The following is a 113926-nucleotide window of genomic DNA, read 5'->3' as shown; positions in this document are numbered from 1 at the left end:
GCGGCTGGCGTCGTCGCGTGCTGCTGGCCCAGGCGCTGGTGTCCGAGCCGGATTTGTTGCTGCTCGACGAACCCACCAACCACTTGGATATCGGCGCAATCGCCTGGCTGGAAGAAGCCCTCAAGGATTTCCAGGGCGCCGTGCTGTTCATCACGCACGACCGTTCCTTCCTGCAGAATCTGGCCACGCGCATCCTCGAACTGGACCGTGGCGGCCTGATCGACTGGAACGGCGACTACGCCAGCTTCCTGGTGCACAAAGAGGCCACGCTGGCCGCTGAAGAAACCGCCAACGCGCTGTTCGACAAAAAGCTGGCTCAGGAAGAAGTCTGGATCCGCCAGGGCATCAAGGCCCGTCGCACCCGTAACGAAGGTCGCGTACGCGCCTTGAAAGCCCTGCGTGTTGAGCGCAGCGAGCGCCGTGAACGCACCGGCAAGGCCAATATCCAGCTGGATACCGCCGACAAGTCGGGCAAGCAGGTGATGGTGCTGGAGAACGTCAGCTTCCATCACCCGGACGGCCCGTTCCTGATCAAGGACTTCTCGATGGTGCTGCAGCGCGGCGACCGTATCGGCCTGCTGGGCGCCAACGGCACCGGCAAGACCACCTTGCTCAAGCTGATGCTCAATGGTCTGCAACCGACCAGCGGCACGGTGGAAGAAGGTACGCGCATCGACGTGGCCTACTTCGATCAGTTGCGCCATCAGTTGGACCTGGAAAAAACCGTGATCGACAACGTCGCCGAAGGCCGCGACTTTATCGACATCGACGGCCAGAGCCGCCACGTGCTGAGCTACCTGGGCGACTTCCTGTTCAGCCCGCAACGCGCACGTACGCCGGTGAAAGCCTTGTCCGGTGGTGAGCGTGCGCGCCTGCTGCTGGCCAAGCTGTTCAGCAAGCCGGCCAACCTGCTGGTGCTCGACGAACCGACCAACGACCTCGACGTGGAAACCCTTGAACTGCTGGAGGAGGTCTTGCTGACCTTCAACGGCACCGTGCTGATGGTCAGCCACGACCGGGCATTCCTCGACAACGTGGTCACCAGCACCCTGGTCTTCGAAGGCGAAGGCAAGGTGCGTGAATACGTCGGTGGTTATCAGGACTGGCTGCGTCAAGGCGGCTCGCCGCGCCTGCTGGGCGTGACCGAGAGCAAGTCCGGCAAGGCCGACCTGACCTCCGCCGTCGTTGCGCCAGTGGCTGGCGCTGCTGCTCCGGCCCAGGACGCTGCACCGTCGACCAAGAAAAAGCTCAGCTACAAGCTGCAACGTGAGCTGGAGGCCTTGCCGGGCGATATCGACGCCAAGGAACAGCAGATTGCCGCAGTAGAAGCAGAAATGGCGGACGCAGGTTTCTACCTGCGTCCGGCGGCTGAAACTGCCAAGGTCATTGCTTCCCTGGAAACGTTGAACCAGGAGCTGGAAGTGTTGGTTGAGCGTTGGGCCGAGCTGGATGCCTGATTGATTCAAGCGCACTAAAAAAGCCCGGCGCCCATTTGTATGAACGCCGGGCTTTTTATATGGAGTGCGATTAGAAATGTGGGAGCGGGCTTGCTCGCGAAATCGGTACATCAGTCGCCGGATGCGTCAACTGACAGAATGCTTTCGCGAGCAAGCCCGCTCCCACAGTTGGTTAGCGCCGTGCTTACGTATTTTTTACCAGTTTCACTGCCAGCACATCACACGGCGCACCGTGCAGTACGTCATTGGCAGTCGAGCCCAGCAGCAGCGCCAGGCCATGACGGCCGTGGCTGCCGACCACGATCAGGTCACAGCCCTGTTCCTTGGCCAGGTGGTGGATTTCCTGACGAGGCTGGCCGTAGGTGAGGTGGGAATTTTCCTTGGTTACTTCCGGGTACTTGAGGATCAACCGGTCCAGGCGCTCTTTGGCCTGGTCAAATTGTTGTTGCTGCAACTGGGAAAGGTCCATGGGCACGTCGCCACCAAACGCCATGGCCATAGGCTCGACGATATGCACGAGTGACAGCTTGGCGCCGTTGGCGATTGCTGAAGCCTGCGCGCGCTTGATCACTGGGTCGCACTCTTCGGTCAGATCGACAGCGACCAGGATATGTTTGTAGGAGTGTTCGTTGGGCATGGCGCGTTCCTCCAGGGGACTGCAATAAGTTCAGTATGGCTGCTTTCAAGCGGATGGGGTGGCGTCAGGTCAAATCCGCTCATCTAGAAATTCGGGAGTACACATATGACGGTCTGGATAGTGGTGTCAATCCTTCTCGTGGTGCTGAGCCCTCTGGCCTGGTTGCGTCCCTCGCGCCATCAGAGCGGGCGCATGGCCCTGCGCATGGAGGCGCGCCGCATCGGCCTGGCCATGCAATTGGCGCCGCAGGACTGGCCGTACTGGCTCAAGCACGAGCCGCCAAGCCCTTGCGCGCAGTACTGCCGACCGCGCCGCGCAAGTGCGCCGGCCCTTTGGTGTTACTGGCAGCTGGAGCCCGGGGTTTGGGTCAATCAGTGGCGCGAAGTGTGCGTCGATGAAACGTTGTTGGCACATTTTGCGACCCTGCCGGATAACGTCTACAAGGTCGAGGCGGACAAACAAATGATCGCCCTGTACTGGGGCGAGAAGGGCGAGGCGAGCGTGTTGAAGGATATTGATGCGTTGCTCAAGGCCCTGGCTTGATGCCTACCGAATAAAACCCAGGCAATAAAAAGCCCGACATCATCATCGGGCTGGAGTTGGCCAGGCAGGCCGGTAAATCTGTAACGCATGCGTCGGATGTTCATCCAGGCGCATTAAGGTTGTCGCTAGCCTAGCGGCATATCCTGTTCTGTACAGCCTTTTCCCACATAATTTTCGTTATTGATTTCGTGAATAGTCGAATATTGGCGCGGCGTAAGCCGTGGGCCTGGTTTCTGAACTGACTGGAAAGTCGCGTTTTTCCTAGCCTTTCGAGCGATTGACAATTGCCCGGAATTGGATGAAGGTGACGTACCCAAATCAAACGGGCGTATGAATTGAGCGTTTGTCTGTCAGACCGCTCATACAGAACCCCGACTAGCGCGTTGGCGGGTGTGCCTGGCGGATTGGCATGAGCATTGACCCAATAATCAATGTCCAACCAGAGGCCAGCGTCCAATGTGTACTGTTCAGCTTCCATATCGTGGAGATCAGTTGATGATTTACGAAGGTAAAGCCATCACGGTTAAGGCTCTTGAAAGTGGCATCGTCGAATTGAAATTCGACCTCAAGGGTGAGTCCGTCAACAAGTTCAACCGTCTAACCCTGAACGAACTGCGTCAGGCCGTAGACACCATCAAAGCAGATGCTTCGGTCAAGGGCGTGATCGTCTCCAGCGGCAAGGACGTGTTTATCGTCGGTGCTGACATCACCGAATTCGTCGACAACTTCAAGCTGCCCGATGCCGAGCTGGTGGCTGGCAACCTCGAAGCCAACAAGATTTTCAGCGATTTCGAAGACCTCAACGTGCCAACCGTCGCCGCGATCAATGGCATCGCGTTGGGCGGCGGTCTGGAAATGTGCCTGGCCGCAGACTTCCGTGTCATGTCGGCCACCGCCAAAATCGGCCTGCCTGAAGTCAAACTGGGCATCTACCCAGGTTTCGGCGGCACCGTGCGCCTGCCGCGCATCATCGGTGCCGACAACGCCATCGAGTGGATTGCCGCCGGCAAGGAAAACAAAGCGGAAGACGCGCTGAAAGTCGGTGCCGTCGATGCTGTGGTTGCCCCGGACAAACTCGCCGAAGCTGCACTGAACCTGATCAAAGGCGCCATCAGCGGCGAATTTGACTACAAGGCCAAGCGTCAGCCGAAGCTTGAAAAACTCAAGCTCAACGCCATCGAACAAATGATGTCGTTCGAAACCGCCAAAGGTTTCGTGGCAGGCCAGGCCGGCCCGAACTACCCGGCGCCGGTTGAAGCGATCAAGACCATCCAGAAGGCCGCGAACTTCGGTCGCGACAAAGCCCTGGAAGTGGAAGCTGCAGGTTTCGTCAAACTGGCGAAAACCTCGGCAGCCCAGAGCCTGATCGGTCTGTTCCTGAACGATCAGGAACTGAAGAAAAAGGCCAAGGCCTACGACGAAATCGCCAAAGACGTGAAACAGGCTGCCGTACTCGGCGCCGGTATCATGGGCGGCGGTATCGCTTATCAGTCGGCCTCCAAAGGCACGCCGATCCTGATGAAAGACATCAACGAACACGGCATTGAGCAAGGCCTGGCGGAAGCCGCCAAGCTGCTGGTGGGCCGCGTTGATAAAGGTCGCATGACCGCAGCGAAGATGGCTGAAGTGCTTAACGGCATTCGTCCTACGCTGTCCTACGGCGATTTCGGCCACGTCGACCTGGTGGTCGAAGCGGTTGTCGAGAACCCGAAGGTCAAGCAAGCCGTACTGGCGGAAGTGGAAGCTCAGGTTAAAGAAGACACCATTCTGGCCTCGAACACTTCGACCATTTCCATCAGCTTGCTGGCCAAGGCCCTCAAGCGTCCGGAAAACTTCGTCGGCATGCACTTCTTCAACCCGGTACACATGATGCCGCTGGTGGAAGTGATCCGTGGCGAGAAGTCCAGCGAGCTGGCGATTGCCACCACCGTTGCCTACGCCAAGAAAATGGGCAAGAACCCGATCGTCGTTAACGACTGCCCGGGCTTTTTGGTCAACCGCGTGCTGTTCCCGTACTTCGGCGGTTTCGCCAAGCTGGTCAGCGCCGGTGTGGACTTTGTACGTATCGACAAAGTCATGGAAAAATTCGGCTGGCCAATGGGCCCGGCGTACCTGATGGACGTGGTCGGCATCGACACCGGCCACCACGGTCGTGACGTCATGGCTGAAGGCTTCCCGGACCGCATGAAAGACGACCGCCGTTCGGCGATCGACGCACTCTACGAAGCCAAGCGTCTGGGCCAGAAGAACGGCAAGGGCTTCTACGCCTACGAGGCCGACAAGAAGGGCAAGCAGAAGAAAGTGGCCGACCCTTCGGTTCACGAAGTGCTCGCGCCGGTCATCTACGAGCAGCGTGAGGTGTCCGATGAGGACATCATCAACTGGATGATGATCGCCCTGTGCCTGGAAACCGTACGTTGCCTGGAAGACGGCATCGTTGAAACCGCCGCCGAAGCCGATATGGGCCTGGTGTACGGTATTGGTTTCCCTCCATTCCGTGGTGGTGCGCTGCGTTACATCGATTCGATCGGTGTGGCCGAGTTCGTTGCCCTGGCTGACAAATACGCTGATCTGGGCCCGCTGTACCACCCGACCGCGAAGCTGCGTGAAATGGCCAAAAATGGCCAGAGCTTCTTCGGTTAAGCGCCCAGACGAATAGAGCGAGAATATTTATGAGCTTGAATCCAAGAGACGTGGTGATTGTCGACTTCGGTCGCACACCGATGGGCCGCTCCAAGGGCGGCATGCACCGCAACACCCGCGCCGAAGACATGTCGGCGCACCTGATCAGCAAATTGCTGGAACGTAACGTCAAGGTCGATCCGAACGAAGTCGAAGACGTGATCTGGGGCTGCGTCAACCAGACCCTGGAGCAGGGCTGGAACATCGCGCGCATGGCGTCTTTGATGACCCAGATCCCGCACACCGCCGCTGGCCAGACCGTCAGCCGCCTGTGTGGCTCCTCGATGAGCGCGCTGCACACCGCTGCCCAAGCGATCATGACCGGCAACGGCGATGTGTTCGTGGTCGGCGGCGTGGAGCACATGGGCCACGTCAGCATGATGCACGGCGTTGACCCTAACCCGCACATGTCGCTGTACGCGGCAAAAGCCTCGGGCATGATGGGCCTCACCGCAGAAATGCTCGGCAAAATGCACGGCATTACCCGCGAAGCCCAGGACGCGTTCGGCCTGCGCTCCCACCAGCTCGCCCACAAGGCGACGGTGGAAGGCAAGTTCAAGGATGAAATCATCCCGATGAACGGCTATGACGAAAATGGTTTCCTGAAACTGTTCGACTACGACGAAACCATTCGTCCGGACACCACCCTGGAAAGCCTGGCAGCCTTGAAACCTGCCTTCAATCCAAAGGGCGGCACCGTGACAGCCGGTACTTCGTCGCAAATCACCGACGGTGCTTCGTGCATGATCGTGATGTCGGCGCAGCGTGCCCAGGACCTGGGTATCCAGCCGATGGCCGTGATCCGTTCGATGGCCGTGGCGGGTGTGGACCCGGCAATCATGGGCTATGGTCCAGTACCGGCCACACAAAAAGCCTTGAAGCGCGCGGGCCTGACCATCTCCGATATCGACTTCTTCGAGCTCAACGAAGCTTTCGCCGCACAGGCCCTGCCAGTGCTGAAAGATTTGAAAGTACTCGACAAGATGAACGAGAAGGTTAACCTGCACGGCGGTGCGATTGCCCTGGGCCACCCATTCGGTTGCTCCGGTGCACGTATTTCCGGCACTTTGCTTAACGTGATGAAGCAAAATGGCGGCAACCTTGGGGTTGCAACCATGTGCATTGGTCTCGGCCAAGGCATTTCCACCGTCTTCGAACGCGTCTAAGCGTTGCGTTGACGGAAGCCGGGGCCCAGTGCCCCGGTTTTTGTTTTTTGGAATTTTTAATATTTTTTTTCAACAAATTTTGTAAGAGGGCCAGAGCATGAAAGTCGAACCAGGGCTCTACCAACATTATAAGGGGCCGCAGTACCGCGTTTTTAACGTGGCGCGGCACTCCGAGACCGAAGAAGAAGTGGTGTTTTACCAAGCACTGTATGGCGATTACGGCTTTTGGGTGCGCCCATTGAGCATGTTCCTGGAGACCGTCGAAGTTGACGGCGAGCAGGTCCCGCGCTTTGCTTTGGTCCAGGCCGAACCCAGTCTTTTTTCAGGGCAATAACGGCAGGTCGCGCAGAATGCTGCGCTTGACCTCACCTTGTTGCCACTATATATAGCGTTGCCGCGACAGGCGCCAACTGCCTTTCACTTCTCGAATTCAGGAATTTTCCGATCCATGGGCAAATCGCTGGTCATTGTGGAATCCCCGGCTAAGGCCAAGACCATCAACAAGTACTTGGGCAACGAGTACGTGGTGAAGTCGAGTATCGGCCATATCCGAGACCTGCCCACCAGCGGTTCGGCTAGCGCCAGCAAGGAGCCTGCCGCCAAGCGCGGCAAGGCGGCTGCGGGCGAAGGTCCGGTGCTCACGCCTAAAGAGAAAGCGCGCAAGCAGCTGGTCTCGCGCATGGGTGTAGACCCGGAACATGGCTGGAAGGCCAAGTACGAGATCCTTCCCGGCAAGGAAAAGGTCATCGAAGAGCTGCGCCGGCTCGCCAAGGATGCTGACACCATCTATCTCGCAACCGACTTGGACCGCGAAGGGGAAGCCATTGCCTGGCACCTGCGCGAAGCCATCGGCGGTGATGACAGCCGCTACAAGCGTGTGGTGTTCAACGAAATCACCAAGAAAGCCATCCAGGAAGCCTTCTCCAAGCCGGGCGAACTGGACATCGATCGTGTGAACGCTCAACAGGCCCGTCGTTTTCTCGACCGCGTGGTGGGTTACATGGTCTCGCCACTGCTGTGGGCCAAGATTGCCCGTGGCCTGTCGGCCGGTCGTGTGCAATCGGTGGCGGTAAAGCTGGTGGTGGAGCGTGAGCGCGAGATTCGTGCGTTCAACCCTGAAGAGTACTGGGAAGTCCACGCTGACCTCGGCACCGCCAAGGGTGCCAACGTGCGCTTTGAAGTGGCCCGCGAGAAAGGCGAGGCCTTCAAGCCGCTGAACGAAGCCCAGGCCATGGCCGCGCTGGAGAAGCTCAAGGCTTCCAGCTACAGCATCGTCAAGCGTGAAGACAAACCGACCAGCAGCAAGCCGTCGGCGCCGTTCATCACCTCCACCCTGCAACAGGCCGCGAGTAACCGCCTGGGCTTTGGTGTGAAGAAAACCATGATGATGGCTCAGCGTCTGTATGAAGCTGGTTACATCACGTATATGCGTACCGACTCCACCAACCTGTCGCAAGACGCGGTGGCGATGGCGCGTACTTATATTGAAACCGAATTCGGCAAGAAGTACCTGCCGGAGAAGCCGAACGTCTACAGCAGCAAGGAAGGCGCACAGGAGGCTCACGAAGCGATTCGTCCTTCCGACGCCAATACCGAGCCAAGCAAGCTGACCGGCATGGAGCGCGACGCTGAGCGCCTTTACGAGCTGATCTGGCGCCAGTTCCTGGCCTGCCAAATGTTGCCGGCGCAATACCTGTCCACCACCGTCAGTGTCGGTGCTGGCGACTTCGAGCTGCGTGCCAAGGGCCGTATCCTCAAGTTCGACGGCTACACCCGCGTGATGCCGCAAATCGCCAAGCCTGGCGATGACGATGTGCTGCCGGACATGGCCCAGGGCGACACGTTGAAGCTGATCAAGCTCGACCCGTCCCAGCACTTCACCAAGCCGCCGGCGCGTTATTCGGAAGCCAGCCTGGTAAAAGAGATGGAAAAACGCGGTATCGGTCGTCCTTCGACCTACGCGGCGATCATCTCGACCATCCAGGACCGCGGCTACGTCGCGCTGCACAACCGTCGTTTCTACTCGGAAAAGATGGGCGACATCGTTACCGAGCGCCTGTCCGAGAGCTTCTCCAACCTGATGGACTACGGCTTCACCGCCGGCATGGAAGAGAACCTCGATGACGTGGCCCAGGGCGAACGCGACTGGAAAAACGTACTGGATGAGTTCTACGGCGACTTCAAGAAGAAGCTCGAAGTGGCCGAAAGCCCTGAAAGCGGCATGCGTGCCAACCAGCCGGTGATGACTGACATCCCGTGCCTGACCTGCGGCCGTCCGATGCAGATTCGTACTGCGTCCACCGGCGTGTTCCTCGGTTGCTCGGGCTACAGCCTGCCGCCGAAAGAGCGCTGCAAGGCCACCGTCAATCTGGTGCCGGGTGATGAAATCGCTGCTGACGACGAGGGTGAATCCGAGTCGCTGGTATTGCGTGGCAAGCACCGTTGCCCGATCTGCAGCACGGCAATGGATGCCTACTTGCTCGACGAGAAGCACAAGTTGCACATCTGCGGTAACAACCCGGATTGCGACGGCTACGAAATCGAAGAGGGCAGCTACCGCATCAAGGGCTACGAAGGCCCGAGCCTGGAATGCGACAAGTGCGGCAGTGAGATGCAGCTCAAGACCGGCCGTTTCGGCAAGTTCTTCGGTTGCACCAACCCGACGTGCAAGAACACCCGCAAACTGCTGAAAAGCGGTGACGCGGCGCCGCCGAAGATGGACCCGGTGAAGATGCCTGAACTCAAGTGCGAGAAGGTCAACGACACCTACATTCTGCGTGACGGCGCCTCGGGGTTGTTCCTGGCGGCCAGCCAGTTCCCGAAAAACCGCGAGACCCGTGCGCCGCTGGTGCTGGAAATCGTACCGCACAAAGACGAGATCGACCCGAAGTACCACTTCCTGTGCGAAGCGCCGAAGAAGGATCCCGACGGTCGCCCGGCCGTGATCCGCTACAGCCGCAAAACCAAGGAGCAGTACGTGCAGACCGAAGTGGACGGCAAGCCTACGGGCTGGAAAGCGTTCTACGACGGCGGCAAGTGGAAGGTCGAGGACAAGCGCCAGGGCGCTTGATCGACTACGCTGCGAAATACAAAGGCCGCCTGCATGGGCGGCCTTTTTTTGCGCTTGCAGGAGTCTCGGCTGATCCGTGACACTGTTGAGCCAGCATCAGGCTTATTTCGTTGTGGAGACTGCCGTTATGGCCAACGAACTCTATACCCGTACCAATCAAAAAATTTACTTCGCGGGTTTGTCCCTGGAAGCCCTTGGCCGTGCCGAGGAAGGGAAGGAGATGAACGCCATCGCGCTGGTCCAGGCGGGGCGTGAGGCTGCATTGTTCCACCTCTACGGCGCCCTGTTGGGGCTGTGCCATGAAATCGCCGGGTTCTACCGTTTGCCCCAGGCCGGTTCGCCGCGTGCAGAACTGATCATGAACCGGGAAGTGCTGGAGAGCATGGCCATTCCTGAGCTGGCCGAGTTGGTGGAAATGGCCCAAAGCCCCGACAGCTGGGTGGCCCGCCTGCTCAAGGCACATGCCGACATGTTCCAGCCGCCACGTATTCCTCATGTGCCCAAGGGGGACGTGACGCAGCCGCTGATCGTCGCTGTTGCCCTGCAAGAGGATGAGCCCAAGCCGCTGAGTCGCGAAGAGCTGGAGAGCTGGCGCCAGGAGCTGAAGAAGATGGCGCTGCGGTTTCGTGAAGGCTTGAACGAGTGCTGAGACGGAGTCGCTGACTGAACACGGTCAAAAATGTGGGAGCGGGCTTGCTCGCGAAAACGGAGTGTCAGTCGACAGATTCATTACTGATCCGCCGCATTCGCGAGCAAGCCCGCTCCCACATTTGTACCGAGTTAGAGAGAAAGTCCGGTGCGGGGCTCAAAAGGCACCATTCATCAAGCCGTAGAGAAACCTGTTCAGATCCTCAGCGAGGCTGGGTGGATGACTGATATAATCCCGGCCTTTCGTGGAGAACAGACTTTTATGCCAACGTCCTTTCTGGAAATTGTTGAATTGCCTGACGGCCGAATCGAGCTGCGTCGGGCTGAGGACGAGGGTTCTCTGGTTATCCTGGATTTTTCCGAAGACGCAAAAGCATTCCTGCAAGGCCAGCACGTGGAAGTGGCGAAAGCCATGTTGAGCGTTGGTGTGCAGATGGCGGGTCGCCTGGCAGAAGGCGAACCGGAGAAGGACGACGGGCCGCGAGTTCTGCACTGAGTTTTGCAGTTAAGTGCGCTTTTCGTTGTAGGCGGTCTTGTTGCAGTGAGCAGGTCGCTGCAGTAGGCAGGCCTCTGAGGCGAGCGGGCTTGCTGTTGTTGAGCGGGCTTGTTGTGGCGAGCGGGCTTGCCCCGCGTTGGGGCGCGAAGCGGCCCTAATGGATTAACGCGGTATATCAGGTATTCCACGGTGCTTGGTTATGGGGCTGCTCCGCAGCCCAACGCGGGGCAAGCCCGCTCGCTACAGAAGCCCGCGCGGCACAGATACCTATCTGTCACCTACGCAATAAGCTAGCTCCCTGTTACCCCAATCGAATATTCAAGCTCTGCGCATCGCCCGTCCGTGCGGCGCTGATCAGTTGTTGCTTGGCCATAGTATTCAACGGGTTCAACCAGCTCACCACCGTATGGCTACGTCCCAGACGCAAGGCTTCGCAGGTCAACTGTTGGGCGCTTTGCGCGCCCCGTGGTTGCAGCAAAAGGATGCGCTCGCGGTTGAGGCCGGCGTCTCGCAGCCAGGCCTGGGTCAGGCTGGCAGGTGGAGCGATCAGCGTCAGCCAACGTGCGTCCTGCTCTTCGCTCAGTTCACGCAGGATCGGCGCCAGCAGGCTCAGACAGCTTCCAGCTGCACCGCGCAACGACAATTCACTGAACGCCTCAGGTTCGGAGCCCCACGGGGCCTCGACCGTTTCCTTGAGGATAGGCGCAAGGGGTTGAGCCATGAAGGCCTCGAACAGCGACAGTTGTGTGTGTTGTGGGGTGTGCACGAGCTGCATGGTGCCTCCTTTAGCGGCGAATGACGCCGACGCTCAAGCCTTCGATCACCAGATCCTGATCTTTCAGGTTCACTTCAATCGGGGCGAACTCAGGGTTTTCGGCCATCAGCCAGACCTTGCTGCCTTCGCGCTTGAAGCGTTTTACGGTGACTTCATCGCCGATACGCGCAACGACGATCTGGCCATTACGGGCTTCACGGGTGGTGTGGACGGCCAGCAGATCGCCGTCGAAAATGCCCACGTCCTTCATACTCATGCCGTGCACGCGCAACAGGTAGTCGGCGCGCGGATGGAAGAAGGTCGGGTTGATGTTGCAGGATTCCTCGACGTGCTGTTGCGCCAGAATCGGCGCACCGGCGGCGACGCGGCCAATGATCGGCAGGGTCGATTCGTCGGCCTTGGCTTCAAAGCCAGGGATGCGAATACCGCGAGAAGCCCCTGGGGTCATCTCGATCGCGCCTTTGCGAGCGAGGGCCTTGAGGTGTTCTTCAGCAGCGTTTGGGGATTTGAACCCCAGCTCCAGCGCAATTTCCGCTCGTGTCGGCGGGTAGCCGTTGTCATCGAGGCAGCGCTTGATAAAAGCCAGAATCTCAGCTTGGCGTGGCGTCAGTTTTAGCATGTTGATCGCTCTGTCTTTTTATACAGTGACTGGGATTATATACAGTGAACTGCGCTTGGCAATCATCCTTTTTGGGCACACCGCTGGACGGTCATTCGTCACCCTTCCTACAAGGCAGAGATAGCGCTGCCTACAGACCAGGAAGGATGTGATTAAATAGCGGTTAAATAGATGACTGCCCGGCCGGAAAACGGACTCGCAGGCTTGACAAGACACACCCTGAAACGTATGTTTCAAACAAGTGTTTGTCAGGCGGAGTAGCCATGGCCCAGTCGGAAACCGTTGAACGCATTCTCGATGCTGCCGAGCAATTGTTCGCGGAAAAAGGATTTGCTGAAACTTCATTGCGGCTGATCACCAGCAAGGCTGGGGTTAACCTGGCTGCAGTGAATTACCATTTCGGCTCGAAGAAAGCCCTGATCCAGGCAGTGTTTTCGCGCTTTCTGGGGCCGTTCTGCGCCAGCCTCGACCGTGAGCTGGAGCGCCGTCAGACCAAGCCTGAAAACAAGCCAAGCCTGGAAGACCTGCTGGAAATTCTGGTTGAGCAAGCGCTGGTGGTTCAACCGCGCAGCGGCAATGACCTGTCGATCTTCATGCGTTTGCTGGGCCTGGCGTTCAGCCAGAGCCAGGGCCACTTGCGGCGTTATCTGGAAGACATGTACGGCAAAGTGTTCCGCCGCTACATGTTGCTGGTCAACGAAGCCGCGCCGCGTATTCCGCCGATCGAACTGTTCTGGCGCGTGCACTTTATGCTCGGTGCTGCCGCATTCAGCATGTCCGGTATCAAAGCCTTGCGCGCAATTGCCGAGACCGATTTCGGCGTGAATACCTCCATTGAACAAGTGATGCGCCTGATGGTGCCGTTCCTTGCCGCCGGCATGCGCGCCGAAACCGGTGTGACCGACCAGGCCATGGCGGCCGCGCAGTTGCGCCCACGCAGTAAATCCACGCCGGCCGTCGCCAAGGCGTGATTGCCGCGGGTGTGCGCGGCCGCTTGCATCCGCTAAGCTAGCCGCCATGCCGATTTCAGCTATTTACTCGCAACCCGTTGTGCTCACCGCGCTTATTGCGCCAGGTGAGGGCAACGGGTTGTGTGCGTTATTTAAGGAAGGTTTATGACTGCTGCCCTGCAAGGTTCTTTGATGGTTGATGTGGCCGGTACCTGGCTGACGGCCGAGGATCGTCACCTGTTGCGTCAGCCTGAAGTGGGCGGCCTGATCATTTTTGCACGCAATATCGAGCACCCACGCCAGGTGCGCGAGTTGAGCGCGGCGATCCGTGCCGTGCGCCCCGACCTGCTGCTGGCCGTGGACCAGGAAGGCGGGCGCGTGCAGCGCCTGCGCCAGGGCTTTGTGCGTCTGCCGGCCATGCGTTTGTTGGCGGATAAGCCGAATGCCGAATACCTGGCCGAGCAGTGCGGCTGGATTATGGCCACTGAAGTACTGGCGGTTGGCCTTGACCTGAGTTTCGCCCCAGTGCTGGACCTGGATTACCAGCGCAGCGCCGTGGTCGGCACCCGCTCGTTTGAAGGCGACCCCGAGCGCGCCGCCGTGCTTGCCGGTGCCTTCATTCGCGGCATGAACAACGCCGGCATGGCCGCCACCGGTAAACACTTCCCTGGCCACGGCTGGGCTGAGGCCGATTCCCACGTCGCCATTCCCAATGACGAGCGTAGCCTGGAACAGATTCGCGCCAATGACCTGGTGCCTTTCGCACGGCTGAGCAAGCAATTGGCAGCGGTTATGCCGGCGCACGTCATCTATCCGCAGGTGGATGCTCAACCCGCTGGCTTCTCGCGGCGCTGGTTGCAGGACATCCTGCGCGGCGAGTTGCAGTTCGATGGGGTGATTTTCAGTGATGACCTGTCCATGGCCGGGGCACATGTGGTCGGTGATGCGGCCAGCCGGATCGAAGCGGCGCTGACCGCCGGCTGCGACATGGGCTTGGTGTGCAACGACCGTGCGGCAGCTGAGCTTGCTCTCACCGCGGCGCAGCGGATGAAGGTCACGCCGTCTGCGCGAATTGCGCGGATGCGCGGGCAGGCGATTGCGTCGACAGACTATAAGCAGGACCCGCGGTGGCTGACGGCGCTTACTGCGTTGCGGGATGCTCAACTGGTCGGCTGAACACCGTGGTGCGCCCATCGCAGGCAAGCCAGCTGCCACACTTGAATGTATTCACACATCAGAATGTGGGAGCGGGCTTGCCCGCGATAGCAATCTGAAGGTCAGCGCTTCTCTTGCTTATTGGGCAGCGGCGCAAACAACGCCTCGATGTCCTCGTTGCCCAACTGCCAATCTCCCGTCGTACGCCCATCCAGCACGCCCGCCGCCAGGTCGGACTTTTCCTTTTGCAGGTGTTGGATTTTCTCCTCCACCGTGCCCCGCGCAATCATTTTGTAGACGAACACCGGCTTCTCCTGACCGATGCGATACGCGCGGTCAGTCGCCTGGTTCTCCGTGGCCGGGTTCCACCACGGGTCATAGTGGATCACCGTATCGGCTTCTGTCAGGTTCAAGCCCACACCGCCAGCCTTCAAGCTGATCAGAAAAATCTGCAACTTGCCGCTCTGGAAATCCTTCACCGGTGTGCGTCGGTCGCGGGTCTGGCCGGTCAGCAGTGCGTAAGCCACGCCGCGCTTTTTCAGTTCGACTTCGATCAGGCTCAGCATCGAAGTGAACTGCGAGAACAGCAAAATCCGGCGTCCTTCGGCAAACAGCTCCTCGAGCATTTCCATCAGGCTGTCGAGCTTGCCCGAGCTGCTGCCGCGCGCGGGCAGGGCGGCGTCGTTGACCAGGCGCAGGTCGCAGCACACCTGGCGCAGCTTGAGCAGCGCTTCAAGAATAATGATCTGGCTACGCGCCACGCCCTTGCGGGTGATTTCGTCGCGCACCTTCTTGTCCATGGCCAGGCGCATGGTTTCGTACACATCACGCTGGGCTTCGTTGAGATCGACCCAATGGATGATCTCGGTCTTGGGCGGCAATTCCGTGGCCACCTGTTCCTTGGTACGGCGCAGCAGGAAAGGTTTGATCCGACCGTTGAGGTGCTGCAGTCGCACATCACTGGCGCGCTTTTCTATGGGCACGCGGTAATCGCGGTTGAAGCTTTTCACGTCGCCCAGCCAGCCCGGCAGCAGGAAGTGGAACAGCGACCACAGCTCACCCAGGTGGTTTTCCAGCGGCGTACCACTCAGGCACAGGCGCTGGCGCGCATTGAGCTCGCGCGCGGCCTGAGCGGCCTTGCTGTTGGGGTTCTTGATGTACTGGGCTTCGTCGAGGATTAGCACATGCAAGGGCAGGGCGGCGAGTTGCTCGATGTCTTTGGGCAGCAGTGCATAAGTCGTCAGCAGCAGGTCGTAGTCCTGCAGGTTGGCGAAGTGCTTTTTGCGTGTCGCGCCATACAGCGCCAATACCTTGAGTTGCGGCGTAAAGTGCGCGGCTTCATCGAGCCAATTGGGGATCAGGCTGGTAGGCATCACCACCATGCACGGCCGATCCAGGCGCCCGGCGATTTTTTCACTGAGAATATGCGCCAGCGTCTGTAGGGTTTTGCCCAGGCCCATGTCATCCGCAAGAATCCCGCCCACATCGAGTTGACGCAGCGACTGCATCCAGCTCAAGCCTTCGAGTTGATACGGGCGCAGTGTCGCATTCAAGCCTTCGGGCGCCTCGCAGGTGAAATCCTTGATGTCGCGCAGGCGCTGGGCGAAGTTGCGGATCTTCTCGCCGCCTTCCCATTGCAGCGGCAGGTCTTCCAGCGGGTTGAGGCGAATCGCATCGGCCTTGGCCAGGCGCAGGGTGGTGGTGCCCGATTCCTGCAGGTAAAACTCGCCAAGGGTGGCCAGCACCGGTTTCAAGCGGCCGTAGGGCAGCGCCACTTGCAGCGGGCCGTGGCCGTTGGGCAGGCCGGGGATGTTTACCAAGATCAGCTCGTCATCGCGGCGTCGGGCGAGCTTTTCCGGGTTGAGGATCTCGGTGTGCGAGCGCATCAGGTTCAATAGAATCGGCAACAGGCTCAGGCGCTCGCCGTTGACGATGATGCCCAGCTCCAGGTCAAACCAGTCGCGTTCCGGGCCTTCATCGACGGTGGCGTACCAGTCATCGACGGCGCTTAAGTCGAAACCGAAATCCTCATCGATCTGCAACTCCCAGCCCTCGGCGCGCAAGGTCGGCGAGGCGTTGAGGGTGAAGTTGAGCCAGGCGCTGTCGTTGACCATCTCGAACAATTCGCCGGCGCTCTCCGGCAGTGCCTTGCTCTGGCGCGTGGCGATCTTGAAGCCGAGCAGGCGCAGTTGTTCGCGGTACGGCTGCTCCAGCTCCGGATGGCGCTTGATGCGCAGGCTCTGGGTTTCCTGGCGCACCACGATGTCGGCATTTTTTTGCCCGCTGACATAGTTGCCCAGGTAGTTGAACGACAACGCCGCACGGTGCTGGATATAGCGCTGCATCTTGCCATTGCGCGGTTCAAACGCGCTGAACTCGACACTCGCCAGCCACAAGCGCGGCACCGGCCGCACATCTTCCATCACCACTTGCGGCAGTACCACGCGGTTATCCAGCACGGCCTGGAGTTTCTCCAGCAACTCGGCATCTTGCGCCGCCGCCGGGTAAGCCAGGGTTTCCTGGACCTTGAGCAGCACCGCCGCAATGTGTTTGCAGTTGGTGTGCACCGGGCACGTGCAGCGGCTGTCCACCAGAATCAGCATGCCCTTGGCCGATTCGCGCAGCGAGATGGTCTGCCGGTAAACGTTACCGCCCGAGCCTTCGCAGCTGGCAACAATGGTGCTGTCGCCGGACTCGACGATGCGCACGCGGTTTTCGAGGGCGTAGCGCCGCCCGCGCTCAAGGCTTTGCTCTTTAAAGCGATTGGCCCACGAAGGGGCCAGGGGTTTGGTCAGTGACGATGTCAGGGGCATGGCGCTGGATCAGTCCTGAGCATCGGGCGGTGGTGCGCTGGGTGGTTTGGCGGTCAGCGAGGTGATCTTGATCAGCAGGGCCAAGTGGCCGCCGTCCAGGTAGTTGAGCTGGTTGTTCTTGGTGCGCACGCCTTGCTGGCTCAAGTGTTCGCTGGCGATGACGCTGCCGTTGGCGTCGAACTGGTTGATCCAGAAGTCTGCGTCGATATCGGTAAAGCGCCCCAGTTGCAGGTTCAGCGTGCCTTCGATGGGAAACTGGCCAAACTGCTCCTGGCCATCGCTGATGGCCAGCTTCACCGGCTGCTCGCCCAGGTTCTGGTCCCAGGCCCGGTGCAGCAGCACCGTGTAACCGGTGTCGGCACTGAGCTTGTCGACGATGTTGCCCAGCCGCGGCGGGCTGATTTTGTCCGCCGGCAGTCGTGGTGCCCCGGCGTCCCAGTTTTCCGGTGCCGCGCGGCTATTGATCACCGGCTCGGCGTTCTGGCGCACCAGAATCATTTCCACCAGATAGGGGCTGTCGGCAAACGCCGAAGGAGCAACGACCACCAACAACAAGCTCAAAATGCGGAACAGGCGCATTGGGGCGTCCTTCAAGCAGATTTCGGGATGAGGCGCTCAAACAGCGCCTCTAATGTATTAAAGCGTTCTTCGGCACGTTCCATCGGCACCATGAACTTGAACAGCGTAGCCCCTTCGAACTTGTAGCGGTTGGGCTGGCCCTGAATCAGCTTGATCAGCACCAGTGGGTCCACCGGCGTTTGCGCTTCGAACTCGATACGCCCACCTTGCGGCCCGGCGTCGACCTTCTTGATGCCCAACTGCTCGGCCTGCAATTTGAGCAGGGTCAGGCGCACCAGGTTCTTGGTCGGCTCCGGCAACAGGCCGAAGCGGTCGATCATCTCCACTTGCAGGTCCTTGAGACCTTCTTCGTCGGTGGCCGAGGCGATGCGCTTGTACAGAATCAGCCGCGCGTGCACATCCGGCAGGTAGTCTTCGGGAATCAATGCCGGCAAGCGCAGGTTGATTTCCGGGCCGCCACCCAAGGGTTGATCGAGGTTCGGTTGTTCGCCCTTGCGGATGGCTTTCACCGCACGCTCGAGCATCTCCATATAGAGGGTGAAACCGACGGCCTGGATCTGCCCACTCTGGCCGTCGCCGAGCAGTTCGCCAGCGCCACGGATTTCCAGGTCGTTGGTGGCCAGCACAAAGCCGGCACCGAGGTCCTGGGTATTGGCGATCGCCTCCAGGCGCTTCTCGGCATCGGAGGTAATCTGCTGACGCGGCGGCGTCAACAGGTAGGCATAGGCCTGGTGGTGACTGCGCCCGACGCGGCCGCGCAATTGGTGCAGCTGCGCCAGGCCGAACTTGTCGGCGCGCTCGATGATGATGGTGTTGGCGCTCGGCACGTCGATGCCCGTCTCGATGATGGTCGAGGCGATCAGCACGTTGAAGCGCTTGTGGTAGAAGTCGCTCATCACCTGTTCGAGTTCGCGCTCGCGCATCTGGCCGTGGCCGATGGCGATGCGGGCTTCCGGCACCAGTTCGGCGAGGTCGGCGGCGCATTTCTCGATGGTTTTGACGTCATTGTGCAGGTAGTACACCTGGCCGCCGCGCAGCAGTTCACGCAACAGCGCTTCCTTGACCGTGCTTTTGTTCTGTTCCATCACGAAGGTGCGCACCGACAGACGACGTGCCGGCGGCGTGGCGATGATCGACAGGTCACGCATGCCCGACACGGCCATGTTCAGCGTGCGCGGAATCGGCGTGGCGGTGAGGGTGAGGATGTCGACTTCGCTGCGCAGGTTCTTCAGTTGTTCTTTCTGGCGCACGCCGAAGCGGTGCTCTTCGTCGATGATCACCAAACCGAGGTTTTTGATCTTTACATCGTCCGACAGCAGCTTGTGGGTGCCGATCACGATGTCGATCTTGCCCTCAGCCAAGTCGGCGACGGCGGCGTTCACCTCTTTGGCGGACTTGAATCGGCTCATCACTTCCACGCTCACCGGCCAGTCGGCAAAGCGGTCGCGGAAGCTGTTGTAGTGTTGTTGGGCGAGCAGGGTGGTCGGCACCAGAATCGCCACCTGCTTGCCGCCATGCACGGCAATAAAGGCGGCGCGCATGGCCACCTCGGTTTTGCCGAAGCCCACGTCGCCGCACACCAGACGGTCCATCGGCTTGGGCGCGAGCATGTCGGCGCGCACCGCTTCGATGGTGGTTTGCTGGTCCGGGGTTTCCTCGAAAGCGAAGCCGGCACTGAACGTGGCGTAGTCGGCTTTCGGGTCGGCGAAGGCATAACCCTCGCGGGCTGCGCGGCGTGCATAGATGTCGAGCAGTTCGGCGGCGACGTCGCGCACCTGTTCAGCGGCTTTGCGCTTGGCTTTCTGCCAGGTCTCGGAGCCCAGGCGGTGCAACGGCGCCAGGGCGTCGTCGCTGCCGGTGTAGCGCGCGATCAGGTGCAGGCTGGCCACCGGCACGTAAAGCTTGGCGCCCTCGGCGTATTCCATGGTGAGGAATTCGGCGGCCTGGTTGTCGATCTCCAGGGTTTGCAGCCCGAGGTAGCGGCCCACGCCGTGGTCGATATGCACCACCGGCGCGCCTTCGCGCAGCTCGGTCAGGTTTTTGATCACTGCGTCGTTGTTGATGTCGGCGCGTTTTTCACGGCGGCGGCGCTGCATCACGCGCTGGCCGAACAGCGGGCTCTCGGCGATCAGCGCCAGCGCTGGGTCATCCAGCAACAAACCTTCATCCAGCGGCGCAATGGTGATCGCCAGGCGGTCTTTGCTCTTAACAAAGTCAGGCCAGCTGTCGACGGTTTTCGGGCGCAGCTTCAGGCGTTCGAGCAGCTCCAGCAGCACCTCGCGGCGGCCGGCGGACTCGGCGGTAAACAACACGCGGCCGGGGAAGTCGCCGAGGAAGTTGGATAACGCTTCCAGCGGCTGCGTGGCTTTGGCCTGAATCGCCAGGTCCGGCAGCGTGCTCGCCGGGAAGCGCTCGCGGCCGCTGCCAGCGTCCACGTCCTGTTGGCTGGCGACTACGCGCGGCCAGTTTTTCAAGCGGGCGAAGCATTCTTCTACCGGCAGGAACAGCTCGGCAGGCGGCAATAAAGGCCGCGATGGATCGACGCGGCGCTCTTCATAGCGATTGCGCACATCGTTCCAGAAGTTTTCCGCTGCCTGCTCAATGCCTGGCAGCGAGAACACTTGGGTGTCCTGGGGCAGGTAATCGAACAGGGTGGAGGTTTCGTCAAAGAACAGCGGCAGGTAGTACTCGATACCGGCCGGTGTAATCCCGCTGCTCAGGTCCTGAAAGATCGGGCAGCGGCGGAAGTCTACGTCGAAGCGTTCGCGAAAGCGGGCCTTGAAGCGTGTGACGGCATCTTTTTGCAGCGGGAATTCCCGCGCCGGCAACAGTTTGATCGACTCGACTTTATCAATCGAGCGCTGGTTCTCCGGGTCGAAGGTGCGCAGTGTCTCGATTTCGTCGTCGAACAGGTCGATGCGGTACGGCAGCTTGCTGCCCATCGGGAACAGGTCGATCAGCGCGCCACGCACGGCGAACTCGCCGTGTTCGTACACCGTGTCGACGCAGCGGTAGCCGCTGGCTTCCAGGCGCGTGCGCATCTGTTCCACGTCGAGCTTCTGGCCGATATCCAGCACCAGGCTGCTGCCCAGCAGAAACTTGGTTGGCGCCAGGCGATGCAGGGCCGTGGTGATCGGCACCACCAGCACGCCGTGGGCCAGTTCCGGCAAGCGGTACAGGCTGGCGATGCGCTGGGAAATGATGTCCTGGTGTGGCGAGAACAGGTCGTAGGGCAGGGTTTCCCAGTCGGGAAAGTGCAGCACCGGCAAATCGGGGGCGAAGAAGCTCAGCTCCTGCTCCAGTCGCTCGGCACTTTGGCTGTCGGCGGTGAGCAGCAGGGTAAAGCGCTTGGCTGCGCTGGCAGCCTCGGCGATGGCCAGGCTCAGGGCGGCACCGGGCAGGTTGCCCCAGTGCTGTTTACCTGCCGCGGCAGGGAGAATCGGTAGACGCAGAACGGGCACGGAAGGTTGAGCTCCAAGCGTTGCGACAAAGTCGGTAATTGTAACGGCCCGAGGTGCCGCCTGTCAGTTGCTGACTGAGCCTATTACGGTTTGCAGGAAATGTAGTGGCTAAGACAAACAATGGTGGGTTTTGACTCAATATGTAGTGCCAAAAAGTGCGGATGTTTCGGAGGGTTACGGACAAGTTGGCGGCGCGGCGTCATTGGTGGCCTTCTGGAACCCGCGTATTTACTGGGCTGTAGCGGGGTGGTGTTTTTTTGCAAGCGCTTTTTGTTGTGGTTGGCGCATTGCTCAACGGCCGGTCGGACGACATAATGTAGCCCCTTTTTTCTGCCCCTACATGTGGAAGGTTCCCGTGACTCAGAAGCCCGACCAGTGTCTTGGTGAATGGATCGACCGTGAAGCACTCGCTGAAGCGATGATTCCGCTTATCGGTCAGCTGTACCGCAATAACAATGTGGTGAGCTCGATCTATGGCCGCAGCCTGATCAACCAATCAGTCATCGCGATTCTCAAGGCGCATCGCTTTGCTCGCCATCGTTCCGCCGACGACAGCGAACTCTCCGTCCACGAAACATTCCCTCTGCTTAAAGCCATGAGCGAGCTCAAGCTCGGCGCGGCCTCGGTAGACCTGGGCAAGTTGGCTTACAAATTCCGCAAAGAAGGCGCTGGCCGCACCGCCGAGCAGTTCGTGCGTGAAGAAATGGCCGATGTGGTTGGCCAGCAAAACGCCGCTGCCCGTAAAGGCACTGACGTTGTGCTGTACGGCTTTGGCCGTATCGGCCGCCTGCTGGCGCGCATCCTGATCGAAAAAACCGGTGGCGGCGACGGCCTGCGGCTGCGTGCCATCGTTGTGCGCAAAGGCGCCGAGAACGACCTGACCAAACGCGCCAGCCTCTTGCGCCGCGACTCGGTACACGGTCCGTTCAATGGCACCATCGTCATCGACGAAGAAAACAACACCATCACCGCCAACGGTAACCTGATCCAGGTGATCTACGCGAAGAACCCGTCTGAGGTGGATTACACCCAGTACGGCATCAAGGACGCCCTGCTGGTGGACAACACCGGCGTATGGCGTGATGCCGAGGGCCTGGGCCAGCACCTGGCCTGCCCGGGTATCGACCGCGTTGTGCTGACCGCGCCTGGCAAAGGCAAGCTGAAGAACATCGTTCACGGTATCAACCACGGCGAAATCACCGCTGACGACAAGATCGTGTCGGCTGCTTCCTGCACCACCAACGCCATCGTGCCGGTGCTGAAGGCTGTGAATGACAAGTTCGGCATCGTTAATGGTCACGTTGAAACAGTTCACTCGTACACCAACGACCAGAACCTGATCGACAACTTCCACAAAGGCGATCGCCGTGGCCGTAGCGCCGCGTTGAACATGGTCATCACCGAGACCGGTGCTGCCACCGCTGCTGCCAAGGCCCTGCCTGAGCTGGCCGGCAAGCTGACCGGTAACGCGATCCGCGTGCCGACGCCGAACGTGTCGATGGCCATTCTCAACCTGAACCTTGAGAAAGCCGCCACCCGTGAAGAAATGAACGAGTACCTGCGCTACATGGCGCTGCACTCGGACCTGCATAAGCAGATCGACTTCGTTAACTCGCAGGAAGTGGTGTCGACCGACTTCGTGGGCTCGCGCCACGCCGGTGTGGTGGATGCCGAGGCAACCATCACCCAGGACAACCGCGTTGTGCTGTACGTCTGGTACGACAACGAGTTCGGTTACAGCTGCCAAGTGGTTCGCGTGATGGAAGACATGGCTGGGGTCAACCCGCCTGCATTCCCGCGCTAAGCCTTTGCGGTAAATGAAAAAGCCCCGACTGGTTCGGGGCTTTTTTTATGGCTGCTGTTTTGTGGTGAATGTTCGGGCCTCATCGCGGGCAAGCCCGGCTCCCACAGGTTTGATGTGTGAATACAGTCAAAGGTGGGAGCTGGGTTGGCTGCGATAGCGGTCTATCAGGCGCCGCCCACCACTGACGCCTGCGCAGTGCGCAGTTCATGCCGGTTGCCCTTGAACAGTATCAATGTAGCGATCAAGCCGAGTATCGCCGCGCCACTGAGCCAGATCCCAGGCGCTGCCTTGTTGTCCAGCACGTGGATCAGGTAGGTGCAGGCCGCCGGTGTAAACCCACCAAAGGTCGCGGTTGCCAGGCTGTAGGCCAGGGAAAACCCGGTAGTGCGCACTTCCACCGGCATGATCTCGGTGAGCGCCACCACCATCGCACCGTTGTACGAGCCATACAGGAACGACAACCACAGCAGCACGATCAGCAGATGGCTGAAGCTCGGATTGGCCACCAGCCACGACAACGCCGGATACGCGGTAAGAATCGCCAGAATTGTCGCGCCGAGCAGCAGGGGTTTGCGTCCGATCTTGTCGGACACCGCGCCCATCACCGGCAGCCAGATGAAATTGGAGATGCCCACGCACACGGTCACCAGCAACGCATCGAAGTCCGACAGGTGCAGCTCGGCCTTGCCGAAGGTCGGGGTGTAGGCGGTGATCAGGTAGAACGACACGGTGGTCATCACCACCAGCGCCATGCCGGCGATGACGATGCCGAAGTTCTGACCGATCGAGCGCACAATTTCCTGCAGGGTAGGGCGGTGTTTGCGCGCTTGGAACTCAGGGGTTTCTTCCAGCGAGCGGCGAATCACGAAGATCACCGGCACGATCAGGCAGCCGATCAGGAACGGCACGCGCCAGCCCCAATCACCCATTTCTTCGGGGCTGAGCCAGTGGTTCAGGCCCACGCCGAGCAACCCGGCGAACACCACCGCAGCCTGCTGACTGGCGGACTGCCAGCTGACGAAGAAGCCCTTGCGCCCGGGTGTGGCGATTTCCGCCAGGTACACCGACACACCGCCCAGCTCGACGCCGGCGGAGAAACCTTGCAGCAAGCGACCAAACAGCACCAGCAACGGCGCCGCCACGCCCAGGGTGGCATAGCCAGGGACGCAAGCGATGAGGACGGTGCCGGCGGCCATCATGGCCAGGGTGATGACCAGGCCTTTCTTACGGCCGTGGCGGTCGATGTAGGCGCCGAGGAAGATCGCGCCCAGGGGCCGCATCAGGAAGCCGGCGCCGAAGGTCGCCAGGGACAGCATCAAGGAAGCAAACGCGCTGTCGGTGGGAAAGAAGGTTTTGGCAATGGCCGTGGCGTAGAAGCCGTAGACCATGAAGTCGAACATCTCGAGGAAGTTGCCGCTGACAACGCGAAAAATTGCCTTGCCTTTGCCCGTGGTAGTGGACATGTCATGCACTCATTTTGGCTATCTTATTAGTGATCCCAGGTCATCGCTCATCCTTGCTGCTTCTTTGTAACCATATGTGTATTGGCCACTACCCGCAATAAAAACTGATAGGAAGCTGACTAAATGCGCAGGTGTCTTGGCGGGTGTTGATCAGTTGAGGAGGGAGTTGCGCAGGCTGTCGGACAGGCCTTTGGGCGCCAGCCAGATGCCGAGATAGGCTTTCGCCAATTCATCATCATGGCTGCTGAACACCACCTGATCATTGATTTCCAGGTTCAAGCCGCGCCCAGGCCGAAAGTCCAGGGCGTAACGATCGCCGCTGCGGATATTGCGAAAGCGTGCATGCAGTTGGTCCAGTTGCGGCTTCAAGCGGGCGAGGGTGGCGCTGCTTTGCTGGCGCTCCAAGGTCGTGGTGGCCGCCTTGATCACGTCGTTACGGTCGATGTCGCGAAAGTAATACAGCGCCAGGCGCAGATTCTTTTGCTGGTCCCAGGTGGCTTTGGCGCTGGTGTCGGCGGCAGCATACACCGCTGCCGCATACACATCCGCCCAGAGATACACCAGCACCGTCTGGTTTTTCAGCACAAGGTCGTGAGATTGCGCAGGAAAACCGGCCTGCTTCAGGCGGTCCGCCTCACTGGCCTGCACTGCCACACAGAAAATCAGCAATAAACAGAAAACGACATGCCGCATAATGGCTCTTCCTGCAAAAGGTGCGTGTCAGCAGTCTAATTGCAATTTGCGGGTTCTGTAGTAAAGGCAAGACTGGCCTACGACGCGACCAAGGGTTAATGTTCGCGGCGTTGAGCCTTCTATAGACTGTGCCCCGGCTCACACACTTGAGCCAAATTGTCCTTCATGCCCGCTGGCCGCGGCATGATTTAGCCAGGCGTCCAACCGTACGCCTGGCCTGTTCTGAGGAGTACGCATGGCTGTCTACAACTACGACGTGGTGGTACTGGGTTCCGGCCCGGCTGGAGAAGGTGCGGCGATGAACGCCGCCAAAGCTGGGCGCAAGGTGGCGATGGTCGATAGCCGTCGCCAGGTCGGCGGTAACTGCACCCACCTGGGTACCATCCCGTCCAAGGCCTTGCGTCACTCGGTGCGCCAGATCATGCAGTTCAACACCAACCCGATGTTCCGGGCCATTGGTGAGCCGCGCTGGTTCTCGTTCCCGGACGTATTGAAAAGCGCCGAAAAAGTCATCTCCAAGCAAGTCGCGTCGCGCACCGGCTACTACGCCCGTAACCGCGTCGACCTGTTCTTCGGCACCGGCAGTTTTGCCGACGAGCAAACCGTTGAAGTGGTCTGCGCCAACGGCGTGGTCGAGAAGCTGGTGGCCAAGCACATCATCATCGCTACCGGTTCGCGCCCGTATCGCCCGGCCGATATCGATTTCCATCATCCGCGTATCTACGATAGCGACACCATCCTGAGCCTGGGCCACACCCCGCGCAAATTGATCATCTACGGCGCTGGCGTGATTGGCTGTGAATACGCCTCGATTTTCAGCGGCCTGGGCGTATTGGTGGAACTGGTGGATAACCGCGACCAGTTGCTGAGCTTCCTCGACTCGGAAATTTCCCAGGCGTTGAGCTACCACTTCAGCAACAACAACATCACCGTGCGCCACAACGAAGAGTACGAGCGGGTCGAAGGCCTGGACAACGGTGTGATCCTGCACCTCAAATCCGGCAAGAAGATCAAGGCCGACGCCTTGCTGTGGTGCAACGGCCGTACCGGCAACACCGACAAGCTGGGCATGGAAAACATCGGCGTGAAGGTCAACAGCCGTGGCCAGATCGAAGTGGACGAGAACTACCGCACCTGCGTGACCAATATCTATGGCGCCGGTGACGTGATCGGCTGGCCAAGCCTGGCCAGTGCCGCGCATGACCAGGGCCGTTCAGCGGCCGGCAGCATTGTCGACAATGGCAGCTGGCGTTATGTGAACGACGTGCCGACCGGCATCTACACGATTCCGGAGATCAGCTCGATCGGCAAGAACGAACACGAACTGACCAAGGCTAAGGTGCCTTACGAAGTCGGCAAGGCGTTCTTCAAGAGCATGGCGCGTGCGCAGATCGCCGGTGAGCCGCAAGGCATGCTCAAGATCCTGTTCCACCGCGAGACCCTGGAAGTCCTCGGCGTGCATTGCTTCGGCTATCAGGCCTCGGAGATCGTGCATATCGGCCAGGCCATCATGAACCAGCCGGGCGAGCAAAATACCCTCAAGTATTTTGTGAACACCACGTTCAACTACCCGACCATGGCCGAAGCCTATCGGGTAGCGGCCTATGACGGCCTCAACCGGCTTTTTTGAGCGGCTCCGGCCGGTGGCCTGAGCCGGCCGGGGAGACCGATTTCAGTAATTCTCGAGGGTGGCAGTGGCCAAACCGGGAAAGTCTGTAATCAGGCTATCTACGCCGAAGTCAGCGAGCCTGCGCATCAGCGCCGGTTCGTTGACCGTCCACACGGACACGTGCAAACCCTGACGCTGGGCTTTTTCCAGACGCTCGGGGGTGCACAGCGTCCAGTTCAATGCCAGGTATTCACAGCCGTAGTTTTGCGCGACCTTCAGCGGGTCGAGCCACGCGTATTCGGCGACCAGGCCGCGTGACAGGTCCGGGGTAAGCTCCACGGCCGCTTTCAAGACTTCCCGCGAACTTGAGGTCACGGTGACCTTGTCCATCAGGCCATGACGCACGGCCACCTCACGAATTGCCAGTACGGTCGTTGCGGCGCGGGTGCGCGAAGCGCTTTTGACTTCCAGCTGCCAGTGATCGAAGTCGCATTTTTCGAACAGCTCTTCCAGGCGTGGGATCGGGCAGGGGCTGACCCAACCCGGGCCGCCTTTGCGCGCGTCCATCTTCACAAGGTCGGCTGCCGAATACTCGACGACTTTGCCGCGCCGGTCGGTGGTGCGTTTGAGGGTCGGGTCGTGGATGACCATCAACTCGCCGTCCATGGACAGGTGCAAATCCAGTTCGCAACGGCGTACACCGTGCTTGAGGCACTCCTGAAAGCTGGTCAGGGTGTTTTCCGGTGCTTCGCCTTTGGCACCGCGGTGGCCATAAATCAGGGTCACAGTTGCTCCTTTGCGCCAGATAGCCCGGCGGGGTCATACGAAATTCAGGTGTCTTGGGCGTCGCTTTGTTCCCGCGCCAGGCGTCGTTCCTGGGCTTGTTTCTGCAGGATGTAGCGCGCCAGCAATTGGCGTTGGGCATCGGTCATCGATTCGAATTCCGTGCCCACGTCAAAGCCGTCGCCCTTGGCGTCGCAATGCGTCACGCGGGCACGCAGCAGCAAGCCGAGCGCCTGGGGCATCAATACAAGCTTGACCGCCAGGTGTGTGTCGGGCGCCAGCGGCGTTGGGTGCTTGAAGTCGATGCCGCCTTCGGAAAGGATCACCGGCTGCGGCGCGCCCACCTCATCCAATAGGCCGCGCGCCATGATCTGGCTGAGCAGGTCCACGCGTTTGTTCTGGACTTTGAGGAAGGCGGCCAGGCTGCGATCTTTCTCGCTGATCTGGCGCAGCAGGTGCTGGGCTTCGAATTCGCTGAGGTGCAATTCGCTGAGCAGGTTGAACAGCGGCGAATCATCCAGCAACACTTCCTTGCTCGCCGCTTCGGGGGCAGAGAGGGTGCTGATTTGAAGTGCGATCATGTCGTCGATACGGTAGTATTCGCGGCGTTCTTCTTCATCTAATGTCGACATGGCGAACCCAAAGTAGCGGTAATGGTCTGAGTGTAAAGCTGCTTACCTGACCCCGCCACCGGGACGTCTTCTTTTCCTCCGAACAAGCCCCGACATGTTCAGACCTCTCTTCGTATTTATCGGCACGCGTTATACCCGTGCAAAGCGTCGCAATCATTTTGTGTCGTTCATTTCCCTGACCTCGATGATCGGGCTCGCCTTGGGCGTGGTCGTGATGATCGTGGTGCTGTCGGTGATGAACGGCTTCGATCATGAGATGCGCACCCGCGTGCTGGGCATGGTGCCCCACGCGACCATCGAGGGCGATTCGCCCATCAGCGACTGGCCCAGCCTTGCCGACAAGGTCAAGCAGAACCCCAAGGTGGTGGCCGTTGCGCCGTTTACCCAGATGCAGGGGTTGCTGACCAACGACGGCAAGGTGCAGAAGATCCTGCTCAATGGCATCGACCCGGCCCAGGAACGTAACGTGTCGATCATCGACAAGTTCATGTTGCAGGGCAAACTCGACGATCTGGCGCCTGGCAGCTTCGGCATCGTGATCGGCGACAAGGCGGCGGCCAAGCTCGGCGTGGGCGTCGGCGACAAGCTGACCTTCGTCGCTCCGGAAGTCACCGTGACCCCGGCCGGCATGTTCCCGCGCATGAAGCGCTTCACCGTGGTCGGCACCTTCCACGTCGGCGCCGGCGAAATCGATGGCTACCTCGGCCTGACCAACCTCACCGACCTGGCCCGCCTGCACCGCTGGAAGCCGGATCAGGTGCAGGGCCTGCGCCTCAAATTCAACGACCTGTTCGACGCCCCGCGCGGCGCCTGGGAAATCGCCCAGCATTTGGGTGAATCCCAGTACTACGCACGCGACTGGACCCGCACCCACGGCAATCTTTACCAGGCCATCCGCATGGAAAAAGCCATGATCGGCCTGCTGTTGCTGCTGATTGTCGCCGTGGCCGCGTTCAACATCATTTCCACCCTGGTGATGGTGGTGAACGACAAGAAAGGTGACATCGCCATCCTGCGCACCCTGGGCGCCACGCCGGGGCAGATCATGGCGATCTTCATGGTGCAGGGCACCGTGATCGGCGTGGTCGGCACCTTGATCGGCACCGCGGTCGGCATCCTGGCCGCGCTGAACGTCAGCGCCGCCATCGCCGCGCTGGAAAAAGTCATCGGTCACAAGTTTCTCAACGCCGACGTCTACTTCATCGACTACTTGCCGTCCCAGGTTCAGGCCCAAGACGTGTTGATGGTAGGCGGCGCCGCGTTGGTATTGAGCTTCCTTGCCACCCTGTATCCAGCCTGGCGCGCGGCACGTACCCAGCCAGCACAGGCCTTACGTTATGAGTGAATCGGGCATGAGTGAAAAAGCAATCCTGAGCTGCCGCAACCTGGGCAAATCCTACGAGGAAGGTCCGGAATCGGTGGTGGTGTTGTCCAACCTGCAACTTGAACTGCACCCGGGCGAACGCGTGGCGATCGTCGGCAGTTCCGGCTCCGGCAAAAGTACCTTGCTCAACCTGTTGGGCGGCCTGGATACGCCGTCCCAGGGCAGCGTGTGGCTGGCTGGCGAAGAGCTGTCGGCCCTGGGTGAGAAGGCGCGTGGCCAACTGCGTAACCGCTCGTTGGGTTTCGTGTACCAGTTCCACCACCTGCTGCCGGAATTCACTGCGCTGGAAAACGTCTGCATGCCGCTGCTGATCGGCAAGACTGCTATTCCGCAAGCGCGCCAGCGCGCCAAGGCGTTGCTGGAGCGCGTCGGCCTCGGTCATCGCCTGGAGCACAAACCGGCCGAGTTGTCCGGTGGCGAGCGCCAGCGTGTAGCGATTGCCCGTGCCCTGGTCAACAACCCAGGCCTGGTGATGCTCGATGAGCCAACCGGCAACCTCGACTCCCACACCGCCCAGGGCATCAAGGATTTGATGCTCGAACTGAGCACCCAGATGCGCACCGCGTTCCTGGTGGTGACCCATGACATGAGCATGGCCCGCCAGATGGACCGCGTGCTGCACCTGCAGGAAGGTCACTTGGTCGCCATCTGACCCGTTTCAAGCCCGGCGCCTGGCGCTGGGCTTTTTCATTTTTTTAAACGGTGCCCGCGAATGTTCAGACCGTTATCGATTTTCATCGGCACGCGCTATACCCGCGCCAAGCGCCGCAACCGTTTTGTTTCGTTTATCTCGATGACCTCGATGATCGGCCTCGCCCTGGGCGTGTTGGCGATGATCGTGGTGTTGTCGGTGATGAACGGCTTCCAGCGCGAAATGAGCTCACGCATCCTCGGCATGGTGCCCCACGCGACCATCGTCGGCGTGAACCCGATTGATGACTGGCAGCCGGTGGCCGCCGCCGCCATGAAGAACCCGCAAGTGACTGCCGCCGTACCATTCACGCAGATGGACGGGATGTTCTCCTACAAGGGCGCGATGCAGCCGATCGAGATCAGCGGCGTCGACCCGGCCCAGGAAGGCAAAGTCTCGATCGTGGCCCAGCACATCGTGCGCGGCAAACTGGATGACCTGAAAGCCGGCGAGTTCGGTGTGGTCATCGGCGACATCACTGCACGGCGCTTCCGCCTGAACGTGGGTGACAAGCTGACCCTGATCGTGCCGGAAATCAGCACGGCGCCGGGTGGCATCACCCCGCGCATGCAGCGGCTCAACGTGGTCGGTATCTTCAAGGTCGGCGCCGAGCTGGATGGCTCCATGGCCCTGATCAACATGGCCGACGCCGCCGAAATCCAGCATTGGCAGCCGAACCAGGTGCAAAGCGTGCGCCTGGCGGTGAAAGACCTGTACGCGGCACCGAAGGTCTCGGCGGACATCGCCGCCAGCCTCGGCGCGGCCTACAAGCCGGATGACTGGACCCACACCCAGGGCAGCCTGTTCAGCGCGATGAAGATGGAAAAGACCATGATCGGCCTGTTGTTGCTGATGATCGTCGCCGTCGCCGCGTTCAACATCATCGCCACCTTGATCATGGTGGTGAACGACAAGGGCGCCGACATCGCGATCTTGCGCACCATTGGCGCCACGCCACGGCAGATCATGGCGATCTTCATGGTGCAGGGCACCGTGATCGGCATCGTCGGCACTTTGATCGGCGGCGTGCTGGGCGTGATTGCGGCGCTGAACGTGAGCGAACTGGTGGGTTGGCTGGAGCGCGTGACCGGGCAACATATCTTCAGTTCGGACGTGTATTTCGTCAGCAACCTGCCTTCGGAACTGCAGGGTGGGGATGTGCTGCTGATTTGCACGGCCGGGTTTGTGTTGAGCTTTTTGGCGACGATTTACCCGGCGTATCGGGCGGCGAAGATTGAGCCGGCACATGCGCTCAGGTATTCGTAAGGGCTGAGACCGCCATCGCAGGCAAGCTTGCTCCCACATTCGACCGCTTTCCAAAGGATGTACGCGGACAAATGTGGGAGCGGGCTTGCTCGCGAAGGGGCCGGCCCAGCTTGCATCAATCCCCCTTGGGCAACTCAATCACAAACCGCGTCCGCCCCAACTCAGACTCACAATAAATCCTCCCGCCATGTGCCCGCACAATCGACTGGGTAATCGCCAACCCCAGCCCCGCATGCTCGCTGCTGCCTTCTCGGCGCGCCGGGTCGGCCCGGTAGAACCGATCAAACAACTTCGGTAACAACGCCGCAGGAATACCTTCCCCGGTATTTTCCACGGCCAGCGTCACACCTCGCTCGGTCTCAACCATCCGCACCCGCACCTCGCCACCGGCCGGGGTAAACCTGAGCGCGTTATCGAGCAAATTCGATAACGCCCGGCGCAACATGCCGCGATCACCCGCCGTATGCGCCGTGCCCTCGTGCACCAGGCTGACGTGCGCGTCCTCGGCCAGCAACGTGAAGAACTCGATCAACGCTTCCACTTCATCGTCCAGCACCAGAGCCTCGCGCTTGGGTATGAGCAAGCCGTGGTCGGCCTTGGCCAGGTACAACATGTCATTCACCAACTGCGCCATCCATTGCAGCTCTTCGAGGTTGCTGTGCAGTGCCTCGCGGTAATCCTCCAGCGGGCGCGGCTGGGTGAGGATCACTTGGGTGTGGGTCAGCAGGTTGGAGAGAGGCGTGCGCAGTTCGTGGGCGATATCGGCGGAGAAGGCCGAGAGGCGCTGGAAGGCGTCGTCCAGGCGCCCGAGCATGGCGTTGAAGGCCTGGGCCAGTTCAGCCAACTCCACCGGCATGTGCTGCTGGGGCAGGCGCTGGGTCAGGGAGTGCGCCGACACGCTGGCGGCCACTTCACCCATGCGCCGTAGCGGCCGCAACCCACTGCGCGCGGCCCAGGCGCCGAGCAGCGCGGTGGCCAGGGCCGAGAGGCCGACGGTCAGCCAGATCAGGTGCTGCATGCGTTGCAGGAAGTGCTGGTGATGGGTGATGTCGAGCATCAGCGTCAGTCGCGGCGAGCCGGGTTGGCCGGCGACCAGCGGCGCGTTGTACACGCGATACTCAGTCCCGGCATTTTGCAGGCTGTGCAAACCCGGCGCTTCAGGCAGGCTGATGCCGGGCGCGCCGTCAAACCAGCGCTGGCCCTGGGCAGTAACGCGCAGCGCGAGTTCGGGTTGGCGATTGAGCTCGGCGCGCAGTTGCGCTTCGCGTTGCGCAAATAATGATGGCGAGTCGACCCCCTGCAAAGTGCTGCGCAGCGCCACCAGCTGGCTGTCGAGTTGTTGCTGGTCCAGCTCGATAAAGTGCGCCTCACTGGCGTGGTTGAACAGCACGCCGGCGAGCAACGACACCACGGCGGTGCACGCCGCAAACAGCAGCGCCAGACGGCTGGCCAGGGACAGGCGCTTGATCAATTGCACCGCTCCTCCAGCACATAACCCATGCCGCGCACGGTGTGGATCAGTTTGTTGGGGAAGTGGTCGTCGATTTTCAGGCGCAAGCGGCGGATGGCCACTTCGATGATGTTGGTGTCGCTGTCGAAGTTCATGTCCCACACCTGCGAGGCGATCAGCGATTTAGGCAGTACTTCGCCCTGGCGGCGCAGCAGCAGTTCCAGCAGGGAAAATTCCTTGGCGGTGAGGTCGATGCGCTGGCCGTCGCGTTCGACGCGGCGGCGGATCAGGTCCAGGCGCAGGTCGGCCAGTTGCAGTGCGGTTTCCTGGGGCGCGCTGCTGCCACGACGTAACAGGCTGCGCACGCGGGCCAGCAGTTCGGAAAAGGCGAACGGCTTGACCAGGTAATCGTCGGCGCCCAGTTCCAGGCCGTGCACGCGGTCTTCCACGGCATCGCGGGCGGTGAGGAACAGCACCGGAATGTCCAGGCCGGCGCTGCGTACCGCTTGCAGAATTTGCCAGCCGTCGCGGCCCGGCAGCATCACGTCGAGGATCAGCAGGTCGTAATCACCGGTCAGTGCCAAGTGCTGCCCGGTGGTGCCGTCGGCCACCAGTTCGGTGGTAAAGCCCGCCTCGCTCAGGCCCTGGCGCAGGTAATGGCCGGTTTTCGGTTGGTCTTCGACGATCAGCAGTTTCATGGACGACTCTTGGCAGCGGTGAACAACGGGCTTTATACCGTGGGTGCCAGGGCAGGGGCGCAACCTGACAAAGTTGTAATCTAGCAGTCAGCTGGCTGGCAGCGGCGCCATCTTAGAGTGCTGACAGAGCTGTTCACACACTTTTGGAGAATCGACATGGCGCTGCGTACACCTCTGATATTGGCGGGTTGCCTGTTGGCATTGAGTTTTGATGCGCTGGCGGACACGGCCCATACCTTCGCGTTCGGCCAGCCAGCCGCCGCCGATAAAGCCACGCGCACGGTAGAAGTGGTGCTGCAGGACATTTCCTTTTCGCCCAAGGCGTTGGACGTAAAAGCCGGTGAGACCGTGCGCTTTGTGCTGGTGAACAAAGGCCAGTTGCTTCACGAATTCAACCTGGGTGACGCGGCGATGCACGCCGAACACCAGAAAGAGATGCTCAAGATGCAAGCCAGCGGCATGCTCACCGCCACCGGCATGGGCAAGATGGACCACAGTGCAATGGGGCACGGCGATATGGCGGGCATGCGGCATGACGATCCCAACAGCGTGCTGGTCGAGCCGGGCAAGACCGCCGAGCTGACCTGGACCTTCACCAAGGCCACGGGCCTTGAGTTTGCCTGCAACATTCCGGGGCATTACCAGGCGGGCATGGTCGGCACACTGACCGTTGAGTGAGGCGATTCTTAAGGGCGGGGGCAAAGGCTGGTAGACTGGCGCGGTTTATTTAGCCAGGTTTCCGCCATGCATCCCGCAGCCGAACATTCGCCGCTGGGCAAGTCCAGTGAATACATCTCCACGTACACCCCATCGTTGCTGTTCCCGATCCCTCGTGCCGCCAAGTGGGCCGAGCTGGGCCTGAGCGCCGAAACCCTGCCGTATAAAGGTGTGGATTTCTGGAACTGCTTCGAGCTGTCCTGGCTGCTGCCATCGGGCAAGCCGGTAGTGGCTATCGCAGAGTTCAGCATCCCGGCCGACTCGCCGAACATCATCGAGTCCAAGTCTTTCAAGCTGTATCTCAATTCGCTGAACCAGACCGCGTTTGCCGACACGGCCAGCCTGGAAGCGACACTGCGCACCGACCTCAGCGCCGCCGCCGGCAAGCCGGTCAGCGTGCGCATCCGCAGCCTGGCCGAGGTTGAAGCCGAAGGCGTGCAAGCCCTGCCGGGCGCGTGCATTGATGACCTCGACATCAGCGTCAGCAACTACGAACACCCGCGCCCGGAACTGCTGCGTTGCGATGACTCGCGCATTGTCGAGGAGAGCGTGCACAGCCACTTGCTCAAATCCAATTGCCCAGTCACCAGCCAGCCGGATTGGGGCAGTGTGGTGGTCGAGTACCGTGGCCACGCGTTGGATCACGCCAGCCTGCTCGAATACATCGTCAGCTTTCGCCAGCACTCAGACTTCCATGAACAATGTGTGGAGCGGATCTTTCTCGACCTGCAGCGTTTGCTCAAGCCGCAGAAGCTGACCGTGTATGCGCGCTATGTGCGCCGCGGCGGGTTGGATATCAACCCTTATCGCAGCACTGAGGCCATGCAGTTCCAGAACCTGCGCCTGGCCCGCCAGTAGCGTTCACGCAAAACAAATGTGGGAGCGGGCTTGCCTGCGATAGCGGTCTTTCAGTCATACATCTGGCGACTGATACACCGTCATCGCAGGCAAGCCAGCTCCCACATTTTGGTTGTGTGTTCGGCTTGAGCTCGGGTTAGATCCCGATATTGCCCAGCGTCACCACAATATTACGCAAGGTCCCGGCAATGCCTGGGTGGTCCAGCTCGAAGCGTTCCACCGCCAGGTTCACGCCATCGGCAATGCTGGGGTCCTGGATCGCGCCTTCCAAGGGCTCTTGAACTTCAAGTTCGGCAATCAATGCTTCGAGTTCGTCGCGTTTCTCCGCCGACATCAGCGGGTCGCTATTCAATTGCTCGCGCAATTCTCTGACTTGGTCTTTCAGCTGTTCGCGGGCAGGCATGGCGTTCTTCCTTTTATCGATAGGCACTGGCATAGACCGCGGCACGCCGGGAAAGGTCTACGGGCTGAGCAGTAGATTAATCCACCGGCGCCGACCGTGCATGATCTCGATCAGGGCTTCTCGCCTTTGAGCTGGCGCAGGCTGATGTCCGCCAGGCAGGTGCCGAGCTCTCCGAGGTGATCGATCACCGAATGCACGCCCAAGCGATACAGCGCCACCGTGGCCTTGGCGCGCTTGTGCTCGCGTTGCTGCTCGGTCAGCGCCTGCCATTGTTCGGGCGCCAGGCCGCACAGTGAGCCGCAGGACGCCAGGCCAATGGTCCACAACCCGGCATTGAGCCCCGATTGCAGCAAGCGTGGTTCGCCGCTGACCAGCACGCAGCCTTCAAGGCGTTCGATGTTCAACTCCATCAAGGCCTGCCAGCACGCATGCGGCGCCGGCCAGCGAATCGAGGAGGGCGATGCGGCTTTGAGCCAATCAGGCAGCACGGCGGCCAGAGGGGTGGTTACCGCGCCAGGGAGTTCATCCAGCCAGGCGCAGGGCACGCCCTGGTCTTTGAGGCTGCGCAGGATTTTCAGCGCGCCAGGTGTGGCGTGAGCGTCGGGGCAAGGGCTATCGGTGCGCGCCAGGGAACCAAAATCCACCAGGCAGCCACTAAGGCCAAACAGTACGGCAGTCAAGGAGGGTGCGCTGGCGACGGCAATCTCGGCGTGAGGCATTTTCAACATCCCTGAAATAGCTGTGACGCTATCGGGGCTGGATGACAAGCGCGTGACATCGGCAGTAATTGTAGGAATTTTGTGCATTTCCTATGAGAGCGATCCTACTGGATGCCTTATTCGACACTTCCGTCATATACTGACGGCCTTATTCAGGGCATAGCGCCCATGACAGACCATTCAAGGAGCCAAAGCTATGCGCTGGAGCCACTATTTCGCTCAGCTATCTGTGTGTGCCACTGTTCTTTTGGCCCCGTTCGCCGCTAACGCTGCGTCGGAAGACGATCCATGGGAAGCCGTCAACCGTCCGATCTTCACCTTCAACGACACCGTTGACACTTACGCGCTCAAGCCATTGGCCCAGGGCTATCAGTTTGTCACCCCGCAATTCGTCCAGACCGGCATCCATAACTTCTTCCGCAACATCGGTGATGTCGGCAACTTTGCCAACGACGTTTTCCAGCTCAAGCCGCACGCGGCCGGTGTCGACACTGCCCGCTTGCTGATGAACACCACCTTTGGCGTGTTGGGCTTTATTGATGTCGGCACCAAAATGGGGCTGCAACGCAACGATGAAGACTTCGGCCAGACCCTCGGTTACTGGGGCGTCGGCAGCGGTCCTTACGTGATGCTGCCGCTGCTCGGCCCAAGCACCTTGCGTGATGCGCCGTCCAAGTACGTCGACAGCTACACCCAACCGTATCGCTACATGAACGACATCGGCTGGCGTAACAGCACCTTCGGCCTGAACATCGTCGATACCCGTGCCAGCCTGCTCGACAGCGAGAAGCTGATCACGGGTGACAAGTACACCTTCATCCGTAACGCTTACCTGCAGAACCGCGAGTTCAAGGTCAAAGACGGCAAGGTCGTCGACGATTTTTAAGCCGTGACGTTTTGAAATGAAAAAGGCGACCCGAGTGGTCGCCTTTTTTGTGCACGGCTTTTAGTGCATTTTCAGGATCTTGAGGCCCAGGTGCTGGCGCTCGCCCTCGTTTTTGGCCCACACCACTTCGGTATCTGCCTCCAGGCCCGCGAGGGCGGCGTGTTCCGAGTCAATGCGCACGGTCAACGGGTCGCCCACCTGAAACTGGCGGGGTGCTTGAACCTGCATGCCGGAGCTGGAGAGGTCCACGCAGACCCCGGCAATCTCCTGTCCGGCGTGGATCAGCGACACATCGGCATCCACTCGCATGCGGATGAAATCGCGTTTTTCGGCGTAGTCGCGCTCGTGTTCGCTCACGGGTTCCATCCTTACTTTGTGTTGTGGTCGTGGGTGTTCTTATAACTCCCGGTGATTTGCGGTGTAAAGACGCCCGGCGACCATCGGCATGAGCTTGAAACCCCTGACGGATGGGAGTACCGTCTGCGCCTTAGAAGGGCACCTCTGCTTTACCGTTGTGCATGGGCGAAATCCCAATGCTTTGTAGGACAGAGTGGCTAGAAAGCGAATCCAGTACGTGAGCCCGGCCATTGCCGAGCCGCCTACGCCAACCTAATTCTGGCGCCGTTTGCCCACATGCAAAAAACCAGTGCCACGCTGCTGATAATCGATGACGACGAAGTAGTGCGCGCGAGCCTCGCGGCCTATTTGGAAGACAGTGGCTTCAGCGTCCTGCAGGCCAGCAATGGCCAACAGGGTCTCCAGGTATTCGAGCGCGACAAGCCCGACCTTGTGATCTGCGACCTGCGCATGCCCCAGATGGGCGGCCTCGAGCTGATTCGCCAGGTGACTGAGCTCGCCCCGCAGACGCCGGTGATTGTCGTGTCCGGTGCCGGTGTGATGAACGATGCCGTCGAGGCCCTGCGCCTGGGCGCCGCCGATTACCTGATCAAGCCCCTGGAAGACCTGGCCGTGCTGGAGCACTCGGTGCGCCGCGCACTGGACCGTGCCCGCCTGCTGCTCGAAAACCAGCGCTACCGCGAAAAGCTCGAAACCGCCAACCGCGAACTCGAAGCCAGCCTCAACCTGCTTCAGGAAGACCAGAACGCCGGTCGCCAGGTGCAGATGAACATGTTGCCGGTGAGCCCCTGGACCATTGATGAGTTCAAGTTCGCGCACCAGATCATCCCGTCGCTGTACCTGTCGGGTGATTTTGTCGATTATTTCCGTGTGGATGAGCGGCGTGTGGCGTTCTACCTGGCCGACGTTTCCGGCCACGGTGCATCCTCAGCTTTTGTCACCGTGTTGTTGAAGTTCATGACCACACGGCTGTTGTTCGAATCCAAGCGCAATGGCACCTTGCCGGAGTTCACCCCCTCCGAGGTGCTGGGCCACATCAACCGAGGCCTGATCAGCTGCAAGCTGGGCAAGCACGTAACGATGGTCGGCGGCGTTATAGATGAAGAAACCGGTCTTTTGACCTACAGCATCGGCGGTCACCTGCCGATGCCGGTTTTATACACTCCAGACAGTGTGCGTTACCTGGAAGGCCGTGGTCTGCCGGTGGGCTTGTTCAATGAAGCCACCTACGAAGACCACATCCTGGAACTGCCGCCGACCTTCAGCCTGACGCTGATGTCCGACGGCATCCTGGACCTGCTTCCAGAGCCTACACTCAAAGAGAAAGAAGCCGCCTTGCCTGAAAAGGTCAAGTCGGCGGGCGGCAGCCTGGATGGCCTGCGGCAGGTTTTTGGATTGGCCACGCTAGGGGAGATGCCGGATGATATCGCCCTATTGGTGTTGAGCAGGAATCTTTGATGAGTACCGGAAGAATCCAATTCGCCGAGCAAGACGGGACCTTCGTCCTGAAGTTTGTCGGTGAAGTGCGCTTGACCTTGTGTTCGGCGCTGGATGCAACGATTGAGCGGATTTTCACTGCCCTGAATTTCTCGGCGATCGTGATCGATCTGACCGAAACCCGCAGCATCGACAGCACCACCCTGGGCCTGCTGGCCAAGTTGTCCATTCTGTCTCGGCAGAAGGTCGGCCTGTTGCCGACTGTGGTCACCACCCACGAAGACATCACCCGGCTGCTGCAGTCCATGGGCTTCGACCAGGTGTTCAACATCGTTGACCGCCCGATCCCGTGCCCGGAATGCCTGACCGACCTGCCGTCGCAAGACCAGTCTGAAGAAGTGGTACGGGTCAAGGTGCTCGAAGCGCACAAGATCCTGATGGGCCTGAACGAGTCCAACCGCGAAGCCTTCCACGACCTCGTGAACGCCCTGGAACGCCACTAGGCTCCCTGTTGAAACCCAATCCAAATGTGGGAGCGGGCTTGCTCGCGAAAGCGGTGTGTCAGTCAGTAAATTTTTAGCTGACCGACCGCATTCGCGAGCAAGCCCGCTCCCACAGTTGAGCTGCGCTTGGCTTGAGACCAGCGAAAGGCACAAAAAAGGGCGGCACCCGCGAGGGTGCCGCCCTTTTTGCTACCGCCGCGTTTACAACTTGGCAGTCAACAGCGCCTCAAGCTTCTCCTGATCCCGAGCAAACTGACGAATCCCCTCCGCCAGCTTCTCCGTCGCCATGGCATCCTCGTTGGACTCCCAACGGAACTGCGCTTCAGTCAAATGCACCCGCGCTTCACCGGCGTGGCCTGGCGCCAACTTGCGCTCCAGCTTGCCTTCATCGGCCGCCAGCTTCTCCAGCAGGTCCGGGCTGATGGTCAGGCGATCACAGCCGGCCAGTTCTTCAATCTGGCTCAGGTTACGGAAGCTCGCACCCATCACCACGGTTTTGTAGCCATTGGCCTTGTAGTAGTTGTAGATGCGCGTCACCGACTGCACGCCCGGATCATCGGAACCGGTGTAGTCGTTACCGTTGGCCTTCTTGTACCAGTCGTAGATACGGCCCACGAACGGCGAAATCAGGAACACGCCAGCCTCGGCACAGGCGACGGCCTGGGCAAACGAGAACAGCAGCGTCAGGTTGGTTTGAATGCCTTCTTTTTCCAGCTTCTCCGCCGCGCGGATGCCTTCCCAGGTGGAGGCGATCTTGATCAGCACACGGTCACGGCTGACGCCGGCTTTGTCGTACAGGTCGATCAGACGGTGCGCACGCTTGAGAATGGCGGCTTCGTCGAACGACAGGCGCGCATCCACCTCGGTGGAAATACGGCCCGGCACGACTTTCAGAATCTCTTGACCTACCGCCACCGCAAAACGGTCGCTGGCCAGGCCCACGTCGCCGTTGCAGTCCTTCACGCACTCATCCAGCAGCTTGGCATAGCCTGAGATCGAAGCGGCCTTGAGCAGCAGGGAAGGGTTGGTAGTGGCGTCTTGCGGCTTGAGCTTGGCGAGGGTGGAAAAGTCGCCGGTATCGGCTACAACGGTGGTGAATTGCTTGAGTTGTTCCAGCTTGGAAGTCATGGGCGTGCTCTGTCCTGTGGGTCTGATGACATTACCCGAGCGCCGGCAGGCGCTCAAGGGCGCAAATGCGTTCGATCGTTTGCGAGGGCAACAACCTGAAAACAGCCGTTTGAATCACCGGCCGTACTGCTAACTAGGAGACCAAAACCGCCGACAGGTTCAACCCAACTGCCCGATGACCACCCCGTTTAGAATGTGGGAGCTGGCTTGCCTGCGATAACGCCCGCCCAGCCACCAAACATCCCCCTGACACCCATCACCCAAAACTGTGGGAGCGGGCTTGCTCGCGAAAGCGGCCTGTCAGCCCCAAATAACCCCCTGACACCCAAAAACCATCACCGCCCCTCCAACAACTCCCCCGCCTGATCCAACAACGCCAACGGATCACTCGCCTTATGAATATCCACCGACAACATCTGCCGAAATTTCCGAGCCCCCGGAAACCCAGTCCCCAACCCCAACACATGCCGAGTGATGTGATGCATCACCCCACCACTGGCCAAATGCTCCGCAATATAAGGCCGCAACAGCGCCAACGCCTCCGCCCGACCAACCACCGGCGCTTCACTGCCAAACAACCGCTGATCCACCTCCGCCAGCAAATACGGATTGTGATAAGCCTCCCGCCCCAACATCACCCCATCAAACACCTGCAAATGCGCCTGGCACTGCTCCAGCGTCTTGATGCCGCCGTTGAGATTAATCTCCAACTCCGGGAAATCCTGCTTCAACTGCGCCGCCACGTCATAGCGCAACGGCGGAATGTCGCGATTCTCCTTCGGCGACAACCCCTCCAGAATCGCAATCCGCGCATGCACCGTAAAACTGGTGCACCCGGCATCCCTCACCGTCCCGACGAAATCACACAACTCGGCATAACTGTCGCGCCCATTGATCCCGATCCGATGCTTCACCGTCACCGGAATCGACACCGCATCGCGCATCGCCTTCACGCAATCCGCCACCAAGGCAGGGTGCGCCATCAGGATCGCGCCGATCATATTGTTCTGCACCCGATCACTCGGGCAGCCGACGTTCAAGTTCACTTCATCGTAACCGGCAGCCTCAGCCATACGCGCGCATGCGGCCAGGTCAGCGGGGACGCTGCCACCCAACTGCAGCGCGAGTGGGTGCTCGGCTTCGTTGTGGCGCAGGAAGCGGTCATGGTCGCCGTGCAGGATCGCGCCGGTGGTGACCATCTCGGTGTAGAGCAGGGCGTGCTTGGAGAGCAGGCGCAGGAAGAACCGGCAGTGGCGATCGGTCCAATCCATCATCGGGGCGACGGAGAAGCGGCGGGAGAGGGGAGCGGTTTGTAGGGGCATTGGGGGATCTGAGTTAGCGAGGCGAATGGGGCGCAGTTTATCAGGGATGGGTCTTGGGAGTAGTAGAGCGTGTGGTGTGCCTCTAACCATATAGCACGTAACATAGCTGCACGCGAAATATGACAAGTATCTGAACACGAGGGCTGACCTCCATATCCCATTGATGGCCTGCCCCCCCCCTAGCTGGATGTCTGTTTTAAAGTCGGATGAGTACGAATCCAGTCTCTGTGCCGACGCAGTCTTTAATAACTGCTGTTTCTATTAGGCTAAATGAAATAATGTGAAACGCTGGCATTGGTTGAGGCGTAATGAAATTATAGTCGCAATTAGCTGTTTTTCTGGCGAGTTCTCGGGCAAGTATCCGAGTTGCATTGGAGGGCAAAACTGAATTAAAGGTCGAACAGACGGCTCGAGTTCTTCTCTTTGTGAGGTGAATTATGAAAGCAGTTGATAGTGCTGTTGCACCTATAGTTGCTATGATTAATGCTAAAACCGTCTTCAGAAAGTCGTAGCTTTCGTCTGAATAGGCAGAGTAGGCATAAACTGCCAGCGAAATCAGTAGAAATAGGAGGAAAGTTTTAAGTGTGCTCTGTAAGAGGTACATGCGCGATCTAATGTAGTAGGTAGAAGTTGGATCTACGCTATCGCGGTCCGAAAACATCCAGCTTTTTAGTATAAAGTCATATCTTGTGTCAAGTGCCTTGATGGTATTAATGGTTTTTGCTATTTGGTTTGTAATTGTACGGCGTTTCTTGGGGAAGTCTTTATCTACGTGAAAACTGATAACATAGCTTGAAAGCTTGAACGGTAGCTTTGGAGCTCTGTCGACAGTCATTATCAGGCCTTCCCCCAATGGAATGCCTAAGCCCTTGTGTCCTATAATTAGCCGCAAGCCTGTGCCTACCAATATTGAGTAAAGTAAAATCTTCAATTCGCTGATATAATATATTCCATGCGGCGATATGTAGCGCAGTGGCATATATGCGGCGCTGACAAGCATTAGCCATATAATGCCTCTGTGCGCCAATAGTCTAAGTATCTTAATTGGCATGCTCGAGAGCAGCTTGTGCTGGCTCTTTTTTGAATATTTAAGCCATATGAAAATAATTAGGAGAACCCACGCGAATATGCCAGAGCATTTTAATGCAATAGATATGTAGCTTAATGTCCACATGAGTATTTCGCTAGTTTCCATAGCTGTCCTTAGATTTATGATAGTAGGTGCTGAATGATATCATATTGACATCATTCGGTGTGGGTTTTGCATTTAACTATTTGAGTTCATTGCTCGGGTATTAGATCTATCGATTCGTATCACAGTATTCACTTTGAAATTTCCCACACTTTTTTCAGCTTGCCCCTCAGAAAACCCATCGCTAACCTCCTGAAGCTGCTGCAATCCCAGCGGCCGGAGGTGGAAGTCCGTATTGCTAAGGCGTTTTTAACTCCCATACATATTTGGAGCTTCGCCCATGCACAACAACACCCGGACTTCTTCAATGGATCAAAGCGCATCGCCCGTCGATCCCAAGCTTCAAGCCGTAGCCCAGCGAGCCATCAAGCATCACATGCCTCCATCCGACGAAGCCGCTACCCTCGAACGTTCAATCGATAACCTCTTCCTGATCAATCCAACCATCGACACCGAAACCCTCCTAGCCAACGCCGCCGAAAACCTCGACTCCGCAAACCAAATGGCCGCCACCCTGGCCTTCGACCTCGAAGACCCGCACCGCGCCATCATCCTGGGCATCCAGCAACTCATCGACCTAAGCGCCCTACTCATCGCCCGAGCCCAAGACCAAGTTGCGCCTGCCGCCACAGCCTGACCCCCAACCCCGCCGCCTAACCCAAGGCGGCAACCTGAACCCACGCTGTCACCCAGCAAAGTTTCATAATTCCCCGCACCGTTGAGGACTACGCTCCCACTTAAGAGAGGCCCCCCGCACCTCCAGCCCATAGGGAACTGAAAACATGATCTCGAACCTGGTTAAAGTCGCGCTGATTGCTGGCACGCTGCTGTTGGGCGCTTGTTCGACGGGGTCGTCGGGCGGCAGTGATGACCCTTGTTTCTCTGGCGGATGCCAGGCGTTTGGGGACCATAGCCCGAGCAAGACCGCCAAGATGAATTTTGGCGGCGGTGGGTTGGGGAGTAGTTATGGGGAGTATGGGTCGGGGTTGTTGCATGATGATTGATGGGGTGGTGGGGCGGTCAGAGGTGTGTTGACTGGCCCACCGCTATCGGGGGCAAGCCCCCTCCCATCTTTAGAATGCCCACATTAGGATTGTGGTGGTCTGGGGCGTGTCAGTGGCCGCCTTTCATGCGGCGGGCGATGAGGTAGATGCCCAGGCCTACCAGCGCTGTGGCGGCGCCGATGTAGCCGGTGCTCGTCCAGCCATACCCTGCAGTAATCGCCATCCCGCCAAACCACGGGCCCAGCGCATTTGCCAGATTAAACGCCGCGTGGTTGGACGCTGCCGCCAAACTCGGTGCTTCGTGGGCGATGTCCATCAGGCGAATTTGCAGCGGCGCGGCCATGGCAATCATGGTGCCGACCAGGCCGATACCGAGTAGCACGCTCCACAGCGCACTGGCGGCGAAGGTGAAGAAGATCAGCACGGCCATCGACCACACCATGATCCAGCCCACGGCGCGAAATTGCATGCGGTCAAACAGTTTGCCGCCGGCGATGTTGCCGATGATGCCGCCTACGCCAAACGCGGCGAGGCCGAAGGGAATCCATTGTGGCGAGACTTTGGTCACTTCGAGCATGGTCGGGGCGAGGTAGCTGAAGACGCAGAACATGCCGGCAAAGCCAATCGCGCCGATGGACAGGGCCATCCACACTTGGGGTTTGGTGAAGGCGCGCAGTTCTTTGCGCGGGTCGCTGCGCGGTTCGTCGCGGCGGTCCGGCACGAATTGCCAGACGAGTGCGATGGTGCACACGGCGATGGCGCTGACCAGGGCGAACGCCGAGCGCCAGCCCAGGTGTTGGCCCAGGAAGGTGGCGATGGGGTTGCCGAGCAGCATGGCGAGGGTGAGGCCCATCATTACCCGGGCCACGGCGCCGGCGCGTTTATCGTTGGGCACCATGCTGGAGGCGACGACGGCGGCGATGCCGAAGTAGGCGCCGTGGGGCAGGCCGCTGATGAAGCGGAAGGCCACCAGCGAGCCGAAGGTCGGGGTGAAGGCGGTGGCGAGGTTGCCCAGCGCGTACAGGCCCATCAGCAATAAAAGCATGTGTTTGCGCAGCAGCTTGGCGCCGAGGATGGCCAGCAGTGGCGCGCCGACCATGACGCCGAGGGCGTAGGCGCTGATGGCGTGGCCGACTTGGGGTTCGCTCAAATTCAAGTTGTGGGCGATGTCGGGCATCAGGCCCATGATGGCGAATTCGCCAGTGCCGATCGCGAAGGCGCCCACGGCCATGGCAGCTTCCATTTTGGCGGCGCTGCGCGCGGGCAGTACGTGCCCGGGTGTTTGCTGGATAGTCATGGGTAACTCTGTTTGGAAGGATTGCACGAAGGACTGCCGCCGATGCTACGCAAGCAACGGCGGAGGTGTCTAGAACAGCTGTTTGCAGCAGAGTTCAGTTTCATCTGGCCACCTGTGACGCCACGTCGCGCCTGCCAGGCTTGACACTGACGGGTTAAAACCCGCGATTTAGAGCTGTCAATTGGCCAAACGGCGCATAAACGCCCTATGGCGTGATATTCTGCGCGCCGTCTTGGTCTGGTCTTTCCCCGGCACGTACACCCGTATACGTCCCGGCGGTTGGCTGTCGTCCAGGTAGCTGAAGCCAATAATGATAAAAAGTCAGCGCAGAAGGGACATAAACAGTGAGGTCGATACGTCGGCCTTGTGTGCCCACCCTGCGGCTCTCTCGTAAATGTGCAAACCCCGCGGCGCGCTGCCTGGCGCGGCGTGATAGAGGGTTGCCCATGCTCAGGGGCGGTAGGGCGGATGGCGTTTTATCATAGGTGCTACTGATGTTTAAAAAAGTAAACACTGCCCTGCTGGGGCTGGCTTTGTCGATGGGGATCACCTCCGTTCACGCGGAAGAGGCAAAGAAAGTCGATGTGCTGCTGATCGGCGGCGGCATCATGAGTGCGACCCTGGGTGTATGGCTCAACGAGCTGCAGCCGGACTGGTCGATGGAGATGGTCGAGCGCCTGGATGGCGTGGCTGAAGAAAGCTCCAACGGCTGGAACAACGCCGGTACCGGTCACTCGGCCCTGGCTGAGCTGAACTACACCCCGGAAAACAAGGACGGCACCGTTGAGATCCCGAAAGCGGTCGAGATCAACGAAGCGTTCCAGATCTCCCGTCAGTTCTGGTCCTGGCAGGTCCAGCAGGGCGTGCTGAAGAACCCACGTTCGTTCATCAACTCCACACCGCACATGAGCTTCGTGTGGGGCGATGACAACATCAAGTTCCTGAAAAAACGCTACGAAGCCCTGCAAGCAAGCCCGCTGTTCGCTGGCATGCAGTACTCCGAAGACCCGGCGCAGATCGCCAAGTGGGTTCCGCTGATGATGGAAGGGCGTGACCCGAACCAGAAAATCGCGGCCACCTGGACCCCGATCGGCACCGACGTGAACTTCGGCGAGATCACCCGCCAGTTCGTGGCCCACCTGCAGACCACGCCGAAGTTTGATCTGAAACTGTCGAGCGAAGTGCAGGACATCACCAAGAACGCCGACGGTTCGTGGCGTGTGAGCTACAAAAACCTGAAAGACGGCACCAAGACTGAAACCGACGCCAAGTTCGTGTTCATCGGCGCCGGCGGCGGTGCACTGCACTTGCTGCAAAAGTCGGGCATTCCTGAAGCCAAGGAATACGCGGGCTTCCCAGTGGGCGGTTCGTTCCTGGTGACCGATAACCCAACGATTGCCGAGCAGCACCTGGCCAAGGCCTACGGTAAGGCTTCGGTTGGCGCGCCACCGATGTCGGTTCCGCACCTGGACACCCGCGTGCTGGATGGCAAGCGTGTAATCCTGTTTGGCCCATTCGCGACCTTCTCGACCAAGTTCCTGAAAGAAGGCTCGTACCTGGACCTGCTGACCAGTACCACTACCCACAACATCTGGCCAATGACCAAAGTCGGTATTCGTGAATACCCACTGGTCGAGTACCTTGCCGGCCAACTGATGCTGTCGGATGACGACCGCTACAACGCCCTGAAAGAGTACTTCCCGAACGCCAAGAAAGAAGACTGGCGCCTGTGGCAAGCCGGTCAGCGCGTGCAGATCATCAAGCGTGACGAAGAGCAGGGCGGCGTCCTGAAACTCGGCACCGAAGTGGTCAGCTCCGCCGACAACACCATCGCAGGCCTGTTGGGTGCATCGCCAGGCGCGTCGACCGCGGCTCCGATCATGCTCACCGTGCTGCAGAAAGTGTTCAAAGACAAGGTCGCGACCCCTGAGTGGCAGGCAAAACTGCACCAGATCGTACCGAGCTACGGCACCAAGCTGAATGACAGCCCTGAGGCTGTTGCGAAGGAGTGGGCTTACACTGCCGGCATCCTGCAACTGACCCCACCGCCTGCGATTCCGCAGTTGAACGCGCCAAAGGCAACCGAAGCCACCGAGGCTGCCAAGCCTGCGGCTGAGCCGAGCAAGCCGGCGTCTGACCTGGCGCTGTAAGCCAAAGGTTAAACCGCTGTAAGAAGCCCGCTGAACCGGTCACGGTCAGCGGGCTTTTTTGTGCGCGCGTGTTCAGGCACGCACGCGTTCGACCGGCGGCAGTTCCACCGTGCGTTCGGCAGCTGCTAGCGCCGCAGTCAAACCCGCTTGGTCCAGCGGCACGCAGTACGCAGGTTTTGCCCGCTCAAAACGCCAGCTTTCATCCAGCCCTCCTGCGTCTACGGCGTCGAAACCGAGCTCGTCGAGCAGCTTGATGACCTGCGCCTTCGCTGCGGCGTCATCGGCAGCCACCGGCAGTGCACGGCGGTCGGGCGCGCCGTGGGGGCGGGCGTCTTGCGTCAGGTCGGGGGCAAAAATCGCGTTGAACACCTTGACCACGTGGGAATGCGGTAGATGCTCGGCGAGCAGCCGGCTGGTGGTGGTTTCAAAGCGGTCCAGCACGGCGATATGCCCGTCGCGGTTGGGGTAGTAATTGTTGGCGTCCAGCACCGTTTTGCCTTCCAGCCATTGCGCGGGCACGCTGCGGTAGTGTTCAAACGGAATGGCCACCAGCACGACATCGCCAAACCGGGCGGCGTCCTCGGCACTGCCCACCTCAACGCCGAGCAGGCCGCTGAGCACGCTGCTCATGGTCTGCGGGCCACGAGAATTACTCAGCATCACCTCATGCCCGGCGGCCAGCGCCAGCTGTGCCACGGCCCGCCCGATGAAACCTGCTCCAATCACGCCGATCTTCATGGTCTTGCTCCTCGTAAGTCATCGAGCAGTTATGATGATTGGCAACTGGCTGGCGATAAATAAGCGTTTTGGCGTGGGTGTTGTTACTGGGAGTAGGGAATGATGGACCGTCTTTCAAGCATGCATGCCTTTGTGATGGCCGCCGAGTTGGGCTCCTACGCCCGCGCCGCCGAGCGCTTGAACCTGTCCGCGCAAATGGTTGCCAAGCATGTTGCCGCCCTGGAGCAACGCCTCGGCGCGCGCTTGCTCAACCGCACCACGCGTCGGCAAAGCCTGACCGAGCTGGGGCACGCGTACTACGAACGCTGCAAACATATCCTGACGGAGGCCGAGGCTGCCGATTCGCTCGCCCAGGTCATGAATGACACGCCGCGCGGCAAGCTGAGAGTCACCGCCCCGGTCACCTTCGGTTCCTACAGCCTGATGCCGCTGATTACCGCGTTTTTGCGTGACAACCCGGACGTAGAAATTGACCTGCACCTGACGGATCGTTTCGTCGACCTGGTGGAGGAAGGCTATGAGGCGGCGTTCCGTATCGGCCCTTTGGCCACCACCGGTTTAACGGCCCGGCCCTTGGCACCTTATCGCTTGGCGGTGTGCGCGGCGCCGGCGTATCTGGCGGTGCGAGGGACGCCACAGTGCCCGGCGGACCTGGCGCAACATGAATGCCTGGGCTACGCCTTTTGGTCACGCCCGGCGGACCGTGAATGGGTCTTCCACCAGGGCGCGACGCCCTACACGGTGCAGGTCGCCAGCCGCCTTCAAATCAACGAAAGCCGGGCATTGATGTCGGCGGCACTGGATGGCTTCGGCATCTTGCTGGGCGCCGAAGACTTCCTGCGTCCGGCCTTGGCCCGGGGCGAGTTGGTGCGGGTACTGCCGGCATTTGAGGCGCCCTGCCGCCCCATGCACCTGGTTTACACCGCCAACCGACAGCGCACCGCCAAGTTGCGGCGGTTTGTCGAGGCGGTGCTGGCGCGCTTCGGCCAGGCGTGAGGGCTCAAATGTGGAAGCCCTGTTTTACCTGCGCATACAGATGCAGGGCCAGTGCATTGCTGCTATCGCACAGCAGGTACAGATGATGCACCGGCAGTGGGGGTAACTCGAACCCTGCAATCTTTTGCGTCAGCCCGCTGCCCATGCGGCTTTGTTCGATCAACCCCACCGCCACGCCGCTGCGGATACAGGCCTCGACCGCCGTGGAATTGGGGCTCTCCAGCAATACCCGGTGGTAAATCCCGTGATCCTTCAGCGCCTGCAACGCCGCCGCACGGTACGGGCAGCCGGCAACGGGCACGGTGATCGGCAGCGCCGCATTCGGCGCGCAACTGAAGCCCTCGGCCGCCACCCACAACGGCTGCACTGGCCCCAGGCGTTCGCCCTGAGCCAGCGGTTGTGCGCTGACGGTGATGGCCAGGTCGAGCTGATTGGCCATAAACATATTCAACAGTTCACCGCTGGTGCGCGCTTCGACTTCCAGCTCCAGCAAGGGGTTGTCGGCGATCAAGCGGGGCAAAAACGCCTGCATGAACGCCGGCGCATAGGTATCGGGAATGCCCAGACGAATCTTGCCCTGCATGCGCTGTGGCATCAGCGCGATCAGCAGGCGGTCATGGCTCTTGAGAAACTCGGTGGTTTCGCCGAGCAGTTTCTGACCATACAGGGTCAGCTCCACGCCCTGGTTGCTGCGGCTGAACAGGCGCTGGCCGATTTGCTCCTCAAGCTTTTGAATTTGTGTGGTCACGGTCGATGCGCTGCGGTGCACATGCTCGGCCGCTTCGTTGAAGCGCCGAAAGCGCGCCACGGCGTGAAAAGTGCGTAACAAGTCGATGTTCAGTTGTTTGGCCATGATTCCACTATTGCGAATTTATAGTGCAAGTAATTCAAATATACAGAAGCATGCGCGGCCCTTAGCCTTTCAGTCAACGTGCACTGACGGGAGGCCTCATGACGCGATCAACCTTGAAACGGCTGCTGTTGCAGGTGGCGTTTGTGCTGTCCTGGAGCTCCGGCTACATCGGCGCCAAGTTGGGTACGCAAGGCAGCGGGGCATTCAACCTGCTGTTCTGGCGCTTCCTGCTGGTGTCGGTGTGCCTGGGGCTGTTTTTGAACGTGAAGCTGTTGAAGGTGACCTGGGCTCAGATTCGCCATTACGCCGTGATCGGCTTTCTCTCGCAGTTCCTCTACCTGAGCTGCCTGTATATGGCGATCCAAAACGGATTGCCGCCCGGCATTGCGGCCATCATCGCGGCGCTGCAGCCGTTGATGACGGCGGCATTGTCGACCGGCAGCGCTGCCGAGCGCAGCGGTGGTCGGCAGTGGGTCGGGTTGACCATCAGCTTTGCCGGGGTCTCCATCGTGATCGCCGGGCAGTACAGCAGTGGCGGGCAGAGCGTCGGCTTTGTCATGTATTTGTTGCCACTGGCCGCAGCGCTGGGGCTGACGCTGGCGACCTTGTACGAGCGCCGGGCCGCGCAGCGCCAGGACGCGGGGTTGGTGTTGCCGCTGTTCATCCAGTCGTTGTTCACGCTGATCGGCTTTTCCGGCGCCGTGCTCTATACCGGCACCTTCAGTGTTCCTCATGACTCGGACGTGTTGATCTCTATCGCCTGGCTGACGGTGTTTTCCACATTCGTCGCGTATTTGAGCTTGTGGATGTTGTTGCGGGTAATGACAGCGACCCACGTGGCAGCGCTGGTCTATCTGGAGCCACCGGTCACCCTGGTGTGGGCGGCGTTGATGTTTGGCGATGCGATCCAGGGCTCAACCTACGCCGGCATTGCAGTGGTGGTGGCGGGGCTGGTGCTGGTGCGTCTGAAACAACCGACCGTCGCCTGTACTTCCTGAGGTCCGCAGGTTCAGCAAGCCGACAGACATCACCTGTTAAAAAGAACCCATAGCCAAGCAGGAGCGCGGCTGAAACATGGGGGCATTTTTTACTGGTGCAGGTGCGGGGCGTACGCGCCCGAGGATTTTGTATGTTGCTACGTTATGCGGCATTGGCGGCGGTTGTCGTCGCAGCGTCCGGGTGTGTGCAAGAGCGTGTGGTGCATGAGCGCGGGCCGGTACAGCGTGAGTATGTCGAAGTGGTCGCGCCGCAACCGCCGCCGGTTCAAGTGATCGAGGTCGAACCGGCGCCGCGCTACGGTTATGTCTGGTCACGTGGCTACTGGCGCTGGGCCGGCGGGCGATACGTCGCGGTGCACGGCCATTGGGAGCAAGTGCGCGAAGGCTATCGTTATGTGCATCCGCATTGGGTGCAGCGCAATGACGGTTACCACTGGCAGGGCGGTGGCTGGGTTCGCTGAACCCTGGCCGCAGGCGTGAGCTGGTTGGCGCCTGCAAAAAACACTAGGTCGGCTTTTGGGTACCCAGCAGCCGAACCTCCCGCAGTAACGCGGCACCGAGCTGATCGGTGCCCAATTCCTTGTAGCCCACCGCCTTGATCTCGCCGTTTTCTTCGGCCTGGATGATGATCACCGGCGTTTCCTTGCCGGTGGCTTCGTCCACATGCAGGGCGTACTGGGGAATATCCAGCTTGATCGGCGTGCCCGCTGCCTTGCCTTGCACATTGATCAGGAACGCCGCGCAGCCAGTGTCGACATCCACACTGGTGGCGGGGCGGCCGCTGACGAAGCAGGTTTGCGGCAGATCGGGCCAGGCGATGGTGTCGGCCAGGGTAAAGGTCGGCGTCAGGGCCAAGGCTGCGAGCAAAAGCGTGCGCACGTTGGGTTTCTCTCGATCAAGGGTAGAGGCGGTTTTTACCAAAGCCCGCAATTCACTGCAACGCTGCCTCAGGTCAGGCGTTTCATCCCGGTGGCCTTGGCCGCGTTGAGGTCAAAGGTGGCGGTGTATTCACAGCCTGCCGCATGGGCACAGCGCTCTATCAGGTAGTCGGCAAACTCGGCTTTGCCTGCCGTGAATCGTCGCAGCGCCTGCCAGATGATCTCGGCATGTTCGACGGTCAATTCACGCGTACGCAGCAGCGTTTCCAGAACCGTCACCACGTCACTCTTGGCCGATTGGTAGCAGCTTTGTAACACCCATACCAGTTCCACCACGCACACCTGGCTGACAAAACCCGGCGAAAGCGTGGTGAGCGATTCGATCAGCTCGGACGCCTTCGGCGACTGAACGGGATCATCCTGGGTGACATACCGCACCAGCACATTGGTATCCAGGCCGATCATTGCGCTTTTGCTCCCTGCGCAGCGATGGCGCGGTTCATGTCGTCAATCGACACGGCCTGGGCGGGCTTGCGGATCAACCCCTTGAGGTCATGAACGGTTTTGCTCGCGGCGATGATGGAAAACTTGCCGTCTTCCGTTTCGACAAATTCAACCCGGTCGCCGGTTTCCAGGCCGAGTGCGGTCCTGACTTGGACAGGGATGGTGATTTGCCCTTTTGAAGTAAGTGTGGCGGTCGCCATAGTGAAGATCTCCATCGTAATGTTCCTTACCCTAAGGTAAGGATTGATGAAGGACAAGATCCGTTGGTCCATAGGTCGCTCTGCTGGTAGGCGTGGGTGGGAACAGGTAAAACCCTAGTTCGAAGTTTTCACGTTCACACGCTTTTTAGAGCCCCCAAGAGATACAAGCTATGACCGACCGCCACCGCATCATCCCGCCCGCCATGCAACCCATCGTAGAGCGCGCGGGCTACGTGCCTGCCGTAAAAGTTGGCAACACTTTGTATTGCGCAGGCCAGGTCGGTCGCACGCCGGAATTGGCCGTGATAGAAGACCCCGAGGCGCAATTCATCGCCGCCTGGGAGAACCTGCGGCAAGTATTGGAGGAGGGCGGCTGCCGTTTTGAAGACGTGGTCGACATGACCACGTATCACGTTGATATGAGCCAGCACATGGCGGTTTTTCGCGAGGTGAAAAACCGCCTGTTCCCACGCGGGCATTGCGCCTGGACGACCATCGGCGTGTCAGAACTGGCGCATCCCGGGTTACTGGTGGAAATCAAATGTGTGGCGGTACAGCGCTAATTCATTGCACAACGCGATAGCACGGCACATACGCGGCACCGCCCGGCAGCTTCATGCGGTGCTGGGCGACAAACGCCTGTAGCAGCTCGTCCAGCGGTTTCATGATGGCCGGGTCGCCGTGGATTTCGTACGGGCCGTGCTGCTCGATCAGGCGAATGCCCTTGTCCTTGACGTTACCGGCCACGATCCCCGAGAACGCACGGCGCAGGTTGGCGGCCAGTTCGTGGGGCGCCAGGGCGTGGCTCAGTTGCAGGCTGGCCATGTTTTCGTGGGTCGGGTCGAATGGGCGCTGGAAACCTTCGTCGATCTTCAGCAGCCAGTTGAAGTGGAAGGCGTCGTTGCGCTCGCGGCGGAACTGCTTCACGGCCTTGAGCCCGGCCGTCATCTGGCGCGCGACTTCGGCTGGGTCGTCGATGATGATCTGGTAGTGCGCCTGCGCCGCTTCGCCGAGGGTGGCACCGACGAAGGCATGCAGTTGTTGCAGGTACGGCGCCGCATGTTTCGGCCCGGTGAGGATGACCGGGAACGGCACGTCGCGGTTGTCCGGGTGCATCAGGATGCCCAGCAGGTACAGGAACTCTTCAGCCGTGCCGGCGCCGCCCGGGAAGATGATGATGCCGTGGCCGACGCGCACGAAGGCTTCCAGGCGTTTTTCGATGTCCGGCAGGATCACCAGCTCGTTAACGATCGGGTTTGGCGCTTCGGCAGCGATGATGCCCGGCTCGGTCAGGCCCAGGTAGCGGCCGCCGGTGATGCGCTGTTTGGCGTGGGAGATGGTCGCGCCTTTCATCGGACCTTTCATCACGCCAGGGCCGCAGCCGGTGCACACGTCGAGGCTGCGCAGGCCCAGTTCGTGGCCGACTTTCTTGGTGTATTTGTATTCTTCGGTATTGATCGAGTGGCCGCCCCAACACACCACGATTTTCGGCTCGACACCCGGGCGCAACGTACGGGCGTTGCGCAGCAGGTGGAACACGTAGTCGGTGATGCCCTGGGAATTGCTCAGGTCGATGCGCTGGCTGTCCAGCTCGTTCTCGGTGTAGACGATGTCGCGCAGGGCGCTGAACAGCATTTCGCGGGTGCTGGCGATCATTTCGCCGTCGACGAAGGCGTCGGCCGGCGCATTCAACAGTTCCAGGCGTACGCCGCGATCCTGTTGATGGATACGCACTTCAAAGTCTTTATAGGCGTCGAGGATGGTCTTGGCGTTGTCGATGTGCGCGCCGGTGTTAAGGATGGCCAAAGCGCACTGGCGGAACAACGTGTAGATGCTGCCGGTGCCGGCTTCGCTCAGTTGCTGGACTTCACGCTGGGACAGGGTTTCGAGGCTGCCCTTGGGGCTGACGGAGGCATTGATGACTTGACGTTGGGGCATTCTGATTCCTTGAAAGCACAGCCACCGCACCCGCCAGGGGTGGCGATGGCTGGAGAATGGTGAGCGCCGAACTCGGTCGCACGAGACGCACAGTTTGGCAGGCATGAGGCCGTGCGCAAACTCCGTCCAGCACCATCATGCCGCAGAACTTACTGAATCAGCTTCCAGTTTTTGTAGAAAACCCGACGCAGGGTGAACACCAGCCCGGCAAAGCCCGAGATCACGGCGTTGAGCACGGAGGGCAGCAAGGTCGGCCGCACAATATCGATGAACAGGCAGTAACGCTTGGCGTCGTTCTTGTTGAAGGACGCGTGCATCAGCGTGTCATCGAAGATAAACAGCGGGTCGTCGTGCCAGTAATGCTTGTGTTTGCCCACCTGGATGTAAACACCCTCGTGGTGCGGCGCCGGCGCCATGTTGTAGAGCACTCGGAACATCATGCGCAGCGGGCCGAAGTGGAACGACGTCGAGCGGTTTTCGTTGAACACCGACACCCCGATGGTCTTCACGAACGGCAGTTTTTTGCGCAGCTGCGGGATGTCCAGCGTGGTTTCGATCGGGCGGCCGTACCATTGGAAAAACAACATGCCGCGCTTTTTCTCGGCCATGCGTTCGTCCAGGTAACCGATGATTTCGTCCTTGTGGGCCATGGCGTCGTCGATTACCTGTTGCAGGTCTTCACGCCAGGCGGGCGGCAGGTCGTTCATGGTGTAGACATGGCGGTTGCGCAGGCTGAACAGGTCGAACAGGGTATTGAACGGCGCCAATATCCACGTGTTGCGGCCGTTGCCGACGAAGTATTTCTTGATCGTGTCGCGGTCGTACAGGCCGTTGCGCAGGAAGTCATAAATGCCGCAGAACAGCACCAGCAACAGAAATACCAGGGTGGTGCGCGGGAAGCAGTACATGAACAACAGAACGCCCAGCACCCAGGCGGCTGAGACCAGCTTTTTTTGAACAGCACTTTTACTCATGAAGCATGGCTCCGAACCTGAAACAAAGCGAAACAATGTTGCCATGATAGTGGGTTCCGGCGGCGCTGGGCGTTTTAAATATTGCGAAATTGTGAAGGCCTGGCACAGTTTTTAACCCGCGCGGTGGCGTATCCGGCCTTTTGTTGATTGGATTTTGTAAACAGAAGATTTGCGACTATCGTGACGCTTCGGTTTTTTGGACGTCATAGACCGGTACGATTAAGTTGAATGGCCACCATTGGCCTTCGGCACCTTGGAAGAGGCAGAAATTTTATGATCATCAAACCGCGGGTTCGTGGCTTTATCTGTGTGACCGCTCACCCTGTTGGCTGTGAAGCGAACGTCAAAGAGCAGATCGACTACGTCACCCAGCATGGCGTCATCGAAGGCGGCCCAAAGAAGGTGCTGGTCATCGGCGCCTCCACCGGTTACGGCCTGGCCGCGCGCATCAGTGCTGCGTTTGGCTGCGGCGCCGATACCCTGGGTGTGTTTTTTGAGAAAGAAGGCGAAGAAGGCAAGCTGAGCTCCGCCGGCTGGTACAACAGCGCAGCGTTCGAGAAGTTTGCCGTTGAAAAAGGCCTGTACGCCAAGAGCATCAACGGCGACGCGTTCTCCGACGAGATCAAGCGCCTGACCATCGAAACCATCAAGAAAGACCTCGGCAAAATCGACCTGGCGGTGTACAGCCTGGCCGCGCCACGCCGTACCGACCCGCAAGGCGTGGTGCACACCTCCACCCTCAAGCCGATCGGCAAGGCCGTGACCCTGCGCGGTATCAATACCGACAAAGGCGTTGTGGTCGATACCACGCTTGAGCCTGCGACCCAGGAAGAAATCGACGGCACCGTGAAAGTCATGGGCGGCGAGGACTGGCAGCTGTGGATCGACGCGCTGCGTGACGCCGACGTGCTGGCTGAAGGCGCCAAGACCACCGCCTTCACCTACCTCGGTGAAAAGCTGACCCAGGACATCTACTGGAACGGCTCCATCGGCGAAGCCAAGAAAGACCTCGACAAGAAAGTCCTGACCCTGCGCGACAACCTTGCTGCACTCAAGGGCGACGCCCGTGTGTCGGTGCTCAAGGCGGTGGTCACCCAGGCCAGTTCGGCGATCCCGATCATGCCGCTGTACCTGTCGCTGCTGTTCAAAGTGATGAAAGAGCAGGGTACCCACGAAGGCTGCATCGAGCAGGTCTACGGCCTGTTCAAGGACAGCCTGTACGGCAAAGAGCCGAAACTGGATGCCGACGGCCGCCTGCGTGCCGACCTGGCTGAGCTGGAGCCCAAAGTCCAGGACGCCGTGGCGGCGCTGTGGAACCAGGTGACTGACGACAACGTTAACGAAATCAGCGACTTCGCCGGTTACAAGGCTGAGTTCCTGCGTTTGTTCGGTTTTGAAATCGACGGCGTTGATTACGAAGCTGATGTGAACCCGACCGTGAAGATCAAAGGCCTGATCCAAGCCTAAACACGGTCAAAAAATGTGGGAGCGGGCTTGCTCGCGAATGCGGTATGTCAGTATCAGATACAGGGGCTGACACTCCGCTTTCGCGAGCAAGCCCGCTCCCACATTTGCTTTGTGTGAACTCAAAACCCTCCTAAACGCCATCGCGCTCCCGCCACTGCCCTTAATCTGCCAGACTCCTTCGGCTATCAAGCCACGCTAACGGAGGATCTGATGACGATTCGTGCAGTAGTTTTTGATTTCGGCGGTGTCCTGTTCGACTGGAACCCGCACCACCTGTACCGCCAGCTGATTGCCGACGATCACGAGCGGCAACACTTTCTCGACACCATTTGCACCCAAGCCTGGAACACCGAGCAGGACGCCGGTCGCAGCCTGGCCGAAGGCACGCGCCACCTGATCGAGCAGTACCCGGAACACGCACCCTTGATCCAGGCCTATTACGACCGTTGGCACGAAATGCTGCGCGGCGCGTTGCCAGAAGGTGTGGCGATTCTCGAGGCGTTGCATCAAGCCGGTATGCCGCTGTTCGGGCTGACCAACTGGTCGGCTGAAACCTTTCCCTATGCGCGGGCCAACTACCCGTTCCTGCAGTATTTGCGCGACATTGTGGTCTCCGGCGAGCTGAAGCAAATTAAGCCGGACGCGGCGATCTATCACGCGAGCCTCGGCCAGGTGCGCGCCCATCTGCCGGATATCCAGCCGGGCGAGGTGGTGTTTATCGACGACGTGGCGGGCAATGTCGAGGCCGCCGTCGCCCTCGGTTGGCAAGGTATTCATCACGTGTCGGCCGAGCGTACTGCGGCGCGCCTGCGGGCGTTGGGCGTGGACTTTTAGCGCGCCCATTTTTCCATGGCGAAATCCACAAAGGCGCGCAGCTTGGGCAGGCGGTAGCGGTCCTGTCTGTAAAGCAGGTGCATGGGGCGGCGGGGTAGCGTGTAGGACGTTAACAAGGCTACCAGCTTGCCGCTCTCCAGGTCCGGTTGTACCAGGGCATCGGCCAACATGATGATGCCCATGCCGTTCAGGGCCGCCTGGCGCAGGCCTTGCGAGCTGTTGATGGTCAATGACCCGGACACCGGCACCTCCACCTCGCCTTCCCCGCCAGTCAAGCGCCAGAGTTTGTCGGAGTCGCGCCAGTTGTCGGTCGCGGGGTAGGCGAACGCCAGGCAGTCATGGTGCTGCAGGTCACTGGGTGTCTGCGGCGTGCCGCGGCGTGCCAGGTAATCCGGTGAAGCGCAGAGGGTGAGGGTGTAGGCCTGCATGGGCCGGGCGATCAGGCTGGAGGTTTCCAGCTCACCAAGGCGGATTGCTACGTCGAAGCCGCTGTCGACCAGGTCCATCCGCTCGTTGCTGAGCACCACGTAGAGGTTGATCAGCGGGTAGCGCTGAGAAAATTCGCTCAGGGCAGGCGTCAGGCGTTCGGTGCCGAATACCGGTGGCGCGGTAATGCGCAGGTTGCCCTTGGGCGTTTCGCTGTGGGCCTGCTCCGCCAACACTTCAGAGTCGGCAACCAGCCCCAGTACCTCCAGGCAGCGCTGGTAATACTGCCCACCAAACTCGGTGAGGCTTTGCTTGCGCGTGGTGCGCTTGAGCAGGCTGACGCCCAGGCGCTGCTCCAGGGCGCGGAGGTGATTGCCGACCATGGTGGTCGACATCCCGCATTCCTGCGCGGCGGCCGTCATGCTGCCGCTCTCCACCACCTTGACGTACACCGACATTGCCTGGAACAGATCCATTATCAAGCCTTGGTTTAAAGTCATTACAGGAATGCGCAGTTTATCCAGCTCGGGTGGCTAACGATACTGGTGCCATCACCATGATGCACTGGAGCCTGCCACCATGACCGCCGCCTGCCTGATGACCACGTATCAACCCTTGGCCCTGAGCTTCACCCGCGGCCTGGGTACGCGCCTGTGGGACCAGCAGGGCCGTGAATACCTCGACGCGGTCGCCGGCGTGGCGGTGACCAATGTCGGGCATTCCCACCCTCGGCTGGTGACGGCGATCAGTGAACAGGCGGGCCTGTTGCTGCACACCTCCAACCTCTACAACATTGATTGGCAGCAACGACTGGCCCAGCGCCTGGCACAGTTGTCTGGCCTTGACCGTGCGTTCTTCAACAACTCCGGCGCCGAAGCCAACGAAACAGCGCTGAAACTCGCACGGCTGCATGGCTGGAAAAAGGGCATCGAAGAGCCGCTGGTGGTCGTGATGGAAAATGCGTTTCACGGGCGCACCCTTGGCACCATGGCGGCCAGCGACGGGCCGTCGGTGCGCCTGGGGTTTCAGCGCTTGCCGGGGGATTTTCTCAAGGTCGGGTTTGGCGACCTGGCGGCGCTGGAAGCCATCACGCAACAATTCGGCCCGCGCATTGCCGCGGTGCTGATGGAACCGATCCAGGGCGAGAGTGGCGTGCTGCCAGCGCCGCCCGGCTACCTCAAAGCCCTGCGCGAGCATTGCACGCGCCACGGCTGGCTGATGATGCTCGATGAAATCCAGACCGGCATCGGCCGCACCGGCGCATGGTTTGCTTTCCAGCATGAAGGCATCGTGCCGGACGTGATGACGCTGGCCAAAGGCCTTGGCAATGGCGTGCCCATCGGCGCCTGCCTGGCCCGGGCCGCTGTGGCCCAGCTGTTCACACCCGGCAGCCACGGCAGCACATTCGGCGGCAACCCGCTGGCCTGCCGCGTGGGCTGCACGGTGCTGGACATTATTGAAGAGCAAGGCCTGCTGCAGAACGCCGCGCAACAGGGCGAGCGGCTGTTGGCGCGGCTGCGTGTGGAGTTGAGCGAGCATCCGCAGGTGCTGGCGATTCGCGGGCAAGGCCTGATGGTCGGGATCGAACTGGCACAGCCTTATCGCGATCTGGCCTATCGCGCAGCGCACGAGCACGGCCTGCTGATCAATGTGACGCGCGGCAAGATCATCCGCCTGCTGCCGCCGCTGACGCTGGAGGCCAAGGAGGTGGAGATGATCGTAAGGGCCATCGCCCGCTTATTGGACTGAAACCCGGTAAAAGTGTGGGAGCTGGCTTGCCTGCGATAGCATCACCTCGGTCTGACATTAAGACCGAGGCGCTTGCATCGCAGGCAAGCCAGCTCCCACACATGCCCACATTGAATCCGTGTGACTTTCACAGATCTGGGCCGTTGAGCCACTCCTGATTCATGGTGTCGGTATCGCCCAGGTACTCCAGCAACCAACTCATCGCCGGCGACAATTTGCTCTGCGCCCAGGCCACGCACGATGGGCTGGCCGGGAACGGCCGACGCAATTGCAGCGCGACCAGCTCGCCACATTCGATCCACGGCAACACCTGATGCGCCGGCGCCATGCCCACGCACAGGCCATCGCGCAGGCAATCAAGCGCCGAGGACCAGTTGGGTACCACCAGCCGGCGTTGGTTATCCAGGGTCCAGGTGTCGCGCTTGGGCAGGTTGCGCGAGGTGTCGGTCATGCACAGCGAGGCGAACGGCCGCAGTTGATCGTCACTGAGCAAGCCGTCCAGCGCCGCCAGCGGATGCCTGGCGCTGACCACACACAGCCAGTTCAGCAGGCCCATGTCGCGAAAGGTGAAGTGGCTGGCCACCGGCACCGCGCTGGTGGCGCCGATCACAATGTCGGTGCGTTCATCGGCCAGGGCATCCCATACGCCGTTGTACACCTCGTATTCCAACAGCAATTCCACCTCGGGAAACTGCCGATAGAAGTCCAGCACCAGTTGCCGGCAGCGCTGGGGTTTGACGATGGAATCCACCGCAACCTTCAATTGGCCGCTCCAGCCATTCGCCACCTGCTGGCACAAACGCCGTGTACCGAGCATTTTTTTCATCACGCCGCGGGCTTCGTCTATAAATAGACGGCCGGCCGGGGTCAGCTCCACGTCACGATGTCGCCGCACAAACAGCGGCACCGCCAGCCATTCCTCGAGCTGACGCACCGTATAGCTGATGGCCGAAGGCACGCGGTGCAGTTCCTGGGCGGCCGCGCTGAAGCTGCCGTGGCGCGCCACGGCATCCACCACATCCAGCGAGTATTCGGACCACATGATGTTTGCCTTCAAAATATTTGATAGAGGTGTCCAATTATTATCGCTTCACACCAAAACTGTCAGCTTCATAATGGGCGCCAGTCAGCAAATAGTTTGATGGCAAGTTCAGCAAGGCTTCAATGAAAAATTCTTTTGGTTTCACGTGGTACCTGGCGGGGCTGAGCATGCTCGGTTATCTCGCCATGGATATGTACTTGCCGGCGTTCGGCGCCATGGGCGAGCAGTTGCAGATCAGTGCGGGTGCCGTGGGCGCCAGCTTGAGTATTTTCCTCGCCGGTTTTGCGGTGGGGCAGTTGTTGTGGGGGCCGTTGTCCGACCGCCTCGGGCGCAAGCCGATACTGCTGGCGGGCCTGAGCCTGTTTGTAGTGGGTTGCCTGGGCATGTTCTGGGTCGAAACCGCGCCGCAACTGCTGGCGTTGCGTTTTATGCAAGCGATTGGCGTGTGTTCTGCGGCGGTGAGCTGGCAGGCACTGGTGATCGACCGATATCCGGCCGATAAGGCGCATCGCGTGTTCGCCAGCATCATGCCGCTGATGTCGCTGTCACCGGCCCTGGCGCCGTTGCTGGGCGCCATGGTGTTGAATCACTTCGGCTGGCAGGCGATCTTCGGTGTACTGCTGGGCGTGTCGCTGCTGTTGCTGCTGCCGACGTTGTTGCTGCGCAAAATGCCCAAACGTCGGGCAGAGGAGGGCGAACCTTCGCGCCTCGGTTATGGGCAGTTGCTGACCTCCCGCGTGTTCACCGGCAACGTGATGATCTTCGCTGCCTGCTCGGCCAGTTTCTTTGCCTGGTTGACGGCTTCGCCCTTCATTTTGGGCGACATGGGTTACAGCCCGAATGACATCGGCCTGAGCTACGTGCTGCCGACGTTGGCGTTTCTGATTGGTGGTTACAGCTGCCGCAGCGCATTGCAGCGCTATCAGGGCAAAACCCTGCTGCCCTGGTTACTGGTGGCGTACTGCATCAGCATGGTGGCGTTGTACCTGGTCGCCACGTTGACCGTGCCCACCCTGACCACCTTGCTGATTCCGTTCTGCCTGATGGCGCTGGTCAACGGTGCCAGTTACCCGATCGTGGTGGCGAATGCGCTGATGCCGTTTGCGGAAAATTCCGGCAAGGCAGCGGCACTGCAAAACACCCTGCAGCTGGGGCTGTGCTTTCTCAGCAGCCTGCTGGTGTCGTCGATGATTGACCAGCCGTTGCTGATCACCGTGATTGTGATGCTCGCAACGGCGCCGTTGGCGGTGCTGGGGTATTGGCTGGCGCGGCCGAAGACGGATAACTCGGAACTCGCAAACGCTTAAATCTGCACTGCGATCAAAAATGTGGGAGCTGGCTTGCCTGCGATAGCATCGCCTCGGTGATTCCGAAGTACTCAGGTGTCTGCATCGCAGGCAAGCCAGCTCCCACAGTTGATTGGGTTTCTTCAGGGGTTAGAACGTGACTTCCATGTTCAGCGTTGGCGTGGAAGTCCGAGTCCCCCGGCCGCCGTCCACGCCGAACTTGTTGTGCCAGTACTCATAGCCCACCCCGAGATACAGGTTCGGCTTCACGTTTTTACCCGGCCGCACCGCCACCATCAGCGCGGTGCGCATCAGCGTTTCTGGCGCGGTGTCGCGGCCATGGTAGTCCTCGCCTTTGTCCCCGACGTAATTGATAAAACCCTGGAATTTCGCCGCATGGTTGGCGATGTCGAACGGGCGCATCCACGTCAGGTTGAGCATGTAGGTGTCGTCAAACGTATGGTTTGACTCCTGCGCGCCGGGGATGCCGGTGTGGTTCTTTTCCTTGTAGTACATCAGGCTCAGGTCCAACACACCGACCGTGTTGAACTTCAGCGTCGGGCCGATCACGAGTGCGCGCTTTTTGGCTGAGGCGACGTTGTTGTTGCGGTTGGCATCAAAGCCCAGTGTCAGCGCGTAATCCTTGATCAACCCAGTGCCGAGCGGCACATCAAACACCCGCGATGCATACAGTTGATGCCGGTAAACGGCGTAGACCTCACTGCCGCCATGGTCGGTGCCCTTGCGCGGGTCGTGGCTGTCGGACAGGAACACATCCAGGTTCAGGTAGTTGCTGCCGTATTGGTAGCCACTGGCGTGGGTAAAGCTGTAGATGCGTTTGCTGAAATCATCGGGGTTGTTCGGATTGGTGAAGTGTTGGCCATAGCGAAATCCTACGCTGTTGTTCATCCATTCCACCGCGACAGCCTCCCCACCGCCGAGAAGGGTCAATGCAACGGTTGCGCCCTGTAATGCCTTTTTCATTGTTTTAGGTCCTTTGGCGTTCTGGCTCATGACGGCCGGATTGTTTTTGTAACGCCGATGGAGGGTATCTTGTTCGATTGATTGTATACAACTCTATGGACATGCAGTCCAAACATTGCATACAGTGTTCGCACAACAAAAACAGAGAACCCCTCACCATGACTATCCCGAAGGCGTCACCGCAGCGGCCAGAAGATGAGAATCTTGGCACCGCCGCCAACATGGCTTACGGCCTGCAGCATGTGCTCACCATGTACGGCGGCATCGTTGCCGTGCCGTTGATCGTCGGCCAGGCGGCCGGTTTGTCGCCGGCGGATATCGGCCTGTTGATCGCCGCGTCGCTGTTTGCCGGTGGCCTGGCCACGCTGTTGCAGACCCTGGGCCTGCCATTTTTTGGCTGCCAGCTGCCGCTGGTGCAGGGCGTGTCCTTTGCCGGTGTGGCGACCATGGTGGCGATAGTCGGCAGTGATGGCGCCGGCGGACTACCGGCGATTCTCGGCGCGGTGATGGCCGCGTCGTTTATCGGCTTGCTGATCACGCCGGTGTTCTCACGGATCACCAAGTTTTTTCCGCCGTTGGTCACCGGCATTGTGATCACCACCATTGGCCTCACACTGATGCCAGTGGCGGCACGCTGGGCCATGGGCGGCAACAGCCGCGCGGCGGATTTCGGCAGCATGGCCAATATCGGCCTCGCCGCGTTGACACTGGTGCTGGTGTTGCTGCTGAGCAAGATCGGCAGCGCGGCCATTTCGCGGCTGTCGATTCTGTTGGCGATGGTGATCGGCACTGTGATCGCGGTGTTTCTGGGCATGGCGGATTTCTCCGGTGTGGCCCAGGGGCCCATGTTCGGCTTTCCCACACCGTTCCATTTCGGCATGCCGACCTTTCATGTGGCGGCAATCATTTCCATGTGCATCGTGGTGATGGTCACCCTGGTGGAAACCTCGGCGGACATCCTCGCGGTGGGCGAGATCATCGACACCAAGGTCGATTCCAAACGCCTGGGTAATGGTTTGCGCGCCGACATGCTGTCGAGCATGTTCGCGCCGATCTTCGGTTCATTCACCCAAAGCGCGTTCGCCCAGAACGTCGGCCTGGTGGCAGTGACCGGGGTAAAGAGCCGCTTTGTGGTGGCCACGGGCGGGGTGTTTCTGGTGGTGCTGGGGCTGTTGCCGTTTATGGGCCGGGTGATCGCGGCCGTGCCGACATCGGTGCTCGGCGGCGCCGGGATCGTGCTGTTCGGCACCGTGGCGGCCAGTGGTATTCGCACGCTGTCCAAGGTGGATTACCGCAACAACATGAACCTGATCATCGTGGCCACGTCTATCGGCTTCGGCATGATCCCCATCGCGGCGCCGAACTTCTACGACCACTTCCCTACCTGGTTCGCGACCATTTTCCACTCGGGCATCAGTTCGTCGGCGATCATGGCGATCCTGTTGAACCTGGCGTTCAACCACTTCACCGCGGGTAACTCGGACCAGCAGTCGGTGTTCGTGGCGGGCACTGAGCGCAGTTTGTGCTTCCACGATGTGGCGGCATTGCGCGATGGGGATTACTTCAGCGGCGGCAAGTTGTTTGATGCTGAAGGGAAAGAGATTCCGGTGGTGGCTGACGTGCCAAGGAAGGCCGTAAAACCTGAAACCACCGAAGTCTAAAAATGTGGGAGCGGGCTTGCTCGCGAATGCGCTGGATCAGTCGAAACCTTCATTGACTGACACCCAGCATTCGCGAGCAAGCCCGCTTCCACAGTGGGAATTAGCCCGCCTTGAGGACGTTGTGCGGCACTGAGCACACCTCATCCAGAAACTTCACCACGGTCCCCATGCACGCCTGGCGCTCTTCCACGTGGGGCATGTGGCTGGAATCTTCAAACAGCGCCCAGCGCACGTCCGCGATCTCATCCAGAAACGGCTTGACCACCAGTGGCGTCGCCTCGTCGTGTCGGCCGGAAATCACCAGAGTCGGCACATTGATCGCCGACAGGCGGCCAATCACATTCCAGTCCTTGAGGCTGCCAATCACGTGAAACTCGGTCGGGCCGCTCATGGCGTGGTACACCGTCGGGTCGGCGTCCACCGCTGCGAAGGTGCGGGCCACTTCTTCCGGCCACGGGATGACGCGGCACACGTGCTGGTCATAAAAAATCCGCGAGGCGGCGAGGTATTCCGGGTCCTGGTAGGTGCCGGCCTGTTCGTGTTTGAGCAGGGTTTCGTGCACGCCTTCAGGCAGCAGTTGGCGCAGGCGGTTGGCTTCGCTGACCCACGTGCGCATGCAGGTGGGCGAGTTGGCCGGGATAAACGCGCGCAAGCCCTTCGGCTGCAGAATCGCGTGCTCGCTGCCGAGCATGCCGCCCCAGGATTGCCCGAGGATCGCGTAGTTGTCGCTGATCTGCAGGTGGTCCAGCAAGTTGTTCAACTCTTCAAGGAACAGGCCGATGGTCCAGAACGACGGGTCTTTGTCCGGCAAATGGGTGGAGCGGCCATTGCCCAACTGGTCGTAGTGAATCACCGCATGGCCGCTGGCAGCCACGTCTTTGAAGGCGTCGACATAGTCATGGGTGCAGCCGGGGCCGCCGTGGATGATCACCAACGGTGTACGGCCGGTGGTCAGGTCGCCAGTGACGCGGTACCAGGTCTGGTAGGCGCCGAATGCCGCATAACCTTCGCGGACTTTCTCGATGAATTCCATTTCGTACCCTGCTCTGAAAAAAAAGGATCAGGGATACGATAGTCCGCACACGAGGTTTAAGTAACTAGCAAAACAGCTAGGTTTTGCCGAAGGTTCAGTCTTCCAGCAAGCGGTAATGCGTGGCGCGAACCACCGCCTGCACGCGGTTCTTGGCCCCCAACTTGTGCATCGCCGACGCCAGGTGCAGGGTGACCACCGCCAGCGAGCGGCTCAACTGGGTGGCGATTTCGGCAGCGGTCAGGCCATCGGCAGCCCATTTCAGGCATTCACGCTCGCGTTTGGTCAGGCGAATATGCGGGTAAGTGCGCAGCTCTTTGCTGAACAGCGGGTAGGCCGCTTCCTGCAGGGCATGGGTGATCAGGCTGAAGTCCGCCAGGGTCTGCTGCGCATCCTTCAACACCGTGCTGGCCTTGCCGGTGCGCAAGCCGGTGAGTGACGCGAAACCACCGCGAGGCAGGTGAATCGGCACGCTGACGCCGCAGGTCAGTTGGCGCTCATGCAGGTAAGAAGACACGGGGGCGTGGCAGGGGTCGATGATTTTCTGCAGTGCGGTCTGGGCTTTTGCCTCGTAGGACCATACGAACGGGGACACCGTGCTCAGGGCCAGGTGTTGCACCGGGTCGATCTGGTAAAACCCTTCGCTGCACCATAACGCATGCCAGTCGGGCGGCGTGTTGCGCAGCTCCAGCACCGAGGGCGTGATCAGCGAGCCGTCTTGGTCGATGGGCACCGGCGTGTAGTCGTACACCAGCGCGTCGAAGCCCAGTTGCTGGGCCAGGATAAAGGTATTGTCCATCTGTTCATCCAGGCTCCTGCCCGGCATCAGACGATTATTGAAGGCAGTCAGCCTGGTCAGCATCCGTTCTGCTCCCGAATTCATTTGAATCTCGACTTGCGGCAAGTAGAATGCCACGCCCCGGCGAAGGACTGCCAGGCCAAACCTATAAGAAATACTAGGTTATGGACGCACGGCATCCTCGGTAGTGTTGGCCTGATAAACGGCCGCTACCCGCCAGGCCGATACAACACAAGGAATGTATGCATGTGGCGTGAAATTGCCCCCGACCAGCAGTACAACGTGCAAGTCGACGGCCATAACCTCGTGGTCTACAGCTTTGGCGCTGGCGATGAGGTGCTCTTGTGCCTCAATGGCGGCCCGGGCCTGCCGTGTGACTACTTGCGCGACGCCCATGGCTGGCTCAAAGCGCATAACCTGCGAGTGGTTGCATTCGACCAGCTTGGCACCGGCGCATCAGCCAGACCGACTGATGTTTCCTTGTGGGAAATCAGCCGTTATGTCGAAGAAGTCGAAACCGTGCGCCAGGCCCTCGGCCTGGGCCGCGTGCACCTGCTCGGGCATTCCTGGGGCGGCTGGCTGGGCATCGAATACGCCATCCATTACCCCGATGCGCTGAAAAGCCTGATCCTCGAAAACACTGTCGGCGACATCCCGCACCTGTCCCAGGAACTCGAACGCCTGCGCGGCGCCCTCGGCAGCGAGACCGTGGCCATGATGCAGCGTCATGAAGCCATGGGCACCCTGGACCACCCGCAGTACCAAGCCGCCATCACCTTGCTCAACTACCGCCACGTCTGCCGCCTGGATGAATGGCCGGAGCCGGTCAAGCGCTCGCTCGGCGACTGGAACATGGGCCCGTACGAAACCATGCAAGGCCCCAACGAATTCCTCTACATCGGCAACCTCAAGGACTGGAACCGCATCCCCGAGATGGCCGAGTTCAAGATGCCGATCCTGATCACCACCGGCCAGCACGATGAGCTCACGCCCGCCTGCGCGCATCGCATGAAGCGGGCCGCCAGGCATGCCGAGTTGCACGTGTTCCCCAACAGCAGCCACATGCCTTTTTATGAGGAGCCCCACGCGTACTTCCCGGTGCTGCTGGACTTCCTCGCGCGTCACCGGGGCTGACGGATGAACCTGGCGCGCTACCGTTTTGTGCTGTCCCGGCCGCTGCAATTGCTGCCGGTGCTGTTTGGCATCAGCCTGATCACCTTTGTGCTGGTGCGCTCGATCCCGGGCGACCCGGCCCGGGCCTTGCTCGGCTCGCGCAGTACGCCGGATGCCTTGCTGAAAATCCGCGCCCAATACGGCCTGGATCAGCCGTTGTGGCTGCAATACTTCTACTTCCTCAAGAACCTGCTCAAGGGCGACCTCGGCCAATCGCTGCTGTACAAAGTCGATGCCTTGAAGCTGATCGTCACCCGCATCGAGCCGACCCTGGTGCTGGTGCTTGGCAGCGTGCTGCTGGCGCTGGTGATTGCGCTGCCGTTGGCGACGTGGGCGGCGCGTAATAAGGGCGGATGGGCGGACAACCTGATTCGTGTGTTCACCACCGTCGGCCTGGGCATGCCGGCGTTCTGGCTGGGCTTGATGTTGATTCTGTTGCTGAGTGTGAAGTGGGGCCTGTTCCCGGTGTCTGGCTACGGCCGCACCTGGCTGGACAAGGCCCACCATATGCTGCTGCCGTGCCTGACCATCGCCCTGGCGCTGTCGGCGGTGCTGGTGCGCAACCTGCGCGCGAGCATGTTGATGGAATTGCAGGCCGATCACGTCACCGCCGCGCGGGCGCGTGGGCTGTCGGAGGCCGCCGTGTTCCGTCGGCATGTGTTGCCCAATTCGCTGGTGCCGGCGGTCAACCTGCTGGCGGTGAACATCGGCTGGCTGATCAGCGGCACGGTGGTGATCGAAAGCCTGTTCGCGATTCCCGGTATCGGCCAATTGCTGGTGCGCGGCATTTTCACCCGTGACTACATGGTGGTGCAGGGCGTGGCCATGGTGCTGGCCTGTGCGACGGTGGTGGTCAACTTCGTTGCCGACGTGGTGACGGTGGCCCTCGATCCACGGGTGAAGATGCAATGAGCGGCCGCCCACTGATTGCTCCGTGGCGTTTGCGCCTGCGTTTTGGTTTTCGCAATGGCCGGCTGACGGCGGCGTGGGGCCTGCTGATCCTGCTGGTGTGGTTGGCCCTGGCGCTGTTTGCACCGTGGCTCGCACCCTTTGACCCGATTGCGCAGAACACGGACATCAGTTTGCTAGGGCCTGGCCTGGCGCACCCGTTCGGCACGGATAACTACGGCCGGGACATCCTTTCGCGCGTGATCTGGGGCGCGCGCATCGACCTGCAACTGGCCATTGTCGGGGTGATTTTCCCGTTCATGATCGGCACCTTTGTCGGCGCGGTTTCGGGCTACATCGGCGGGCGCTTCGACAGCTTCTGCATGCGCGTGATCGACGTGATCCTGGCATTCCCGTTTCTTGTGCTGATGCTGGCGATCATGGCGATCCTTGGCCCAGGTTTGAAAAGCTTTTATATCGCCATGGCGCTGGTGGGCTGGGTGTCGTATGCGCGGCTGATCCGCTCGCAGATCCTGGTGCTCAAGGAAAGCGAGTTTGCGCTGGCCGCCAAAAGCCTGGGCTTTGGCCATGGGCGCATTCTGTTCCGGCATTTGCTGCCCAACGCCATGTTCGGTTCGATTGTGTTTTCCATGTCTGACGCCGTGCTGGTGCTGCTCAATGGCGCCGCCGTGAGTTACCTGGGCCTGGGCGTGCAACCGCCGACCGCCGAGTGGGGCACGATGGTGGCCGAAGGGCAGGCGTTTATCACCACGGCCTGGTGGATTTGCACGTTTCCGGGCCTGGCCATCGTCACGCTGGCCATGGGCTTCAGCCTGCTCGCCGATGGCGTGGCGCAAGTGTTGGGGGATCGCGCATGAGCCTGCTGCAAGTGCGTGACCTTAGCGTGATCGCCCACAATGCCGGGCGCGATGTCACCTTGGTCGACCGCGTGTCCTTTGATTTGGCCGAGGGTGAAATCCTTGGCCTGGTGGGCGAGAGCGGCTCGGGCAAGACCCTGGCCTGTCGCGGGTTGATGCGCCTGCTGCCATCGCCCAACTTGCGCGTGCAAGGCGCTGCCGTGCGCCTGGCCGGGCAGGACCTGTTGACGCTGGACGAGGCCGGCATGCGCGCCGTGCGTGGCGGGCAACTGGGCATGATTTTCCAGAACCCCAGCAGCCATCTGGACCCGTTGATGCGCATCGGCGAGCAGATCGCCGAGGGCATTCGCCTGCACCAGGGCGCGTCGAAAAAAGATGCGCGCCTGCAAGCCATCGACGTGCTGCGCCAGGTCGGCATTCCCGATCCCAAGGCGCGGGTCGATAACTACCCCCACGAGTTTTCCGGCGGCATGCGCCAGCGCGCGATGATCGCTGTGGCGTTGGGCTGTAATCCTGAAGTGCTGATTGCCGACGAGCCGACCACCGCCCTCGATGTCACCGTACAGGCGCAAATCCTGCGCCTGTTACTGGAGCTGCGCGATCAGCGCGGCCTGTCGATCATCATGATCACCCACGACCTCGGTGTGGTGGCGCAAACTTGTGATTCCATCGCGGTGATGTACGCCGGGCGCCTGTGCGAGCATGGCAGCAAATACGAGTTGCTGGCCAACCCGCAGCACCCGTACACCGCCGGCCTGATTGATTGTCAGCCTGCCCACAGCAGTGGGCACGCGTTGCTGCGCACGATTCCCGGCCAGCCGCCGTTGCTGGACGCATTGCCGCAAGGGTGTCGCTTCAACCCGCGCTGTGCGCAGGCGGGCGCCTTGTGCACGCAGTTGTTGCCCCAAGGGGCGCGGGTGGCGTGCCACTATCCCTTGGGAGACCGATCATGAGCCTGTTGCAGATCAAGGACCTTGAGGTGCGTTTCGCGGCGCCCGGTACGGGCCTGTTTGGCCTGCATAAACAGTGGGTGAGGGCGGTCAATGGTGTCTCGCTGAACCTGGCCGCCGGTGAAACCCTTGGGCTGGTTGGCGAGTCCGGCAGCGGCAAGAGCACGCTCGGCCGGGCGATCCTGCACCTCAACCCGATCAGCGCCGGCCAGGTGCTGTTCGATGGCGTCGACATGGCCCATGGCAGCGCTATCGATATCGCCCGCCTGCGCCATGAAACCGCGATGATCTTCCAGGACCCGTACGCCGCATTGAACCCGCGCCACACCATCGGCGAAACCCTTGCCGAAGTGTTGCGCGTACAGCGCAAAGTGGCGCCGCAGCAGATACCGGCCCGCGTGAATGAACTGCTCGATCTGGTCGGCCTGCGCCCCGAATTGGCCAGCCGCAAACCCGGCTCTTTAAGCGGCGGCCAGTGCCAGCGTGTCGGCATCGCGCGGGCGCTGGCGGTGGAACCGCGCTTGATCATCGCTGATGAATGCGTGGCGGCGCTGGATGTGTCGATCCAGGGCCAGATCATCAACCTGTTGCTGGAACTGCAGCAGCGCATGAACCTGGCGATCCTGTTTATCGCCCATGACCTGGCCATCGTGCGGCGCCTGTGCGACCGCGTGGCGGTGATGTACCTGGGCAAAATCGTCGAGGAAGGCCCGGTGGAAGCGGTGTTTACCGCACCGCGCCATCCGTACACGGCGGCGCTGATCGAGGCGATCCCCGAGATCGATCCGCATCGGCCGTTGCCTGCAGAACCTTTGCCCGGTGAGCCACCGAGCCCGCTGAATTTGCCCACAGGCTGCGCCTTTCACCCGCGTTGCCGGTACGCCCGAACGATGTGTTCCGTGGTGTTGCCGCCGACGCATTTCCTGCACGAGCATCGATACAGTTGCGTGCTTGAAGCACCACTCACCCCTTCTGCCATTCATGAACAAGGAGTTATGACATGCAATCGCGCCACTTGAAGTTGCTCGCCGCCGCTACGTTGACCGCGTGGTCCCTTACTGCCGGCCTGGCCCAGGCCGCCGGTGTGCTGACCATCGGCTGCCGTGAAGACAGCACCACGTTTGACCCGATCAAAAGCGCGCAAAACCGCGACACCTGGGTGTTCGCCAACGTCTACGACACGCTGGTGCGCGTGGATAACCTGGGCACCAAGATGGAGCCGGGCCTGGCAGAAAGCTGGGACATTTCCAAGGACGGCCTGACCTACACCTTCAAACTACGCGACGCGAAGTTCTCCGACGGCTCGCCGATCACCGCCGACGACGCAGCGTTCAGCCTGCTGCGTATCCGCGACAACAAGGCCTCGTTGTGGAGCGACCCGTTCAGCCTGATCAACACGGCCAAGGCGTCGGACCCACACACCCTGGTCGTCACCCTGAAGACTCCGGCTGTAGCCTTCCTCTCGCAATTGGCGTCGCCGACGGTGTCGATCCTGTCGGAAAAAGCCATGACCAAGATGGGCGAAGACGCTTACTCGGAAAACCCGGTGACGTCCGGCGCGTTTACCGTGGACGAGTGGCGCAAGGGCGACCGGGTGATTCTGAAAAAGAACCCGAACTTCTGGCAGGCCAACAACGTGAGCCTGGATGGCGTTGAGTGGGTATCGGTCACCGACGACAACACACGCATGCGCATGGTGCAGAACAACGAGCTCGACACAGCGATCTTCGTACCGTTCTCCCGCGTGGAAGAACTGAAAAAAGACAAGAACGTGGTGATCCACTCCGATCCGTCGACCCGCGAAGACCACTTGCTGATCAACCACACCCACGGCTTGCTGGCCAAACCGCAAGTGCGCGAGGCGCTGGACATGGCCATCGACAAACAATCGCTGGTCAAGACCGCCACTTACGGTCAGGGCACCGTAGCCTATTCCTACATCCCGAAAGGCTCGCTGTACCACTACGCCAACAACCTGCAACGCCCGTATGACCCGACCGCCGCCAAGAAGCTGCTGGAGGCGGCCGGTGCCAAGGACTTGAAGCTCAACTACGTGGTCAACGCCGGCAACGAAGCCGACGAGCAGATCGCGGTGATCATCAAGGACCAATTGGCAAAGGTCGGCGTGACCGCCAACCTGCAGAAAGTTGACCCGACTCAAAGCTGGCAGATGCTGGTAGACGGTGAGTACGATATTTCGGTGATGTACTGGACCAACGACATCCTCGACCCGGACCAGAAAACCACTTTCGTGCTGGGTCACGACACCAACCAGAACTACATGACCCGCTACAAGAACGACAAGGTCAAGGAGCTGGTGGCGGCTGCGCGGATCGAGGCTGATCCGGTCAAGCGTGAGCAGATGTACATCGAGTTGCAGAAACTGGCAAAACAGGATGTGAACTGGATCGACCTGTACTACAGCCCGTACATCAACATCTCACGCAAGAATGTGAGCAACTTCCTGCAGAACCCGCTGGGGCGTTTCACCCTGGAAGAAGTAGTGAAAAACTAACCCCCCCAGATACACCGCAAAACAATGTGGGAGCTGGCTTGCCTGCGATGGCATCCACTCGGTATGTCAGATACACCGCGGTGATGCCATCGCAGGCAAGCCAGCTCCCACTTAAACTCGGTTCCACAGTTTGATTTGTGCTGTGTCAGGTTTTACTGCGCATCAAACGCCTGACCATTGACGCCGGCGCTGTCCGGCCCCATCAGGTACAGATACACCGGCATGATGTCTTCCGGCGCCGGCCTTTCCATCGGGTTTTCGCCTGGATACGCCTGTGCACGCATGCTGGTGCGCGTGCCGCCTGGGTTGATGCTGTTGGAACGCACCGACGCGATATCCTCCAACTCATCGGCCAGGGTTTGCATCAAGCCTTCAGTCGCGAACTTCGACACGCCGTACGCGCCCCAGTAGGCACGGCCCTTGCGCCCGACGCTGCTGGAGGTGAACACCACCGACGCATCCTGGGACAGCTTGAGCAGCGGCAGCAGCGTGCTGGTCAGCATGAACATTGCGTTGACGTTGACGTGCATCACCCGCATGAAATTCTCACCGGACAGCTGCTCGATCGGCGTGCGTGGGCCGATGATCGAGGCGTTGTGCAGCAGGCCGTCGAGGCGGCCGAACTCCTTTTCGATCATCGCGGCCAGCTCATCGTATTGATGGGGCAGGGCGGTCTCGAGGTTGAACGGGATCACCACCGGTTGCGGTTGGCCTGCCGCTTCGATTTCGTCATACACCTGAGCCAGGTTGGCTTCCGTTTTGCCCAGCAACAGCACGGTAGCGCCATGGGCGGCGTAGGTTTTTGCCGCCGCCGCGCCAATCCCGCGACCGGCGCCGGTCACCAGGATCACCCGGCCTTTGAGTAATTCTGGACGTGCGCAGTAATCAAACATAAATAGCCTCGACAGAATTCAAGATGTTACAGCTCTTGAAGTGGAATCCATTTCAGGTGGGAGCTGGCTTGTCTGCGATAGCACAGTGCCTGTCTCCAGATGGGCTGGCTGGCAGACCGCTGTCGCAGGCAAGCCAGCGCCCACATTGATCTCAGTGTTGGCGAGATCGTCTAACAATCAGCAACTGCACAGTGCGTTATCCAGCACCTTGCGCAGCTCCAGCGGGTGGTCCACGACCACGTCGGCGCCCCAGTTGCGGGGGTTGTCGTCCGGGTGGATGTAGCCGAACGTGACCGCTGCGGTGCGGGTGCCGGCGTCGCGGCCGGACTCGATATCGCGCAGGTCATCGCCCACGAACAGCACGCTGGCCGGGTCCAGGTCGAGCATCTTGCACGCCAGGATCAGCGGCTCCGGGTCTGGCTTGCTGTTCTTCACGTGATCCGGGCAGATCAGCAGCGCCGAACGCTCGGCCAGGCCCAGTTGCTGCATGATCGGTTCGGCAAAGCGCAGCGGCTTGTTGGTGACCACGCCCCAGACCAGGTTGGATTTTTCGATGTCCTGCAGCAGTTCTTCCATGCCGTCGAAGAGCTTGCTGTGGATCGCGCAGCCCTTGAGGTAGCGCTCCAGAAACTCCAGGCGCAGGGCTTCAAAGCCTGGGGATTCCGGGTCCATCGAGAAGGTCACGGCAACCATCGCCCGCGCGCCGCCGGAGATTTCATCGCGGATGTGCTGGTCGTTGATCGGCGCCAGGCCGCGGTCGGCGCGCATCGCCTGGCAGATCGCGATGAAGTCCGGCGCGGTGTCCAGCAACGTACCGTCCATATCGAAGAGAACCGCTCGCAACTTCACAGGCTTACTCCTCGCGCAGGGTCTGGATCATGTAGTTGACGTCAACGTCGTTGGCCAGCTTGTAGTGCTTGGTCAGCGGGTTGTAGGTCAGGCCGATGATGTCTTTGACGGTCAGCCCAGCCTGGCGGCTCCAGGCGCCCAGCTCGGAAGGGCGGATGAATTTCTTGAAGTCGTGGGTGCCGCGCGGCAGCAACTTCATGATGTATTCGGCGCCGATGATCGCGAACAGGTAGGCCTTGGGGTTGCGGTTGATGGTGGAGAAGAACACCTGGCCGCCTGGCTTGACCATGCGGAAACAGGCGCGGATCACCGAGGAGGGGTCTGGCACGTGCTCGAGCATCTCAAGGCAGGTGACCACGTCGAACTGCTCGGGCATTTCCTCGGCCAGGGCTTCGGCGGTGATCTGGCGGTATTCCACGCTCACGCCGGATTCCAGCTGGTGCAGTTGCGCGACGGCCAGTGGGGCTTCGCCCATGTCGATGCCCATCACGGTGGCGCCACGCTGGGCCATCGCTTCGCTGAGGATGCCGCCGCCACAACCGACGTCGAGTACCTTTTTGCCGGCCAGGTTGACGCGTTCGTCAATCCAGTTGACCCGCAGCGGGTTGATGTCATGCAGGGGTTTGAACTCGCTTTCGCGGTCCCACCAGCGGTGAGCCAGGGCTTCGAATTTGGCGATTTCGGCGTGGTCGACGTTGCTCATGGTGAATCCTCTAAATCTGATAAATCGGTTTGCAGGTGTTCAAGCGTAGGTGCAAACCCTGCGTTATTCGCTGTGCCCGCTGATGCGTTGGCCCCAGGCAATGGCCGTGGCGGTCAACTGTTGTTCATCCATGCGGGTCAATTGCCGGTCGTCGAGCAACTGCTTGCCGGCGACCCAAAGGTGTTTCACGCAATCGCGTCCGGTGGCATAGATAAGCTGTGAGACCGGATCGTAGATCGGTTGTTGCGCCAGCCCCGAAAGATCAAAGGCCACGATGTCGGCAGCCTTGCCGACCTCCAGCGAGCCAATCTCGCTTTCCAGGCCCATGGCGCGCGCGCCGTTGAGCGTGGCCATGCGCAGGGCGCGGTGGGCGTCCAGGGCGGTGGCCGAACCGGCGACGGCTTTGGCCAGCATGGCGGCGGTACGGGTTTCGCCCAGCAGGTCGAGGTCATTGTTGCTGGCGGCGCCGTCGGTGCCGATCGCCACGTTGACGCCAGCCTGCCACAGGCGCTCCACCGGGCAAAAGCCGCTGGCCAGTTTCAGGTTCGATTCCGGGCAATGGATGACGCTGGTGTTGCTTTCTACCAGCAAAGCCAGGTCGTCCTCGCTGATTTGGGTCATATGAACGGCCTGGAAGCGTGGACCGAGCAGGCCGAGGCGGCCCAGGCGCGCCAGCGGGCGTTCGCCGGTCTGCTCGACGGCTTGCTGCACTTCGAAGGCGGTTTCGTGCACGTGCATGTGGATCGAGGCGTCCAGCTCTTCGGCAATTATCCGGATTTTTTCCAGGTTTTCATCGCACACGGTGTACGGCGCGTGGGGACCGAAGGTGATCCGGATGCGCGGATGATGCTTGAGGTCGCCAAACAGCTCGACGCCCTGGCGAATCGCCTCGTCGGCCGTGCTGGCGCCGGGAATCGGGAAGTCGAGGATCGGAATCGCGATCTGCGCGCGCATGCCGCTGTTGTGCACGCAGTCGCTGGCGACCTTGGGGTAGAAGTACATGTCGCAGAAGCAGGTGATGCCGCCCTTGAGCTGCTCGGCGATGGCCAGGTCGGTGCCGTCGCGCACGAAGGCTTCATCGACCCACTTGGCTTCGGCGGGCCAGATGTGTTTTTCCAGCCAGGTCATCAGCGGCAGATCGTCGGCCAGCCCGCGAAACAGGCTCATCGCCGCATGGCCGTGGGCGTTGATCAAGCCCGGGCTGAGCAGCATGCCGGGCAGCTCGCGCACCTCGGTGGCGGCCAGCTTCAATGCCGCGGCCCGTGGCCCGATAAAGGCGATGCGACCATCGCGGATGCCCAGGCCATGTTCCTTGAGCACCACGCCGGCAGGTTCGACAGGTACCAGCCAAGTCGGCAGCAGCAATAAGTCGAGCGGGGCGGCAGTGGAGGTCATCGCAGGCTTCTTCCCGGGCAGCTATAAAAGAAGGGCGAAGTATACCCGAGCGTCCTGGCTGGCGGATCGCTATAATCGGCGGCTTTTGTTCATGAGTGCGGGGTAAGGGATGCGCGACCGACTGTTAGCAGCGGAGAAAGTGAAGGCCATCGAATGGCGTGATGGCGCGCTGCACCTGCTCGATCAGCGTGCCTTGCCGTCTCGGGAGTCCTGGGTTGCCTGCACCACTGTGGTTGAAGTGGCCGATGCCATACGCACGATGGTGGTGCGCGGCGCGCCGGCCATTGGTATCAGCGCCGCCTATGGCCTGGTGCTCGCCGCGCGTGAACGCATCGCTGAAGGCGGCGACTGGCAGGCCGCGTGGGAAGAAGACTACGCACTGTTGGCTGACAGCCGTCCGACAGCCGCGAACCTGTTCTGGGCCTTGAAGCGCATGCGCGATCGCCTGGATCGCATCAAGAAGCGCGCCGACCCGCTGGCGGCGCTGGAAGCGGAAGCGATTGCGATCCATGAAAGTGATCGAGAGGCCAATGTGGTCATGGCCCAGTTGGGCCTCGAGCGGATTCGCAAGCACCAGGGCAACGCCCAGGCGATCCTGACCCACGGCAATGCCGGCGCACTGGCCACAGGCGGGGTCGGCACGGCCCTGGGGGTGATACGCGCCGCGTTTCTTGAAGGGTTGGTCGAGCATGTCTATGTCAACGAGACGCGCCCCTGGCTGCAAGGTTCGCGGCTGACGGCGTGGGAGCTGGCAGGCGAGGGTATTGCGGTCACGGTGAATGCTGACTCGGCTGGCGCGCATATCCTCAAGACCAAGGGCGTGACCTGGGTGGTGGTCGGCGCCGACTGCATTGCCGCCAACGGTGATGTGGTCGGCACGATCGGCACGTATCAGTTGGCCGTATGCGCGATGCACCATGGCGTGCGCTTTATGGTGGTGGCGCCCAGCTCGACACTCGATTTGATGATGGCCACGGGCGAAGACGTCGCCCTGGAGGAGCGTGATCCCGGTGAGTTGCTGGACGTCATGGGGCAACAGTTGGATGTGGCAGCTTTGAATCCCGTGTTCGACGTCACCCCGGCTGATCTGATTGATGTGATCGTGACCGAAAAAGGCATCGTCGAGCGCCCGGACACCGCCAAGCTGGCCAAGTTGATGTGCCGTAAGCGCCTGCATTGAGGGGGGTTGGTGACTGTCAGGCTGCTATCGGGGGCAAGCCCCCTCCCACATTTTGACTGTGTTCACACGTCGAGTGTGGGAGGGCGCTTGCCCCCGATTGGCCTTATAAGTCAATAAAACCCTTGGATCTGCCCTCAAAAAACAGCACCACCCCACCTCTGAGCCCCTCTCGTCGCCCTCAGGCCCGTCATCCGTCAACTAACTATGCTCCATGCGCATCTGGGGGATAGGTGCGTGGCGGCGATTGTGATAACATCCGGCGGTTTCCAGGGCTGCCTCAAGGGGCTGCCCATAACGTGCAGATCCGTGTCATAACTCGTTGATTTGTCGTAAGTCGTTGTCAGGCACTCTGCCGGCAGCGGCGAGCTTCGTTCGTCCCATAGGATGTGACGAGGTTTCACCCGAAAAAGGAATCAGGCTTCTCATGGGCGAACTGGCCAAAGAAATCCTCCCGGTCAATATCGAAGACGAGCTGAAACAGTCCTACCTCGACTACGCGATGAGCGTAATTGTCGGGCGGGCACTGCCTGATGCGCGCGATGGCTTGAAGCCCGTGCACCGGCGTGTGCTGTTCGCGATGAGCGAGCTGGGTAACGACTGGAACAAGCCGTACAAGAAATCTGCCCGTGTTGTCGGTGACGTGATCGGTAAGTATCACCCTCACGGCGACACTGCGGTGTACGACACCATCGTTCGGATGGCGCAGCCGTTTTCCCTGCGCTATCTGCTGGTAGACGGCCAGGGCAACTTCGGTTCGGTCGACGGCGACAACGCTGCGGCCATGCGATACACCGAAGTGCGCATGACCAAGCTGGCGCACGAGCTGCTGGCCGACCTGCACAAAGAAACCGTGGACTGGGTGCCGAACTACGACGGCACCGAAATGATCCCGGCCGTCATGCCGACCAAGATCCCCAATCTGCTGGTCAACGGCTCCAGCGGTATCGCCGTGGGCATGGCGACTAACATCCCGCCACACAACCTCGGTGAAGTCATCGACGGTTGCCTGGCGCTTATCGACAACCCCGAGCTGACCGTCGATGAGCTGATGCAATACATCCCCGGTCCGGACTTCCCGACCGCCGCGATCATCAACGGTCGCGCCGGCATCATCGAAGCCTACCGCACCGGTCGCGGCCGCATTTACATGCGCGCCCGCTCGATCATCGAAGACATCGACAAGGTCGGCGGCCGTCAGCAGATCGTCATCACCGAGCTGCCTTACCAGTTGAACAAGGCGCGTCTGATCGAAAAGATCGCCGAGCTGGTTAAAGAGAAGAAGCTGGAAGGCATCACCGAGCTGCGCGACGAGTCCGACAAAGACGGTATGCGCGTGGTGATCGAGCTGCGTCGTGGCGAAGTGCCTGAGGTGATCCTCAACAACCTCTACGCCCAGACCCAGCTGCAGAGCGTGTTTGGCATCAACGTGGTTGCACTGATCGACGGCCGTCCGCGCATCCTGAACCTCAAGGATCTGCTGGAAGCCTTCGTGCGTCACCGCCGCGAAGTGGTTACCCGCCGTACCGTGTTCGAACTGCGTAAAGCGCGCGAACGCGGTCACATCCTCGAAGGCCAGGCCGTTGCCCTGTCGAACATCGACCCGGTCATCGCCCTGATCAAAGCTTCGCCGACGCCGTCGGAAGCTAAAGAAGCGCTGATCAAGATGCCGTGGGAATCCAGCGCCGTTGTGGCGATGGTTGAGCGCGCCGGCGCCGACTCGTGCCGCCCTGAGACCCTCGACCCGCAATACGGTCTGCGTGACGGCAAGTATTTCCTGTCGCCGGAACAGGCCCAGGCCATTCTGGAACTGCGCCTGCACCGCCTGACCGGTCTGGAGCACGAGAAGCTGCTGGCCGAGTACCAGGAAATCCTCAACCAGATCGGCGAGTTGATCCGCATCCTCAGCAGCGCCGTGCGCCTGATGGAAGTGATCCGCGAAGAACTGGAAGTGATCCGCGCCGAATACGGCGATGTGCGTCGCACCGAAATCCTTGATGCCCGTCTCGACCTGACCCTGGGTGACATGATCCCGGAAGAAGAGCGCGTGGTGACCATCTCCCACGGTGGCTATGCCAAGACCCAGCCGTTGGCTGCGTACCAGGCCCAGCGTCGTGGCGGTAAAGGCAAATCGGCTACTGGCGTGAAGGATGAGGACTACATTGCTCACCTGCTGGTCGCCAACAGCCACACCACGCTGCTGCTGTTCTCCAGCAAAGGCAAAGTGTACTGGCTGAAAACCTACGAAATTCCGGAAGCCTCGCGTGCCGCCCGTGGTCGCCCGTTGGTCAACCTGCTGCCGCTGGACAGTGACGAATACATCACCACCATGCTGCCGGTCGATGAGTACACCGAAGGTCACTTCATCTTCATGGCCACCGCCAAAGGCACCGTGAAGAAGACCCCGCTGGAATCCTTCAGCCGTCAGCGCAGCGTAGGCCTGATCGCCCTGGAACTGGACGAAGGCGACGTGCTGATCTCCGCTGCCATCACCGACGGCGAGCGTGAAGTCATGCTGTTCTCGGACGGCGGCAAAGTAACGCGCTTCAAGGAATCCGACGTGCGTGCCATGGGCCGTACCGCCCGCGGTGTGCGCGGCATGCGTCTGCCAGAAGGGCAGAAGCTGATTTCGATGCTGATTCCGGAAGAAGGCAGCCAGATCCTCACCGCGTCGGCGCGTGGTTATGGCAAGCGCACCGCGATTACCGAGTTCCCGGAGTACAAGCGTGGCGGCCAGGGCGTTATCGCCATGGTCAGCAACGATCGCAACGGCCGTCTGGTCGGCGCGGTCCAGGTGCTCGATGGCGAGGAAATCATGCTGATTTCCGACCAGGGCACCCTGGTGCGTACCCGTGTAGCCGAAGTGTCGAGCCTGGGCCGTAACACCCAGGGTGTGACCCTGATCAAGCTGGCCAAGGATGAAAAACTGGTCGGCCTGGAGCGGGTGCAGGAACCGTCGGAAGTTGAAGGCGAAGAGCTGGAAGAAGGTGAGGAATTCGACGGCGAGGTGATCGCAGCTGGCGATGACAACGTCGACGAGCCAACCCTCGATGCTGCCGCAGACGAAGAAGAACCGCAGGAATAAGCGGACACACAGGGGGCGGATGAAGATTCGCCCCCTTGTTGTTTGTCCGAACGGAAATATCGACAGCTGTGGAGATCGAGTGTGGGAGCGGGCTTGCTCGCGAAAGCGGACTGACATTCACCAGAGATGTCGCCTGTTGGATCGCTTTCGCGAGCAAGCCCGCTCCCACATTGGATTGGGTGTCGGCTGATATGTTTGTGTGACTACCACCAGATCAGAGTGAGATTGGATGTGAGCAAGAGAGCCTATAACTTCTGTGCCGGTCCCGCGGCGCTTCCTGAAGCAGTCCTGCAGCGCGCGCAGGGTGAACTCCTCGACTGGCATGGAAAAGGCCTCTCCGTGATGGAAATGAGCCATCGCAGCGATGAGTTCGTGTCCATTGCCACCAAGGCCGAGCAGGATCTGCGCGACTTGCTGGACATCCCCTCAAACTACAAAGTGCTGTTCCTGCAAGGCGGCGCGAGCCAGCAGTTTGCTCAACTGCCGCTGAACCTGCTGCCCGAAGGCGGCACGGCCGACTATATCGACACCGGTATCTGGGGGCAGAAGGCCATTGAAGAGGCCTCGCGTTACGGCCACGTCAATGTCGCAGGCACCGCCAAGCCTTACGATTACTTTGCCATTCCGGGTCAGAACGAGTGGAAGCTGTCTGCGGATGCGGCCTACGTTCACTACGTCGCCAACGAAACCATCGGCGGCCTGGAGTTTGACTGGGTGCCGGAAGTGGGCGATGTGCCGTTGGTGTGCGACATGTCCTCGGACATCCTCTCGCGCCCGATCGATGTGTCCAAGTACGGCATGATCTACGCCGGGGCGCAGAAGAACATCGGCCCGAGCGGCATCCTGGTCAACATCATTCGTGAAGACTTGCTGGGTCGCGCCCGTTCGGTGTGCCCGACCATGCTCAACTACAAGGTCGCGGCTGACAACGGCTCGATGTACAACACGCCGCCGGCATTTGCCTGGTACCTCTCGGGCCTGGTGTTCGAGTGGCTCAAGGAGCAGGGCGGTGTCGCCGCCATGGGCAAGCTCAATGAAGAGAAGAAGCGCACCCTGTACGACTTCATTGACGCCAGCGGCCTGTACAGCAACCCAATCAACCTCACTGACCGCTCGTGGATGAACGTGCCGTTCCGTCTGGCTGATGACCGCCTGGACAAGCCGTTCCTGGCCGGTGCCGACGCACGTGGCCTGCTGAACCTCAAGGGCCACCGTTCGGTCGGTGGCATGCGCGCCTCCATCTACAACGCTGTCGACATCAACGCGATCAACGCGCTGGTTGCCTACATGGCAGAGTTCGAAAAGGAACACGGCTAATGTCTGAGCAAGAACTCAAGGCCCTGCGTGTACGCATTGACAGCCTGGACGAGAAAGTCCTGGAGCTGATCAGTGAGCGCGCGCGGTGCGCCCAGGAAGTGGCACGGGTAAAAATGGCGTCCCTGGCTGAAGGCGAAGTGCCGGTTTTCTACCGGCCTGAGCGCGAAGCCCAGGTGCTCAAGCGCGTGATGGAGCGCAACAAGGGGCCGTTGGGCAACGAAGAAATGGCGCGGTTGTTCCGTGAAATCATGTCCTCGTGCCTGGCCCTCGAGCAGCCGTTGAAAGTCGCGTACCTCGGCCCGGAAGGCACTTTCACGCAAGCGGCGGCCATGAAGCATTTTGGCCACGCGGTGATCAGCAAGCCGATGGCAGCGATTGACGAAGTGTTCCGTGAAGTGGCGGCCGGTGCGGTCAACTTTGGCGTGGTGCCCGTGGAAAACTCCACCGAAGGTGCGGTCAACCACACGCTGGACAGCTTCCTTGAGCACGACATGGTGATCTGCGGAGAGGTCGAGCTGCGTATTCACCACCACTTGTTGGTGGGCGAGAACACCAAGACCGACAGCATCAGCCGCATCTATTCCCACGCCCAGTCACTGGCCCAGTGCCGCAAGTGGCTGGACGCGCATTACCCGAATGTCGAGCGCGTGGCGGTGTCCAGCAACGCCGAAGCGGCAAAGCGGGTCAAGGGCGAGTGGAATTCGGCCGCGATTGCCGGTGACATGGCTGCAGGCCTGTATGGCCTGACGCGCCTGGCCGAGAAGATCGAGGACCGCCCGGACAACTCCACGCGTTTCTTGATGATTGGCAGCCAGGAAGTGCCGCCGACCGGCGACGACAAGACCTCTATCATTGTCTCCATGAGCAACAAGCCCGGTGCGCTGCATGAGCTGCTGGTGCCGTTCCACGACAACGGGATTGACCTGACGCGAATCGAGACACGCCCTTCGCGCAGCGGTAAATGGACTTATGTGTTCTTTATCGACTTCATCGGCCATCACCGCGATCCATTGGTTAAAGGTGTGCTGGAGAAAATCAGTCAGGAAGCCGTGGCACTCAAGGTGCTGGGCTCTTACCCGAAAGCGGTTTTGTGAGGCTTTAACATGAGTGGCAACTTCCTCGCCCTGGCTCAGCCGGGCGTGCAACAACTGTCGCCTTACGTTCCCGGCAAGCCCGTGGACGAGCTGGCGCGTGAGTTGAACCTGGACCCGTCGAAGATCGTCAAGCTGGCCAGCAACGAAAACCCGCTGGGCCCGAGCCCCAAGGTGCTGGCGGCGATTCGTGAGGAGTTGACCGAGCTGACCCGCTACCCGGACGGTAATGGCTTTGCCCTTAAGTCCCTGCTGGCGGAAAACTGCCGGGTCGAGTTGAACCAGGTGACCCTGGGTAACGGCTCCAACGACATCCTTGAATTGGTCGGCCGTGCCTACCTGGCGCCTGGCCTGAATGCCGTGTTCAGCGAGCACGCGTTTGCCGTCTACCCGATCGTCACTCAGGCAGTCGGCGCCGACGCGCGTGTTATTCCGGCCAAGGACTGGGGTCACGACCTGCCGGCCATGCTGGCGGCCATCGACGCCCAGACCCGCGTGGTGTTTATCGCCAACCCGAATAACCCGACCGGCACCTGGTTCGATGCCCAGGCGTTGAACGACTTCCTGCAAGACGTGCCGGAACATGTGCTGGTGGTGCTGGACGAGGCCTACATCGAGTACGCCGAAGGCAGCGACCTGCCGGATGGCCTGGATTTTCTCGCGGCTTACCCGAACCTACTGGTGTCACGCACCTTCTCCAAGGCCTACGGCCTGGCCTCGTTGCGGGTTGGCTACGGCTTGTCGACGGCGGTGGTGGCCGACGTGCTGAACCGCGTGCGCCAACCGTTCAACGTCAACAGCCTTGCCCTGGCGGCGGCGTGTGCGGCGGTGAAGGACGCGGAATACCTGGAAGAGGGTCGCCGCATCAACGAAAGCGGCATGCTGCAACTGCAGGAAGGTTTTCGTGAGTTGGGCTTGGGCTGGATTCCGTCCAAGGGCAACTTCATTTGCGTCGACCTCGCTCAAGTCGCCGCCCCGGTATTCCAGGGGCTGCTGCGCGAAGGCGTGATCGTGCGCCCGGTGGCCAACTACGGCATGCCGAACCACCTGCGTATCACCATCGGTTTGCCGGCGGAAAACAGCCGCTTCCTGGAGGCATTGGCCAAGGTTCTGGCTCGTGGTTGATGTCACTGCATTGCAACCTGCTGTGCCTATGATCGGTCGCCTGGTGGTGGTGGGTCTGGGATTGATCGGCGGCTCGTTTGCCAAAGGCCTGCGCGAAAGCGGGCTGTGTGGCGAAGTGGTCGGTGTGGACCTGGACCCGCAATCGCGCAAGTTGGCGGTTGAGTTGGGCGTGGTGGATCGCTGTGAAGCAGACCTGGCGCTGGCTTGCCAGGGGGCGGACGTGATCCAGCTCGCGGTGCCGATTCTGGCGATGGAGAAGCTGCTGGCCTTGCTGGCCGGCATGGACTTGGGGCAGGCGATTCTCACGGATGTCGGCAGTGCCAAAGGCAATGTGGTGCGCGCGGCGCAACGGGCGTTTGGCGGCATGCCGGCGCGGTTTGTACCGGGCCACCCGATTGCCGGTTCCGAGCAGAGTGGTGTCGAGGCGTCCAATGCGCAGTTGTTCCGTCGTCATAAAGTGATCCTGACGCCGCTTGAGCAAACCGACCCGGCAGCCTTGGCTGTGGTCGATCGCTTATGGCGCGAGCTGGGTGCCGATGTCGAGCACATGCAGGTCGAGCGTCACGACGAGGTGCTGGCGGCGACCAGTCATTTGCCGCATCTGCTGGCTTTTGGTCTGGTGGACTCGCTGGCTAAACGTAACGAAAATCTCGATATTTTCCGCTATGCCGCCGGTGGTTTCCGCGATTTCACGCGTATCGCCGGCAGTGATCCGGTGATGTGGCATGACATCTTCCTTGCCAATCGCGAGGCGGTGTTGCGCACCCTGGACACTTTCCGTAGCGACCTCGACGCCTTGCGCGACGCGGTCGATGCCGGGGATGGCCATCAATTATTGGGCGTGTTTACCCGTGCGCGGGTGGCGCGTGAACATTTCAGCAAAATTCTGGCGCGCCGGGCCTATATGGAAACTGCTGTGAACGCCGATGAGCAGACCTTCCTCGCCAGCCCGGGTGGTCGCTTGAGCGGACAGATTCGGGTGCCGGGCGACAAGTCGATCTCTCATCGCTCGATCATGCTCGGCTCATTGGCCGATGGCGTGACCGAGGTTGAGGGTTTCCTTGAGGGCGAAGATGCCCTGGCGACCTTGCAGGCGTTTCGCGACATGGGCGTGGTGATTGAGGGGCCACACCATGGGCGCGTGATCATCCATGGTGTTGGCCTGCATGGCTTGAAACCGGCACCGGGGCCGATCTACCTGGGCAACTCCGGAACATCGATGCGGCTGTTGTCCGGCTTGCTGGCGGCGCAGCGCTTTGACAGTGTGTTGACCGGCGATGCCTCGCTGTCCAAGCGCCCGATGAGCCGCGTGGCCAAGCCACTGCGCGAAATGGGCGCGGTGATTGAAACCGGGCCGGAAGGGCGCCCGCCGTTGACTATTCGTGGAGGTCGGGCATTGAAAGGTCTGACCTATACGCTGCCAATGGCCAGTGCACAGGTCAAATCCTGCCTGTTGCTGGCGGGTTTGTATGCCGAGGGTAAAACCTCGGTGACCGAGCCTGCGCCGACCCGTGACCACACCGAGCGCATGCTGCGCGGCTTCGGCTATCCGGTGCAGGTGCAGGGCGCTACGGTGTCGGTTGAGTCGGGCCATGCGTTGGCTGCCACGCATATTGAGGTGCCAGGGGACATTTCTTCTTCTGCATTCTTTCTGGTCGCGGCGTCGATTGCCGAAGGCTCCGAGCTGTTGCTGGAGCATGTGGGGATCAATCCGACACGGACCGGCGTGATCGATATCCTGCGGCTGATGGGCGCGGACATCACGCTGGAAAACCTGCGTGAGGTCGGCGGTGAGCCGGTCGCCGATCTGCGCGTGCGTGCTGCTGCGCTGAACGGCATCGAGATTCCTGAGGCGTTGGTGCCGCTGGCGATTGATGAGTTTCCGGTGTTGTTCATCGCGGCGGCCTGTGCTCGGGGCCGTACCGTGTTGCGCGGCGCTGCAGAGTTGCGCGTGAAGGAATCCGACCGTATCCAGGTAATGGCCGACGGTCTGCTGGCATTGGGCGTGAAGTGTGAACCGACACCTGATGGGATTATCATTGACGGTGGCCTGATAGGCGGCGGCGAGGTGCATTCCCATGGCGATCACCGGATTGCCATGGCCTTCAGTGTGGCGTCGCTGCGGGCGACAGCGCCGATTCGTATCCGTGACTGTGCCAATGTGGCTACATCTTTTCCGAACTTTCTTACACTGTGTGCCCATGTCGGCATTCGTGTTGCCCAAGAGGCTCAATTGTGAATATCAAAGCACCGGTGATTACCATCGACGGGCCAAGCGGCTCGGGCAAAGGCACGATTGCCGGCATTCTGGCCAAGCGCCTGGGCTGGTGCCTGCTGGATTCCGGCGCGCTGTACCGTTTGCTGGCCTTTGCCGCGCGTAACCACGGCGTCGACCTAACCAACGAAGAATCCCTGAAGCTGCTGGCGGCGCATCTTGATGTGCAGTTCGTCGGCGCGACGGAAGGTCATCCGCAACGCATCATCCTCGAAGGGGATGATGTGACCGATGATCTGCGTAACGAACAAGTTGGCTCCTGGGCCTCCCAGGTTGCCGCGCTGCCGGCCGTGCGGGACGCGCTGCTGCAGCGCCAGCGGGCGTTTCAGGAGCCGCCGGGCCTGGTCGCGGATGGTCGCGACATGGGCACCGTGGTGTTTCCAGATGCGCCGTTGAAGATTTTCCTGACCGCCAGCGCCGAAGAGCGGGCGCGCCGTCGTTACTTGCAGTTGAAGGGCAAAGTCGATGGTGTTAGTCTGTCGAGTCTGCTAGATGAGATCCGTGCACGCGATGAGCGTGATACCCAGCGTGCGGTAGCCCCGCTCAAGCCGGCGGCTGACGCCATACAGCTGGATTCCACGGAGTTATCCATCGAGCAGGTGCTGGAACGCATCTTGAGTGAAATCGCCATTCGCGATATCGCCGGGTGACCAAGAAGGCTGCAGGGGACCAGTCATAGTCCTGCGGTGCTTCTTTTAATTGAAACTGACCCACACCGTCTGGGGTGTGGAGATGGGCGTATTCTTCGCCCTTATCAACAGGAATTAAAATGAGCGAAAGCTTTGCGGAACTCTTTGAAGAAAGCCTAAAAACCCTGAACCTTCAGGCAGGCTCCATCATCACCGGTGTTATCGTTGATATCGATTACCAAGCTCGCTGGGTAACCGTTCACGCTGGTCTGAAGTCTGAAGCTCTGATCCCGCTGGAACAGTTCTACAACGATGCTGGTGACCTGACTATCAATGTCGGTGACGAAGTTCACGTTGCTCTGGACTCGGTTGAAGACGGTTTCGGTGAAACCAAGCTGTCCCGTGAAAAAGCCAAGCGCGCTGAATGCTGGATTGTTCTCGAAGCAGCCTTCGCAGCTGAAGAAGTGGTCAAGGGCGTTATCAACGGTAAGGTTAAAGGCGGCTTCACTGTCGACGTTAACGGCATCCGTGCGTTCCTGCCAGGTTCTTTGGTCGACGTTCGTCCAGTGCGCGACACCACGCACCTGGAAGGCAAAGAACTCGAATTCAAGGTCATCAAACTCGACCAGAAGCGCAACAACGTTGTCGTTTCCCGTCGCAGCGTCCTGGAAGCAGAGAACTCCGCCGAGCGTGAAGCTCTGCTGGAATCCCTGCAGGAAGGCCAACAAGTCAAAGGTATCGTCAAGAACCTCACCGATTACGGCGCATTCGTCGATCTGGGTGGCGTCGATGGCCTGCTGCACATTACCGACATGGCTTGGAAGCGTATCAAGCATCCTTCCGAAATCGTCAACGTTGGCGACGAGATCGATGTCAAGGTTCTGAAGTACGATCGTGAGCGTAACCGCGTTTCCCTGGGCTTGAAGCAGCTGGGCGAAGATCCATGGGTTGCTATCAAGGCTCGTTACCCAGAAAGCACCCGCGTAACCGCGCGTGTTACCAACCTGACCGACTACGGCTGCTTCGCAGAGCTGGAAGAAGGCGTGGAAGGCCTGGTACACGTTTCCGAAATGGACTGGACCAACAAAAACATCCACCCTTCGAAAGTCGTACAAGTCGGCGACGAAGTGGAAGTTATGGTTCTGGACATCGACGAAGAGCGTCGTCGTATCTCCCTGGGCATCAAGCAGTGCAAATCTAACCCATGGGAAGATTTCTCTGGCCAGTTCAACAAGGGCGATAAAATCTCCGGCACCATCAAGTCGATCACCGATTTCGGTATCTTCATTGGTCTGGACGGCGGCATCGACGGCCTGGTTCACCTGTCCGACATCTCCTGGAACGAAGTTGGCGAAGAAGCTGTTCGTCGTTTCAAGAAGGGCGACGAGCTGGACACCGTTATCCTGTCGGTTGACCCAGAGCGCGAGCGCATCTCCCTGGGTATCAAGCAACTGGAAAGCGATCCGTTCTCCGAGTACGTTCAAGAGAACGATAAAGGCGCAATCGTTAAAGGCACTGTGAAAGAAGTTGACGCTAAAGGCGCCATCATCACTCTGGCCGACGATATCGAAGCGACTCTGAAAGCCTCCGAAATCAGCCGTGACCGCGTTGAAGACGCACGTAACGTTCTGAAAGAAGGCCAGGAAGTAGAAGCCAAGATCATCAGCGTTGACCGCAAGAGCCGCGTAATCCAGCTCTCCATCAAGTCGAAAGACGAGATCGAAGAGAAAGAAGCCATTCAGAGCCTGCGCGACAAGCCAGCCTCTTCTGAGCCTTCTGCTGGTCCTACCACTCTGGGCGACCTGCTGCGTGCACAGATGGAAAAACAGAACTAAGTTCTGTCAGACCATAGAAAAAGGGCGACTTCGGTCGCCCTTTTTTGTGCCTGAAATTCGTTGAATCAATACTGAGAACCAAGGTGCGCTGCATAGTGTCAGAACTGGCTATAGTTTTATTAAAAGCACGGTTGTCAGTGATGTTGTTTCAATAAGGATTTGGATGAACAAGTTTATTTTAATCTTCGCCGTAGTCATGCTTGCCGGCTGCTCTACCACCAGCGCCAAAACTCATGTCAAGCGTGGTGTCAGCGGTATCGAGGTCGACTGTTCGGGCCTTGGTGGCAATTGGAGCAAGTGCGAGAAGCGCGCTGCCCGCGAGTGCAAGATGCAAGGCTATAAGGTCATCACCCGATCTAGCGATGCTAAGGACGAAGAGGGCGACTACCTGTTCGGCTGGAATCCCGCCGGCGCTGTAACTCGCACTATGCTGGTGATCTGTAATTGAGGCTCAAAGGCGCATGTTGCGGGTGTCTGCCTATGCAGCAGATAAGTTGTCGAGTGGGCTGTTCAAATTCATCAAGTCATGCTAAAACCTTTGAAGCGCTTTTCCTAGCTGCTTGAAAAAGAAGGGAAAAATATGACGAAGTCGGAGTTGATCGAACGAATTGTCACCCATCAAGGGCTGCTTTCATCCAAGGATGTAGAGCTGGCTATCAAGACTATGCTTGAGCAAATGTCCCAATGTTTGGCTACTGGGGATCGGATTGAGATCCGTGGTTTTGGCAGCTTCTCCTTGCATTACCGCGCACCGCGCGTCGGCCGTAACCCAAAAACCGGGCAGTCAGTCAGCCTTGATGGCAAGTTTGTGCCTCACTTCAAGCCAGGAAAGGAATTGCGGGACCGGGTGAACGAAGACGAAGAAGAAGGCGTCTGAGTCTTTTTGGGGTAGGAGAAATTTATGCGTGGAGCAAAGCGCGTTGTTTTTGTGCTGGTAGCGTTGATTGTTGCGCTAGTGATTTTAGGCTTTGTGCTGGAAAACCAGCAGAGCGTGGCCCTTTCATTCCTGGGCTGGACGACTGTACAGATGCCAGTGTCGGTATTTGTAGTAGTCGCGTTAATCATCGGGATGTTGATTGGTCCACTGCTAGGCGTTGGGTTGGCGCGTAGCCGGCGCCACAGGTCGATCTCGGCAGCGCGTGGTTAACAGTCTATCCTGATACCCAAGACGTGCGGTGAGGCCGTTGTTTAACAGCTAAAGCTCTAGCGCGTAGGCCTTCGACTGGAAGGTGACTGATGGCGGCGTCTGGATGTAATAGGGTTGGCCAGCGCGTTTTTAGCGCCGCAGTTGGATATCCAGAGGTTAGCCGTTCCAATGTTTCTTGTTTGAGTATTCAGGTGCCGCGCTCTGAGTGCTCGGATATGTACTACACGTATGTCTGACGTGTTAGGTGTTAGGTGTTAGGTGTTAGGTGTTAGATTTTAGATTCAGGCTAAGCGGGAAAATGCTGCTGAAAGATAGCGCGTAATGCGCCCTATTTGGTTGCAGCGCCAGGTTCGTAGATAGATTAACAACGTGTAAAATTGAAAATTTTTGTATACCCATCTTGCAAAACTGCCCTCTGCGCAGCTTCAACTCGTTTTACCTCAAAGCAAATATCTGTCATTAGTGTCTCGGATGGCAGCGTCCGCGGTCGCCCGTATTCCTTGTGATTACCTTCCAATACAACGCAAGTAGGGATTATTGCTCTGGAGCGATTAACCCTCCGCTTTGATCGAGCAGCGAACAAATCAGTAAACGTCTGGGGCGACGACTCAGTAAGGGCGCCGTTTGGCGTGCGTATTTTCTGTAGGCTCATTATGCGAAAGCTGTTGGAGGTCTTATATACTTAATATGTTAGCGAGCTATTTAATAGTTGCGCACTAATAGGGCGTGGCAGATTAGTATCATTTTGGGCAACCCTTTTAACGTTAGGCGCTTTTTCATCATTCAGTTTTGTTGAATTAGAGAATAGGCGCTGTATCATCAACGCCCCAGCGTCGATAACACATAGGCGCCCAGTTAAAGATGGAAAATTTCGCGGAGCCGATCAATCAAGCGTGACGCTTGGAGCGATCAGGCATCGCAGCCCGGATTTCCGATCCTAGTCGGATCAAAGAGGGCATGAATTTGCGGTGGCGCAGAGGCCTTCTGTGCCCTCACGCACCTAATAATGAAGCACCTACGTCAGGTATTTTTGATGATTCAATTTCTCGATCTAAAGTCATTGAACAACGCTCTCCGTGAAGAGCTCGTTGAGGCGGCTACACGTGTCATCGACTCGGGCTGGTACATTCAAGGTGAGTTTCTCAAGCGCTTCGAGGAAGAGTTTTCCATTTATACCGGTGCCAGCCACACCGTCGGCGTTGCCAACGGCCTTGATGCTTTGACACTGACCATTCGTGCCTGGAAAGAGCTGGGCAAGCTCAAGGACGGCGATGAAGTCATCGTTCCGGCCAACACCTACATCGCAACGCTGCTGGCTGTGACGGAAAACAACCTGAAACCGGTTTTGGTCGAGCCTGACGAAAATACCTACAATCTTTGTCCTGAGAAGGTCGAGCGTGCGCTGACGGCGAAAACTCGATTGATCCTGCCGGTCCATCTCTATGGGCAACTGGCCGATATGCGCGCGATCAATAGGATTGCCGAGCGTGACAATCTACTGGTACTCGAGGACTGTGCCCAGGCGCATGGTGCGCAGATCGACGGCAGAAGTGCTGGTAACTGGGGTGACGCGTCCGGGTTCAGTTTCTACCCAGGTAAAAACCTGGGGGCGTTGGGTGACGCAGGCGCCATCACGTCTAACGATGCTGAGTTAGTCAGCATGATTCAGGCTCTGCGAAATTACGGTTCACACGAAAAATATAAGAATTTGGTGCAAGGCGTAAATAGCCGCCTGGATGAGATTCAGGCCGCAATGTTGAGCGTCAAGCTCAAGTACCTGCAGGCACAGACCGAGGCTCGGCGGCGTGTGGCAAGCCTTTATATGAATGGCATTAAAAATCCCTTGATTAAACTGCCCTTGGGCAGCGACGTCGATGTAATGAAGCATTTTTCTCACGTCTGGCACCTGTTCGTGGTGCGCTCCGAGGTGCGGGAAAAACTGGTACATCATCTCAACGCGTCGGGTATTCAAACATTAATTCACTATCCGATTCCGCCTCATCAGCAGCAGGCCTATGCAAGCGCCGAGTTTTATAATAAATCGCTTCCTACCACAGAGCGCATTCATCGCGAAGTATTGAGCTTGCCGATGAGCCCGATCATGACCGATTCAGAAGTCCAAAGTGTCGTTGAGGCGTGTAACGCTTTCTCTGTAGACGCCTGAATATGACGCTGCTCAGAACAAGCTTCCTCAACGGTATTGCGGTCGTTATCAAGATGCTCACCTTGCTGGGCATCAATAAAATGTTGGCCATCTATGTAGGCCCGTCGGGCTACGCTGCCCTGGGGCAGTTTCAGAACGCCGTGCAAATGGTAACGACGTTCTCGACAGGAGCCATCAGTACTGGCGTCACGAAGTACACGGCTGAATATCAAAACGATGAAGATGCGCAGCGCCGGGTTTGGCGCACGGCGGGCACAATTGCCTGTATGGGATCTGTATTGACATCGGTGCTTATCGTTATATTCAGCAAGCCGTTGGCTGTGTGGTGTTTTAATGATGAGGCCTTGTACAGCGTATTTATCTGGTGTGCGGCCACCGTCATATTCTTTTCATTCAATACATTATTGCTTGCGATCCTTAATGGTAAAAAGGAAATTAATCGATACATACTGGCTAATATCGGTGGAAGCCTCCTTTCTTTACTAGTCATTATCATTATGGTGAGACAGTTTGGTCTATATGGTGCGCTGATTTCATTGGTGCTGTATCAGTCTATCGCCTTCCTCGTGACATGCCTGCTGTGTTACAAAACAGAATGGTTCCGATTTTCCAATCTACTCGGAAAGTTAGACAGGCAAATTGCGATAAACCTGACAAAGTTTACCGCCATGGCGCTCACGACTGCTGCATGCGTGCCCGTTAGCCATATTTTGGTGCGTAATTATCTAGGTGCGGAGTTTGGCTGGGAAACCGCTGGGTATTGGGAAGCCATGTGGCGTCTGAGTACCGCTTATCTTCTATTAGTGACAACAACGCTGGGCTTGTATTTTTTACCCAAGTTGTCAGAGCTTATCAACCCGCTGGATATCAAGAGAGAGATTCTTCAAGGTTATAAACTGATTCTTCCTGTGGCGATGGTGTGCGGAGTAGTGATCTACAGCTTGAGGGATTTTATTATCGGCTTACTGTTTACCCAGGCGTTCAGTCCGATGCGGGATTTTTTCGCATGGCAGATGCTGGGAGACACGCTTAAAATTGCCAGCTGGATTCTTGCTTACCTGATGTTGGGTAAGGCAATGGTTAAAATGTATATTCTTACAGAGGTATTTTTTGCACTCAGTTTTTACGTGCTTACGGTGTTGCTGACCAAGGTGGGCGGTCCGGTGGGTGTGACATGGGCTCACGCAGCTAATTACGGTATGTACTTGATAGTCATGTACTTTCTTATTTATAGAAAGTTGAATAAAAATAACGCAGGATGAGGATGTGTTGCCCATGAGTCGCTTGCTATCTTCAATCCGCAATTTGATTCTGATGCAAACAGACGTCAACAAGAGCGTCGATTTAGCGGAAGTGTATGGAGCGATACTGTGGGCGGCCGATAAAGGTATTTATGACGACCCCGAACTGGAAGAAATATTAACTGCTCGATGCATGAGTATGCTCTCAGTGGACGAAATTCACTCGCCGTTGAAGGATTGTATTCATCTGATCTCGGAGCCCTATCTGATTGGCGGGCACACGCGGCTGATGGAGCAACTTTCGACAATGCATGCGGAAAAGCCTGCTCTGCTGATAACGCGTAAAAGTGCCCAGAGTGCGATCGAACGAACTCAAGGTTTTTTTTCCGAAAGCACCCTGACCAGTGCTTCCACACCCCTCGAGAAAATTGCTGAGATTATTCAGTGCCTCAAACCGTATAAAAGAGTGGTGATGCATATTCACCCAGATGATATGGTTTCTGTCATCGCATGCAAGATTCTAAAGACTGTCAGCACGGCGAAGATCTATTTTGTAAATCATGCTGATCATGTGTTTACTTACGGCAGCTCGGTGGCAGATGTCTACTTTGAACTAAGCACGTTTGGCCGTCGTCGAGACCTGAAAAAAACGATCTCTGGAAGTAAGTCTTTTCTAGGGATTCCATTGACAAGCAAGTTGGTACCAAAGCATCACAGCCTACCCAATAAAAATAGCACGTTAAATTTTTTCAGTGCGGCGTCGCCCTTCAAGTTCAAACCGGTCAAAGGCTATGATCTTAGGCCCGCCATACGCAAGGTGCTGACTGAGTTTAAACATTCAACCTTCTGGATCGTCGGTGCCAACCCGCTTACCAATACGTGGTGGTGGCCATTAAAGTTGCGATACTGGAACAGGTTTAAAGTGGTTTCCGCGCTGCCATACGAAAGCTACCTGGCACTCTTGGAGCGTGCAGATTTTTACGTCGACAGTTATCCAACGCCGGGTGGGACTGCCTTCGCGGAGCAACTTTTCAATGGGCGCCGTTGTGTCGGGTTACGCGCGCCTATACAAGGTTATTCACCCGCCGATAATTTGAAGAGTGAAAGTGTAGAGGGGTTTATTAACAGTGTTTTTCAGGGGGGTAATGATAGAGCTGTCATTGCGTCAGTGCTGGCTGTTAATGGGTATGAGGCAGTTAAGTCACGGTATCTGGCTTGTCTCTACGAAGATATTATGTGCGCCAATGAGATGGAGAAGCACGTGGCGTGGACGGGGGATATTAGCGTCTACGAGCAGCCGGGAAAAATAACCTCGGCAATTCCGCCGGAGGTCGTTTCCAGATTAATTGAATTTGATAAAAAATTTATGCGTGTTCTGTTTCTCGAGCTCAGCGCCACGCAGAAAATTAAAGTAGCCCTTAAACTTGCACGTTTGAAAATCAGCGAGCTTCTCTCTAAAAAAAGCCGGTCGGGTAAAGCATGAGGGCATTAGCGTTACGCTTACTTCTAATAATGCTCATACTCTCGGACTATGTCATTTTAACGCTCCACGCCCCCAGTGCCGTTGGAGCCTGGCGCGAAGGGCTTGTACTGGCGTATGTGCTTCTGACCGGGTTAATCACATTTTTCCAAATCGGAACACGTTATACAATTCCCGAGCGGTATAAAGAACAGCTGTTGATTATTCTGTTTTTTATAATATTTTATTGTATCTGCGGCGAGCTTTCCGAAGCATCATTTCGGATGTTCCGGTCGTTTGCTATGCCGATCCTCTTTGCCCTCATGATCAATGCGGTGTGCCTGGGTCTGGCGCTAGAAACGAAGTTGCGTATTATATTTTCAACACTCGTCGTAATGACGTTTGTCTCAGGCGGTTATGCCATTTATCAATACCTGACAATCAGCGATCCGGAACAATTCTGGTATTGGCCGCTATTGTCCGAGAAAGGTTTCGAATTGGAGACTTATAATTCCATGAGAGACGGAAATCCGAGAATGTCGGGTTTCTTTACGGGCACCCTTGAGTTTGCGGCCTTTAATTTGAACACCACGCTCTTTGCGTGTTGTCTGCTTGTGCAAGCCTTTAGGGAGAAGACCTATGACCGACGCTTTTTCCTGTATCTGTTGGTGGCCATTTTTTCCACTGCGCTGATTATTTATGGTTCGGTGAGGACGGCAGCTATCGGTATGGTTTCAGCTGTGTTTTTCCTGGCAGTGTTACAGTTATTACGTCGAAGTTTTTTTATCGGCTTTCTCGGATATAGTTATTTTATCTGCGTGACGGGCTCTATTTTTCTATACCTTGCACTGGGATATACGGAAGATCTTTCTGCCCTTGACCGGGTTCGGCAGTGGTTGGTGGTGCTTGAATCACTCAATAGAATGCCACTGGGTCTGGGTTTCGGTGCTATTGGACCAGGTCAACTATATTGGTTTGATTCACTGTGGTTGAATCTGCTGGCGTCCTCTGGGTATCTGGGCGTCGCTTTGATGCTCGGTCTGATCTGTTTCTACAGCAGGATTGTCATCGCTACCCAACAGCTGCGTATTGGGGGTAATGTATTTATGAGGGGGGTGGCTGATTATATGGTGATCAGTTACCCGTTTTTCCTGAGCAGCTTTTTCTTTCAGTCATATACGAATAGTGTAGTACTGTACCTTTTTGCGTCGATCGCAGTGGTGGTGGTGTATGAGTCGAAATATCGTGCAAGCTAAAATTTCGATATTGATCGTTCTTTATAAAAGGCATTATAGAGAATCTGCTGCCATCACGACGTTATTGAGTAATGTCGCACTTTTTCGTGCGCAAGGTATCGACGTTGAATTTTTTATATGGAATAACACGCCTGAATGCTCTCCGGCGTTATCGGCTGAGAATTTGACGTGGCTTGAAGGTAATAATGACGGTTTAGCTTACATTTATAATCGCGTTGCAGATTTGGCGTTTGCAGGGCGGGCGACGCATTTCATGATCTCGGATGACGATACGGATTACTCAAGCCAGAATTACGTAGAGGCGATTTCCGGCGCACTTGAATTCGAAGCCACTTCAGCAGTTGATTTGTTTGGCGTCATGGTGCCAAAAGTTTACTCAAGAGAAAAATTGGTAAGTCCGGGATTACGCTTCTGGTTCTTCGGCCGATTATCCGACGACGTTGACAGTGGCATAAACTCATCGCGTAATAAACTAGCTATCAATAGTGGTGTAATTTTCAATAAGTTTTGTTATGAGAAAATGTCACCGCTGTTTGATGAGCGTCTTAAGTTTTATGCGACGGATACCGCATTCTTTGTAAAGTATGAATCCTTTTATCCTCATTTTTATGTGTTGGACACGTGTTTGCAGCACGACCTTTCCGAACATACATCGGACAGCGCCGAACGAGCCATTTTTCGCTTCCAGGAAATGATCTTGGGCTTACGCGTCATCTTCGAGCATAAGGGATACCTCTTTCATGGCCTTATGGAGGTGTATCTGCTCGTCTCCTCGTTAAGAAAAAGCCTCTCCTATAAAAACGCAGGATTTTTCCGTTCCTATTGCACGTCGTTTAAAGGAAAAAATAATGCTGATAGAATTAGTTGAATTTCTTTCTTTAAAAGTGAGAAAACGTGGCATCAAAATTGATAAGCGCATTTCTGATGCCTATCTGTTGAATCTCGTTTTGTCAAAAGTGGTAATGGCGATAAACGGGTTTTTAAAGTTTAGAAGGTTGTCAGTTATTCTTGTAGGAAAGGGCGTTACTCTAAAAGCCAGATCGATGATCACTACAGGTAAAGGCTTGGTTATTGATGATGGATGCTTTATCGACGCATTGGCGGTCAAGGGTATTGTCTTCGGGCGGGGGGTTTCCTTAAAGAAAAATGTGACAATCGAGTGTACGGGTAGTTTGACTAAATTAGGCGAAGGGCTCTCGGTAGGTAACGATGTGGGCATTGGCAGCGGTAGTTTTTTAGGCTGCGCCGGTGGCGTTACTATAGGAAGTGACACAATCATCGGGAATTATGTTTCGTTTCATTCGGAGAATCACAATTTTTCCGACCCCGCAATACCGATTCGTCTTCAGGGCGTTAACAATGAAGGGATCCACATCGGCAATAATTGTTGGATAGGGGCTAAAGTGACTGTTCTGGATGGTGTTGTTCTTGAGGACGGATGCGTTGTAGCCGCAGGAGCAGTCTTGAAGGCGGGGCGATACACTGCTAACTCCATATACGCAGGCGTTCCGGCAAAGCGCATAAAAGAACGCAGCTAAAGGATTTGCAGTGAAAAAAATTATATTTTTCCATTTGTTGAATGACTACAGCGGGAGCCCTAAGGTTCTTTTGCAGGTTATTGAGGCAGTGGCAAAGAAAGGCTTTGAGGCCGAATTATATGTGGGAGGGGGCGCTGAAGGCGGTTTTCTCTCTTCGGCGCCATGCGTGCAAAAACGCTATTTTTATAAGAGATTTGAAAATAAATATTTGACGCTGTTGAGCTATAGTCTTTCGCAGCTGATTCTGTTTATAAAATTATTACGCTATCGTCACGCCTCTGCGATTTTCTATGTCAATACGTTACTTCCCTTCGGCGCGGCGCTAGCAGGGAGAGTGCTCGGCATCCAGGTTATTTATCATATTCATGAAACGTCAATCCGCCCTAGACCCCTGAAGCTGTTTCTGCGGTGGACGGTTGAAAGGTGCTCCAGCAAAAATATTTTCGTCTCGCGCTTTCTAGCCAAGGCTGAGTCTTTTACGAACATAGAAAGTCGTGTGATTTATAATTCGATTCCTCAGGACATGGTCAGTAGTGGTGCGAATCACGTATATCCTTACGCGTCGAGTAATAAATTCAATGTGCTGATGATCTGCTCCTTAAAAGCTTACAAAGGTGTGAATGAATTCGTACGTATTGCTGATCTGTTAAGCGGTCAACAGGATATCGAATTTAACTTGGTGCTCGGTGCCAGTGATTCTGAGGTGGATGATTTTTTTTCGTCCGTCACGGTGCCTGATAACTTGACCATTATTTCCCGGTGCAAGGATGTGATTCCTTATTATCAGAGGGCGAGTGTTTTACTGAGCCTTTCGAAGCCGGAAGAGTGGGTGGAGACGTTTGGCTTGACGATTCTCGAGGCGCTTTCGTTTGGTGTACCTTGTATTGTTCCTCCGGTAGGTGGGCCTGTCGAACTGGTGTCGGAGGACAAGGAAGGTTATCTCATTGATTCAAACCGTGTGGAGGACATCGCCGCCAAACTGGCGTTTCTCCATAAAAGTCCTGAGGTGTGCTTTCGCTTGTCTGAGGCTGCAAGAGTGAAGTCACTTAGTTTCTCAGTTGATAACTTTGAAAGTGATGTGATTGAGGTGTTTAATGGGGTTTAAAATAGCAGTGATCGGCACGGTCGGTCTCCCAGCCCAGTATGGTGGGTGGGAAACGTTATCGGAGCAATTGGTCACTTACCTTGACCGAGAATATGGGATCTCGGTCTATTGCAGCGCACGGTCATATTCAACTCGGCCTGCAAAGTATCGCAATGCCGACTTGATTTACCTTCCGTTGAAAGCTAACGGCGTGCAAAGTATTCCTTATGATATTGTCAGTATGCTGCATGCCTACCGAAAGAATGATATTTTGGTGGTGCTGGGTGTGTCGGGTTGTATTGCGCTTCCTTTTTTAAAGCTGCTTACCAAGAAAAAGATTGTAGTCAATATCGACGGCTACGAGTGGAAACGCGCTAAGTGGTCAGTGCTGGCGAAGAAATTCCTGAAGTTCTCAGAAGCCATGGCAGTTAAATACGCCGATGCTATTGTTACCGATAATAAAGTGCTTCAAGACTATGTCCGCGATGAGTACTCACGTGAAAGTACTCTTATTGCCTACGGTGGCGATCAGGCGGCTACCAGTGCACTGGGAGAGGCGGACTTTGAGCATTATCCATTCCTTCGTAAGCCTTACGCGTTCTCAGTCTGTAGGATCGAGCCGGAGAATAATATTCATATTATTCTCGAGGCCTTCAGTACGGGTAGCTTGCCGTTGGTGATTGTGGGGAATTGGAAACAAAGCGAATACGGTGTAGCCCTGCAGGATAAATACGCGAGCGTCGGGCATCTTCACTTATTGGATCCTATCTACAAGAGTGAGGAACTGAGCCCGTTGCGCAGTAACGCGACCGTCTACATTCACGGTCATAGTGCGGGTGGCACCAACCCGTCCCTGGTGGAGGCCATGTGGCTGAGTTTGCCTGTGATTGCATTCGACGTATCTTTCAATCGTGCGTCTACTGAGGACGGTGCAAAGTTTTTTTCGTCCAGCCGGGCACTTGTCGATTGCGCGTCACGTCTTTTTGCCAATGAAACCGAGCGCGCTGAGCTGGGTGGAAAAATGCATGAGATTGCGGTGCGTCGTTATCGTTGGGAAGGTGTCTCTTCTCAATACGACAAATTATTCAAAACGCTTCTTTCATCTGAGAGGACTTAACAATGCTGGATGAAATTAGCGTTAGTCCCGCTCCGGGTGCGTCCACTGTACTTCTTACAGGCGGAACGGGATTTGTAGGGCGCTCAGTGCTGGATGCGTTGGTTAAGGCTCAGTATCAAGTGGTGAATGTAACCCGCAAGACGGTCCCTTCGCCGCTCCCTGGCGTGCAGGATTTTATTATTGATTCGTTGACAGGGGGCATCGACTGGACAGCGCCACTGTCGAGTGTGGACGTGGTCATTCACTCTGCCGGTCGAGCGCACATCATGAACGAAACCCATAGCAATCCATTGCAGGCGTTTCGGGAAGTTAATGTGAACGCTACGCTCAACCTGGCTCGGCAAGCCGCTGACGCCGGCGTTCAGAGATTCATTTATATAAGCTCGGTTAAAGTCAATGGTGAAGAAACCAGCGCTGGCCGTGCGTTTACGCCAAAGGATGTCCCTGCGCCGCTCGACGATTATGGAGTGTCCAAGCTGGAGGCAGAGCAAGCGCTCTTGGAGCTGGCGCGTCACACTTCAATGGACGTCGTCATCATTCGGCCCGTCCTGGTGTATGGGCCAGGCGTGAAAGCCAACTTTGAACGAATGCTCTCTGTCGTTGACAGGAAGCTGCCACTTCCTTTTCGCACGATTGATAACCGAAGAAGCCTAGTCTTCATTGGTAATTTGGTCGATCTGATTTGCGTGTGCATCAAACATCCTGCCGCTTCGAACCGCGTGTTCCTCGTAAGCGATGGTGACGATCTGTCTATTGGACAGATTCTGAAAAAGCTCGCCGTGGCGATGAACAAGCCATCCTATGTGTTTGCTTTTCCTTACGCGTTATTGAATGTTGCAGCAGCGATAATCGGCAAGAAAGATTTTTTGCAACGGTTGTGCGGTTCGCTTCAAGTCGATATCACAGACACGCGGGAATGCTTAAACTGGACACCTCCAGTAACTACTGACGAGGCTTTTGCAATCACGGCTCGGCATTATCAAAAAAAGCAGAATGGACCGTCGCATGGGTAATTTGGCTGAGATGCTTAAGTCCAGGGATAATAATTTTAATTTTATCCGGATGGTTGCGGCATTTTTTGTGTTGGTGTCACACTCGTTTCCGCTATCTCGTGGCGCTACCGAAGTTGAGCCGTTGATGGCTCAGCTTGGAATAACACTCGGTGGCTTAGGCGTATTTACTTTTTTTTGCATATCCGGATTTTTCATATCGCTGAGTTATGAGCGGTCCAAGACCAAAATTGATTTTATCGTGGCCAGATTTTTAAGGTTGTACCCTGCGCTGTTGGTTGTATTGGTGTTAAGCGCCTGGGTAATTGGTCCGTTGTTTACCGATTTTAGTTTGCGTGATTATTTTTCTTCTAAAGAAGTACATAAATACATTACAGGGAACTTGAAACTGAAGGATATTCACTTTCAGTTGCCAGGCTTGTTTCAGGATAATCCCTATCCCGGAATCAATGGTTCGCTATGGACGTTGTATTACGAGGTGCTGCTGTACGCAATGGTGTTTGCGCTCGGTGTTGTCGGTTGTTTGACACATACTCGTCGGGTGTCGATATTTTTTGTACTGTATTTTGTGTTTTATACAGTATTCAACCTGTTGCAAAAAAATGAGTACCTGATTGCAGGTTTCCAGCTTCGCACGTGGGTGCAGTGGAGCTTCGCATTTGTCATCGGGATGATATTTTATGCCTACCGAACCAAGGTTCGGCTGAGCGTCTGGATGTTAACCCTTGGCTGGTTGGCCGCGCTGTGTTCCTACAGGTCTCCCTTGTTCGTAGAAGTGTTCGTGATCGCATGGAGTTATTCCGTCTTTTTCGTTGCCTTCAACACCCAGTGGTTCGCACGCCAATACAATAAGCTCGGGGATTACTCTTACGGTTTGTACATATATGCTTTTCCTACTCAGGAGATCCTTGCGCACACGTGGAGAGGAATATCGCCCGTTGAAATGATTCTTGTGGCGCTTCCCGTTGCATTGGTTCCGGCTGTCCTGTCGTGGCATTTGATAGAACACCCTTGTATTCTGCGCAAAAAAGCGCTGGCGTCCTGGCTGTCCCTTTCAATCGCCAAATATTCGGGAAAGTTTGCTAAGTATTCGTCTAAACGGTTGTGAATTGAAAGGTTGGTGAAAACATGAAGCGTTTTTTTGATCTAGTACTGAGCCTCTTTGCCTTGCTCATACTCTTGATCCCGATCTTGCTTGTTACGGTGGCAGTTAAATTGACGTCAAAGGGGCCTGCACTGTATTGGTCTGACCGCGTAGGGGTGAACAACGTATTGTTCAGGATGCCAAAGTTTCGCTCAATGCGAATTGGTACGCCTGCTGTCGCCACGCATTTGCTGCTCGATCCGTCTAAATACTTGACGCCGATTGGCAACTTTCTTAGAAAGTCCAGCCTCGATGAGTTGCCTCAGCTGTGGAGTATCATCGCAGGTGATATGAGTTTTGTAGGACCAAGGCCCGCGCTTTTTAATCAGGCCGATCTGATTGAGCTGCGTACCGAGCAAGGCGTACACCTCATCCGTCCAGGTCTCACGGGGTGGGCGCAGGTCAACGGCCGTGATGAGTTGCCCATACCGGTTAAGGTTGGCTATGATGCTTTTTACGCGAAAAACATGAGCGTTCTTTTCGACCTTAAAATCTTGTTTTTAACAGCTTTGAAGGTCATTAAACGTGATGGTGTTTCACATTAATACCGTACCAAGTGTTTGATTGGCCGATTCAGGTTGATTATGCAAAGTATGTTTTTTGTTCTGCGTTGTAACGCGATCAACAAAAAATTTTTGATCTGACGCATAGGCGATAGGTGAGTCATGATAAACCGGTTGCGTACGTGGCTATTAAAATTGCCTCGTCATCAAAAACGACTGATTCAGGTATTGGCAGACGTCATACTCGTATTTTTGGCGCTGTGGATGGCTTTCTTAGTCCGTCTCGGAATCGACGAGATGGTCAACCCGGTCAAAATGCACTTATGGTTGTTTCTGGCGGCGCCGGTGGTTGCGATACCTCTGTTCATTCGCTTCGGTATGTACCGCGCTGTCATGCGTTATTTTGGCAATGATGCGTTGGTCGCAATCATCAAGGCCGTCAGTCTTTCTTCTTTAATCCTGGGTGTTGTTGTTTATTGGTATAGCAATCATCAGAACGTGGTGCCCCGGTCGATCATTTTCAACTATTGGTGGTTGAGCTTGATCATGGTCGGTGGCTTGCGTTTGACCATGCGTCAGTACTTTTTAGGTGATTGGTTTGCCGCTGCCCAACATGTCCCGTTTACCAGCCGGGACGACGGTCTTTCACGCGTCGCAATCTATGGTGCCGGCGCGGCGGGGAATCAACTTGTGGCAGCGCTTCGTATGGGGCGAGTGATGCGCCCGGTTGCGTTCATTGACGATGACGCGTCTATTTCGGACCGTGTCATCTCGGGCCTCCAAGTCTATAAGCCCAAACATATCCAGAGGATGATCGACGTCACGGGCGCACAAGAAATTCTCTTGGCAATCCCGTCCTCCAATCGCGGTCGGCGCCGGGAGATTCTCGGTTTTCTCGAAGGTTTTCCGCTCCACGTTCGTAGCGTCCCGGGGTTTATGGACCTGGCCAGTGGAAGGGTCAAGGTTGACGATATTCAAGAGGTCGATATTGCGGACTTGCTGGGTCGTGATTCGGTGCCTGCGCAAGGCGATTTGCTTGAGCATTGCATCAAGGGGCAGAGTGTCCTTGTCACGGGTGCGGGTGGCTCGATCGGTTCAGAGCTCTGTCGGCAAATTCTGGAGCTTAAGCCTAAAACCTTGCTCTTGTTTGAGCACAGTGAGTTCAATCTCTACAGTATTCTTTCAGAGTTGGAACAGCGTATTACTCGTAAATCGCTACCGGTAAAACTGCTACCCATCCTGGGTTCAGTAAGGGACCCGTCAAAACTGCTGGATGTCATGAAGGCCTGGCGGGTGGATACCGTTTACCACGCTGCTGCCTATAAGCATGTACCCATTGTTGAGCACAACATCGCAGAGGGTGTGCTGAACAATGTTATCGGCACGCTGAACGCGGCGCAGGCGGCGGTTCAAGCGGGCGCATCGAATTTTGTATTGATTTCCACCGACAAGGCAGTGCGCCCAACAAACGTGATGGGCAGCACCAAGCGACTTGCCGAGTTGACGCTGCAGGCGTTGAGCCGCGAACCTGCCCCCGTGCTGTTTGGGGACAAGTCCAACGTGTCGCGGGTGAATAAAACCCGTTTTACGATGGTTCGATTTGGCAATGTATTAGGCTCCTCCGGTTCGGTGATCCCGCTGTTTCACAAGCAGATAAAGTCTGGCGGACCGCTGACGGTTACGCACCCGAAGATCACCCGCTACTTCATGACCATTCCTGAAGCGGCTCAGTTGGTCATCCAAGCGGGTTCCATGGGGCTGGGCGGAGACGTGTTCGTGCTGGATATGGGGGAGCCGGTCAAGATCGTCGAACTGGCTGAAAAAATGATCCATCTGTCAGGGCTGAGCGTGCGGTCCGACAAAAATCCTCACGGCGATATTGCCATTGAGTTTTCCGGTTTGCGGCCGGGCGAGAAGTTATACGAAGAGTTGCTAATCGGAGACAATGTTGTTGCAACGCAACATCCGATGATCATGAGCGCTAACGAGGACTACTTGTCGTGGGAAGTGTTGAAGGTCAAGCTTTCTGAGTTGCTGGCCGCAGTCGATCAAGACGATTTCGGCCGGGTTCGCCAGTTGTTGCGCGACACCGTCAGCGGTTATACGCCGGATGGGGAAATTGTTGACTGGATATATCAGCAGCGTCGGCTTGAACCATGAGTTTAAAAGTTACAACTTTACGGGTGAGTCACTCTGCCCGAATAGAAAAACACACGCTGTAACCGACTCACTTTTGACTCCCTCCAAACATCACCTAAGTTAGAAAGGCAGCTTCGGAAAGCTGCTTTTCTTCTACCGATGTCATGGAGCGTCACCTATGCAAAACACCTATATCTCTTCCCTGATCTTTGCCTTCCTCGCGAGTGTCTCCGTCGCCACCACCGCAGCCCCATCCGCCAAACCCGAAGTCCCAACGCCTATCGTCGCTCAGATGGCGAAAGTTGAAGAAACGACCAAGGTCAATCTCAACACGGCCGACGCTGAAGTCCTGCGCCGCGATCTGTTCGGCATTGGCGCCGCCAAGGCCAAGGCGATCGTCGCCTATCGCGACAGCAATGGGCCTTTCACTGCGGTAGACGAGTTGCTGGAAGTTAAAGGTATCGGTAAGGCATTGTTGGAGAAGAACCGCGACAGGTTGGCAATTAATTAAGGCTGTAAACCTTGCTCAAAAGGCCGGTCATTGACCGGCCTTTTCTTTGTCTGAGATTTGAGCTTTCAAGTTCTCGCGCACAACTTTCATGATCCGCGTCGCCAACGCTTGGCTCTCTACGCTCCTGGCCAGCACCAGTGCCCCTACCAACGTCGACATCAGTACCAGGCTTCGTTCGTTGGCATTCGCGTGAACCAACGTTGATTCAACCTGCCTTAATCGCGCTTCAAGCACAGCATCTGTGGTCGGGCTCTGCTGTCCCCTCAGGCCCAATTCCGAAGACATGGTCGGTAGCGGGCAGCCTTCAGCGGGAGAGGTCTGGTGCCATTCAGACAGGTAGTTGTCTATGAATGCATCCAGCGGCCGTGCCTGGCTGAACAGTGTTTCGCAATGCGCGTCCAGTTCTGCAGCCGCAGCCTGCAGGGCCTTTTCCACCAGATCATCCTTGGACTTGAAATGCGCGTAAAAGCCACCGTGCGTCAGATCGAGTGCCTTCATCAGGGGTTGCAGGCCGGTCGCGCTGATGCCGTCGCGGCGAAAGCGCATTGAGGCTTCCTTGATGATGCGTTGATGAGTCTGGGCTTTATGGTCTGCTGAATAACGCATGGGGCGGCCTCGTGGACGAGCGGGCATGTTAACGGAGTTAAGCTTTTTTACCCATCTACACATCGTTCAGCGGTACTGGCATGAAAAGTGATTACATCTGGTTCAGGGATTGTTCAACAATCGTGAGGTGGTATGACGCTCAGCTTGTCTCTGGCGGATCAGATTGCACGTGAACTGCGTGCCGACATCATTGGCGGGCGGCTGTTGCCCGGCATGGCGCTGGTCGAGGTGGATCTGGTCAAAATTTATAACGCATCGCGCAATACCATTCGCGAGGCCTTGCACCGTTTGGGGCAGGAAGGGCTTACCCGTTATGTGCGCAACAAAGGCGTGATGGTGCGGCGACTGGAACGAGATGAAGTGCGTGACCTGTTCGTTGTACGTCGAACCCTCGAATTGCAGGCTATCGCCCAGAGCGGGGTGCTGACGGATGCTCAGTCCGAGCACATGCAAAACGCAATCGAAGCCACCTCCCTGGCCAGGGAGCGTGAGGACTGGCGGGCGGTGGCGACTCACAGCCTGGCGTTCCACCAACGGATTGTCGGGTTGATGCGCAGCCCGCTGTTTGATGAATTTTTCGCCCAGGTGATTGCTCAATTGCGCCTGGTGTTTTGCGCGGCACCCGATGAGCAGCGTTTCCAGTCGCCCTGGATGGAGCGTGACCAGGAGATCTACGCGTTGCTGGCGGGCGGCAACAAAGCGGCTGCGCAGGAGGCGATGAGCCTGTACCTGGACGATTCCGAACGCCTTTCCCTGGCCTTGTTTGATCACCCCTGATGGAGGATTGCCCCATGTATAAAGACTATCCGGCCGCGTACCAGGTCAGCAAAGGTTCTGCGCTGCAGGTTGATACCGCGTTCTATGAGCGCATTCGTGAGCGTGCGGACCAGCGCACATTGATCGAGCAGTTCGAAGTGCCGATCCGCACGGGCAGGGCGTGGAAGGTGCCGGCTGGGCATGTGTTCCGTGTTACCACGCCGGTTGGGCCACAAGTGGGTGACTTCAATGTGTGGAATGCCAACGATCCTCGCGAACGTCTTTGGGCTGCGCGCACCCGCCAGTTACAAGGCGCACATGTCAGCACTCATGATCGACTGTGGTCGAACCTGCCGTTTCTGCGGCCGCTGGTGACCATCACCGATGACAGCCTGGCAAGTTATGGCATCGACGAGCATGGCGGACGCCTGCACGATTTGCTCGGCACGCGCTGCGATCCGTATGTGAATCGCATGCTTACCGGCGAAGACTTTCATCACCATTGCCACTCAAACCTGACGCGCGCGGTGCTACCCCACGGCCTGACGGAGTTCGATGTGCATGACGTGTTGAACATTTTCCAATGCACCGGCCTCAATCACGACGACATGTACTTCATGAAAGCCTGCCCGGCGCAGAAGGGCGACTACCTGGAGTTTTTTGCCGAGATTGACTTGCTCTGCGCTTTATCGACGTGTCCTGGCGGGGATTTGTCGCTGCCGATGTGGGGGCCGGACGCGCAGGATCCGTTAACGGTGTGTCGCCCGTTGGGTGTGGAGATTTATCGCCTGGAGGAGGAGTTGCTCAATGGCTGGAGCCAGCCTGAGCGTGCTGCCTACAAGGGGCAGCACGGATTGCATATTGCCAAGGCGGCGTGGGAGTAGCGGCAGCTTCAGCGGTCCTGGGCGTCCTTTGAGTCTGCCTGGGCGTTGCGCTCGGCCACGCGTTTGCGTTGTTCGTCGGTGAGTTCCACCTTGTTGGCGCTGTCACGCAGCATCAATAAACCACCGACGATCGAACCGATCGCGACCACTAAAATCAACCAGGCATACCACGGCATAGGGCTCTCCTTGAGGCAGCAAATCGTGGGGAAATTTCCCACGGTAATAGCTGCTTTGAGTAACGGGCTTTCTTAGTAGTTCATTGTAGGCCCGTTATGCTCCAGTAGCCTCAGAGCCCCGTCAACATCGCATCGGCCGGTGCGTCGGCGCGGTCCTGCGCGGTCAGTTGGAAGTAGATGAATCCCACCAGCATAAAGCCCAGGAAGATCAGCCCGATCAGCGCGTTGAACCAGGCCATGGCCACCAGGCACACCACCGCCAGCATCAGCGCAATGCCCGGCACAATCGGGTAGCCCGGCGCACGGAAGGTACGCTCCAGCAGCGGCTCGGTCTTGCGCAGTTTGAACAGGCTGAGCATGCTCATGATGTACATCACGATGGCACCGAACACCGCCATGGTGATCATCGCGGCGGTCAGCGTCATGCCGCCCAGATTGATCAGGCCGTCGCTGTAGATGGCGGCGATGCCGACCACACCACCGGCGATAATTGCCCGGTGCGGTGTCTGAAAACGCGACAGTTTGGCGAGGAAGGAGGGCAGGTAGCCGGCGCGCGCGAGGGCGAAGAACTGGCGTGAGTAGCCGAGGATGATGCCGTGAAAACTCGCCACCAGGCCGAACAGGCCGATCCACACCAACATGTGCAGCCAGCCGGAGCTGTCGCCCACCACGGTTTTCATCGCTTGCGGCAACGGGTCATTGATATTCGACAGCGTGCGCCAGTCGCCCACGCCGCCGGCAAAGAACATCACGCCCATGGCCAGCACCACCAGCGTCAGGATGCCGCTGATGTAGGCTTTGGGGATGGTGCGCTTGGGGTCCTTCGCTTCCTCGGCAGCCATCGCTGCACCTTCGATGGCAAGGAAGAACCAGATGGCGAAAGGAATGGCCGCAAACATCCCGGCTATCGCCGGCGCGCCGAAGGTGTCGGACCCGGCCCAGCCATTGAGGGCGAAGTTGCTGAAGCTGAACGCCGGCGCTACCACGCCCATGAACACCAACAGTTCGGCGACGGCGAGCACGCATACCACCAACTCGAAGGTGGCCGCGAGTTTCACCCCAAGAATATTCAGGCCCATGAAGACGATATAGGCACCGACGGCCGCGTGTTTGGGGTCGAGTGCCGGAAACTGCACATTCAGATAAGCGCCGATGGCCAAGGCAATTGCAGGCGGGGCGAAGACAAATTCGATCAACGTCGCCAGGCCGGCGATCAAGCCGCCTTTCTCACCGAATGCGCGACGGCTGTAGGCAAATGGGCCACCTGCGTGAGGAATCGCCGTAGTGAGTTCGGTGAAGCTGAATATAAAGCAGGTGTACATGGCGGCGACCATCAGCGAGGTCACCAGAAAGCCCAACGTACCGGCGACGCCCCAGCCGTAGCTCCAGCCGAAGTACTCGCCGGAAATCACCAAGCCGACGGCAATGCCCCACAGATGCAGGGTGCCCAAGGTGGGTTTGAGTTGTGTATTCATCGTGTTGCTCTCCCTGAACCGTTTGGAATGATTCAAGGTGTTGCAGCGGCCATGCCAGTGCGCCATTCATTGTCGTAAAGACGCCGAACTGTCGTCGAGGAGACGGTTTGGCGTTTGAAATCTTCTGTCATTGCACCAGTTGAGTGCAGGGGCGTTTGAGCTGCCGTCATCGCGGGCAAGCCCGGCTCCCACAGGTAACCGCAATCCCCTGTGGGAGCCGGGCTTACCCGCGATGAGGCCCCCAACAGCCTCCACCGACCTCTGTAAACCCCGCATAAACCCACTCTTTACGCCGTCTTTACGCCCGGCCCCCAGCGTCGCTCTCGTTCCTTTACGCCACTCCTGCGGACAATTGCCTCACACGCGGCAATCGCCGCAAAACGGAGAGACTTCCATGAGCGTTCTGGACGGGGTGTCACTGCTATTGGCCGTGGCGCTGTTCATTTATCTGCTGGTTGCGCTGTTACGCGCGGATCGGAACTAGGAGCAGGCTATGCACAGTTATGACTATTGGCTGATCATCGCCTTCTTTGCCGTGGTGCTGGTGCCGGCACCGTTCCTGGGAAGGTTCTATTACAAGGTGATGGAAGGCCAGCGCACCTGGCTCACGCCGGTGCTCGGCCCGGTTGAGCGCGCGTGTTATCGCCTGTCCGGCGTGGACGAGCATCAGGAACAGAGCTGGCAGAAGTACACGCTGGCGCTGTTGGCGTTCAATCTGGCCGGTTTCGTGTTGCTGTTCGCTGTGCTGTTGTTCCAGGAATACCTGCCACTGAACCCGCAGAAATTGCCGGGTCAGGAATGGACGCTGGCCTTCAACACCGCGGTCAGTTTCATGACCAACACCAACTGGCAGAACTACAGCGGTGAAGCCTCCCTGAGCTACCTCAGCCAGATGATCGGCCTCACCGTGCAGAACTTCGTCAGCGCCGCCACCGGCCTGGCTGTGCTGGTCGCGCTGTGCCGTGGTATCGGGCGCAAATCCACCAAGACCCTGGGTAACTTCTGGGTCGACATGACCCGCGCTACCCTCTACGGCCTGTTGCCGTTGTGCCTGGTGTTCGCGTTGTTCCTGGTGTGGCAGGGCGTGCCGCAAACCTTCGCGCACTACGTGAACGCCGTGACGATGCAGGGCGTGGACCAAGTGATCCCACTCGGCCCGGCGGCCAGCCAGATTGCAATCAAGCAGTTGGGCACCAACGGCGGCGGGTTCTTCGGTGTCAACTCGGCGCATCCGTTTGAAGACCCGACGGCGTGGGCCAACCTGTTCGAGCTGTCGGCAATCATCCTGATCCCGGTGGCGTTGGTGTTCACCTTCGGTCACTACGTGAAGGACCTGCGTCAGAGCCGCGCGATTCTGGGCTGCATGCTGGCGCTGTTCCTGATCGGCGGCGCGACGTCGATGTGGGCCGAATACCAGCCCAACCCGACTCTGAACAACCCAGCGGTTGAACAAACCGCACCGCTGGAAGGCAAAGAGGCGCGCTTCGGCACCACCGGCACAGTGTTGTGGTCGGTGGCCACCACGGCGGCGTCCAACGGTTCGGTCAATGGCATGCAAGACAGCCTCAACCCGCTGACCGGCATGGTGGCACTGGTCAACATGATGGTCGGCGAAGTGATCTTCGGCGGCGTCGGCGCCGGTATGTACGGCATGTTGCTCAACGTGTTGATCGCAGTGTTCCTCGCTGGCCTGATGATCGGCCGCACCCCGGAATACCTCGGCAAGAAGCTGCAGGCCAAGGAAGTGCAATTGCTGGTCGTGACCTTGCTGGTGATGCCAATCGGCACGCTGGTGCTGGGCGCCATCGCTGCCAGCCTGCCAGGCCCGGCGGGTGCCATCAGCAACCCCGGCCCGCACGGTTTCAGTCAGCTGCTGTATGCCTACACCTCGGCCAGTGCCAACAACGGTTCGGCGTTCGGCGGTTTCAGTGCCAACACCGCGTTCCACAACCTGATGTTGAGCCTGTCGATGTTGCTGGGGCGTTTCGGTTACATCCTCCCGGTACTGGCCCTGGCCGGCAGCCTGGCGATGAAAAAGACCGCTCCGATTGGCCAGAACAGCTTCCCTACGCATGGCCCGCTGTTCGTGACCCTGTTGACCGTGACCATTTTGCTGGTGGGCGGCCTGACTTTCCTGCCGACACTGGCACTGGGCCCAATCGCTGAACATCTGAGCATGGGCTTCTGAGGGATATGAAAATGAATATGCCTGCAAAAAATGCGGCCCCGGTGCACACCCAGGAGCCCGCCAAAACCGCCATCTCTGCCTTGTGGCGCCCGGCGCTGGGCCAGGCGTTCGTCAAGCTGGACCCGCGCCAGCTGCAACGTTCGCCGGTGATGCTGGTGGTCGAGCTGACCGCCATCCTCACCACCGTGTTGTGCTTCGTGCCCGACACCGCCGTGCCGACGTTTGTCGCCGTGCAGATCGCCGTGTGGTTGTGGTTCACCGTGCTGTTCGCCAACTTCGCCGAAGCCTTGGCCGAAGGTCGCGGCAAGGCCCGCGCCGACAGCCTCAAGGCTGGCAGTGAAGGCCTCAGCGCACGTCGCAAGGAGGCCGACGGCAGCTTCAAGGTCGTGCCGGCCACCAGCTTGCGCAAAGGCGACGTCGTACGCGTCGCCGCCGGAGAAATGATCCCCGGTGACGGTGAGGTCATCGAAGGCATTGCGGCGGTCAACGAGGCGGCGATCACCGGCGAGTCCGCGCCAGTGATCCGCGAGTCCGGCGGCGACCGTTCGGCTGTCACCGGCAACACGCGGCTGGTGTCGGACTGGTTGCTGATCCGCATCACCGTCAACCCGGGCGAGTCCACGCTGGACCGCATGATCGCCCTGGTGGAAGGCGCCAAACGCCAGAAAACCCCCAACGAAGTCGCGCTGGATATCCTGCTGATCGGCCTGACCCTGATCTTCCTGCTGGTGGTGGTCACCCTGCAGCCGTTCGCGCACTTCGCCAATGGCAGCTTGCCGCTGGTGTTCCTGGTCGCACTGTTGGTGACGCTGATTCCTACGACCATCGGCGGCCTGTTGTCGGCCATCGGTATCGCCGGCATGGACCGTCTGGTACGCCTCAATGTGATCGCCAAATCCGGGCGCGCGGTGGAAGCGGCGGGTGACGTGCATGTGTTGCTGCTGGATAAAACCGGCACCATCACCTTTGGTAACCGTCGCTGCGCGGCAGTGATCGCCGCGCCTGGCGTCAGTGGTCGGGATTTGGCCGAGGGTGCGCTGCTGGCATCGCTGGCGGACGACACCGCAGAGGGCAAATCCATCGTCGAATACCTGCGCGCCTTGCACCCGCAGGCTGAGCCGACCCTGGACCAACTGACCTCGGTGCCCTTCAGTGCTGAAACGCGTTTGTCCGGTGTCGATTACGAAGGCCGTGTGTTCCGCAAGGGCGCGGTGGATTCGCTGCTGGCGTTTATCGGCCAACAACGCCGCGACCTGCAACCGGCACTCTCGCGGGAAATCGACAAGATCGCCCAAAGCGGCGGCACACCTTTGCTGGTATGCGCCGACGGCAAATTGCTCGGTGCGATCCACCTCAAGGACGTGGTCAAGCCTGGCATCCGCGAACGGTTTGCCGAGCTGCGCAAACTGGGGATTCGCACCGTGATGGTGACGGGCGATAACCCGCTGACCGCTGCGGCGATTGCTGCCGAAGCCGGCGTGGACGATGTGCTGGCCGAAGCCACGCCAGAGAAAAAACTCGCGCGCATTCGCCACGAACAGAACGACGGTCGTCTGGTTGCCATGTGTGGTGACGGCGCCAACGACGCCCCGGCACTGGCCCAGGCCGACGTCGGCATGGCGATGAACGACGGTACCCAGGCGGCGCGCGAGGCGGCCAACATGGTCGACCTCGACAGCGACCCGACCAAGCTGCTGGACGTGGTGCAGATCGGCAAGGAACTGCTGGTGACGCGCGGCGCGCTGACCACGTTTTCCATCGCCAACGACGTGGCCAAGTACTTCGCGATCCTGCCGGCACTGTTCGCCTCGATCTACCCGCAATTGGGCGTGCTCAACGTGATGCATTTGCAGAGCCCGCAGAGCGCGATTCTCTCGGCCATTGTGTTTAACGCGT

General features: G+C 58.6%; 105 protein-coding genes (2 of these 105 cut by a window edge). 67 read left to right on the top strand and 38 right to left on the bottom strand.

Annotated elements, in window-relative coordinates; all coding sequences use genetic code 11:
• Positions 1-1457, top strand: partial view of an ATP-binding cassette domain-containing protein gene (locus AC19YS_RS10345; protein WP_367241404.1) — the 3' portion only. The gene continues 466 nt to the left of window position 1, outside the view; only the last 1457 of its 1923 coding nucleotides appear in the window; the start codon falls outside the window, past its left edge; its stop codon occupies positions 1455-1457.
• Positions 1458-1641: 184 nt separating this feature from the next.
• Here AC19YS_RS10345 and AC19YS_RS10340 read toward each other — a convergent pair whose 3' ends face one another.
• Positions 1642-2094, bottom strand: coding sequence for a universal stress protein (locus AC19YS_RS10340; protein WP_106576939.1), 453 nt, complete (start codon positions 2092-2094; stop codon positions 1642-1644).
• A 105-nt stretch (positions 2095-2199) separates the two neighbouring features.
• Here AC19YS_RS10340 and AC19YS_RS10335 point away from each other — a divergent pair, with 105 nt between their 5' ends.
• The 7 genes from AC19YS_RS10335 to AC19YS_RS10305 all read left to right on the top strand — a co-directional run bounded on the left by AC19YS_RS10335 (position 2200) and on the right by AC19YS_RS10305 (position 10699).
• Complete coding sequence (locus tag AC19YS_RS10335; protein ID WP_106576938.1) at positions 2200-2637, top strand: hypothetical protein; 438 nt, start codon at positions 2200-2202, stop codon at positions 2635-2637.
• A 495-nt stretch (positions 2638-3132) separates the two neighbouring features.
• Positions 3133-5280 carry a fatty acid oxidation complex subunit alpha FadB gene (gene fadB, locus AC19YS_RS10330; protein WP_124416715.1) on the top strand — a complete coding sequence of 716 codons (2148 nt, stop codon included), beginning with the start codon at positions 3133-3135 and terminating at the stop codon, positions 5278-5280.
• 29 nt (positions 5281-5309) lie between these two features.
• The gene (gene fadA / locus AC19YS_RS10325) at positions 5310-6485 is read left to right on the top strand and encodes an acetyl-CoA C-acyltransferase FadA (protein ID WP_106576936.1); all 1176 of its coding nucleotides are present in this window, start codon (positions 5310-5312) and stop codon (positions 6483-6485) included.
• A 97-nt stretch (positions 6486-6582) separates the two neighbouring features.
• The gene (locus AC19YS_RS10320) at positions 6583-6819 is read left to right on the top strand and encodes a DUF1653 domain-containing protein (RefSeq protein WP_021490990.1); all 237 of its coding nucleotides are present in this window, start codon (positions 6583-6585) and stop codon (positions 6817-6819) included.
• 114 nt (positions 6820-6933) lie between these two features.
• Entirely contained in the window at positions 6934-9555 is a 2622-nt protein-coding gene (gene topA, locus AC19YS_RS10315) for a type I DNA topoisomerase (protein WP_119739192.1), read from the top strand.
• 127 nt (positions 9556-9682) lie between these two features.
• Positions 9683-10204 carry a DUF6586 family protein gene (locus tag AC19YS_RS10310; RefSeq protein ID WP_119739194.1) on the top strand — a complete coding sequence of 174 codons (522 nt, stop codon included), beginning with the start codon at positions 9683-9685 and terminating at the stop codon, positions 10202-10204.
• Between the two features lie 261 nt (positions 10205-10465).
• Positions 10466-10699, top strand: a complete 234-nt coding sequence (locus tag AC19YS_RS10305; RefSeq protein WP_053255041.1) for a hypothetical protein — start codon at positions 10466-10468, stop codon at positions 10697-10699.
• 301 nt (positions 10700-11000) lie between these two features.
• Here AC19YS_RS10305 and sulA read toward each other — a convergent pair whose 3' ends face one another.
• Positions 11001-11474 (bottom strand): SOS-induced cell division inhibitor SulA, encoded by a 474-nt coding sequence (gene sulA / locus AC19YS_RS10300; protein WP_500601631.1) that lies wholly within the window; start codon positions 11472-11474, stop codon positions 11001-11003.
• Between the two features lie 10 nt (positions 11475-11484).
• On the bottom strand, positions 11485-12093 hold the full coding sequence (gene lexA / locus AC19YS_RS10295; RefSeq protein ID WP_017137423.1) for a transcriptional repressor LexA: 609 nt from the start codon (positions 12091-12093) through the stop codon (positions 11485-11487).
• A gap of 263 nt (positions 12094-12356) precedes the next feature.
• Here lexA and AC19YS_RS10290 point away from each other — a divergent pair, with 263 nt between their 5' ends.
• Complete coding sequence (locus AC19YS_RS10290) at positions 12357-13064, top strand: TetR/AcrR family transcriptional regulator (RefSeq protein WP_053255043.1); 708 nt, start codon at positions 12357-12359, stop codon at positions 13062-13064.
• Positions 13065-13208: 144 nt separating this feature from the next.
• Positions 13209-14219 (top strand): beta-N-acetylhexosaminidase, encoded by a 1011-nt coding sequence (gene nagZ, locus AC19YS_RS10285; protein WP_500601630.1) that lies wholly within the window; start codon positions 13209-13211, stop codon positions 14217-14219.
• 101 nt (positions 14220-14320) lie between these two features.
• Here nagZ and AC19YS_RS10280 read toward each other — a convergent pair whose 3' ends face one another.
• From AC19YS_RS10280 to mfd, 3 genes are read right to left on the bottom strand one after another with little or no spacing between them, the layout of a single operon-like run.
• Entirely contained in the window at positions 14321-17011 is a 2691-nt protein-coding gene (locus AC19YS_RS10280) for a DEAD/DEAH box helicase (protein WP_119739202.1), read from the bottom strand.
• Positions 17012-17020: 9 nt separating this feature from the next.
• Entirely contained in the window at positions 17021-17590 is a 570-nt protein-coding gene (locus AC19YS_RS10275; protein ID WP_124416717.1) for a CsiV family protein, read from the bottom strand.
• 11 nt (positions 17591-17601) lie between these two features.
• Entirely contained in the window at positions 17602-21051 is a 3450-nt protein-coding gene (mfd, locus tag AC19YS_RS10270; protein ID WP_200623201.1) for a transcription-repair coupling factor, read from the bottom strand.
• A 340-nt stretch (positions 21052-21391) separates the two neighbouring features.
• On the opposite strand from mfd, the gene AC19YS_RS10265 reads away from it, so the two are divergent.
• A complete protein-coding gene (locus AC19YS_RS10265) occupies positions 21392-22855 on the top strand; it encodes a glyceraldehyde-3-phosphate dehydrogenase (RefSeq protein WP_023659083.1) in 1464 nt (487 codons plus the stop codon).
• Between the two features lie 164 nt (positions 22856-23019).
• Here AC19YS_RS10265 and AC19YS_RS10260 read toward each other — a convergent pair whose 3' ends face one another.
• Both AC19YS_RS10260 and AC19YS_RS10255 read right to left on the bottom strand, forming a co-directional pair.
• Positions 23020-24318 carry an MFS transporter gene (locus AC19YS_RS10260; protein WP_106576927.1) on the bottom strand — a complete coding sequence of 433 codons (1299 nt, stop codon included), beginning with the start codon at positions 24316-24318 and terminating at the stop codon, positions 23020-23022.
• A 150-nt stretch (positions 24319-24468) separates the two neighbouring features.
• A complete protein-coding gene (locus tag AC19YS_RS10255; RefSeq protein WP_500601626.1) occupies positions 24469-25011 on the bottom strand; it encodes a chalcone isomerase family protein in 543 nt (180 codons plus the stop codon).
• A gap of 235 nt (positions 25012-25246) precedes the next feature.
• Here AC19YS_RS10255 and sthA point away from each other — a divergent pair, with 235 nt between their 5' ends.
• Positions 25247-26641, top strand: a complete 1395-nt coding sequence (sthA, locus tag AC19YS_RS10250; protein ID WP_005786183.1) for a Si-specific NAD(P)(+) transhydrogenase — start codon at positions 25247-25249, stop codon at positions 26639-26641.
• A gap of 42 nt (positions 26642-26683) precedes the next feature.
• On the opposite strand, the gene AC19YS_RS10245 is transcribed toward sthA, so the two are convergent.
• Entirely contained in the window at positions 26684-27406 is a 723-nt protein-coding gene (locus tag AC19YS_RS10245) for a glycerophosphodiester phosphodiesterase (protein WP_500601624.1), read from the bottom strand.
• A gap of 44 nt (positions 27407-27450) precedes the next feature.
• The gene (locus AC19YS_RS10240) at positions 27451-28035 is read right to left on the bottom strand and encodes a PilZ domain-containing protein (protein ID WP_119739208.1); all 585 of its coding nucleotides are present in this window, start codon (positions 28033-28035) and stop codon (positions 27451-27453) included.
• Between the two features lie 94 nt (positions 28036-28129).
• On the opposite strand from AC19YS_RS10240, the gene AC19YS_RS10235 reads away from it, so the two are divergent.
• From AC19YS_RS10235 to AC19YS_RS10225, 3 genes are read left to right on the top strand one after another with little or no spacing between them, the layout of a single operon-like run.
• Positions 28130-29380, top strand: a complete 1251-nt coding sequence (locus AC19YS_RS10235; RefSeq protein WP_119739210.1) for a lipoprotein-releasing ABC transporter permease subunit — start codon at positions 28130-28132, stop codon at positions 29378-29380.
• A gap of 7 nt (positions 29381-29387) precedes the next feature.
• Positions 29388-30071, top strand: coding sequence for a lipoprotein-releasing ABC transporter ATP-binding protein LolD (gene lolD / locus AC19YS_RS10230; RefSeq protein ID WP_164487915.1), 684 nt, complete (start codon positions 29388-29390; stop codon positions 30069-30071).
• 60 nt (positions 30072-30131) lie between these two features.
• Positions 30132-31376, top strand: coding sequence for a lipoprotein-releasing ABC transporter permease subunit (locus AC19YS_RS10225; RefSeq protein ID WP_106576921.1), 1245 nt, complete (start codon positions 30132-30134; stop codon positions 31374-31376).
• 115 nt (positions 31377-31491) lie between these two features.
• Here the strand turns inward: AC19YS_RS10225 and AC19YS_RS10220 are convergent, their stop codons facing one another.
• Both AC19YS_RS10220 and AC19YS_RS10215 read right to left on the bottom strand, forming a co-directional pair.
• Positions 31492-32847, bottom strand: a complete 1356-nt coding sequence (locus tag AC19YS_RS10220; protein WP_500601760.1) for a heavy metal sensor histidine kinase — start codon at positions 32845-32847, stop codon at positions 31492-31494.
• Entirely contained in the window at positions 32844-33524 is a 681-nt protein-coding gene (locus tag AC19YS_RS10215; protein WP_179678023.1) for a heavy metal response regulator transcription factor, read from the bottom strand. The genes AC19YS_RS10220 and AC19YS_RS10215 overlap by 4 nt, the downstream gene beginning before the upstream one ends.
• 156 nt (positions 33525-33680) lie before the next feature.
• On the opposite strand from AC19YS_RS10215, the gene copI reads away from it, so the two are divergent.
• The gene (copI, locus tag AC19YS_RS10210) at positions 33681-34202 is read left to right on the top strand and encodes a copper-resistant cuproprotein CopI (protein ID WP_119739217.1); all 522 of its coding nucleotides are present in this window, start codon (positions 33681-33683) and stop codon (positions 34200-34202) included.
• A 66-nt stretch (positions 34203-34268) separates the two neighbouring features.
• The gene (gene queF, locus AC19YS_RS10205; protein ID WP_124416724.1) at positions 34269-35099 is read left to right on the top strand and encodes an NADPH-dependent 7-cyano-7-deazaguanine reductase QueF; all 831 of its coding nucleotides are present in this window, start codon (positions 34269-34271) and stop codon (positions 35097-35099) included.
• 136 nt (positions 35100-35235) lie between these two features.
• Here queF and AC19YS_RS10200 read toward each other — a convergent pair whose 3' ends face one another.
• A complete protein-coding gene (locus AC19YS_RS10200; RefSeq protein WP_106576917.1) occupies positions 35236-35502 on the bottom strand; it encodes a DUF4404 family protein in 267 nt (88 codons plus the stop codon).
• Positions 35503-35612: 110 nt separating this feature from the next.
• Positions 35613-36221, bottom strand: a complete 609-nt coding sequence (pcrP, locus tag AC19YS_RS10195; RefSeq protein ID WP_500601622.1) for an HAD superfamily inactivated hydrolase PcrP — start codon at positions 36219-36221, stop codon at positions 35613-35615.
• Between the two features lie 196 nt (positions 36222-36417).
• Between pcrP and AC19YS_RS10190 the strand changes: the two genes are divergently transcribed.
• Positions 36418-37107: an MlaA family lipoprotein gene (locus AC19YS_RS10190; protein WP_106576915.1), complete on the top strand. Its 690-nt coding sequence runs from the start codon at positions 36418-36420 to the stop codon at positions 37105-37107.
• A gap of 60 nt (positions 37108-37167) precedes the next feature.
• On the opposite strand, the gene AC19YS_RS10185 is transcribed toward AC19YS_RS10190, so the two are convergent.
• The gene (locus AC19YS_RS10185) at positions 37168-37464 is read right to left on the bottom strand and encodes a PilZ domain-containing protein (protein ID WP_106576914.1); all 297 of its coding nucleotides are present in this window, start codon (positions 37462-37464) and stop codon (positions 37168-37170) included.
• Between the two features lie 276 nt (positions 37465-37740).
• Here AC19YS_RS10185 and rssB point away from each other — a divergent pair, with 276 nt between their 5' ends.
• Positions 37741-38922: a two-component system response regulator RssB gene (gene rssB, locus AC19YS_RS10180; protein ID WP_064451404.1), complete on the top strand. Its 1182-nt coding sequence runs from the start codon at positions 37741-37743 to the stop codon at positions 38920-38922.
• Positions 38922-39404, top strand: coding sequence for an anti-sigma factor antagonist RssC (rssC, locus tag AC19YS_RS10175; protein ID WP_003172602.1), 483 nt, complete (start codon positions 38922-38924; stop codon positions 39402-39404). The genes rssB and rssC overlap by 1 nt, the downstream gene beginning before the upstream one ends.
• Positions 39405-39605: 201 nt before the next feature.
• On the opposite strand, the gene tal is transcribed toward rssC, so the two are convergent.
• From tal to AC19YS_RS10160, 3 genes are all read right to left on the bottom strand, one after another.
• Positions 39606-40532 (bottom strand): transaldolase, encoded by a 927-nt coding sequence (gene tal, locus AC19YS_RS10170; RefSeq protein WP_500601619.1) that lies wholly within the window; start codon positions 40530-40532, stop codon positions 39606-39608.
• A 335-nt stretch (positions 40533-40867) separates the two neighbouring features.
• Positions 40868-41854 carry a tRNA dihydrouridine(20/20a) synthase DusA gene (dusA, locus tag AC19YS_RS10165; RefSeq protein ID WP_500601617.1) on the bottom strand — a complete coding sequence of 329 codons (987 nt, stop codon included), beginning with the start codon at positions 41852-41854 and terminating at the stop codon, positions 40868-40870.
• Positions 41855-42050: 196 nt separating this feature from the next.
• Complete coding sequence (locus AC19YS_RS10160; RefSeq protein WP_500601615.1) at positions 42051-43049, bottom strand: hypothetical protein; 999 nt, start codon at positions 43047-43049, stop codon at positions 42051-42053.
• A 277-nt stretch (positions 43050-43326) separates the two neighbouring features.
• Between AC19YS_RS10160 and AC19YS_RS10155 the strand changes: the two genes are divergently transcribed.
• Complete coding sequence (locus AC19YS_RS10155; protein WP_200623187.1) at positions 43327-43683, top strand: DUF6124 family protein; 357 nt, start codon at positions 43327-43329, stop codon at positions 43681-43683.
• Between the two features lie 145 nt (positions 43684-43828).
• On the top strand, positions 43829-44050 hold the full coding sequence (locus AC19YS_RS10150; RefSeq protein ID WP_200623184.1) for a hypothetical protein: 222 nt from the start codon (positions 43829-43831) through the stop codon (positions 44048-44050).
• A 109-nt stretch (positions 44051-44159) separates the two neighbouring features.
• Here AC19YS_RS10150 and AC19YS_RS10145 read toward each other — a convergent pair whose 3' ends face one another.
• A complete protein-coding gene (locus tag AC19YS_RS10145; protein WP_119739228.1) occupies positions 44160-45347 on the bottom strand; it encodes an MFS transporter in 1188 nt (395 codons plus the stop codon).
• Positions 45348-45841: 494 nt separating this feature from the next.
• Here AC19YS_RS10145 and mqo point away from each other — a divergent pair, with 494 nt between their 5' ends.
• Positions 45842-47497, top strand: coding sequence for a malate dehydrogenase (quinone) (mqo, locus tag AC19YS_RS10140; RefSeq protein ID WP_124416773.1), 1656 nt, complete (start codon positions 45842-45844; stop codon positions 47495-47497).
• Positions 47498-47569: 72 nt separating this feature from the next.
• Here the strand turns inward: mqo and AC19YS_RS10135 are convergent, their stop codons facing one another.
• Complete coding sequence (locus AC19YS_RS10135) at positions 47570-48235, bottom strand: NADPH-dependent F420 reductase (RefSeq protein WP_106576905.1); 666 nt, start codon at positions 48233-48235, stop codon at positions 47570-47572.
• A 99-nt stretch (positions 48236-48334) separates the two neighbouring features.
• On the opposite strand from AC19YS_RS10135, the gene AC19YS_RS10130 reads away from it, so the two are divergent.
• A complete protein-coding gene (locus AC19YS_RS10130) occupies positions 48335-49231 on the top strand; it encodes a LysR family transcriptional regulator (protein WP_500601612.1) in 897 nt (298 codons plus the stop codon).
• 4 nt (positions 49232-49235) lie between these two features.
• Here AC19YS_RS10130 and AC19YS_RS10125 read toward each other — a convergent pair whose 3' ends face one another.
• Positions 49236-50084, bottom strand: coding sequence for a LysR substrate-binding domain-containing protein (locus AC19YS_RS10125; RefSeq protein ID WP_500601610.1), 849 nt, complete (start codon positions 50082-50084; stop codon positions 49236-49238).
• 98 nt (positions 50085-50182) lie between these two features.
• On the opposite strand from AC19YS_RS10125, the gene AC19YS_RS10120 reads away from it, so the two are divergent.
• Positions 50183-51082: a DMT family transporter gene (locus AC19YS_RS10120; protein WP_500601608.1), complete on the top strand. Its 900-nt coding sequence runs from the start codon at positions 50183-50185 to the stop codon at positions 51080-51082.
• Positions 51083-51213: 131 nt separating this feature from the next.
• Positions 51214-51543, top strand: coding sequence for a YXWGXW repeat-containing protein (locus tag AC19YS_RS10115; protein WP_106576901.1), 330 nt, complete (start codon positions 51214-51216; stop codon positions 51541-51543).
• Between the two features lie 43 nt (positions 51544-51586).
• Here the strand turns inward: AC19YS_RS10115 and AC19YS_RS10110 are convergent, their stop codons facing one another.
• From AC19YS_RS10110 to AC19YS_RS10100, 3 genes are all read right to left on the bottom strand, one after another.
• Positions 51587-51961: a hypothetical protein gene (locus tag AC19YS_RS10110; protein ID WP_106576900.1), complete on the bottom strand. Its 375-nt coding sequence runs from the start codon at positions 51959-51961 to the stop codon at positions 51587-51589.
• A 68-nt stretch (positions 51962-52029) separates the two neighbouring features.
• The gene (locus AC19YS_RS10105) at positions 52030-52425 is read right to left on the bottom strand and encodes a type II toxin-antitoxin system VapC family toxin (protein WP_500601606.1); all 396 of its coding nucleotides are present in this window, start codon (positions 52423-52425) and stop codon (positions 52030-52032) included.
• Positions 52422-52679: an AbrB/MazE/SpoVT family DNA-binding domain-containing protein gene (locus AC19YS_RS10100; RefSeq protein ID WP_426179262.1), complete on the bottom strand. Its 258-nt coding sequence runs from the start codon at positions 52677-52679 to the stop codon at positions 52422-52424. Before AC19YS_RS10100 ends, AC19YS_RS10105 begins: the two co-directional genes overlap by 4 nt.
• 155 nt (positions 52680-52834) lie before the next feature.
• Between AC19YS_RS10100 and AC19YS_RS10095 the strand changes: the two genes are divergently transcribed.
• Positions 52835-53227, top strand: a complete 393-nt coding sequence (locus tag AC19YS_RS10095) for a RidA family protein (protein ID WP_106576897.1) — start codon at positions 52835-52837, stop codon at positions 53225-53227.
• A 1-nt stretch (position 53228) separates the two neighbouring features.
• Here AC19YS_RS10095 and ppnN read toward each other — a convergent pair whose 3' ends face one another.
• Complete coding sequence (gene ppnN, locus AC19YS_RS10090) at positions 53229-54602, bottom strand: nucleotide 5'-monophosphate nucleosidase PpnN (RefSeq protein ID WP_106576896.1); 1374 nt, start codon at positions 54600-54602, stop codon at positions 53229-53231.
• A 149-nt stretch (positions 54603-54751) separates the two neighbouring features.
• A complete protein-coding gene (locus tag AC19YS_RS10085) occupies positions 54752-55576 on the bottom strand; it encodes an aspartyl/asparaginyl beta-hydroxylase domain-containing protein (protein ID WP_106576895.1) in 825 nt (274 codons plus the stop codon).
• Between the two features lie 273 nt (positions 55577-55849).
• Between AC19YS_RS10085 and fabV the strand changes: the two genes are divergently transcribed.
• Entirely contained in the window at positions 55850-57043 is a 1194-nt protein-coding gene (fabV, locus tag AC19YS_RS10080) for an enoyl-ACP reductase FabV (RefSeq protein WP_500601604.1), read from the top strand.
• 210 nt (positions 57044-57253) lie between these two features.
• On the top strand, positions 57254-57877 hold the full coding sequence (locus AC19YS_RS10075; protein ID WP_200623168.1) for an HAD family hydrolase: 624 nt from the start codon (positions 57254-57256) through the stop codon (positions 57875-57877).
• Here AC19YS_RS10075 and AC19YS_RS10070 read toward each other — a convergent pair.
• Complete coding sequence (locus AC19YS_RS10070) at positions 57874-58779, bottom strand: LysR family transcriptional regulator (protein ID WP_106576892.1); 906 nt, start codon at positions 58777-58779, stop codon at positions 57874-57876. The genes AC19YS_RS10075 and AC19YS_RS10070 overlap by 4 nt on opposite strands.
• 103 nt (positions 58780-58882) lie before the next feature.
• Here AC19YS_RS10070 and AC19YS_RS10065 point away from each other — a divergent pair, with 103 nt between their 5' ends.
• Positions 58883-60052 carry an aspartate aminotransferase family protein gene (locus AC19YS_RS10065; protein WP_200623167.1) on the top strand — a complete coding sequence of 390 codons (1170 nt, stop codon included), beginning with the start codon at positions 58883-58885 and terminating at the stop codon, positions 60050-60052.
• Between the two features lie 127 nt (positions 60053-60179).
• Here the strand turns inward: AC19YS_RS10065 and punR are convergent, their stop codons facing one another.
• A complete protein-coding gene (gene punR / locus AC19YS_RS10060) occupies positions 60180-61094 on the bottom strand; it encodes a DNA-binding transcriptional activator PunR (protein ID WP_200623166.1) in 915 nt (304 codons plus the stop codon).
• 122 nt (positions 61095-61216) lie between these two features.
• On the opposite strand from punR, the gene punC reads away from it, so the two are divergent.
• Entirely contained in the window at positions 61217-62401 is a 1185-nt protein-coding gene (gene punC, locus AC19YS_RS10055; protein WP_106576888.1) for a purine nucleoside transporter PunC, read from the top strand.
• A gap of 129 nt (positions 62402-62530) precedes the next feature.
• On the opposite strand, the gene AC19YS_RS10050 is transcribed toward punC, so the two are convergent.
• Positions 62531-63364 carry a nucleoside-binding protein gene (locus AC19YS_RS10050; protein ID WP_200623165.1) on the bottom strand — a complete coding sequence of 278 codons (834 nt, stop codon included), beginning with the start codon at positions 63362-63364 and terminating at the stop codon, positions 62531-62533.
• Positions 63365-63522: 158 nt separating this feature from the next.
• On the opposite strand from AC19YS_RS10050, the gene AC19YS_RS10045 reads away from it, so the two are divergent.
• The gene (locus tag AC19YS_RS10045; protein ID WP_119739254.1) at positions 63523-65025 is read left to right on the top strand and encodes a nucleobase:cation symporter-2 family protein; all 1503 of its coding nucleotides are present in this window, start codon (positions 63523-63525) and stop codon (positions 65023-65025) included.
• Between the two features lie 100 nt (positions 65026-65125).
• Here the strand turns inward: AC19YS_RS10045 and AC19YS_RS10040 are convergent, their stop codons facing one another.
• The gene (locus tag AC19YS_RS10040) at positions 65126-66058 is read right to left on the bottom strand and encodes a proline iminopeptidase-family hydrolase (protein ID WP_106576885.1); all 933 of its coding nucleotides are present in this window, start codon (positions 66056-66058) and stop codon (positions 65126-65128) included.
• Between the two features lie 94 nt (positions 66059-66152).
• Positions 66153-66917: a LuxR family transcriptional regulator gene (locus AC19YS_RS10035; protein WP_200623162.1), complete on the bottom strand. Its 765-nt coding sequence runs from the start codon at positions 66915-66917 to the stop codon at positions 66153-66155.
• Positions 66918-67100: 183 nt separating this feature from the next.
• Between AC19YS_RS10035 and AC19YS_RS10030 the strand changes: the two genes are divergently transcribed.
• The 6 genes from AC19YS_RS10030 to AC19YS_RS10005 are packed head-to-tail and all read left to right on the top strand — an operon-like array spanning position 67101 to position 73258.
• Complete coding sequence (locus AC19YS_RS10030) at positions 67101-67988, top strand: proline iminopeptidase-family hydrolase (protein WP_200623160.1); 888 nt, start codon at positions 67101-67103, stop codon at positions 67986-67988.
• A 3-nt stretch (positions 67989-67991) separates the two neighbouring features.
• Complete coding sequence (locus AC19YS_RS10025) at positions 67992-68939, top strand: ABC transporter permease (RefSeq protein WP_119739260.1); 948 nt, start codon at positions 67992-67994, stop codon at positions 68937-68939.
• Complete coding sequence (locus tag AC19YS_RS10020; RefSeq protein WP_119739262.1) at positions 68936-69793, top strand: ABC transporter permease; 858 nt, start codon at positions 68936-68938, stop codon at positions 69791-69793. The genes AC19YS_RS10025 and AC19YS_RS10020 overlap by 4 nt, the downstream gene beginning before the upstream one ends.
• Complete coding sequence (locus AC19YS_RS10015) at positions 69790-70746, top strand: ABC transporter ATP-binding protein (RefSeq protein WP_448199042.1); 957 nt, start codon at positions 69790-69792, stop codon at positions 70744-70746. Before AC19YS_RS10020 ends, AC19YS_RS10015 begins: the two co-directional genes overlap by 4 nt.
• Positions 70743-71762 (top strand): ABC transporter ATP-binding protein, encoded by a 1020-nt coding sequence (locus AC19YS_RS10010; RefSeq protein ID WP_179678010.1) that lies wholly within the window; start codon positions 70743-70745, stop codon positions 71760-71762. Before AC19YS_RS10015 ends, AC19YS_RS10010 begins: the two co-directional genes overlap by 4 nt.
• Positions 71744-73258, top strand: coding sequence for an ABC transporter substrate-binding protein (locus AC19YS_RS10005; RefSeq protein ID WP_500601600.1), 1515 nt, complete (start codon positions 71744-71746; stop codon positions 73256-73258). Before AC19YS_RS10010 ends, AC19YS_RS10005 begins: the two co-directional genes overlap by 19 nt.
• A 152-nt stretch (positions 73259-73410) precedes the next feature.
• Here AC19YS_RS10005 and AC19YS_RS10000 read toward each other — a convergent pair whose 3' ends face one another.
• From AC19YS_RS10000 to AC19YS_RS09985, 4 genes are all read right to left on the bottom strand, one after another.
• Positions 73411-74151: a YciK family oxidoreductase gene (locus tag AC19YS_RS10000; protein ID WP_448201769.1), complete on the bottom strand. Its 741-nt coding sequence runs from the start codon at positions 74149-74151 to the stop codon at positions 73411-73413.
• Positions 74152-74328: 177 nt separating this feature from the next.
• The gene (mupP, locus tag AC19YS_RS09995; protein ID WP_106576876.1) at positions 74329-75000 is read right to left on the bottom strand and encodes an N-acetylmuramic acid 6-phosphate phosphatase MupP; all 672 of its coding nucleotides are present in this window, start codon (positions 74998-75000) and stop codon (positions 74329-74331) included.
• Positions 75001-75004: 4 nt separating this feature from the next.
• Positions 75005-75703: a bifunctional 2-polyprenyl-6-hydroxyphenol methylase/3-demethylubiquinol 3-O-methyltransferase UbiG gene (ubiG, locus tag AC19YS_RS09990; protein ID WP_003189760.1), complete on the bottom strand. Its 699-nt coding sequence runs from the start codon at positions 75701-75703 to the stop codon at positions 75005-75007.
• 63 nt (positions 75704-75766) lie between these two features.
• A complete protein-coding gene (locus AC19YS_RS09985; protein ID WP_106576875.1) occupies positions 75767-77098 on the bottom strand; it encodes a TRZ/ATZ family hydrolase in 1332 nt (443 codons plus the stop codon).
• A gap of 109 nt (positions 77099-77207) precedes the next feature.
• On the opposite strand from AC19YS_RS09985, the gene mtnA reads away from it, so the two are divergent.
• The 24 genes from mtnA (at position 77208) to AC19YS_RS09865 (ending at position 105945) form a co-directional block, all read left to right on the top strand.
• Entirely contained in the window at positions 77208-78278 is a 1071-nt protein-coding gene (gene mtnA, locus AC19YS_RS09980; protein ID WP_500601597.1) for an S-methyl-5-thioribose-1-phosphate isomerase, read from the top strand.
• Positions 78279-78702: 424 nt separating this feature from the next.
• Positions 78703-81360: a DNA gyrase subunit A gene (gyrA, locus tag AC19YS_RS09975; protein ID WP_106576873.1), complete on the top strand. Its 2658-nt coding sequence runs from the start codon at positions 78703-78705 to the stop codon at positions 81358-81360.
• 231 nt (positions 81361-81591) lie between these two features.
• The gene (gene serC, locus AC19YS_RS09970; protein WP_106576872.1) at positions 81592-82677 is read left to right on the top strand and encodes a 3-phosphoserine/phosphohydroxythreonine transaminase; all 1086 of its coding nucleotides are present in this window, start codon (positions 81592-81594) and stop codon (positions 82675-82677) included.
• Positions 82677-83771 (top strand): prephenate dehydratase, encoded by a 1095-nt coding sequence (gene pheA, locus AC19YS_RS09965; protein ID WP_003172650.1) that lies wholly within the window; start codon positions 82677-82679, stop codon positions 83769-83771. Before serC ends, pheA begins: the two co-directional genes overlap by 1 nt.
• A 9-nt stretch (positions 83772-83780) precedes the next feature.
• Positions 83781-84893, top strand: a complete 1113-nt coding sequence (hisC, locus tag AC19YS_RS09960; protein ID WP_448193290.1) for a histidinol-phosphate transaminase — start codon at positions 83781-83783, stop codon at positions 84891-84893.
• A 28-nt stretch (positions 84894-84921) separates the two neighbouring features.
• Entirely contained in the window at positions 84922-87132 is a 2211-nt protein-coding gene (locus tag AC19YS_RS09955) for a bifunctional prephenate dehydrogenase/3-phosphoshikimate 1-carboxyvinyltransferase (RefSeq protein WP_500601758.1), read from the top strand.
• Entirely contained in the window at positions 87129-87818 is a 690-nt protein-coding gene (cmk, locus tag AC19YS_RS09950; protein WP_016971485.1) for a (d)CMP kinase, read from the top strand. Before AC19YS_RS09955 ends, cmk begins: the two co-directional genes overlap by 4 nt.
• A 119-nt stretch (positions 87819-87937) precedes the next feature.
• On the top strand, positions 87938-89632 hold the full coding sequence (gene rpsA / locus AC19YS_RS09945) for a 30S ribosomal protein S1 (RefSeq protein WP_064451489.1): 1695 nt from the start codon (positions 87938-87940) through the stop codon (positions 89630-89632).
• Positions 89633-89795: 163 nt separating this feature from the next.
• Positions 89796-90080 carry a hypothetical protein gene (locus tag AC19YS_RS09940; protein WP_106576869.1) on the top strand — a complete coding sequence of 95 codons (285 nt, stop codon included), beginning with the start codon at positions 89796-89798 and terminating at the stop codon, positions 90078-90080.
• Between the two features lie 132 nt (positions 90081-90212).
• Positions 90213-90509: an integration host factor subunit beta gene (gene ihfB / locus AC19YS_RS09935; protein WP_003218804.1), complete on the top strand. Its 297-nt coding sequence runs from the start codon at positions 90213-90215 to the stop codon at positions 90507-90509.
• Between the two features lie 24 nt (positions 90510-90533).
• A complete protein-coding gene (locus AC19YS_RS09930; protein WP_106576868.1) occupies positions 90534-90779 on the top strand; it encodes a lipopolysaccharide assembly protein LapA domain-containing protein in 246 nt (81 codons plus the stop codon).
• A gap of 1033 nt (positions 90780-91812) precedes the next feature.
• The gene (locus AC19YS_RS09925; protein ID WP_500601593.1) at positions 91813-92943 is read left to right on the top strand and encodes a DegT/DnrJ/EryC1/StrS family aminotransferase; all 1131 of its coding nucleotides are present in this window, start codon (positions 91813-91815) and stop codon (positions 92941-92943) included.
• Positions 92944-92945: 2 nt separating this feature from the next.
• Positions 92946-94205, top strand: a complete 1260-nt coding sequence (locus AC19YS_RS09920; protein ID WP_500601592.1) for an O-antigen translocase — start codon at positions 92946-92948, stop codon at positions 94203-94205.
• Positions 94206-94218: 13 nt separating this feature from the next.
• Entirely contained in the window at positions 94219-95667 is a 1449-nt protein-coding gene (locus tag AC19YS_RS09915) for a hypothetical protein (RefSeq protein WP_500601591.1), read from the top strand.
• Positions 95664-96899 (top strand): hypothetical protein, encoded by a 1236-nt coding sequence (locus tag AC19YS_RS09910; protein ID WP_500601590.1) that lies wholly within the window; start codon positions 95664-95666, stop codon positions 96897-96899. The genes AC19YS_RS09915 and AC19YS_RS09910 overlap by 4 nt, the downstream gene beginning before the upstream one ends.
• A complete protein-coding gene (locus AC19YS_RS09905) occupies positions 96874-97767 on the top strand; it encodes a glycosyltransferase family protein (RefSeq protein ID WP_500601589.1) in 894 nt (297 codons plus the stop codon). The genes AC19YS_RS09910 and AC19YS_RS09905 overlap by 26 nt, the downstream gene beginning before the upstream one ends.
• The gene (locus AC19YS_RS09900; protein ID WP_200623138.1) at positions 97748-98437 is read left to right on the top strand and encodes an acyltransferase; all 690 of its coding nucleotides are present in this window, start codon (positions 97748-97750) and stop codon (positions 98435-98437) included. Before AC19YS_RS09905 ends, AC19YS_RS09900 begins: the two co-directional genes overlap by 20 nt.
• A gap of 10 nt (positions 98438-98447) precedes the next feature.
• On the top strand, positions 98448-99542 hold the full coding sequence (locus AC19YS_RS09895; protein WP_500601588.1) for a glycosyltransferase family 4 protein: 1095 nt from the start codon (positions 98448-98450) through the stop codon (positions 99540-99542).
• A complete protein-coding gene (locus tag AC19YS_RS09890; protein ID WP_500601586.1) occupies positions 99532-100638 on the top strand; it encodes a DUF1972 domain-containing protein in 1107 nt (368 codons plus the stop codon). The genes AC19YS_RS09895 and AC19YS_RS09890 overlap by 11 nt, the downstream gene beginning before the upstream one ends.
• 2 nt (positions 100639-100640) lie before the next feature.
• On the top strand, positions 100641-101651 hold the full coding sequence (locus AC19YS_RS09885; RefSeq protein ID WP_500601584.1) for a UDP-glucose 4-epimerase family protein: 1011 nt from the start codon (positions 100641-100643) through the stop codon (positions 101649-101651).
• Positions 101644-102756: an acyltransferase family protein gene (locus AC19YS_RS09880; RefSeq protein ID WP_500601582.1), complete on the top strand. Its 1113-nt coding sequence runs from the start codon at positions 101644-101646 to the stop codon at positions 102754-102756. Before AC19YS_RS09885 ends, AC19YS_RS09880 begins: the two co-directional genes overlap by 8 nt.
• Positions 102757-102776: 20 nt before the next feature.
• Positions 102777-103337 carry a sugar transferase gene (locus AC19YS_RS09875; protein WP_106576857.1) on the top strand — a complete coding sequence of 187 codons (561 nt, stop codon included), beginning with the start codon at positions 102777-102779 and terminating at the stop codon, positions 103335-103337.
• A 120-nt stretch (positions 103338-103457) separates the two neighbouring features.
• A complete protein-coding gene (locus AC19YS_RS09870; protein WP_500601580.1) occupies positions 103458-105455 on the top strand; it encodes a polysaccharide biosynthesis protein in 1998 nt (665 codons plus the stop codon).
• Positions 105456-105612: 157 nt separating this feature from the next.
• On the top strand, positions 105613-105945 hold the full coding sequence (locus AC19YS_RS09865) for a ComEA family DNA-binding protein (protein ID WP_500601579.1): 333 nt from the start codon (positions 105613-105615) through the stop codon (positions 105943-105945).
• Between the two features lie 27 nt (positions 105946-105972).
• Here AC19YS_RS09865 and AC19YS_RS09860 read toward each other — a convergent pair whose 3' ends face one another.
• Positions 105973-106551 (bottom strand): TetR/AcrR family transcriptional regulator, encoded by a 579-nt coding sequence (locus AC19YS_RS09860; protein WP_200623123.1) that lies wholly within the window; start codon positions 106549-106551, stop codon positions 105973-105975.
• 132 nt (positions 106552-106683) lie between these two features.
• Here AC19YS_RS09860 and AC19YS_RS09855 point away from each other — a divergent pair, with 132 nt between their 5' ends.
• The gene (locus AC19YS_RS09855) at positions 106684-107328 is read left to right on the top strand and encodes a GntR family transcriptional regulator (protein WP_500601578.1); all 645 of its coding nucleotides are present in this window, start codon (positions 106684-106686) and stop codon (positions 107326-107328) included.
• Between the two features lie 14 nt (positions 107329-107342).
• Entirely contained in the window at positions 107343-108191 is an 849-nt protein-coding gene (locus tag AC19YS_RS09850; RefSeq protein WP_119739307.1) for an urea carboxylase-associated family protein, read from the top strand.
• A gap of 8 nt (positions 108192-108199) precedes the next feature.
• Here the strand turns inward: AC19YS_RS09850 and AC19YS_RS09845 are convergent, their stop codons facing one another.
• Positions 108200-108367 carry a DUF2897 family protein gene (locus AC19YS_RS09845; RefSeq protein ID WP_083359476.1) on the bottom strand — a complete coding sequence of 56 codons (168 nt, stop codon included), beginning with the start codon at positions 108365-108367 and terminating at the stop codon, positions 108200-108202.
• Between the two features lie 110 nt (positions 108368-108477).
• Positions 108478-109842, bottom strand: a complete 1365-nt coding sequence (eat, locus tag AC19YS_RS09840; protein WP_200623122.1) for an ethanolamine permease — start codon at positions 109840-109842, stop codon at positions 108478-108480.
• Positions 109843-110236: 394 nt separating this feature from the next.
• Between eat and kdpF the strand changes: the two genes are divergently transcribed.
• The 3 genes in view from kdpF to kdpB are tightly spaced (at most 11 nt apart) and all read left to right on the top strand, a layout consistent with a single transcriptional unit that may run on beyond the window.
• Positions 110237-110326: a K(+)-transporting ATPase subunit F gene (gene kdpF, locus AC19YS_RS09835; RefSeq protein WP_003218754.1), complete on the top strand. Its 90-nt coding sequence runs from the start codon at positions 110237-110239 to the stop codon at positions 110324-110326.
• Positions 110327-110335: 9 nt separating this feature from the next.
• The gene (gene kdpA / locus AC19YS_RS09830; protein ID WP_106576852.1) at positions 110336-112030 is read left to right on the top strand and encodes a potassium-transporting ATPase subunit KdpA; all 1695 of its coding nucleotides are present in this window, start codon (positions 110336-110338) and stop codon (positions 112028-112030) included.
• Positions 112031-112041: 11 nt separating this feature from the next.
• On the top strand, positions 112042-113926 hold the 5' portion of the coding sequence (gene kdpB, locus AC19YS_RS09825) for a potassium-transporting ATPase subunit KdpB (protein ID WP_372239291.1). 173 nt of this gene lie beyond the right edge of the window; 1885 of the gene's 2058 nt are visible here — the first part of the coding sequence; its start codon is at positions 112042-112044; its stop codon lies beyond the right edge, outside the window.

It is taken from the genome of Pseudomonas sp. MF08831, from assembly GCF_059862645.1.
Note: the sequence above shows the minus strand (reverse complement) of the source record. Positions and strands in the feature narration are given on the sequence as shown.

Coding starts and splice junctions, on each gene's coding strand:
- AC19YS_RS10340 (WP_106576939.1), bottom strand. CDS start 2,094: ATGCCCAACGAACACTCCTACAAACATATCCTGGTCGCTGTCGATCTG.
- AC19YS_RS10335 (WP_106576938.1), top strand. CDS start 2,200: ATGACGGTCTGGATAGTGGTGTCAATCCTTCTCGTGGTGCTGAGCCCT.
- fadB (WP_124416715.1), top strand. CDS start 3,133: ATGATTTACGAAGGTAAAGCCATCACGGTTAAGGCTCTTGAAAGTGGC.
- fadA (WP_106576936.1), top strand. CDS start 5,310: ATGAGCTTGAATCCAAGAGACGTGGTGATTGTCGACTTCGGTCGCACA.
- AC19YS_RS10320 (WP_021490990.1), top strand. CDS start 6,583: ATGAAAGTCGAACCAGGGCTCTACCAACATTATAAGGGGCCGCAGTAC.
- topA (WP_119739192.1), top strand. CDS start 6,934: ATGGGCAAATCGCTGGTCATTGTGGAATCCCCGGCTAAGGCCAAGACC.
- AC19YS_RS10310 (WP_119739194.1), top strand. CDS start 9,683: ATGGCCAACGAACTCTATACCCGTACCAATCAAAAAATTTACTTCGCG.
- AC19YS_RS10305 (WP_053255041.1), top strand. CDS start 10,466: ATGCCAACGTCCTTTCTGGAAATTGTTGAATTGCCTGACGGCCGAATC.
- sulA (WP_500601631.1), bottom strand. CDS start 11,474: ATGCAGCTCGTGCACACCCCACAACACACACAACTGTCGCTGTTCGAG.
- lexA (WP_017137423.1), bottom strand. CDS start 12,093: ATGCTAAAACTGACGCCACGCCAAGCTGAGATTCTGGCTTTTATCAAG.
- AC19YS_RS10290 (WP_053255043.1), top strand. CDS start 12,357: ATGGCCCAGTCGGAAACCGTTGAACGCATTCTCGATGCTGCCGAGCAA.
- nagZ (WP_500601630.1), top strand. CDS start 13,209: ATGACTGCTGCCCTGCAAGGTTCTTTGATGGTTGATGTGGCCGGTACC.
- AC19YS_RS10280 (WP_119739202.1), bottom strand. CDS start 17,011: ATGCCCCTGACATCGTCACTGACCAAACCCCTGGCCCCTTCGTGGGCC.
- AC19YS_RS10275 (WP_124416717.1), bottom strand. CDS start 17,590: ATGCGCCTGTTCCGCATTTTGAGCTTGTTGTTGGTGGTCGTTGCTCCT.
- AC19YS_RS10265 (WP_023659083.1), top strand. CDS start 21,392: ATGTGGAAGGTTCCCGTGACTCAGAAGCCCGACCAGTGTCTTGGTGAA.
- AC19YS_RS10260 (WP_106576927.1), bottom strand. CDS start 24,318: ATGTCCACTACCACGGGCAAAGGCAAGGCAATTTTTCGCGTTGTCAGC.
- AC19YS_RS10255 (WP_500601626.1), bottom strand. CDS start 25,011: ATGCGGCATGTCGTTTTCTGTTTATTGCTGATTTTCTGTGTGGCAGTG.
- sthA (WP_005786183.1), top strand. CDS start 25,247: ATGGCTGTCTACAACTACGACGTGGTGGTACTGGGTTCCGGCCCGGCT.
- AC19YS_RS10240 (WP_119739208.1), bottom strand. CDS start 28,035: ATGTCGACATTAGATGAAGAAGAACGCCGCGAATACTACCGTATCGAC.
- AC19YS_RS10235 (WP_119739210.1), top strand. CDS start 28,130: ATGTTCAGACCTCTCTTCGTATTTATCGGCACGCGTTATACCCGTGCA.
- lolD (WP_164487915.1), top strand. CDS start 29,388: ATGAGTGAAAAAGCAATCCTGAGCTGCCGCAACCTGGGCAAATCCTAC.
- AC19YS_RS10225 (WP_106576921.1), top strand. CDS start 30,132: ATGTTCAGACCGTTATCGATTTTCATCGGCACGCGCTATACCCGCGCC.
- AC19YS_RS10215 (WP_179678023.1), bottom strand. CDS start 33,524: ATGAAACTGCTGATCGTCGAAGACCAACCGAAAACCGGCCATTACCTG.
- copI (WP_119739217.1), top strand. CDS start 33,681: ATGGCGCTGCGTACACCTCTGATATTGGCGGGTTGCCTGTTGGCATTG.
- queF (WP_124416724.1), top strand. CDS start 34,269: ATGCATCCCGCAGCCGAACATTCGCCGCTGGGCAAGTCCAGTGAATAC.
- AC19YS_RS10200 (WP_106576917.1), bottom strand. CDS start 35,502: ATGCCTGCCCGCGAACAGCTGAAAGACCAAGTCAGAGAATTGCGCGAG.
- pcrP (WP_500601622.1), bottom strand. CDS start 36,221: ATGCCTCACGCCGAGATTGCCGTCGCCAGCGCACCCTCCTTGACTGCC.
- AC19YS_RS10190 (WP_106576915.1), top strand. CDS start 36,418: ATGCGCTGGAGCCACTATTTCGCTCAGCTATCTGTGTGTGCCACTGTT.
- rssB (WP_064451404.1), top strand. CDS start 37,741: ATGCAAAAAACCAGTGCCACGCTGCTGATAATCGATGACGACGAAGTA.
- rssC (WP_003172602.1), top strand. CDS start 38,922: ATGAGTACCGGAAGAATCCAATTCGCCGAGCAAGACGGGACCTTCGTC.
- tal (WP_500601619.1), bottom strand. CDS start 40,532: ATGACTTCCAAGCTGGAACAACTCAAGCAATTCACCACCGTTGTAGCC.
- dusA (WP_500601617.1), bottom strand. CDS start 41,854: ATGCCCCTACAAACCGCTCCCCTCTCCCGCCGCTTCTCCGTCGCCCCG.
- AC19YS_RS10160 (WP_500601615.1), bottom strand. CDS start 43,049: ATGGAAACTAGCGAAATACTCATGTGGACATTAAGCTACATATCTATT.
- AC19YS_RS10155 (WP_200623187.1), top strand. CDS start 43,327: ATGCACAACAACACCCGGACTTCTTCAATGGATCAAAGCGCATCGCCC.
- AC19YS_RS10150 (WP_200623184.1), top strand. CDS start 43,829: ATGATCTCGAACCTGGTTAAAGTCGCGCTGATTGCTGGCACGCTGCTG.
- AC19YS_RS10145 (WP_119739228.1), bottom strand. CDS start 45,347: ATGACTATCCAGCAAACACCCGGGCACGTACTGCCCGCGCGCAGCGCC.
- mqo (WP_124416773.1), top strand. CDS start 45,842: ATGTTTAAAAAAGTAAACACTGCCCTGCTGGGGCTGGCTTTGTCGATG.
- AC19YS_RS10135 (WP_106576905.1), bottom strand. CDS start 48,235: ATGAAGATCGGCGTGATTGGAGCAGGTTTCATCGGGCGGGCCGTGGCA.
- AC19YS_RS10130 (WP_500601612.1), top strand. CDS start 48,335: ATGATGGACCGTCTTTCAAGCATGCATGCCTTTGTGATGGCCGCCGAG.
- AC19YS_RS10125 (WP_500601610.1), bottom strand. CDS start 50,084: ATGGCCAAACAACTGAACATCGACTTGTTACGCACTTTTCACGCCGTG.
- AC19YS_RS10120 (WP_500601608.1), top strand. CDS start 50,183: ATGACGCGATCAACCTTGAAACGGCTGCTGTTGCAGGTGGCGTTTGTG.
- AC19YS_RS10115 (WP_106576901.1), top strand. CDS start 51,214: ATGTTGCTACGTTATGCGGCATTGGCGGCGGTTGTCGTCGCAGCGTCC.
- AC19YS_RS10105 (WP_500601606.1), bottom strand. CDS start 52,425: ATGATCGGCCTGGATACCAATGTGCTGGTGCGGTATGTCACCCAGGAT.
- AC19YS_RS10100 (WP_426179262.1), bottom strand. CDS start 52,679: ATGGAGATCTTCACTATGGCGACCGCCACACTTACTTCAAAAGGGCAA.
- AC19YS_RS10095 (WP_106576897.1), top strand. CDS start 52,835: ATGACCGACCGCCACCGCATCATCCCGCCCGCCATGCAACCCATCGTA.
- ppnN (WP_106576896.1), bottom strand. CDS start 54,602: ATGCCCCAACGTCAAGTCATCAATGCCTCCGTCAGCCCCAAGGGCAGC.
- AC19YS_RS10085 (WP_106576895.1), bottom strand. CDS start 55,576: ATGAGTAAAAGTGCTGTTCAAAAAAAGCTGGTCTCAGCCGCCTGGGTG.
- fabV (WP_500601604.1), top strand. CDS start 55,850: ATGATCATCAAACCGCGGGTTCGTGGCTTTATCTGTGTGACCGCTCAC.
- AC19YS_RS10075 (WP_200623168.1), top strand. CDS start 57,254: ATGACGATTCGTGCAGTAGTTTTTGATTTCGGCGGTGTCCTGTTCGAC.
- AC19YS_RS10070 (WP_106576892.1), bottom strand. CDS start 58,779: ATGGATCTGTTCCAGGCAATGTCGGTGTACGTCAAGGTGGTGGAGAGC.
- AC19YS_RS10065 (WP_200623167.1), top strand. CDS start 58,883: ATGACCGCCGCCTGCCTGATGACCACGTATCAACCCTTGGCCCTGAGC.
- punR (WP_200623166.1), bottom strand. CDS start 61,094: ATGTGGTCCGAATACTCGCTGGATGTGGTGGATGCCGTGGCGCGCCAC.
- punC (WP_106576888.1), top strand. CDS start 61,217: ATGAAAAATTCTTTTGGTTTCACGTGGTACCTGGCGGGGCTGAGCATG.
- AC19YS_RS10050 (WP_200623165.1), bottom strand. CDS start 63,364: ATGAAAAAGGCATTACAGGGCGCAACCGTTGCATTGACCCTTCTCGGC.
- AC19YS_RS10045 (WP_119739254.1), top strand. CDS start 63,523: ATGACTATCCCGAAGGCGTCACCGCAGCGGCCAGAAGATGAGAATCTT.
- AC19YS_RS10040 (WP_106576885.1), bottom strand. CDS start 66,058: ATGGAATTCATCGAGAAAGTCCGCGAAGGTTATGCGGCATTCGGCGCC.
- AC19YS_RS10035 (WP_200623162.1), bottom strand. CDS start 66,917: ATGCTGACCAGGCTGACTGCCTTCAATAATCGTCTGATGCCGGGCAGG.
- AC19YS_RS10030 (WP_200623160.1), top strand. CDS start 67,101: ATGTGGCGTGAAATTGCCCCCGACCAGCAGTACAACGTGCAAGTCGAC.
- AC19YS_RS10025 (WP_119739260.1), top strand. CDS start 67,992: ATGAACCTGGCGCGCTACCGTTTTGTGCTGTCCCGGCCGCTGCAATTG.
- AC19YS_RS10020 (WP_119739262.1), top strand. CDS start 68,936: ATGAGCGGCCGCCCACTGATTGCTCCGTGGCGTTTGCGCCTGCGTTTT.
- AC19YS_RS10015 (WP_448199042.1), top strand. CDS start 69,790: ATGAGCCTGCTGCAAGTGCGTGACCTTAGCGTGATCGCCCACAATGCC.
- AC19YS_RS10010 (WP_179678010.1), top strand. CDS start 70,743: ATGAGCCTGTTGCAGATCAAGGACCTTGAGGTGCGTTTCGCGGCGCCC.
- AC19YS_RS10005 (WP_500601600.1), top strand. CDS start 71,744: ATGCAATCGCGCCACTTGAAGTTGCTCGCCGCCGCTACGTTGACCGCG.
- AC19YS_RS10000 (WP_448201769.1), bottom strand. CDS start 74,151: ATGTTTGATTACTGCGCACGTCCAGAATTACTCAAAGGCCGGGTGATC.
- ubiG (WP_003189760.1), bottom strand. CDS start 75,703: ATGAGCAACGTCGACCACGCCGAAATCGCCAAATTCGAAGCCCTGGCT.
- AC19YS_RS09985 (WP_106576875.1), bottom strand. CDS start 77,098: ATGACCTCCACTGCCGCCCCGCTCGACTTATTGCTGCTGCCGACTTGG.
- mtnA (WP_500601597.1), top strand. CDS start 77,208: ATGCGCGACCGACTGTTAGCAGCGGAGAAAGTGAAGGCCATCGAATGG.
- gyrA (WP_106576873.1), top strand. CDS start 78,703: ATGGGCGAACTGGCCAAAGAAATCCTCCCGGTCAATATCGAAGACGAG.
- pheA (WP_003172650.1), top strand. CDS start 82,677: ATGTCTGAGCAAGAACTCAAGGCCCTGCGTGTACGCATTGACAGCCTG.
- hisC (WP_448193290.1), top strand. CDS start 83,781: ATGAGTGGCAACTTCCTCGCCCTGGCTCAGCCGGGCGTGCAACAACTG.
- AC19YS_RS09955 (WP_500601758.1), top strand. CDS start 84,922: ATGATCGGTCGCCTGGTGGTGGTGGGTCTGGGATTGATCGGCGGCTCG.
- rpsA (WP_064451489.1), top strand. CDS start 87,938: ATGAGCGAAAGCTTTGCGGAACTCTTTGAAGAAAGCCTAAAAACCCTG.
- AC19YS_RS09940 (WP_106576869.1), top strand. CDS start 89,796: ATGAACAAGTTTATTTTAATCTTCGCCGTAGTCATGCTTGCCGGCTGC.
- ihfB (WP_003218804.1), top strand. CDS start 90,213: ATGACGAAGTCGGAGTTGATCGAACGAATTGTCACCCATCAAGGGCTG.
- AC19YS_RS09930 (WP_106576868.1), top strand. CDS start 90,534: ATGCGTGGAGCAAAGCGCGTTGTTTTTGTGCTGGTAGCGTTGATTGTT.
- AC19YS_RS09925 (WP_500601593.1), top strand. CDS start 91,813: ATGATTCAATTTCTCGATCTAAAGTCATTGAACAACGCTCTCCGTGAA.
- AC19YS_RS09920 (WP_500601592.1), top strand. CDS start 92,946: ATGACGCTGCTCAGAACAAGCTTCCTCAACGGTATTGCGGTCGTTATC.
- AC19YS_RS09915 (WP_500601591.1), top strand. CDS start 94,219: ATGAGTCGCTTGCTATCTTCAATCCGCAATTTGATTCTGATGCAAACA.
- AC19YS_RS09910 (WP_500601590.1), top strand. CDS start 95,664: ATGAGGGCATTAGCGTTACGCTTACTTCTAATAATGCTCATACTCTCG.
- AC19YS_RS09905 (WP_500601589.1), top strand. CDS start 96,874: ATGAGTCGAAATATCGTGCAAGCTAAAATTTCGATATTGATCGTTCTT.
- AC19YS_RS09900 (WP_200623138.1), top strand. CDS start 97,748: ATGCTGATAGAATTAGTTGAATTTCTTTCTTTAAAAGTGAGAAAACGT.
- AC19YS_RS09890 (WP_500601586.1), top strand. CDS start 99,532: ATGGGGTTTAAAATAGCAGTGATCGGCACGGTCGGTCTCCCAGCCCAG.
- AC19YS_RS09885 (WP_500601584.1), top strand. CDS start 100,641: ATGCTGGATGAAATTAGCGTTAGTCCCGCTCCGGGTGCGTCCACTGTA.
- AC19YS_RS09880 (WP_500601582.1), top strand. CDS start 101,644: ATGGGTAATTTGGCTGAGATGCTTAAGTCCAGGGATAATAATTTTAAT.
- AC19YS_RS09875 (WP_106576857.1), top strand. CDS start 102,777: ATGAAGCGTTTTTTTGATCTAGTACTGAGCCTCTTTGCCTTGCTCATA.
- AC19YS_RS09870 (WP_500601580.1), top strand. CDS start 103,458: ATGATAAACCGGTTGCGTACGTGGCTATTAAAATTGCCTCGTCATCAA.
- AC19YS_RS09865 (WP_500601579.1), top strand. CDS start 105,613: ATGCAAAACACCTATATCTCTTCCCTGATCTTTGCCTTCCTCGCGAGT.
- AC19YS_RS09860 (WP_200623123.1), bottom strand. CDS start 106,551: ATGCGTTATTCAGCAGACCATAAAGCCCAGACTCATCAACGCATCATC.
- AC19YS_RS09855 (WP_500601578.1), top strand. CDS start 106,684: ATGACGCTCAGCTTGTCTCTGGCGGATCAGATTGCACGTGAACTGCGT.
- AC19YS_RS09850 (WP_119739307.1), top strand. CDS start 107,343: ATGTATAAAGACTATCCGGCCGCGTACCAGGTCAGCAAAGGTTCTGCG.
- AC19YS_RS09845 (WP_083359476.1), bottom strand. CDS start 108,367: ATGCCGTGGTATGCCTGGTTGATTTTAGTGGTCGCGATCGGTTCGATC.
- eat (WP_200623122.1), bottom strand. CDS start 109,842: ATGAATACACAACTCAAACCCACCTTGGGCACCCTGCATCTGTGGGGC.
- kdpF (WP_003218754.1), top strand. CDS start 110,237: ATGAGCGTTCTGGACGGGGTGTCACTGCTATTGGCCGTGGCGCTGTTC.
- kdpA (WP_106576852.1), top strand. CDS start 110,336: ATGCACAGTTATGACTATTGGCTGATCATCGCCTTCTTTGCCGTGGTG.